Origin of the sequence: Cohnella boryungensis (genome assembly GCF_042651945.1) — a bacterium.
Lineage (GTDB): Bacteria > Bacillota > Bacilli > Paenibacillales > Paenibacillaceae > Cohnella > Cohnella boryungensis.
The window spans coordinates 1-115343 of the sequence record NZ_JBHSED010000003.1 but is presented as its reverse complement, the minus strand read 5'-3'; the positions used below and the strand labels follow the sequence as shown (position 1 = coordinate 115343).

Annotated in this window: 97 protein-coding genes and 1 other annotated feature (1 of these 98 running past the window's edge); of the genes, 18 read left to right on the top strand and 79 right to left on the bottom strand. The window is 55.7% G+C overall.

All coding sequences use genetic code 11. From position 1 onward, the window contains the following. From ACFO1S_RS01860 to ACFO1S_RS01815, 10 genes are all read right to left on the bottom strand, one after another. Nucleotides 1-791 carry the 5' portion of an ATP-binding protein gene (locus ACFO1S_RS01860; protein ID WP_204600933.1) on the bottom strand. It extends 2245 nt beyond the left edge of the window, so 791 of the gene's 3036 nt are visible here — the first part of the coding sequence; its start codon is at nt 789-791; its stop codon lies beyond the left edge, outside the window. Nucleotides 792-1231: 440 nt separating this feature from the next. Further along, nucleotides 1232-2848: a response regulator gene (locus ACFO1S_RS01855; protein ID WP_204600934.1), complete on the bottom strand. Its 1617-nt coding sequence runs from the start codon at nt 2846-2848 to the stop codon at nt 1232-1234. A 30-nt stretch (nt 2849-2878) separates the two neighbouring features. Then, nucleotides 2879-4309, bottom strand: a complete 1431-nt coding sequence (locus ACFO1S_RS01850; protein WP_204600935.1) for an amidohydrolase — start codon at nt 4307-4309, stop codon at nt 2879-2881. A gap of 41 nt (nt 4310-4350) precedes the next feature. Continuing rightward, nucleotides 4351-6102: a sensor histidine kinase gene (locus ACFO1S_RS01845; RefSeq protein WP_204600936.1), complete on the bottom strand. Its 1752-nt coding sequence runs from the start codon at nt 6100-6102 to the stop codon at nt 4351-4353. Nucleotides 6103-6278: 176 nt separating this feature from the next. Beyond that, on the bottom strand, nt 6279-7844 hold the full coding sequence (locus ACFO1S_RS01840) for an ABC transporter substrate-binding protein (protein ID WP_204600937.1): 1566 nt from the start codon (nt 7842-7844) through the stop codon (nt 6279-6281). Between the two features lie 57 nt (nt 7845-7901). Further along, nucleotides 7902-8789 (bottom strand): carbohydrate ABC transporter permease, encoded by an 888-nt coding sequence (locus ACFO1S_RS01835; protein WP_378126127.1) that lies wholly within the window; start codon nt 8787-8789, stop codon nt 7902-7904. 12 nt (nt 8790-8801) lie between these two features. Beyond that, on the bottom strand, nt 8802-9764 hold the full coding sequence (locus ACFO1S_RS01830; RefSeq protein ID WP_204600939.1) for an ABC transporter permease: 963 nt from the start codon (nt 9762-9764) through the stop codon (nt 8802-8804). A 129-nt stretch (nt 9765-9893) separates the two neighbouring features. Continuing rightward, complete coding sequence (locus ACFO1S_RS01825) at nt 9894-10988, bottom strand: Gfo/Idh/MocA family protein (protein WP_204600940.1); 1095 nt, start codon at nt 10986-10988, stop codon at nt 9894-9896. Then, nucleotides 10981-12165: an MFS transporter gene (locus ACFO1S_RS01820; protein ID WP_204600941.1), complete on the bottom strand. Its 1185-nt coding sequence runs from the start codon at nt 12163-12165 to the stop codon at nt 10981-10983. Before ACFO1S_RS01820 ends, ACFO1S_RS01825 begins: the two co-directional genes overlap by 8 nt. 25 nt (nt 12166-12190) lie before the next feature. Further along, entirely contained in the window at nt 12191-13036 is an 846-nt protein-coding gene (locus ACFO1S_RS01815; RefSeq protein WP_204600942.1) for a sugar phosphate isomerase/epimerase family protein, read from the bottom strand. An 805-nt stretch (nt 13037-13841) separates the two neighbouring features. On the opposite strand from ACFO1S_RS01815, the gene ACFO1S_RS01810 reads away from it, so the two are divergent. Further along, nucleotides 13842-13988, top strand: a complete 147-nt coding sequence (locus ACFO1S_RS01810) for a hypothetical protein (protein ID WP_378126124.1) — start codon at nt 13842-13844, stop codon at nt 13986-13988. On the opposite strand, the gene ACFO1S_RS01805 is transcribed toward ACFO1S_RS01810, so the two are convergent. The 11 genes from ACFO1S_RS01805 to ACFO1S_RS01755 form a co-directional block, all read right to left on the bottom strand. Then, entirely contained in the window at nt 13985-17155 is a 3171-nt protein-coding gene (locus tag ACFO1S_RS01805; protein ID WP_204600944.1) for an S-layer homology domain-containing protein, read from the bottom strand. The two genes, ACFO1S_RS01810 and ACFO1S_RS01805, sit on opposite strands and share 4 nt — an antisense overlap. Nucleotides 17156-17175: 20 nt before the next feature. Further along, complete coding sequence (locus ACFO1S_RS01800; RefSeq protein WP_204600945.1) at nt 17176-18741, bottom strand: dockerin type I domain-containing protein; 1566 nt, start codon at nt 18739-18741, stop codon at nt 17176-17178. A gap of 127 nt (nt 18742-18868) precedes the next feature. Then, entirely contained in the window at nt 18869-20434 is a 1566-nt protein-coding gene (locus ACFO1S_RS01795; protein WP_204600946.1) for a dockerin type I domain-containing protein, read from the bottom strand. Nucleotides 20435-20757: 323 nt separating this feature from the next. After that, the gene (locus ACFO1S_RS01790; protein ID WP_378126122.1) at nt 20758-21690 is read right to left on the bottom strand and encodes an alpha/beta hydrolase; all 933 of its coding nucleotides are present in this window, start codon (nt 21688-21690) and stop codon (nt 20758-20760) included. 40 nt (nt 21691-21730) lie between these two features. Beyond that, on the bottom strand, nt 21731-23200 hold the full coding sequence (gene gtfA, locus ACFO1S_RS01785; protein WP_204600947.1) for a sucrose phosphorylase: 1470 nt from the start codon (nt 23198-23200) through the stop codon (nt 21731-21733). Between the two features lie 12 nt (nt 23201-23212). Further along, the gene (locus tag ACFO1S_RS01780; protein ID WP_204600948.1) at nt 23213-24169 is read right to left on the bottom strand and encodes a carbohydrate kinase family protein; all 957 of its coding nucleotides are present in this window, start codon (nt 24167-24169) and stop codon (nt 23213-23215) included. Between the two features lie 63 nt (nt 24170-24232). Continuing rightward, a complete protein-coding gene (locus ACFO1S_RS01775; RefSeq protein WP_204600949.1) occupies nt 24233-25207 on the bottom strand; it encodes a LacI family DNA-binding transcriptional regulator in 975 nt (324 codons plus the stop codon). Between the two features lie 132 nt (nt 25208-25339). Further along, a complete protein-coding gene (locus tag ACFO1S_RS01770; RefSeq protein ID WP_204600950.1) occupies nt 25340-26329 on the bottom strand; it encodes a LacI family DNA-binding transcriptional regulator in 990 nt (329 codons plus the stop codon). Between the two features lie 73 nt (nt 26330-26402). Next, on the bottom strand, nt 26403-27227 hold the full coding sequence (locus ACFO1S_RS01765; RefSeq protein ID WP_204600951.1) for a carbohydrate ABC transporter permease: 825 nt from the start codon (nt 27225-27227) through the stop codon (nt 26403-26405). After that, complete coding sequence (locus ACFO1S_RS01760; RefSeq protein WP_204600952.1) at nt 27227-28108, bottom strand: carbohydrate ABC transporter permease; 882 nt, start codon at nt 28106-28108, stop codon at nt 27227-27229. Before ACFO1S_RS01760 ends, ACFO1S_RS01765 begins: the two co-directional genes overlap by 1 nt. 90 nt (nt 28109-28198) lie before the next feature. After that, nucleotides 28199-29566 (bottom strand): ABC transporter substrate-binding protein, encoded by a 1368-nt coding sequence (locus ACFO1S_RS01755; RefSeq protein ID WP_378126119.1) that lies wholly within the window; start codon nt 29564-29566, stop codon nt 28199-28201. Between the two features lie 533 nt (nt 29567-30099). On the opposite strand from ACFO1S_RS01755, the gene ACFO1S_RS01750 reads away from it, so the two are divergent. Further along, nucleotides 30100-30642 carry a GNAT family N-acetyltransferase gene (locus tag ACFO1S_RS01750; protein WP_204600953.1) on the top strand — a complete coding sequence of 181 codons (543 nt, stop codon included), beginning with the start codon at nt 30100-30102 and terminating at the stop codon, nt 30640-30642. Between the two features lie 283 nt (nt 30643-30925). Here the strand turns inward: ACFO1S_RS01750 and ACFO1S_RS01745 are convergent, their stop codons facing one another. From ACFO1S_RS01745 to ACFO1S_RS01695, 11 genes are all read right to left on the bottom strand, one after another. Beyond that, nucleotides 30926-32362, bottom strand: a complete 1437-nt coding sequence (locus ACFO1S_RS01745; protein ID WP_204600954.1) for a family 43 glycosylhydrolase — start codon at nt 32360-32362, stop codon at nt 30926-30928. 98 nt (nt 32363-32460) lie between these two features. Next, nucleotides 32461-34767 (bottom strand): glycoside hydrolase family 95 protein, encoded by a 2307-nt coding sequence (locus ACFO1S_RS01740; protein ID WP_204600955.1) that lies wholly within the window; start codon nt 34765-34767, stop codon nt 32461-32463. A gap of 49 nt (nt 34768-34816) precedes the next feature. Next, nucleotides 34817-35893, bottom strand: a complete 1077-nt coding sequence (locus ACFO1S_RS01735; protein ID WP_204600956.1) for an alpha/beta hydrolase — start codon at nt 35891-35893, stop codon at nt 34817-34819. Beyond that, nucleotides 35890-36645 (bottom strand): response regulator transcription factor, encoded by a 756-nt coding sequence (locus ACFO1S_RS01730; protein ID WP_204600957.1) that lies wholly within the window; start codon nt 36643-36645, stop codon nt 35890-35892. The genes ACFO1S_RS01735 and ACFO1S_RS01730 overlap by 4 nt, the downstream gene beginning before the upstream one ends. A 2-nt stretch (nt 36646-36647) precedes the next feature. Further along, on the bottom strand, nt 36648-38375 hold the full coding sequence (locus tag ACFO1S_RS01725; protein ID WP_378126116.1) for a sensor histidine kinase: 1728 nt from the start codon (nt 38373-38375) through the stop codon (nt 36648-36650). A gap of 96 nt (nt 38376-38471) precedes the next feature. Further along, nucleotides 38472-38810, bottom strand: a complete 339-nt coding sequence (locus tag ACFO1S_RS01720; RefSeq protein WP_378126114.1) for a hypothetical protein — start codon at nt 38808-38810, stop codon at nt 38472-38474. Nucleotides 38811-38823: 13 nt separating this feature from the next. After that, complete coding sequence (locus tag ACFO1S_RS01715; RefSeq protein WP_378126112.1) at nt 38824-39180, bottom strand: beta-L-arabinofuranosidase domain-containing protein; 357 nt, start codon at nt 39178-39180, stop codon at nt 38824-38826. A gap of 112 nt (nt 39181-39292) precedes the next feature. Beyond that, nucleotides 39293-40873, bottom strand: a complete 1581-nt coding sequence (locus tag ACFO1S_RS01710; protein ID WP_204600958.1) for an extracellular solute-binding protein — start codon at nt 40871-40873, stop codon at nt 39293-39295. A 64-nt stretch (nt 40874-40937) separates the two neighbouring features. Next, complete coding sequence (locus ACFO1S_RS01705) at nt 40938-41819, bottom strand: carbohydrate ABC transporter permease (protein ID WP_204600959.1); 882 nt, start codon at nt 41817-41819, stop codon at nt 40938-40940. A gap of 17 nt (nt 41820-41836) precedes the next feature. Next, nucleotides 41837-42817 carry an ABC transporter permease gene (locus tag ACFO1S_RS01700; RefSeq protein WP_204600960.1) on the bottom strand — a complete coding sequence of 327 codons (981 nt, stop codon included), beginning with the start codon at nt 42815-42817 and terminating at the stop codon, nt 41837-41839. A 220-nt stretch (nt 42818-43037) separates the two neighbouring features. Next, nucleotides 43038-45473, bottom strand: coding sequence for a glycoside hydrolase family 31 protein (locus tag ACFO1S_RS01695; protein ID WP_204600961.1), 2436 nt, complete (start codon nt 45471-45473; stop codon nt 43038-43040). A 211-nt stretch (nt 45474-45684) separates the two neighbouring features. On the opposite strand from ACFO1S_RS01695, the gene ACFO1S_RS01690 reads away from it, so the two are divergent. Further along, entirely contained in the window at nt 45685-46482 is a 798-nt protein-coding gene (locus ACFO1S_RS01690; RefSeq protein WP_204600962.1) for an AraC family transcriptional regulator, read from the top strand. 199 nt (nt 46483-46681) lie between these two features. Here the strand turns inward: ACFO1S_RS01690 and ACFO1S_RS01685 are convergent, their stop codons facing one another. The 16 genes from ACFO1S_RS01685 to ACFO1S_RS01610 all read right to left on the bottom strand — a co-directional run bounded on the left by ACFO1S_RS01685 (nt 46682) and on the right by ACFO1S_RS01610 (nt 65813). Continuing rightward, nucleotides 46682-47488, bottom strand: coding sequence for a Nif3-like dinuclear metal center hexameric protein (locus ACFO1S_RS01685; RefSeq protein WP_204600963.1), 807 nt, complete (start codon nt 47486-47488; stop codon nt 46682-46684). Between the two features lie 33 nt (nt 47489-47521). After that, complete coding sequence (locus ACFO1S_RS01680) at nt 47522-48415, bottom strand: carbohydrate ABC transporter permease (RefSeq protein WP_204600964.1); 894 nt, start codon at nt 48413-48415, stop codon at nt 47522-47524. 11 nt (nt 48416-48426) lie between these two features. Then, nucleotides 48427-49353 (bottom strand): ABC transporter permease, encoded by a 927-nt coding sequence (locus tag ACFO1S_RS01675; RefSeq protein WP_204600965.1) that lies wholly within the window; start codon nt 49351-49353, stop codon nt 48427-48429. Between the two features lie 69 nt (nt 49354-49422). Beyond that, nucleotides 49423-50955 (bottom strand): ABC transporter substrate-binding protein, encoded by a 1533-nt coding sequence (locus tag ACFO1S_RS01670; protein WP_378126110.1) that lies wholly within the window; start codon nt 50953-50955, stop codon nt 49423-49425. Between the two features lie 155 nt (nt 50956-51110). After that, nucleotides 51111-52706 (bottom strand): helix-turn-helix domain-containing protein, encoded by a 1596-nt coding sequence (locus ACFO1S_RS01665; RefSeq protein WP_204600966.1) that lies wholly within the window; start codon nt 52704-52706, stop codon nt 51111-51113. 11 nt (nt 52707-52717) lie between these two features. After that, on the bottom strand, nt 52718-54415 hold the full coding sequence (locus tag ACFO1S_RS01660) for a sensor histidine kinase (protein ID WP_204600967.1): 1698 nt from the start codon (nt 54413-54415) through the stop codon (nt 52718-52720). An 81-nt stretch (nt 54416-54496) separates the two neighbouring features. Further along, entirely contained in the window at nt 54497-55312 is an 816-nt protein-coding gene (locus ACFO1S_RS01655) for an alpha/beta hydrolase (RefSeq protein ID WP_204600968.1), read from the bottom strand. 296 nt (nt 55313-55608) lie between these two features. Then, on the bottom strand, nt 55609-56829 hold the full coding sequence (locus ACFO1S_RS01650; RefSeq protein WP_204600969.1) for an acyl-CoA dehydrogenase family protein: 1221 nt from the start codon (nt 56827-56829) through the stop codon (nt 55609-55611). Nucleotides 56830-56832: 3 nt separating this feature from the next. Next, on the bottom strand, nt 56833-58251 hold the full coding sequence (locus tag ACFO1S_RS01645) for an LLM class flavin-dependent oxidoreductase (RefSeq protein WP_204600970.1): 1419 nt from the start codon (nt 58249-58251) through the stop codon (nt 56833-56835). A 14-nt stretch (nt 58252-58265) separates the two neighbouring features. Further along, entirely contained in the window at nt 58266-59282 is a 1017-nt protein-coding gene (locus ACFO1S_RS01640; protein ID WP_204600971.1) for an ABC transporter ATP-binding protein, read from the bottom strand. After that, nucleotides 59266-60291: an ABC transporter ATP-binding protein gene (locus ACFO1S_RS01635; RefSeq protein ID WP_204600972.1), complete on the bottom strand. Its 1026-nt coding sequence runs from the start codon at nt 60289-60291 to the stop codon at nt 59266-59268. Before ACFO1S_RS01635 ends, ACFO1S_RS01640 begins: the two co-directional genes overlap by 17 nt. A gap of 5 nt (nt 60292-60296) precedes the next feature. Continuing rightward, nucleotides 60297-61277: an ABC transporter permease gene (locus tag ACFO1S_RS01630; RefSeq protein WP_378126108.1), complete on the bottom strand. Its 981-nt coding sequence runs from the start codon at nt 61275-61277 to the stop codon at nt 60297-60299. Nucleotides 61278-61295: 18 nt separating this feature from the next. Further along, on the bottom strand, nt 61296-62243 hold the full coding sequence (locus tag ACFO1S_RS01625) for an ABC transporter permease (protein ID WP_204600973.1): 948 nt from the start codon (nt 62241-62243) through the stop codon (nt 61296-61298). Between the two features lie 30 nt (nt 62244-62273). Continuing rightward, nucleotides 62274-63911 carry an ABC transporter substrate-binding protein gene (locus tag ACFO1S_RS01620; protein ID WP_204600974.1) on the bottom strand — a complete coding sequence of 546 codons (1638 nt, stop codon included), beginning with the start codon at nt 63909-63911 and terminating at the stop codon, nt 62274-62276. Nucleotides 63912-63949: 38 nt separating this feature from the next. Further along, nucleotides 63950-65143 carry an amidohydrolase gene (locus ACFO1S_RS01615; protein WP_204600975.1) on the bottom strand — a complete coding sequence of 398 codons (1194 nt, stop codon included), beginning with the start codon at nt 65141-65143 and terminating at the stop codon, nt 63950-63952. 4 nt (nt 65144-65147) lie between these two features. Further along, the gene (locus ACFO1S_RS01610) at nt 65148-65813 is read right to left on the bottom strand and encodes a carboxymuconolactone decarboxylase family protein (RefSeq protein ID WP_204600976.1); all 666 of its coding nucleotides are present in this window, start codon (nt 65811-65813) and stop codon (nt 65148-65150) included. Between the two features lie 149 nt (nt 65814-65962). Here ACFO1S_RS01610 and ACFO1S_RS01605 point away from each other — a divergent pair, with 149 nt between their 5' ends. Beyond that, on the top strand, nt 65963-66871 hold the full coding sequence (locus ACFO1S_RS01605) for a LysR family transcriptional regulator (protein ID WP_204600977.1): 909 nt from the start codon (nt 65963-65965) through the stop codon (nt 66869-66871). 252 nt (nt 66872-67123) lie between these two features. Here the strand turns inward: ACFO1S_RS01605 and ACFO1S_RS01600 are convergent, their stop codons facing one another. The 6 genes from ACFO1S_RS01600 to ACFO1S_RS01575 form a co-directional block, all read right to left on the bottom strand. After that, the gene (locus tag ACFO1S_RS01600) at nt 67124-68326 is read right to left on the bottom strand and encodes a DUF5780 domain-containing protein (RefSeq protein ID WP_378126105.1); all 1203 of its coding nucleotides are present in this window, start codon (nt 68324-68326) and stop codon (nt 67124-67126) included. A gap of 292 nt (nt 68327-68618) precedes the next feature. After that, the gene (locus ACFO1S_RS01595) at nt 68619-69884 is read right to left on the bottom strand and encodes an ABC transporter permease (protein ID WP_204600978.1); all 1266 of its coding nucleotides are present in this window, start codon (nt 69882-69884) and stop codon (nt 68619-68621) included. Then, nucleotides 69877-70782, bottom strand: coding sequence for an ABC transporter ATP-binding protein (locus ACFO1S_RS01590; RefSeq protein WP_204600979.1), 906 nt, complete (start codon nt 70780-70782; stop codon nt 69877-69879). The genes ACFO1S_RS01595 and ACFO1S_RS01590 overlap by 8 nt, the downstream gene beginning before the upstream one ends. Further along, on the bottom strand, nt 70779-71702 hold the full coding sequence (locus ACFO1S_RS01585; protein ID WP_204600980.1) for an ABC transporter ATP-binding protein: 924 nt from the start codon (nt 71700-71702) through the stop codon (nt 70779-70781). Before ACFO1S_RS01585 ends, ACFO1S_RS01590 begins: the two co-directional genes overlap by 4 nt. Continuing rightward, nucleotides 71699-72106, bottom strand: a complete 408-nt coding sequence (locus ACFO1S_RS01580) for a GntR family transcriptional regulator (protein ID WP_204600981.1) — start codon at nt 72104-72106, stop codon at nt 71699-71701. The genes ACFO1S_RS01585 and ACFO1S_RS01580 overlap by 4 nt, the downstream gene beginning before the upstream one ends. 29 nt (nt 72107-72135) lie before the next feature. Further along, nucleotides 72136-72870 carry a hypothetical protein gene (locus ACFO1S_RS01575; RefSeq protein WP_204600982.1) on the bottom strand — a complete coding sequence of 245 codons (735 nt, stop codon included), beginning with the start codon at nt 72868-72870 and terminating at the stop codon, nt 72136-72138. A gap of 175 nt (nt 72871-73045) precedes the next feature. Here ACFO1S_RS01575 and ACFO1S_RS01570 point away from each other — a divergent pair, with 175 nt between their 5' ends. Beyond that, nucleotides 73046-74125 carry a CAP domain-containing protein gene (locus ACFO1S_RS01570; protein ID WP_204600983.1) on the top strand — a complete coding sequence of 360 codons (1080 nt, stop codon included), beginning with the start codon at nt 73046-73048 and terminating at the stop codon, nt 74123-74125. Nucleotides 74126-74159: 34 nt separating this feature from the next. Continuing rightward, entirely contained in the window at nt 74160-75098 is a 939-nt protein-coding gene (locus tag ACFO1S_RS01565; protein ID WP_204600984.1) for an RluA family pseudouridine synthase, read from the top strand. 118 nt (nt 75099-75216) lie between these two features. Here the strand turns inward: ACFO1S_RS01565 and ACFO1S_RS01560 are convergent, their stop codons facing one another. The 9 genes from ACFO1S_RS01560 to ACFO1S_RS01520 all read right to left on the bottom strand — a co-directional run bounded on the left by ACFO1S_RS01560 (nt 75217) and on the right by ACFO1S_RS01520 (nt 82854). Next, nucleotides 75217-75645 (bottom strand): DMT family transporter, encoded by a 429-nt coding sequence (locus tag ACFO1S_RS01560; RefSeq protein WP_204600985.1) that lies wholly within the window; start codon nt 75643-75645, stop codon nt 75217-75219. 15 nt (nt 75646-75660) lie between these two features. After that, complete coding sequence (locus ACFO1S_RS01555) at nt 75661-76356, bottom strand: cyclic nucleotide-binding domain-containing protein (protein WP_204600986.1); 696 nt, start codon at nt 76354-76356, stop codon at nt 75661-75663. Nucleotides 76357-76519: 163 nt separating this feature from the next. After that, nucleotides 76520-77812, bottom strand: a complete 1293-nt coding sequence (locus tag ACFO1S_RS01550) for a TcaA 3rd/4th domain-containing protein (protein WP_204600987.1) — start codon at nt 77810-77812, stop codon at nt 76520-76522. Nucleotides 77813-77839: 27 nt separating this feature from the next. After that, a complete protein-coding gene (locus ACFO1S_RS01545; protein WP_204600988.1) occupies nt 77840-79015 on the bottom strand; it encodes a PQQ-dependent sugar dehydrogenase in 1176 nt (391 codons plus the stop codon). 210 nt (nt 79016-79225) lie between these two features. Beyond that, nucleotides 79226-79378, bottom strand: a complete 153-nt coding sequence (locus tag ACFO1S_RS01540; protein WP_204600989.1) for a hypothetical protein — start codon at nt 79376-79378, stop codon at nt 79226-79228. Between the two features lie 18 nt (nt 79379-79396). After that, nucleotides 79397-79726, bottom strand: a complete 330-nt coding sequence (locus tag ACFO1S_RS01535) for a ferredoxin family protein (protein WP_204600990.1) — start codon at nt 79724-79726, stop codon at nt 79397-79399. Then, complete coding sequence (locus ACFO1S_RS01530) at nt 79708-81003, bottom strand: FAD-dependent oxidoreductase (RefSeq protein WP_204600991.1); 1296 nt, start codon at nt 81001-81003, stop codon at nt 79708-79710. The genes ACFO1S_RS01535 and ACFO1S_RS01530 overlap by 19 nt, the downstream gene beginning before the upstream one ends. Next, on the bottom strand, nt 80987-82021 hold the full coding sequence (locus ACFO1S_RS01525; RefSeq protein WP_204600992.1) for an electron transfer flavoprotein subunit alpha/FixB family protein: 1035 nt from the start codon (nt 82019-82021) through the stop codon (nt 80987-80989). Before ACFO1S_RS01525 ends, ACFO1S_RS01530 begins: the two co-directional genes overlap by 17 nt. Then, nucleotides 82018-82854 carry an electron transfer flavoprotein subunit beta/FixA family protein gene (locus ACFO1S_RS01520; protein ID WP_204601070.1) on the bottom strand — a complete coding sequence of 279 codons (837 nt, stop codon included), beginning with the start codon at nt 82852-82854 and terminating at the stop codon, nt 82018-82020. Before ACFO1S_RS01520 ends, ACFO1S_RS01525 begins: the two co-directional genes overlap by 4 nt. 77 nt (nt 82855-82931) lie before the next feature. On the opposite strand from ACFO1S_RS01520, the gene ACFO1S_RS01515 reads away from it, so the two are divergent. From ACFO1S_RS01515 to ACFO1S_RS01505, 3 genes are read left to right on the top strand one after another with little or no spacing between them, the layout of a single operon-like run. After that, nucleotides 82932-84017, top strand: coding sequence for a phosphodiester glycosidase family protein (locus ACFO1S_RS01515; protein WP_204600993.1), 1086 nt, complete (start codon nt 82932-82934; stop codon nt 84015-84017). Between the two features lie 18 nt (nt 84018-84035). Further along, on the top strand, nt 84036-84647 hold the full coding sequence (locus ACFO1S_RS01510; protein WP_378126101.1) for a glycosyltransferase family 2 protein: 612 nt from the start codon (nt 84036-84038) through the stop codon (nt 84645-84647). Between the two features lie 12 nt (nt 84648-84659). Then, on the top strand, nt 84660-85055 hold the full coding sequence (locus ACFO1S_RS01505; RefSeq protein WP_378126276.1) for a GtrA family protein: 396 nt from the start codon (nt 84660-84662) through the stop codon (nt 85053-85055). A gap of 946 nt (nt 85056-86001) precedes the next feature. Here the strand turns inward: ACFO1S_RS01505 and ACFO1S_RS01500 are convergent. From ACFO1S_RS01500 to coxB, 6 genes are all read right to left on the bottom strand, one after another. Continuing rightward, nucleotides 86002-86463: a DUF420 domain-containing protein gene (locus ACFO1S_RS01500; protein WP_204600995.1), complete on the bottom strand. Its 462-nt coding sequence runs from the start codon at nt 86461-86463 to the stop codon at nt 86002-86004. A gap of 111 nt (nt 86464-86574) precedes the next feature. Then, a complete protein-coding gene (gene ctaG / locus ACFO1S_RS01495) occupies nt 86575-87474 on the bottom strand; it encodes a cytochrome c oxidase assembly factor CtaG (protein WP_204600996.1) in 900 nt (299 codons plus the stop codon). 121 nt (nt 87475-87595) lie between these two features. Continuing rightward, nucleotides 87596-87919 (bottom strand): cytochrome C oxidase subunit IV family protein, encoded by a 324-nt coding sequence (locus ACFO1S_RS01490; RefSeq protein ID WP_204600997.1) that lies wholly within the window; start codon nt 87917-87919, stop codon nt 87596-87598. A 1-nt stretch (nt 87920) separates the two neighbouring features. Further along, the gene (locus ACFO1S_RS01485; protein WP_204600998.1) at nt 87921-88541 is read right to left on the bottom strand and encodes a cytochrome (ubi)quinol oxidase subunit III; all 621 of its coding nucleotides are present in this window, start codon (nt 88539-88541) and stop codon (nt 87921-87923) included. Next, a complete protein-coding gene (gene ctaD, locus ACFO1S_RS01480; protein WP_204601071.1) occupies nt 88538-90343 on the bottom strand; it encodes a cytochrome c oxidase subunit I in 1806 nt (601 codons plus the stop codon). Before ctaD ends, ACFO1S_RS01485 begins: the two co-directional genes overlap by 4 nt. Nucleotides 90344-90421: 78 nt before the next feature. Next, entirely contained in the window at nt 90422-91450 is a 1029-nt protein-coding gene (gene coxB / locus ACFO1S_RS01475; protein ID WP_204600999.1) for a cytochrome c oxidase subunit II, read from the bottom strand. A gap of 492 nt (nt 91451-91942) precedes the next feature. On the opposite strand from coxB, the gene ACFO1S_RS01470 reads away from it, so the two are divergent. After that, on the top strand, nt 91943-92713 hold the full coding sequence (locus ACFO1S_RS01470; protein ID WP_204601000.1) for a hypothetical protein: 771 nt from the start codon (nt 91943-91945) through the stop codon (nt 92711-92713). On the opposite strand, the gene map is transcribed toward ACFO1S_RS01470, so the two are convergent. From map to ACFO1S_RS01430, 8 genes are all read right to left on the bottom strand, one after another. Then, nucleotides 92697-93470: a type I methionyl aminopeptidase gene (gene map / locus ACFO1S_RS01465; protein WP_204601001.1), complete on the bottom strand. Its 774-nt coding sequence runs from the start codon at nt 93468-93470 to the stop codon at nt 92697-92699. The genes ACFO1S_RS01470 and map overlap by 17 nt on opposite strands. A gap of 1277 nt (nt 93471-94747) precedes the next feature. After that, nucleotides 94748-94936, bottom strand: a complete 189-nt coding sequence (locus ACFO1S_RS01460; protein WP_204601002.1) for a hypothetical protein — start codon at nt 94934-94936, stop codon at nt 94748-94750. A gap of 314 nt (nt 94937-95250) precedes the next feature. Continuing rightward, on the bottom strand, nt 95251-96039 hold the full coding sequence (locus ACFO1S_RS01455; RefSeq protein ID WP_204601003.1) for an FHA domain-containing protein: 789 nt from the start codon (nt 96037-96039) through the stop codon (nt 95251-95253). 251 nt (nt 96040-96290) lie between these two features. Next, the gene (locus ACFO1S_RS01450; protein ID WP_204601004.1) at nt 96291-97985 is read right to left on the bottom strand and encodes a long-chain-fatty-acid--CoA ligase; all 1695 of its coding nucleotides are present in this window, start codon (nt 97983-97985) and stop codon (nt 96291-96293) included. 13 nt (nt 97986-97998) lie between these two features. Continuing rightward, nucleotides 97999-99789 (bottom strand): acyl-CoA dehydrogenase family protein, encoded by a 1791-nt coding sequence (locus ACFO1S_RS01445; protein ID WP_204601005.1) that lies wholly within the window; start codon nt 99787-99789, stop codon nt 97999-98001. A gap of 28 nt (nt 99790-99817) precedes the next feature. Then, a complete protein-coding gene (locus ACFO1S_RS01440) occupies nt 99818-101008 on the bottom strand; it encodes a thiolase family protein (protein ID WP_204601006.1) in 1191 nt (396 codons plus the stop codon). A gap of 62 nt (nt 101009-101070) precedes the next feature. Beyond that, nucleotides 101071-103413, bottom strand: coding sequence for a 3-hydroxyacyl-CoA dehydrogenase/enoyl-CoA hydratase family protein (locus ACFO1S_RS01435; RefSeq protein ID WP_378126097.1), 2343 nt, complete (start codon nt 103411-103413; stop codon nt 101071-101073). An 86-nt stretch (nt 103414-103499) separates the two neighbouring features. Continuing rightward, nucleotides 103500-105617 carry a heterodisulfide reductase-related iron-sulfur binding cluster gene (locus ACFO1S_RS01430; RefSeq protein ID WP_204601007.1) on the bottom strand — a complete coding sequence of 706 codons (2118 nt, stop codon included), beginning with the start codon at nt 105615-105617 and terminating at the stop codon, nt 103500-103502. Between the two features lie 206 nt (nt 105618-105823). Between ACFO1S_RS01430 and ACFO1S_RS01425 the strand changes: the two genes are divergently transcribed. Both ACFO1S_RS01425 and ACFO1S_RS01420 read left to right on the top strand, forming a co-directional pair. Next, nucleotides 105824-106597 (top strand): electron transfer flavoprotein subunit beta/FixA family protein, encoded by a 774-nt coding sequence (locus ACFO1S_RS01425; protein WP_204601008.1) that lies wholly within the window; start codon nt 105824-105826, stop codon nt 106595-106597. 8 nt (nt 106598-106605) lie between these two features. Beyond that, a complete protein-coding gene (locus tag ACFO1S_RS01420; protein ID WP_204601009.1) occupies nt 106606-107598 on the top strand; it encodes an electron transfer flavoprotein subunit alpha/FixB family protein in 993 nt (330 codons plus the stop codon). 79 nt (nt 107599-107677) lie between these two features. Here ACFO1S_RS01420 and ACFO1S_RS01415 read toward each other — a convergent pair whose 3' ends face one another. After that, complete coding sequence (locus ACFO1S_RS01415; RefSeq protein WP_204601010.1) at nt 107678-108865, bottom strand: stalk domain-containing protein; 1188 nt, start codon at nt 108863-108865, stop codon at nt 107678-107680. Nucleotides 108866-109009: 144 nt separating this feature from the next. Further along, nucleotides 109010-109546: a hypothetical protein gene (locus tag ACFO1S_RS01410; protein WP_204601011.1), complete on the bottom strand. Its 537-nt coding sequence runs from the start codon at nt 109544-109546 to the stop codon at nt 109010-109012. Between the two features lie 105 nt (nt 109547-109651). Beyond that, nucleotides 109652-109905, top strand: a binding site (T-box leader). Between the two features lie 46 nt (nt 109906-109951). On the opposite strand from ACFO1S_RS01410, the gene ilvA reads away from it, so the two are divergent. The 6 genes from ilvA (at nt 109952) to ACFO1S_RS01380 (ending at nt 115007) form a co-directional block, all read left to right on the top strand. Further along, the gene (gene ilvA, locus ACFO1S_RS01405; RefSeq protein ID WP_378126094.1) at nt 109952-111226 is read left to right on the top strand and encodes a threonine ammonia-lyase IlvA; all 1275 of its coding nucleotides are present in this window, start codon (nt 109952-109954) and stop codon (nt 111224-111226) included. Between the two features lie 205 nt (nt 111227-111431). After that, on the top strand, nt 111432-112640 hold the full coding sequence (locus tag ACFO1S_RS01400; RefSeq protein ID WP_204601013.1) for an MGDG synthase family glycosyltransferase: 1209 nt from the start codon (nt 111432-111434) through the stop codon (nt 112638-112640). Continuing rightward, nucleotides 112621-113823 (top strand): MFS transporter, encoded by a 1203-nt coding sequence (locus tag ACFO1S_RS01395; protein WP_378126091.1) that lies wholly within the window; start codon nt 112621-112623, stop codon nt 113821-113823. The genes ACFO1S_RS01400 and ACFO1S_RS01395 overlap by 20 nt, the downstream gene beginning before the upstream one ends. Before the next feature lie 37 nt (nt 113824-113860). Continuing rightward, nucleotides 113861-114484, top strand: coding sequence for a TVP38/TMEM64 family protein (locus ACFO1S_RS01390; RefSeq protein ID WP_204601014.1), 624 nt, complete (start codon nt 113861-113863; stop codon nt 114482-114484). Nucleotides 114485-114572: 88 nt separating this feature from the next. Continuing rightward, the gene (locus ACFO1S_RS01385) at nt 114573-114716 is read left to right on the top strand and encodes a hypothetical protein (RefSeq protein ID WP_204601015.1); all 144 of its coding nucleotides are present in this window, start codon (nt 114573-114575) and stop codon (nt 114714-114716) included. Between the two features lie 12 nt (nt 114717-114728). Beyond that, nucleotides 114729-115007 (top strand): transposase, encoded by a 279-nt coding sequence (locus ACFO1S_RS01380; RefSeq protein WP_204601016.1) that lies wholly within the window; start codon nt 114729-114731, stop codon nt 115005-115007. The last annotated feature ends 336 nt before the right edge of the window (nt 115008-115343 follow it).

The following is a 115343-nucleotide window of genomic DNA, read 5'->3' as shown; positions in this document are numbered from 1 at the left end:
AATTGCAAGATCAGCCGTTCGCCGTTGGTCAGGACGCTTAAGGAGAACAGCAGGAAAAACAGCCCCAGAATTATAAGGAGAGAATTCCGTTGAAACCATAAGTAGAGGCTGAACGTAAGCACGGCGAATAGAAACAGCACAATCGTGCCCATTAATTCAAGGCCGATAATCAGGCTCTTCCGCACTTGAATTTCTTTGCCTAAGCCAAACTTCAGGGAGTCCGTAATTCCGCCGCTCTTAAAGTCGAAGTTGGAAACCTGAAGCAAAATCTCGATATCTGCGGAGCCAGCCTGGAAATAGGCCACATACGGAACATTGCGGGGCGTATACCCCTCTCTGGAAACGCCCGTTGAGCCCGACTCGCCGGCCAGCGCGCCGTCGACGTAAAGCTTATCCGCGAATCGGGCATAGTTTTTGGCGATCGCGAGCGTTTCCCCCGCAGGGGCGTTGCGAATAACAAGCCGGTAGGTGCCGTAGCCCTTGCCTTTCATCGTGTAGCCTTGGCGATCCTGCCAGCCGTCCCACTTCCCTGGAACTTGAATAAAGCTTCGCTTCTCCAGTGCCTCCAGCGGGCTCCCCGGCACGAGCAGCTGCCCGGCATAGAACTCCCATTGCCCGTCCAGCGTCAGCACGCCCTGCTCGCGATAATCCCAGTCGCTCAAGTCCAGAACCCCCTGAGCTACGGACGGTCCGACGGACTCGATCTTCACGAGGAAGTACATCGCCGAGCCCATGCAGACGGTCAGCAGGAAGAGACCTGCGAGAAATCTATCCTTCATCCATCTTCTCACTGGTTACTACCTCCAAGGGCTTGTCTCTCCGTTCAATTCATCTCTTTCCATAATTATATAGAATCGAGTGTCGGCAGCAACCTCTAACTTCTTCGGCGTCGACAAGCTGCAAGGCGGTAAGCTCAGCCCATTGTGCACCATTATAGGCCAGGCCGCTTAAAAAACTCTTAACAACACAAACGGAAGGAGAGGCAGTTGGCCTTCTCTGCGGCCCCTATAAAAAATGCAGCCCGAAGAGGGGCTGCATTTGAGTTCCATCTATTCTGTCGAAGCGACGCGCATGCTACTCCTTGACAACGGAGGCCAGAATCTGATCCGTTAAAGTTTCAAGCTGAGCGACGGTAGACAATGGATCGAAGTAGAAAAACTCCGCCGCTTTAGTTCGAGTTAGTGAACCTTTCCTGCCACCATGACGTTTCTCCGCAGCTTTAGTTTTCGAGTTAGTTAACAGGCCTCCCACCCGTTCTATAGCGCTTGCGGAAATCCAGAGGATTCATGTTGGTCATTCTGCGGAAAATTTTACTGAAGTGCGAAAAGTTGATATAGCCGACGGAGGACGCCACTTCGCTAATGCTGAAATCCGTAAAGGTCAACAGATGCTTGGCATGCCGAATCCGTTCCTCCATCAGATACTCGGAGATCGCTTTCCCCGTCTTTTTCTTGAACACTCTTGTCAGATGGTCCGGACTAAGACAGACATGCTCGGCCACGACTTCCCGGGACAGGTTCTTGTCGATATTTTCGGCGATGAATTTCTTCGCTTTCTCCACGACCGTATGGGATTCTTCTATCGTCTCTACGGATCGAATCGCCTTCAGCACGACGTATTTCGCCCATTCCTGAAGATGGTCCACGGATCGAACCGCGAACGCGATGGAATCCGTGGAATCGGAGAAGACCATTCGCGCTTGAAGCCCCTTGAGCTGTAAAACATGATAGATCATTTGCAAGAAATCATGCTGGAATTCCTTCAGCTCTTGGGCCGAGCAGCCATGCCGCTTCAATCTCCCGCAATATTGCTCGATTCCCCGCAGCAGCTCGTCCTTCGAAAGCAATTTCATTAATTCCAGCCACTCGTCGATCTGTGACACCGCTGCTCCGGGAGCCTGCTTCGGAGTTTCTCCCAGCACCAGCACGCGGTTGCTCATAGTCACATTCTCGGTATCCATCTCCAGCAATGAATCTACCTGGTCCGGAATGCCGGTAATCGCGATCGGACGGCCGACATAGCAGGACAAACGGCAGGAGAAGTGCCGATGGCTGAGCGTGATAAATTGCTCGCAAGCCTTCGAGATGGAGCGATGGTCTTGAGTCCGCGGATGCTCCTGCGGAACAAGGACGACCCACTTGCCGTTAAACGACGAAAGAACCTGTCCTTGCATCTGTTCAAGCTCCATCGCGTAGATCGCCGCATTGCGGATTGCGTACTCCATCAGCTTCAGTTCCCTGACCGAGTAGGGCTTGGACCATTCTTGAACCGAAATCAACACTGGAATAAACAGCATAGCCGCCTTGATCGGCAAATTCTTTCTCTCTATTATTTCTTCAATACGGGTTTGATCGGGCGGCAGCTGGCGCTGGAGCAGCTCGCTCCAGAAGCGTTCCACGAACACGGGCTGATGCTTCGACCACAGCGCCTGATATTTCTGCATCGATTCGGACTGCTGCAGCTTGAGCAATTCCGCTTCAATCTTCTGCACGGCTTTTCGAATGGATGCCTCCAGCTCGTCGAACCTCACCGGCTTGAGCAAGTAATCCAGACTCCCGAGCTGCACGGCCTGCTGAGCATATTGAAAGTTGGCATGGCAGGTCAGGAACACCGCCTCGACGGACGGATTGTGCTCCTTCACCCATTGCAGCAGCTCGATGCCGTTTCCTCTAGGCATCTCGATGTCGCAGATCATAACATCGACGCGATGCTTGCCGATAATCTCTTTGGCCTGCGTCACGTTGTGCGCTACGCTGACGCTTGAGAAGCCCATGCTGCCCCAGTTGATCCCGTTCTTGATCCCTTGGGCGGCGAGAATCTCATCGTCTACGATCAACAGATGGTGCATGCCCGTTGTCCTCCTCTGCTCTGCGCTGTTCTACGATTTGCGGACGGGCTTGGGAACGGCCCCCTCCGGTATGGGACAATGATAGGCTCTGCCCTGCACGCGCCGAAGGTGCTCATCCTTGGCCTGCTTCAACACGTCCGGCCGAAGCAGCAGCTCGGCGGCCGCCGCCGCCATCACTTTCGCCGCATGCAGCATTCCCTTGTGCCCGATGGAGACGCCGAACTGGCTGACGGCCTGCCAGGAATGCAGCGGCGTGCCGATGGCGGAGCAGGCGACCCAGCATTGCGCGACGGGCACCTGCCAGCTCACGTCGCCGACATCCGTAGAGCCCATGGCCGCTTCATCGGAAGGCTTGTACGGCTCCAGACGGTCCGTCAGGGGAAGGTGGCGAAGCTCCGGCGGAACCTGATGCGTCCTCTCCGATTCGGTCAGCGTATCCCGGATTTGAGCGGCAAATCCCGTCTCCTCCAGATCGAAGCTCGGACAGCCAAGCTCCCGGAAAGTGTCGTGCATCAGCTTCTCCAACGTGCGGTTCACGATGATTTCGGACGAGCCCGCGTCGAATTCGATCTTAAGCTCAGTTCCGGTCATGAGCGCCGCCCCCTTGGCCACATTGCATACCCGGTCGTAAAGCTCCGCCAATTGCTCCGAATGCGGAGTGCGAATCTTATAGAGCACCTCGGCCTCCGCCGGCACGACATTAGGCGAAATCCCCCCGGCATTCGTAATCGCATAATGGATACGAGCTTCAGAAATGATATGCTCCCGCAAATAGTTGCATCCGACGTTGGTCAATTCGACTGCATCCAATGCGCTGCGCCCGAAGTGGGGCTCGCCGGCGGCATGGGCGCTGCGGCCCCGAAAGCGGAAATACATCTGGCAGGTCGCCAGCGTCGAGCTGCTCAGAATAAAATTCATGCTGGCGGGATGCCAGGTCAACGCCGCATCCACGTCCCGGAACAAGCCGTTGCGCACCATATAGCCCTTGCCGCCGCCGCCCTCTTCCGCGGGACAGCCATAATAGCGAACCGTTCCCGGCAAGCCGTACCTCTCCATCGCTTTCCGCAGGCCGACCGCCGCCGCCAAGGCGCCTGTGCCGAGCAGATTGTGTCCGCATCCGTGTCCGTTCCCCCCGCTCTCGCGCGGAGCCGGCCGGGGCTCCCCTCTGTGCTGACTGAGACCGGACAGAGCATCGTATTCTCCCAAGATCGCAATGACGGGCTTGCCCTGCCCGTAGCTGCCAACAACAGCCGTAGGAATGCCTCCGGCCTTTCTCTGCACATCGAACCCTTCCCGTTCCAGCTCGCCGGCAATCAATTCTGCAGAGCGAAACTCTTCGAAGCGGGTCTCCGCAAACTCCCATATGCGGTCTCCGATAGGAATAAACTGTACCTTGTGCCGATCCAGCCAGTCTGAAATAAAACTTCTAACGTACAACGTATGCTCCCGATGTTCGAACATGCGCTTTCCTCCTGTTCATACCCTGTCCCGTTCCTTCGGTTCTATTCTTCATGCTCCAGACGAGGGAGACGGATTTCCACGATGGCTCCGCCGACCGGTCCATTGCGGAAACTCAGAGACGCCCTATCTCCATAAAGCAGACTCAGCCTTCGCCTCGCATTCCAGATGCCGACCTGTTCCCCGTTGTCCTTAATCCGCTCTTCGCCCGAGCGCAGCTTGTCCAGCACGTCGGCTGGAAAACCCGGGCCGTTGTCCCGAATGCGAATGATCGTATCCGGCTTCTCCCCCTCGCCTGCTTCCTCGATCGTTACCTCCAGATGAATCGTTTCGTCCATCGTGACCGCATGCTTGATCGTATTTTCGACAAAGCTCTGAATCAGCAACGGCGGGATCCGAACCTCGGCCAAATCTTCCGGGAAAGCCATTCGGAACGTCATATGCTCGGGAAATCGCAATTGCTGAATTTTCAAGTAGCTGGACGTATGCCTCAGCTCCTCCTCCAGCTTCACGAAGGTCGAGGCGCTGCGAAACATGAAGCGGAAATATTCGACCAGATTCACGGTCATTTCTTTAATAAGCTCATACTGCTTGCTCTGAGCCAGATGAAATAAAATGTTGAGCGAATTCAGGAAAAAATGCGGATTGATCTGTAATTGAAGATGCTTCAGCTCCGCTCTTTTCAAGTTCAGCTGTTCCTCGTAGACGTTGATTTTGAGATCCTGGATTTGTGTGACCATACTATTGAAGGTGCCGGTCATCAGCTCGAATTCCTGGGACAATGACGGATCAGGCGCGACCTGCGTATCCCAGTTGCCGTTTCGAAAGCGCTTCATCGCGCTGATAAACCGATTGATCGGACGTAAAATGATTTTGCGCAAATACAGCAGCAGCAGCAAAAGCACCAGGACAGCAGCGAGGGGGACGAGAAACGCAATCCGTTGAAGCTCGGGGAGCTTCTCCAGAATCGTGCGTTCGGGAATGAGAACGGCCAAGCCGAAATTCCCCATCCGCGAGGTCTCGCCAACCAGCAAGTATTTCTCCTTGGCTCCGACGACCGTATAAAGCTCGTTCCCGATTTCCAACCGAATGCCTTGCTCATCGATCAGTCTTCCGTCATTCATCGGCTCGTAGCGATCGGTAACCAGAATGGCTCTGCTCCGGTCCCCCAGCTCGATTGTGTCCAGCGGCGCCAGCAGCCGGTTCGCCTCGACCCATGCGCCGAGATAGACGTTGCCCGCCTTGACGATGTGCAGCAGGAAGTACTGCTCGCCAATCTGCCGGGTGCACCACGAGCGGAGGCACTCCCGTTCGACAGAGGCTCCCTCCTTCAGCAAGGCGTAAATGGCCGTCCGCTCCCGCAGCTGCTCGGGATAGGACTTCCCCTCCACCGGGGACATCACCATCTCGTCGTTAATGATCGAATAAATAAACAGCATGTCGAGAGCTTCGTAATTGACGATATCGGCGGATATTTTGTTGGACAGCCTGATTTTGGCCAGATAGTACTTCCGATTGTTCTTCTCGGGCGACAGATCCAGCGCCAACAAGTCGGAATCCTGAGAGGCCAGACTGTACAAATATTGATCGGCTTCCGCCAAACTGCGGTCTATCGGATTCAAATATAAAGAGGCGAACTTTTTGTTGGACTGAGCGACCTGATTGCGCACGACGTTCGAGGCGTAAAGGTTGTTATAGATCAGCAGCAAAATCAAAGGCACGGTAACAAGCGCAAAGGCGATACCGATGCGAAACCGTAAGGAGCTGCGCCGTTTATGGTTAGCCGGCAGTTTCATGCGGTTTCCACCCCATTGAGAATACGTTGGCCACTTCATTGTTTCATTGTATCACGAGCGAACCGAAGCCATAGCCGCCCTCTGACGCCCGTCCGCTCGCGCATGGATACCGTCCCGATATTACGGAAAAATCAGATGGGGCAGCGGCCCCATCTGATTACCCAACATTGGCTTTGTTATTGCGACTTGGCTTGTTTCCAAGCGTCGAACTGCTTCTGCTTGTCCGCCACAATGTCGTCAATTCCCGCGTCTCTAAGCTTGCTGATGAATTCCGGCAGTGTGGACGCCGGGTCCAGGGTTCCGGTCTCCAGCCCGACCCGATACTGGTTCAGCACGTTCGTCACGGCTGCCACTTCATTTTTAACCGACGATGCGTCGTAGTTGAATCCAACGGCAGGCGATTTGGTCGAGTCCAGATTGAACTTGTCCATCTGCTCCCACAGATCGGCCTGGTCGGTTTCGAAAATGAAGGACTTGAACTGATCGCCGAACAGCCAGCCCGTATTCAAGCCATAGGGAACGCTGCTCGCGTCCAGGTTTGCTGGATATCCGATCGTCGTTTCGGATTTTTTAACGTAGTCGCGATCTTCGATCCCCCAGGAAAGCAAGTTGTTGATCTCCGGGTCTGCGAACATCAGATCCAGAAACATCATCGCCCGGGCCGGGTCCTTGGAGTTCTTGGCAATCGACCAGTTAAAGCGGGTGCCGTGGCTGGAGTCGGTGAGCGGCTTGCCCACGCTGATCGATACGAGCTCCGCGCCCGCTTTACGGCTATCCTGGGCTTCGTTGCCGGGCTTCCACGTCGAGAAGTAGGCAAATGCCTGACCCGCCTTGATCAGGTCTTGGGCGGTGTCCTTGGCCGTCGCTTCATCCTTGCGGATAAACCCTTTCTCATACCAGCCGCGAACAAGCTTTACCAGGCCTTCGTATTCCGGAGTCTCGTACATGTTAACGATTTTCGATTCTCCCCCGTCCACTTTGATCGTTCCCATTTTGTTCACCAGCACATCGAACAGGGTGGCGGCCATGCTGTCTACAGGCGTGGAGCCGGGCGCGAAAGAGACGAGCGGAATCATATTCGGTTCCTTGTCCTTCACGATCTGAAACAGCTCGGTCAGGTCCTCGAACTTGGTATATTTGCTGAGATCGATATTGTATTTGTCCACGATATCTTTGCGCATGTACAGCGATCGGCCTCCGGCAAAATCCCTTCTGGCCGGTACCCCGTAAGTCTCTCCGTTCACCTTCACCGCGTCGAGAATAAACGGATATAAGGTGTCCTTAATATTCGTGCCGTACTTGTCCAGCAGCTCGTTCATCGGCAAAATTTGGCCTTGCGCGACCTGCGTGGCGTAGTTGCCGCTGACACCGCTGATCATCAGATCCAGTTCCTCGTTGCCCGCCAGCATCAGGTTCATCTGCTGGCTCCACGAGCCATAAGCGATCGGCAGGAATTTGACCGTCGTATTCAGCTTTTCCTTCGCGATCTTGCTTACGGCCGCTTCCACCTCGGGAATTCCCGCCGTTTGCGAGCCAAGCGTGAAGAAGGCCATCGTCAATTCATAAGGCGGCAGCGACGACTCCGGGCTTCCCGACGCTCCGCCGGCGCCGGAAGAAGGCGACGGACTGCCCGTGCTTGCCGCCCCCGTGCCGCTGTTGCCCGAGCCGCATCCCGCAAGCGCCGCGGTCAGAGCAAGGATGATCGTAAATAAGATCGCGTTCTTGATGCTGTTCCTTTTCATGCAAGTACCTCCCTGATCTCTGTTTGTCATATGCTATCCGGACTTGCCGGCGATAGCCTAGCCTTTCACTGCGCCCACCGTCAGCCCCTTAACGAAGAATTTCTGGAAGAACGGATAAGCGGCCATTATCGGAATGACGCCTACAACCGCCATAGCCATCCGTACGCCTTCCTTGGGCAAAGCGGACAGCGCGTCGCCTTGGCGGCCGCCCATGTCGGATACGGCAAGGAACTGAATGTCGAGCAAAATCTTGTTGAGCAAGTACTGCAGACTGAACAAATCCTCTTTCGTGATGAAGATGAGGCCGTTAAACCAATCGTTCCAGTAACGGATCAATTGGAACAGGCCAACCGTTGCAAGCACAGGGGTCGACAGCGGCAGGATCATCCGGAAGAAAATCCGGAATTCCCCCGCCCCGTCCATATAAGCGGATTCGATAATCTCCGGCGGTATCGTGTTCTGGAAGAACGTCCGGGCGAGCAGCACATAGAATCCGCTAAGCAGCAGGTAAGGAACGATCAGGGCGAGCAGCGTATTCTTAATATCGAATACTTGCGTGTATACCAGATAGGTCGGAACCAGTCCGCCATTGAACAAAATCGTGAAGAAAACGTAGAACGACAAGCCCGTTCGCAGCGGCATATCCTTACGAGACAGCGGATAAGCAAGCAGGGTAATCATCAATAGCCCGATTGCCGTTCCCGTAATTGTAACCAGAATCGAGATTCCGTAGGAACGAAAGATGGAAGCGGAGCTTTTGAACAAATATTCGTAAGCGTACAGGCTCAGCTTCTCCGGGAAGAAGGAGTAACCGTTGCGAATTATCGTTTGCTCGTCCGTGAAGGATGCGGCCACGAGCAGCACGAAGGGCAGGAGACAGAATGCCGCCAAGACGATGAAAATCGCGTTCAGCGCCCATTGTTGATATCTGATCGAGCTGTTCAATTTCATCGCCTCCTAGTACAGCGCGTTATCCGGGTTAAACCTGCGCACAATCAAATTCGATACGATGACCAGAGCAAAACCGACGACCGACTGATAGAACCCGGCGGCCGAGGCCATGCCGATATCCCCGAGATTCAAGAGCGCGCGATAGACGTAAGTGTCGATGACGTCTGTTGTTGGACTCAGAATGCCGGAATTCAGCGGAACCTGATAGAATAAGCCGAAATCGGCATAGAATATTTTACCGATGGCCAGCAGCGTCATGATAATGATGACAGGCATGATCGAAGGAAGCGTAATGTGCATAATTTGCTGTCGGCCGTTGGCCCCGTCGATCTTGGCCGCTTCATAGTATTCCTTGTCGATGCCGAGTATGGCCGCCAAGTAGATGACGCACAGATAGCCGGCTTCCTTCCAAGTGTGCACGATCGTCAGAATATACGGCCAGTATTTGGGATCGTTGTACCACATCACCGGGTCCAGCCCGAGCGCCGGAAGAATCGTTCGGTTCATCAGACCGGAATCCATGCTGAGCAGCGCGAATACGAGATAACCGACCACAACCGTCGAGATCAGAAAAGGAAGGAGAATCACGCTCTGATAAAAGCGGGAGGCGATCCGGTTCTTGAGCCCGTTCAGCATGATCGCTACGCCGATCGCCACTACCGTATTGATCGCGATAAAGGCTCCGTTGTACAAAATGGTGTTGCGGGTGATCGTATAGGCGTCCGAAGTGCGGAACAGAAACTCGAAGTTCTTGAAGCCGATCCAGTCGCTCCCGAGAATCCCCTTCGTATAGTTGATATCCTTAAAGGCGATAATCAATCCCAGCATCGGCATATAGTTGTTGAACAGCAGATACAACACGCCTGGAAGAACCATGATAAACAGCGGCGCGTACCGCCTCCAGCCGATTCTGCGGGATGACCTCGGCCCTTTCTTAAACAGCCCTTGCTTCGCGGCAATTTGATTCATATGCAGGCCCCCCTCATGCAAGCGATTTCGCTATAGATGTATTGTAGGTCCCGCGCAGCTCGGCTACTACTCCAAACCCGTTGCGGATTGATCGCTTTGCGATGTTCGCCGATCGGATTCCCGCCCGCATCAAGACTGCGGCAAGGAAGGCATCGGCAATGGCCTCTCGCAAAGGCTCTGCATGCGATAGTGCCGCTCTTCCCGCGAAGCGATATGGAACCCGTGCATCGCTTCCAGCACCTGAAGGGCGACTTCGCCCGTCGCACGATGAGGCGTCCCCTCGCGAATGGACAGAGCCATATCCAGCAAGCCGATGCCTCGCGAATTGTCCGTATAGGCATGGGTGAGCGTGAGCTCCTGCCACGCCTGATCGGGACCAGGCTTGCGAAGCTTGACCAGTCCGCCGAACGTGTTCGGGTCAGGGACGAGCAGGGTGCCTTCGCTTCCGTAAATCTCGATCGAGGAAAGGGATGTCCCCCCCTTGACGTCGAAGCTCGTAATCAAGGAAGCGGTCGCTCCCCCGACAAAATCCAGCACCCCGGAAATATGCGTCGGCGTCTGCACTTGAATCTTCTGGCCGTATAGCGGCTGGCTCGCGATGACCCGCTCCGGATAGGAGATGACAGCGCTGCCGGTTACCCGGCGGATCGGGCCGAGAAGCGTAATGAAGGCGCTTAAATAATAGGGCCCCATATCGAACATAGGACCCGCCCCGATCTCGTACAGGAACCCCGGGTTCGGGTGCCATCTCTCGGGCCCGCCGGTCATCATGAATGCCGTGGCGGCTACAGGCTGGCCGACGGCTCCATCGTCGATCAGCTTGCGGCAGGTCTGGATGCCGCCTCCGAGCACCGTATCCGGAGCTACGCCGACGCGCAAGCCTTTGCTGTCGGCCAGCTCCAATATTCTGCGGCCGTCTTCCATGGTCGTAGCCAGCGGCTTCTCCGAATACACATGCTTGCCCGCTTCCAGAGCGGCCAGACTCACTTCCGCGTGCACGGCCGGAATCGTCAGGTTGAGCACGATGTCGACCGTCGGATCGGACAGCAGCTCGGCAAGGGTGCCCGCGTCAGGCACGCCGTATTGCGTGGCTTTGGCCGACGCGCGTTCCAGGTCGATATCCGCAAGCCTGACGATCTCCAAGGCGTCGTAGGCTCGGCAATTGGTCAAATAGATGTCACTGATATTCCCGCAGCCGACGATGCCGACTTTGATTTTACTCATTTTCGAACCTCCCGGATACATGAATAAGGCGTCTGCTTCCTCGCATGCTTCCCGCATATAAGAGCATGACGCCGATAAATACAACAGCGCTGCTGCCGCTCAAATACAGAGCGGATCCTGCCATCGGGCCAAGCGCGGAGCCCATCAGCCTCATAATGTTCACCGCCCCGTTGGCGGCGGCCCGATCCTGCGGGAACCAGGCCGTCACCAGCGTAGCGGGAATCGGCATGGACAGGCCGTAGGTGAAGCCGAACAGGCAGAATGACGCTGTAAGCGCTGCCAGATCGAACTGCGCGGTCACGGCCAGCAGCACGTAGGTCGATATATTCGCCCAGGTCGCATAGACGTAGACGCGGGCGGACGACCAGCGGCTTTGCAGGCCAACGCCAAGCTTCACGGCCAGCATAAAGCATAGCGCCATCGACAGAAAGGACACTCCCGTCCCTTCCGGTCCCATTCCGAAATCGTGCAAATAGACGGATGGCAGGTAAACGAGCAGCGTCATCGTGGACATCGCTTGAAAGAAGCCTGTCCACAGCAATTGCCTGCCATGAGGATTCCGATAGACGGATACGAAACCGCGGAAGGAAAACTTCCGGGGAACGGCCGGAGGAGAATGCGTTTCCCGAAGCAGCGTTGCATTGGCGGCAAGCAGCAGAACGGCGGCAAGCCCCAGGGAAAGGAAGATTCCGTGCATTCCCGCGCGCGCTCCGATGAAGCCGCCGATTAAGGGTCCGAGCGCCGGGGACAAGGCCAGAATCAGCTGAAACGTGCCCATTCCTCTGGCCAGCGCCTTTCTTTCGAACAGATCCCCGATAACGGCAGCCGCCACGACCGGAATCGCGGCAGCCCCGATGCCTTGCGCGGTGCGGCACAGCAGCAGCAGACCGATCGACGGAGAGAATGCGCAGCCGAACGTAGCCAGCGCGAACAGCGTCAGCCCTGCGATCATAACCGGCCTTCGGCCCTTCTGGTCGACGATCGGGCCGAATACGATCTGCATAGCAGCCATCGCAACCGTAAACAGCGTAACGCTCAGATTGATAAGGAATGCGCTCGTTTCCAGCTCCACCTGCGCTTGAGGCAGGATCGGCGTATACATGTTCTGCGCAAACCCGCCGACCAGCGCCGTCATACCGACCAAATACAACAGCAGCGTTTTGTTACTAGCGCTCACCGACGATCTCCACGCCGTTCATCGGCTACTCTCCGAGCAGCTTCGTCATATTGCGATAGCTGATCGAGACGCTTTCGAATTCGTCGCGGCTTGTCATGTCCTGCTCTACGAAAATCGTCTTGGCATGTCCCAGACTGCGAAGCTTCCCGATGTAGGCTCCGATGTCCAGCACGCCTTCTCCGGATTCCGTGAACTGGGCCGGGTCCTGCGTCTGATATAACGTATCCAGCGTAATGCGGGAATCCTTGCCGTACACGTCGAAATAATTGACTGCGCTCACCGATGCGGGCAGATCCTTCTGATGCACAAGATCGCAGCGCTCTCCGAGCTTATCGAGCCATTGCAGCGGATCTTCCCCGCCCCTTACCGTCCAGTAGGTATCGAGCTCGAACTTGACCAAGGACGGGTCGGTATGCGCCAGCATCGTATCCATGATCATCTCGCCCTCGAATCGCTGGAATTCCTGAAAGTGATTGTGGTAATAGAAGTCGATGCCCTTCTTGCGCGCCGCTTCGCCGTAACGATTCAGCTTGTCGCAATACTCGAGCGTCTGCCGTCTGCTCTCGAAGAAGGCAATCGGAATAATCAGCGTCGGACTTCCCACCTCGGTCAGAAAATCAAGCAAGGGCGGCAAGCTGTCCTCGCCGTGCACCATGGCGTGGCAGCTCACCGTCTTTAATCCCAGCCGTTCCATGCGCTTTCGGAACTCGGAAGCGGACAAGCCGCCAGCGTTCAGATTCGCATCCCGGTTTTGCAAAGCCAGCTCCAGATTTTTGTAGCCGATCTCGGCCACCCGCTCCAAGGTCGCCGTAACATCGTGCTTATATGCCTGTCTCACCGAATATAGCTGCAGTCCCAATTCAAGTCCCATCGTGAGCCTCCTCTACTGTTTCCATTCGAATGTAATTCACATTGTAGCGGAGCCGTGTCCGTTTCCCTACCGCTTACACGACATCTTTCGACGTTATTGCGGCATGCCAAAGAAAAATCAGAATGCCCCGTAAGACAATTAGTGATTTTTCTAGCCCTGCCCTGAGCTGCGCTTCTTTGAGAAAAAAAAGAATCCCTTCTCCCACCATGCAGTGGAATTTGAGATCCTTCTCTTGAAATTGAGACGTTCCCATCTCATGGGAACGCTTGCTTGTGAGTACAGCCTCATCCAGACTGATGTTGCATGCCGCGAACCAAACGGAGGATATCGTGTCGCTCTCGCAAGCCGAAGCGCGATAAATAGGAAGTGGTTAATTGTACTCTGTACAACTAGTTCCTGCACAAGTCAGAGCGGGGCATCCTCTAATTGTACTTGTACATCTAATTCCGAAGGTTAGGCGATACTTTGGCATTGCTGCTCTGATTTAATTGCAGATTATACAATTAGCTCCTCCGAAATCCTCTTCCGCTGTCAATTTGTTGTACTCCATGCAATTAGCTCTAAACTCTGAGTCCTGTCCGCCACCGTTCCCTATCCACATCGCCGTCATCTCCAGCTTCAAGCGTGCCCACGCCCTGAAATGTCGAAGGACAGCTGCCGCCTTCGAATAAGCTTCGAAAGAACCGTTGGCACCCGTTACGACCGCAATTTGCCCGTCGAATATGTGGAGGATTTGTTCGCCGATGCGATCTAGGGCATCCAGCAAGCGCTGCGGGTTCCTTACAAGAATGTCGACAAGGTCGTTTTGAACGACATCGTCCCTTCTGCGACGCTGATCTTCGAGCATATCGAACATCATAAGAAGCTGTTTAAGGCGCTCGATCTGATCCGGAAAACTCCCGATCTTCCCGAGCGCCTTGAACAGGTAATTATAAGTCGATTGCTCGATTAATGGCCGATAGACTGTTCACCGCCGTTGGAATTGCGAGTGTAGCGGTGATCATTGGACGCCTCCTGAATGTGTCCGAACGCCCAGTGGCTTGACGGAACGTCCTTCCAGGCGGCTGCCGAGCCCGCGAGCGGTCCGCGCTCCAGCACGCGGTTCAGAATGACGACCGCCTCGGCGCGCGTAAGAGGATCGTTCGGACGGAACATTCCGCTTCCCGAGCCGGACATGATACCGGCTGCGCTTACGCGTCCGATCGCTCCAGCCGCCCAATGGCCGGCTGTGTCCTTGAACGACGCTTTCGCATCGCCCGCTGCCGTATCGCGCTTCAGCAGGCGATCGACGATCGCCGCCATCTCTGCGCGGGTAATCGACTTATTCGGCATGAAGCGGCCGTCGGAGCCTTGCATGTAGCCCTGCGCCGTCGCTTGCGCGATCGCCTGCTTCGCCCATGCGGCGGACGGCAGATCGGAGTAAGCCGCGTCAGCCGAGCCTGCAGACGCGCCCGGCAACGCTCTGGATAGCAGCGCCGCCATCTCCACCCGCTGCACCGCTTGGTCCGGACGGAACGTGCCGTCGCTGTATCCTTGAATGTAAGCGGTATGGGACGAGCTGTCCACGCTCAGCTTTACGATGGAGAAGGTGCTGAACTTGGTGATCGTAAAGCGGATGCCCGGCTTATTCGTTCCGTTGTAGCCGACCAATTCCCCCTTCACCCATTCCTTCGTTCCGTCGCTGTGCTCGATGAAGACGCCCAGCTTCTCCAGCTCCGCCTTTGGCATATCCTCGCCAACCGGCAGCTCCAGGGTCACCTCGCGGCTGCTCATGTTCGTCTCGATCGTCATCGGACGACCGATCAGCTGCACGCCGTCTGCGGTCGCCAATCGGAGAAGCGTCGGCTCGCCTTTGAGTCGCTCTTCTACCTGCTTGCGTTCTCCGGCTGCCTTGATCGGTACAACGTGGAAGTACACTTCCTCCTGCAAGCCTTGCAGGGAGCGGCTAGGTACGAGGATGCCGCCGTTGTCGGTCCAGATCTGCAGATCAATGCCTTGCGCGGCAAACTGCTTCGCAGCCTCTGCCGGCAGCTTCACATTCAAATCGGATACTTCGTCCTTCGTGTCGGGAATGACGATTCTGGCCTTAGACGAGCCGGCTTCCTTCAATTGCTTGATCGCCTGCTCCGCCTGTGCCGACGTCAGAGTCACTTCGTCTTTCTTGCGGCCGTCCGCAAGGGTCGTTCTTGTGATGGTCGTGCTGGCGACCACGCCGCCCTTGCCATTGCCATCGCTGACTTCGACAATGATTTGCTCCGTCGGCGTCGAACCGCCTCCGCCGCCTCCCGTTCTCGGCGCTGTCGGCACTGCGGCTTGCGATGCTGCGGACGGATCGGACATCCCGACAGCATTCTGGGCGACAACCGTGAAGGTATAGGACGTGCCGTTCGTCAGTCCGGGGACGACGGCCGACAGTTGGCTCCCGCCAACCGTGACAGAGATGTCGCCGGGACTGGAGGTCACAATGTAATAATCTACCGGCGCCTCGTTCACATTAGCCGGCGCGCCCAAGGAGACTTGTACTTGCCCGTTGCCTGGCACAACCGACAGGATCGTTGGAGCCAGCGGCTTCGCCACCGGACGAACCGTGCCGGTCAGCGGCTCCGAATCTCCGGCAATATTCACCGCATAGATGCGAATCGTGTACGTCTGTGCGTTAGTCAAATCGTCAAAGCTCGCGCTGTACACGCCTTCGAGGTTTTCAGGCACTTCCTTCGTTGCAACGACGCTGCCGTCCAGCACGGCTTCGACGCGATACTTCAAGATCGGCTCGCCGACCGTACCGCTCGGCTTCGCGAAGGAGACGACCGCCGTCCCGTTGCCTGCCAAGGCGCGGAAGCTCGTCGGCACGCCAGGCGCCGGCACAGGCGCAACCGCATCCGAAGCCGGACTCAGATCGGACTCTCCGGCAAGGTTGACCGACTTGACCGCGAATACGTAAGACGTACCGTTAGTCAATCCTTCGGCAGTATACGCGTTGGTTTCGACTCCGCTGGCGATCTCTACCCAATCGGCGGAGTTGACTGGCTCGGCATCACCCTGATAGCGATAGACCTTATAGGTTTCCGCCATCGACACAGCCGGCCAAGTCAAGTTGATCTTGCCGTTGCCCGCCGTCGCCGTCACCGATGTCGGCGCCGCAGGCGGAACAACGACGGAAACCTTGCCGTTTACGACAGTCTTGTTCATCTCCACGGCATGCACGTCCGTAAACGTCAGCTCCCGCAAGTCGTTCGGAGTCTCAACAGTCAGCGCGTGATCGCCGATCGGCGCGTCATCTTCAACTGCGAACTTGATCGTAAACAGGATTTGAGCCTCCTGAGAGGCCGGAATAGGATCGTCTCCACCAGTCAGATCCAGCCAAGAGACCTTCACCCAGCCGTCCGTACTGCTAGAGCTCGACATCAAGCCTTGTCCCTCGATTTCATCGAAGCTTATGGCGGCTGGATCATACTTGATCCGAATGCCGTAGGAGGCTGCCTCCTTATCCAGTGTCGCTTCCACAGGCACAGAGACGATACCCGCCTCACCCGCCTTAATGGAAGCCGTGCCGATCTTAATAACCGCATGGCCCGGAGGAGAAACGATTACCTCTCCATTGACCAGATCTGCGGATACCGGAACTACGTCTTCGTAAAGCTCGCCCTGAACGACCGTCAGGGCGGAGTTGCCTGCCGGCGCGCCTTCCTTAATCTTGAATCGCAGCGTGAACAGCTCGCTGGAGTCGTCGATAAAACCGGTAAGCGTCAGATCGAGCTTCAGACTGCCCGTCGCCGTCTTGTCTACAAGCAAGTTCGCGTTGGCGTCAATGGCTTTGACCGGCCCGCTGATGGTCGCCTCGTCTCCTGCCGACGGCTCCAGCACGTTCGGATCGTAGTTAATCGTAATGTTTGTCCGGTAGACATACAGTTCCGAGTCATTCGAGTCGAAGAAAACCGGCACCTCTACATAAGTCCCCGGCGCTCCGGCCACCGTGCCGACACGCACGGAAGGCGTGCCCGACGGATCCGCGGACGCTTTCGGGAGCGAGGGCAGCAGCAGCGCAAGCACAAGCAGCAAAGCCAGGGCGGCGCTGAACTTGCCGCGCAGTCCAGATCGGTTAGCATAAGAATAGTTCAATGAATTCACCTCAAGGTTTGTTAGACTGCATTGCCCATATAGATATTCATGATTAAGGTAGCATCCGCTTCGGTTATTTCGCCGTCTTCGTCCATGTCGAGCGCTTCGAGCTGATCTGCCGTCAGCGTGATTTTCCCCTTCAAATACTTGGTGATGAGCAGCGCATCCGCAGGCGTTACGACTCCATCCCCGTTGGCGTCTCCCGGAATCCGGATGAAGATTTCCGCCGTGCCGGCCGTTGCCGAATAGGCTCCGCGATCATCCTTGGCCAGCCATTCGAAGGCCGTAGTGCCGCCCCAGAGCGGATCGGGCGTAAACGTCAAACCGTTCAGAGAGGCCACAGGGATGACTTGTCCCGCCTGTACGGGAACGCCTGTCAGGTTGAACGTGCCGTGAGCGGGCAGCGTGACGACGCGAATGGAAGCCATCGCGTGGCCGTTCGGATCGGAATATCGGTTCAAGAAATCGGAGCCCTCGAACGAAACGGTCTGCCCCATCTTGCCGCGCTTCGCGAACGATCCGGCCGTCGGCGGGTCGTTCAGCTCGTGAGTCAATTCCAGTACCCGGTTGAAGGAGCCTGTGGCGTCCAGATTGACGACGATAATGCGGTCCTGCGCCGCATCCGTTACGTACAGCGCCCTGTCAGGGCCTACGAAGATCGAATGCGGACTGCTGATGCCGTAATCCTCGGTTAGATTCAGCCAAGGCTGCAGCGTCGGACGGTTGTAATAGGAAGCCCCCGTATAGGAGGTTCGGTCGATCTTCGTTTTGTTCATGACGACATAGAACATTTCGTCCACCGGGTCCACCGCGATCTCTCCGGACTGGTCGTTGATATCGTCGAAAGACATGTTGAAGGTCGATTCCAGATCGACATAATACCCCCCGGACCTCCACAGCCTGCCGTCGGGATGCAGCGCATAACCCGTTTCGGCATCCACGCCGCCTCCGCCGCTTCCGCTGCCCCAGCCCATTTGGTTCAGATAGACGTTGCACGCCTCCGTGATCAGCCCGTACGTCGTCGGGAAGAAGCTTGTTACCCCGTATCTCTCGCAAATAAACTGTGCCACCTTAAATTGCTCGTGGGTCACCGTATCGGTGCTCTTGGTAATGGCAAGACTCTTGATATTCAAGAGCTGCGGCATACCGATGGTCGGGTTCGTGAACCGGCTGGTCAATTCGATGATGCTGACCGACTCCGTGCTGTTGTATTTCGGCAACAGAAGCGGCTCTCCATCCCGATTGAACGCATGGAGGTTTGCGGCCAAGCCCGATTCGGCAACGAAGAGATTGCCATCCTCATCGATAGTAATCGCCGTCGGATTATTAACGGGAATAATTAAATTCGCCAGCCCGTCCGTATCTGCCCGAATAACTCGGTTATTGCCGGTGTCGGCGATGTACATCTCCGTCACGCCGTTGTAGGTGTGAAATTTGATATCCTGCGGCGATTTGAGATATAGCGAAGCGATCTCCGCGTGCGCCTCGCGCGGCGGAAGCGCCAATACGGCCAATATGGCGAAGGCTAGTACCGCAGCAGTCCTTCTGGTCCATTTCTTAATCCTACCTGTTCCTTCTGATAGCATCTGGTAACGGTTCTCCTCCTTCAATTAACGCATGGTATGGAAGCTGTCGAACAGTGTAGCAAGGAGCTCTTAACAATCGCTGAAACTCTGATTTATCGGCCGAACTTGGCCTTCATTTGCCCGGATTCTACCCTGCATTGCCCATATAGATATTCATGATTAAGGCAGCATCTGCTTCGGTTATTTCACCGTCTTCGTTCATGTCGAGCGCTTCGAGCTGATCTGCCGTCAGCGTGATTTTCCCTTTTAGATACTTGGTGATGAGCAGCGCGTCCGCAGGCGTTACGACTCCATCCCCGTTGGCGTCTCCCTTCGGCCGGATGATGATCTCGACCTTACCGGGCGTCTCGGAATACGCCCCGGCAGAATTCATCGCTTGCCATTCGAAGAAGGTCGTGCCGCCCCAAGACGTATCGGGTGTGAATGCCAAGCCGTTCAGCGAGGCTAGAGGAATCGATTGCCCGTCTTGAACGGGAGCTCCTGAGAGGCTGAGCGTGCCGTGGTTCGGCAGCGACACGACGCGAATCTCACTCATCGCGCGGCCTTTCGGATCGGAATAGCCGCTCAGGAAATCCGCGCCGTTCAGTACAAGCGTCTGGCCTTGCTTGCCGCGCTTGACGACCGAGCCTGCGGATGGAGGATCCTTCGGCTGGTAGGTCAAGCTCAGCACCCGGTTAAAGGTGCCGGTATCATCCAGATTGAGGACGACTATGCGATCCTGCGCCGCATCCGTTACGTACAGCTTATTGTCCGGACCGACAACGATGGCATGCGGCTCGCTGATTCCGTAATCGTCGGTCAGATTAAGCCAGGGCTGAAGCGTTGGACGGTTGGCGTACGAAGCGCCGACGTAGGAGGCACGGTAAATTTTCGTCTCGTTCATGACGACGTAAAACATCTCTCCGATGAAATCTACCGCGATTTCCCCGGTCGAATAGCCTTCTCCCGGGAACATGTTAAAGACACCGTCCAGATCGACGAAGTAGCCTCCGGATTCCCATAACCTACCATCGAAATGGATTGCTAGGCCCGACTCTCCGTCTCCGGCACTGGATGAGCCGCCACTGCTCGAACCGCTCAGATCCAGTCTCAAAGTGCCTCTTTTATTCAACATACCGATTACCGTTGGAAAATAACTGACTGCCGCGTAGTTTTCGAATTGAAACGTGGCTTCTTTGTAAGCTTGCTGAGTGACCGGATTGATTTTTGTGAAAACGACAAGACTCTTGATGTTCATCAGCTTCGGATAGTTTGGGACGGTGGTGGTGACCATCGGAGCGATCAGATCGATAGGCCCCGTAATCGTCTCCCCGTTGTGCTTCAACAGCGAGAGCGGCTCGCCATCCCGATCGAACGCATGCAAGCTCGCAGCCAAGCCCGATTCGGCGACGTATATATTGCCTTCCCCGTCCACGGCGACCGCCGTCGGATTGTTGACGTCAACAATCAGATCCGCCTTCCCGTCCGTATTCGCCCGAATGACCCGGTTGTTGCCGTTATCGACGATGTACATCTCCGTTACGCCGTTGTAGGCGTAAAACTTGATATCTTGCGGCGAATTAAGATGCAGGGGCCCAGCCGCGGCATGGGTCTCGCTGGACGGCAGAGCTACGGCTGTCAGTAAAGCGAAGGCCATTGCAGCCAGAGTCGTTCTCATCCATTTCTTCACTCTGCTTGTTCCTCTCGATAACATCTGGAACTGTTCTCCTCCTTGAGTCATCGATGATGACGTGGTTTGTCGAACAGTGTAACAGCAAGCTCTTAACAAACTCTTAAACTCTGAGCTTTAGGTTGCACTATCCGCCTATCTGGAGACGAACAGGACGCCAGCGATCGTTACGACTCCATCCCCGTTGACGTCTACCTTCAGACTGAACATAATCTCTGCCTTGCCAACCGACTACAAAACCAACTGGTATAGGCCAGCCCCTAATCATTGCTGACCTCCTAACACGAAAAAACGCCGATCAAGGATCGACGTCCAACGTTAAACGGTTTACTCCGATCAAATCGGACTTAAACTTTAAAGGCTCTGGTCAACGCCTGGATGTAGCCTTGACGGGCGCGAACGCTAGTCTCCTGATGGGGGTCCGCGAGTTCAAAGGCGTGGTAGCATCCGGGATAGAGCTGGAACTCTACATCGACGCCGGCCTGGGCGAGACGTCTGACGTAATCTAACGTTTCGTCCCTGAACGGATCAAGTTGGCCGACGCATGTATACGTTGGCGGAAGGCCGGTCAGACTCTCAGCTCGGCTCGCTGCAGCATAAGGAGAAACCTCGCCGTCGGCAAGCTCTCCCAGATACATTCTCCATGCCGCCGCGTTGTTGGCACGGTTCCAGACAGAGGGATGAACGATCTCGCAGCTGGATGGCGTCTCGTTGCGTTCATCAATCATAGGGTACAGCGGCATCTGGAAGCAGATAGCCGGACCGGACCGATCCCGAGCCAGCAAGGCCAGGGCCGCAGCAAGCCCGCCGCCCGCGCTCGCTCCGCCGATCGCAATCCGGGACGCATCGATGTTCCATTCGTCAGCCGCATCGGCCAACCAAGTCAAAGCGGCATAGCAATCTTCGATGGCCGCCGGGAACGGATGCTCGGGAGCAAGACGGTAGTCGGGAGAAAGGACGACGCAATCGGCCGCTTGAACAAATTGCTCGCACAGGGCATCGTCCGCATCCGGGTGTCCCAGCACGTAGCCGCCTCCATGAATCCATAGCAGCGCCGGACGACGCTTGGTATCGGGCGAATTCGGCCGATAGACCTTGATCAGCATCTCCGATTGATCCGCTCCGGGAATGTGATGATTCGTAATTTGAACCGAATCGGATCGCTCCGCGACAGGCGGAGTCATTTGCCTTCCGGCTGCCAGATCCTGAGGCAGGCGAAGCTCCGGCAACCGGAGAAACTCCTGCCTTAATTCGGGTAACACTCTATCGATAAATGCCACATAGATCACCTCGTCTCTGTCATGCAATGCACGCTCCCGATCAAATCCTGTATTCTACCCATTCCCCATCATCATCGACATAAGAAATCGCGGATTGACCTGTTCCCAAATCGGCATGTAGCTCGCAGCGCTTCTCTCCTTCCGTCCAGCGTAGGCGAAGCTCCTCATCCGGAGTATCGAGAACCTCGAACTCTCCCTGGAACGCTTCATACTCGTTCCGGAAGCGGATGAGCTTAATCAGGCGTTTGACCGCTTCCTTCTCCACGGAGCGTTCGATCTCTTCCATGCTGTAGTTAGGACGGTTGATCTCTCGGCCTTCCCCTGTCAGCTCCACCCTCGCCTGGTCATTCTCCGCGGCAAGCAGCCCCGCGTAATAAACCTGCGGAATACCCGGCGCGAAAAACTGAATGGCGCGCGCTGTCAGATAGGCATCATCGTCGCTGTTCAACATGGAATAATAGGAGCAGCGGATCTGGTGGACGTCGAATCCGTCAGGAGCCTTATGCTCGTCCGACAGAATCAAGCTCAGATTGGCTCCTCTGGCCACGCACTGCTCGACGACTTGTCGAGCTGCCTTCGTGTCGATCAGATCGTCAAGGTCCGGCTTCACCGGAATTCCGTCATGGCAATCGAGCATCGTAAACTGCTTATGCGGCCGAGTCTTCAGGTAATGAACCAGCTCTCTGCCGCTGCGATTCAGCAGCGTATCGAGAATTCGGTATGGCAGAATAAAATCGTAAATCCAATAGCCGTGCTCTGCGAGCTTGTATTGGGTCGTGTAGTGGGAGTGAACCTCCGGCAGCAGCTCGATGTCGAGCGATCGGGCGAGCTCCATCGTCCAGTCCAAAAAATCGTAGATATCCGGTTCTACGAAAAAACAGCTCGTGCCCAGCTTTTTGATCACATAGCCGACAGCGTCGAGCCGGACGATTTTGACGTTGTGCTTTTTAAAATTGAGGAAGAATGCCGTCAACAGCTGCTTCGTTTTCTCTGAGCGAATGTCGAGATCAATCTGCTCGGACGGATCGGTTTTGCCGAACGTCGTCCATACCTTTTCTTCCTCCCCGGTGCTTGCGATGTTGAAGCTCGAATAGGGTCGCGGGCGACGCAGGAACATAAGGGCAATGTCCTCTTGAACGGGCTGGCTGTCCGGCCAGATTTTGTCCAGCGTCAGAAACAGGTCGGCATGCTCGGAATCCCGTCCATGCTTCAGAAAATCCTGAAAATAAGGGGATTGACGAGAAATATGATTCACCATCAGATCGACCAAGACGTCGAAGGTTTCTCCTATGGCCTTGATATCCTCCCACGTGCCAAAGCTCGGATCGATCTCCAGGTAGGTCAGCGGGGCGAAGCCCCTGTCGCCGGAGGAGGGAAAGGGCGGAAGAATGTGAATGCCGCCTTGGAAAACATTCTTGAAATAAGTATCCAGCACGCGATGGAGCGTCTTCAGATTCCCGCCCATCGAATCCGGATACGTGATCAATTGCACTTGATTTTTTATGACCACCGGTTTCACCTCTTACAGTCCATATGAGTGTTGAATCGTTTCCAGATCGGGCAAGTCCACGACCGCCCCGGTAAACCTCAGTTTATACGCGCTGACGGCAAATCCGAGGGAGATCGCTTCACGAATGGCATGTCCTCTTACCAGCGCGGCATAGAAGCCGGACCAGAAAGCGTCCCCCGCCCCGGTCGTGTCCGCCACTTCCGCAGCCAGCGTGGGAAAACGGATCGTTTCCTTTCCGTCGGACGCCAGCGCCCCGTCCTTTCCGAGCGTCAGGACCACCAGCTTGGCGCCCAGGCTCAGAAACTTAAGAATTTGATTGTCGGGGGTATCCTTGCCGAACAGTCTCTCCGCGTCATCGTCCGACGGCTTGATCATATCCGCTTGTCCGATGATGGATTTGACATAGGCCACTCCATCTTCGTCCTTCGGCCATAGCATCGGATGATAGTTCGGATCGAAGCCGATCCATACCCGATGTCTCTTGGCCGTATCGATCATCCTCTCAATGGTGTCGCGGGACGGGGACATGGAGAGAGGCCAGCAAGAGAAGTGCAGAAATTTCGATTTCCTCAATATCTCCTCCAGCTGCGGGCGATAGGACAACCGATAATCCGCTTGACGATAGAAAATCGGAATCGGAGTCGCCCGACTCTTCGTCAACAGAACGAGGCTCGTAGCCTCCTGTACCGTCTCGACGAAGGCCGGTTCAATCCCCTCCGAAAGCAGTCGATCAAGCAAAAATTTTCCCAGCCCGTCATCCCCGACCGCCGCGGCCAACTGCGACTGAATCCCCAGCTTTCGAACGTTCATCGCGATGTTGGCTGGCGATCCGCCGAAATATTTGCGGTAGGACGCTCCTTCGTGTGCGTCGCCGTAGTCTTCCGAGATCAGGTCCACGAGCAGCTCGCCAACCGTCAATACGTCATTCTCTCTATCCTGCAACGCCAATGGGCGATTGAACTCCAGCACAAACCTTCCCCCTGCCTCGTATCGTAAATTTACATGAATCTCATCCGTTCAGCGGAGGCTTCCTCAGGTCGTGCCCCTTTCCAGCAGCTTGACGGGCAGAACGGTTTCCAGCGGCGTCTCTTCGCCGCCAATTTGCTGGAGCAGCCGACTGACCGCCAGCTTTCCCATTTCCTGCATCGGCTGCTCGATCGTCGTCAAGTCTTCCGCGCCGCCGATCTGAATCCCGTCATATCCGACGACCTTCAGCTCCTCCGGGATCAGCTTGCCGAGCCTGCGGCTTTCCCGAATGATCTGCAGCGCCAACAGATCGCTGCTGGCGAACACCCCGTCGATATCGGGGTGCTCCTGGAACAGCTCGCGCACCATCGGTTCATATTCCCTGTATTTAAATCCGTTGAGATCCGTTTGCCTGACGACATATTCGATCTGCTGGCCTCGTACTTGGTCCATGAATGCGTCGTGCCGCTGCTTGGCCAGCAGATTGAGCTGCAGACTGCCGCTGAGATAAGCGATTTTTTTGCACCGCTTCCGAAGAAGCAGCTTCGTGGCCAGCGCGCCTCCTCGGTAATTGTCGGAGGAGACATAGGGAATCGTATCGGAGATTCGGCGATCCAAGGTGACCAGCGGCAGCTTGATCGCCATATACTCCTCAACCTTCATCGTATGACTGCCCATAATGATGCCGTCAACCTGACTGGCTCTCAGTAGTTCGATATACTCTTTTTCCTTCTTCTTGTTCAGCAGCGAATTGCAAAGCATGAGCTTGTAGCCGTTCTTATAGGCATAGTACTCGATATGCTTCGTGATCTGTCCGAAAAAAGGGTGCGAAATATCGGGAATGATGAGTCCGAATACGTTTGATTTTTTGCGCGACAGCGAACGGGCTACCTCATTAGGCTGATAATTCAGCTCCTCCATCGCTTCCTGTACCTTTTTCTTCAGGTTGTCGCTTAAATATCCCCGGTTGTTGAGCACCCGGGAGATGGTCGTAACCGACACGCCTACCTTCTCTGCAATATCTTTAATGGTAACGACCATCAAAGAGCCTCCTTATACACAACAATGCAAGAGGTGTCAACCGCTTGACACCCTGAACAAACAAAACGGGACGCGAATGGAACAACCGGGCTTCGCTCCCTTGGCTTCTCAAGCTTTCTTAACCGTCCGAATTCATGTCGTCTCGCGTTCGATCAGCTCAACCGGGAAGGAATGAACTCCGGCAACCTCTTCTCCTTCCAGTTGCCTTGCGATCAAATCGACGGTGCACTCGCACATCTCGCGGATCGGTTGCCGGATCGTGCTTAGACGAGGCGTGAAGAACGAAGCGATGTGAATATCGTCGTAGCCGACAAGCTTCAATTCGTGCGGAATCCGCTTCTGCAGCCGATGGCTGGCTTGAATCACCTCAGCGGCAATGACATCGCTGCTAGCGAACACGCCGTCCACTTCCGGATGCTCCAGCAGGAATCGAACGAGGTCCTCCTCGCTCCGAAGGCTGTCCCCCTCGACGGCCTCCAGTTCCAGATGAAGGGACCCGATCCCGGCTTCTCGAAGCGCTTCGTCGAATCCCAGAACCCTTTCGCTAGCCATTAACGCTTGGTGATGAGGTCCGCCGATGCCGCGAAAGACGTACGCCGGTCGACGGCAGCCTTTCTCGATGAGCAGACGGGCCGCAAGCGTTCCTCCCATCCGATTATCGGAGGTAACGATCGGAATATTGTCAGCGAGGGTACGATCGAAAGACACGATGGGCGAGTCTAAATGAAGATAGTGCTCGATGTCGACCACCGAGCTCCCCATGACGATGGCGTCCACCTGATTTTTCTTCAGCATATCGATATATTTGCGTTCCTTAACGACGTCGCGGTTCGAATTGCAGAGCAGCAGCTTATATCCTCTTCGATCTGCATATTCCTCCAGATGATACGCCAGTTCCCCGAAGAACGGATGCGCAACAGAAGGTATTATGAGACCGATCGTATTCGATTTTCTCCGGAACAGCGAGCGTGCCATTTCATTAGGCTGATAACGGAGCTCCTTCATTGCTTGCTCCACTCTGTCCCGTGTCCTCTGGCTGATATATCCTCGGTTGTTCAGCACGCGGGATACTGTCGTGACGGATACTCCCGCCCTTTCGGCCACGTCTTCGATTTTCGCCATGAACGAACCACCTAGCGTTTTTAAGCCCATTATAACGTATTGCCGAACTTTTTTTAGCTTTGGCGGCCCAACTTTATTTTAAGGCCCCCTCAGTAATCCCTTTGATAATCTGGTTCTGAAGGAACAGATACATCACCAGGACGGGAATGATGGTCATCACCAATCCGGCCATGAGCGGCGCAAAATCGACAGAGTAAGAGGAGAAAAAGGTATACGTCGACAGCGGCAAGGTTTTCAGGCTCGGCGAGAGCAGCACCAGACTAGGCAGCAGATAATCATTCCAGATCCAGAGCACGTCCAATACCAGAAGCGTCACCACAACGGGCTTGAGCAGGGGGAGCACCACCTGGAAAAAGGTTCTTGCCTTCGAGCTTCCCTCAAGGAAAGCCGATTCCTCCAGCTCGTAGGGAATGCCTTTGATAAAGCCGTGGAACGTAAAGACCCCGAACGGGATTCCGAAGCCCATGTACATGAACAGCAAGGATGCCTTCATATTCAGCAGCTGCAGATCGCCGTAGATCATGACCAGCGGAATCATAATCACTTGAAAAGGGATCGTCATGGAGGCCAGCATCACGAAGAACAGCACCGTATTCAGCTTCCATTTGAACCTGACGAACAAGTACGCCGTCATGGAGGCGAAAAGAAGAATGAGCAGGACACCGATAACTGTAATGGTTAATGAGTTGACAAAGGCCTGGAGAAATCCCATGTTCTCAAAAGCGCTGACATAGTTCGAGAAGTCTAGACTTGTGGGGAAGGACAACGGGTTCTCGACAAAGTACTGCGTTTTCTTGAAGGAATTCATGAGAATCAGCAGGAAGGGAAACAAGAAAACAATCAACACGACATATAGGAGCGAGGACTGAAGCAGGGCCAGGGGCTGTCTCGATCGCATTACGATTCAACCTCCAGTTTCTTAAGCATGTAGGATTGAGACAATGCAATTAAAGCAACGACCGCAAAAAGAACGACGGCTTCTGCCTGCCCGATTCCATATTCGTTGGACAAGAATGCCTTCTGCACGATGTGGTAGGACGCCAGCTCGGTAGAGTTGAAGGGCCCGCCCTTCGTCAAGGCAAGATTGATGTCATAGGTCAGGAACGATCGGGATATGGAAAGGAACACGCAGATCACGATCGCCGGAACGGAAAGCGGAAGAGTAATCTTTTTCAAGATGGCCCATCTGTTCGCGCCGTCGATCCGGGCCGCCTCCAGCACGTCGCCGGGAACGCTGGCAAAACCGGCAATATAGATAATCATCAGATAGCCGGCAAGTTGCCATGCCGTTGCAATGACCAGCGCCCAGAAAGCGGTGTCCGTATCGGTCAGCCAAGAGGTTTCGAACCACGACCATCCATACTTCTCCCCCATATAAGGCATGACCTGCGAGAATAGCGTCTGCCACAAATAACCGAGGACAATTCCGCCGATCAGGTTGGGCGTGAAGAAGCCCGTCCGCAGCCACTTCTCGCCTTTCAGACCGCTGGAAAGCACCAGCGCGATGAAGAACGCCGCCACGTTCGAGAGCAGCACCGTAAAAAAAACGTACTTGATCGTAAACCACAATTGCGTAAGGAATGCTTTATCGTGAACAACCTCCGAGTAATTGGAGAAGCCGATGAACGTATAATCCGCCGTTCGAACATCCCAGTTGGTGAAGGTCAAATATAAGCCTACAATAAACGGAACTATGACGACTGCCGCGAATGCAAACAGGGAAGGACCTCCAAAAAACAGAAAGGTTCCCACGTTCCGTATCCCTATCCTTTTGTTCATAATGCCGCCCCTTTACCGCCAAAGTTATCTCCTTGCTTGAATAAAAGAGGGGGACGAGGGAAAGCCCCGGTCCCGTCCTCTATTGGTTTCTTATTTGCCGGCGTACGACTTCCAGTAACCTTCCACTTCCTTCGCAAGTCCCTCGCGATCGGTTTTGTCGACCAAATACTTCTGCATGGAAGCTCCCGTCTTCGCCCAATAGTCCTGAGGCAAATAGTTGATTACCCCGATATTGATCACTTTGCCTTGATCGGTATACTGGTTGACGGCGTCCGAAATCACATTGGTGCCTTTCACCTTCACGTCTTTGTACGGCAGGGCAAGCCCCATCTGGGAAACGATGGCTTCTTGTCCCTGTTCGCTGGTGACCATCCACTCGACAAACGCCTTCGCCGCCTCTTGCTGCGCGGGAGTGGAGCCGGAATTGTCGATGGCGAACAGCTTCGGCTCGCTGTAAGCCACTTGGGTATTTCCGAAATCGTCCGGATTGTCGCTGATCGGCACCGGAAGGACACCGAACTCCTGATCGCGGCCCTCAAGCGGACCGACTACCGCCCATGTCCAGTCTCCCATGAAGTAGAACGCCGTTTCCCCTTTGGCGAAATCCGCGCTGTCCTTATTGTAGTCCGCGACAAGAGGGTCCTTCTTCCTTATGTTGTATTTCTTAAGCAGATCGAACGTATCCATCAGTCCGGCAAATTGCGGATTGTCCATCAAGCTGACCGAACCGTTCTTCAGGTTCTCGACGAACTTGCGGTTCTCCTCCACGCTGTTCGATTGCAAGGAATACGCCAGCGCCAGATAATGGGCCCCCAGCGACCAGTCCGCGCCATGGATCATGACAGGCGCCTTGCCGGCCGCTTCCACTTTCGCCAGCACCTCTGCCAGATCGCTTCTCGTCTTGATCGATGCAGGATCGAACGTTCCCCCGATGGACTCTTCGACTACGCGTTTGTTGTATAACAAGCCATAGCCTTGAGCCGTCCAAGGAATGCCGAGGAATTTGCCGTCCAATAGAGCGCCGTCTACGGCACCCGGCTTGGTCAGCTGCTCATATTTGCTTTTCTCCGAATCCAGATCCAAAAACTTGTCCTTGAACTGCAGAATCGTTCCCGGATCGAGATTGGCGATCGTAGCCGGGTTGCCGGATGCCAGCAAGGATTGGAACTTCTCCAGCTGTGCGCCGCCAATCGGCGTCGGAATGAGTTCGATCGTCACATTCGGGTTTAACTCGTGGTAGGTTTTGAAGAGTTGCTCGAATACGGTATTTACTTCAGCCGAGGTGTTAAAAAAAGTAAGCTTGACGTCCTGCGCTTGCGAAGCCTCGGAAGGCGAGGCGTTTGGAGATGCGCTTGGCGTTGCATTCCCTGTCGGAGTCTTGTCTGAAGAACAGGCGGCCAACAGGGACAGCAGCATAACGAAGCTCAGTCCTAATGAAATCCTCTTTTTGATTTGCAAATTCGATTCCCCCAAATCGTGAATTTGTAAGCGCAAACAGCCCCGCTCAACCAATATGATAACCGGTTGACATATAATATGTCAACCGGTTATCATATTTTCGCATTTCCCTGTTTATCCAGCTTGGTCAGGCCGCTGACCGGGGAGATGGCTTATTATCCTATTCACACTCTGTATCCTATTTTGCCCTGGCTGCTCTCTTATATTCTTATGGCAAAACGAACCCCTCTTGGGAGCCGAACTGCATTAATGTATGGCGGGCCAATATCTGGAACGGTATTGGCGTGAACGGCTGGTTGGGCGCTTTCCGCTGACGGTATTCGCATCCTTAAATGCCGCGGTCGCACCCGCCGCAGATTCGCTCCTCTATCCATAACATTGATATCAATTTCCAAAACACGCAAAATAGAAACTGGCGATCGTTCCGGAGGAGTTGTTGCTAATGGATGAAAACAGTTACTAGATAGGTTTGTATACAGCCTTGTGCTGCGGTATACTACTAAATCAATAAAATTTGAATTAGGAGATTACTAATGCAACAAATTGAAACCCATCGATTAATATTAAGAAATTTTTCCGAGACAGATTCTCAAGGTCTGTTAGAATATTTGGCTAATCCAAGAGTGAACTGCTTTCTTGATGATAAAATTTCCACATTAGAAGAAGCTGCCTTAAAAGTTCAAAAAAGAAGCGAAGATGACTCTTATGTTGCGGTCTGCTTAATAGACAGCGGTCATCTAATCGGAGAACTATTTTATTTAAAAGAAGAGCCGGATACTTATTCCATTGGTTGGCATTTCAATGCTCAATTTGAAGGTAAGGGATACGCAAGTGAAAGTATAATGGCTTTCTTGAAGTATCTCTTCATTCAATTAGGTGCAAGAAGGCTTTATGCATATGTTGAGGATGATAACTACAGATCACAAAAATTATGTGAAAGATTAGGTATGCGTAAAGAGGGTTATTTTATTGAATTTGTTTCAATGACCAAATACGAGGATGGATCGCCTAAATACGAAAACACTTTCCAATACGCATTGCTAAAAAAAGAATGGTTAATAAACAACCCGATTTAAGACAGCGCTTCTGGATTGAAACTGACACTCGTGTCCGGGTCGAAGGGGAGAGACGAAATTACCATGACTAGGCGAAAGCATCAATCGGATGCTTTCGCGAGCGTTGGCCTTTGCAGTCGTGAAATTTCCTCGTTACGAGTTCAAATTCAAAATTTCACGAATGCAACAGCCATCGGAAGAAGATACATGCTCGCAAAACCATAATCGCTATATAAAGAAAGAAGCTGCTCAAAAGTTTAGCACTTCTGAGTCAGCCTCCTTCATCATACTTTAAGCTTGAATCTCAATCATTAAGTTGCCAACTTACGCTCAACGCGAACGAAGCCAGACTTGCGCCCCCCTCGCCAGTATAGGTGAAATACAAAGCCTGGATGCCGTCAGGGATGACGAGATCGGCCGCATATTCTGTCCAGATATTCGTGAAATCAACCGGTATCCTTCCGTAAGCGGGGCCATCCCAGGCGGTTTTGATTTCAAAGGCGCCGCGGCAATACCCGCGAACCTTGATTTTGACCTTCGTGATCCCCTCGCAATGGAAATATTTGAAGCCCGCGGTTGCCGAGTCTCTCATATTGGCAATGTACCCGATCTCCTCGTCCCCGTCTCTGCCATCCTGGGTAATCTTCGGAAACCGGCTGTCCATCCATTCGCCGGGGGCGCCCGTGTAGATGGCCTCGTCCCGGCAAAACAGATTGCAGGCCAGGTACGCCGGATATTCTCCCCGACCTGCAAGCGGTCCGCTATTCGGACCGCAGGAGGTCATTTCCACTTGAGGAATCGTGCCGTCCTCCCGAAATTCGATCCGCTCGCTGCAGCCCTGCCGGCTGAAATTCGTTCCGTTGGTATGCCTATGATAAAAAATGTGCCACTCTCCCCTGATTTCTACAATGCTGCCATGGTTGTTGCTGCTGTAGAACATCGGTTTGGCTGCCGGCTTGTAGGAATCGATATGAAGATCGCTATTGCTTACAATGACCCCCTGGTAGACGAAGTCCTTGGTCGGATATTTGCTTGTGGCATAACACAATTCGTGCATCACGATCGAAGAATAAATGAAATAATAAGTGTCGCCCTTCTTCCGGATAGAGGGCGCTTCAAAAAACTCATGTCCTTCAAATCCGCTCCCCTGGCTGTAGGGCTCGCTTGGCGCAACAACTGTCGGCCCTTCCGTCACCGTGAGCATATCGGAAGCAAGCACCGTTACCCTTGCGCCGCTTCGGGACAGATCTCCAACGGCGCAGAAGCCGGTATACAGATAGGTTGTATCCCCTTCCGTCAGCACACCCGGATCAAACTGAGGCTCATCGCCTTCTCTTTCTCCCAACCGCGTCCCATCGGCATACTTAACGTATCCATAGAATTCATAACGGCCGGCAGGCGTATTGCAGACGGCTACCGATACGATGGGAACCTTATCGAGAACGTAATAGAGATAATAACGCCCATCCGATCCGACTGTGACATCGGGCGCATACAGGCACATGCGGCCGTCAGGATTAAGCGGGTCCTGCGTTTTCTTGTAAATTACACCTTCATACCGCCAATCCGCCAGATCCTCCACGGGTGCAGACCAGCAGACATAATCGTTCAGACAATAGGCATGTCCGTTAAATCGATCATGGGAGCCATACACGTACACTCGGTCTCCAAACACATACGGTTCTCCGTCCGGAATGTATTCCCAAGATGGAAGATAAGGATTCAAGCCTTGTTTTTTCATTTGTCCTTTGCACTCCTTGTTCATCGAATGGACTCATCGCGCTACGACGCAGCCGCTTCCATTGGAGCTGCGATACGCCGATTCCTTGCAGGACTAGTCTATTGACTGGCCAGCAGCAGCATATCGACTCCCGCCTCCGCTTTAATGAAGAAGGTGGTCTCGTCAAGCTGCGCAGGCTCATAAGCGAGTCCATTCATCGACCAATGGACCGGCTGTTCACATCGAATACGATAGCTTCCTGTGCGATCCGGCTTCAGTACGGCCTGCTGCATTCGGCCGTTCGCCCATGCGATATCCACCGTGACCCCGCCTCGGGCGCGAAGTCCTCTGACCTCGCCATTCGACCAGGCTTTGGGAAGAGCAGGCAAGAGATGTATCGTCTCCTCGTGACTTTGCAGAAGCAGCTCGGCAATCCCTGCTGTTCCGCCAAAATTGCCGTCGATTTGAAACGGTGGATGATTATCGAGCAGATTAGGCAGCGTGGAATGGGTCAGGAGCGCCGTCACATTGGCATAAGCCTCCTCCGCCTCTCGCAATCTGGCCCAGAAATTGACGATCCAAGCCCGGCTCCAGCCGGTATGGCCTCCCCCGTGCGCGAGGCGCCGCTCCAGCGTCCGCCGCGCCGCCGCGCTCAGCTCCGGCGTCTTCTCAAGTGAAATTTGCGTTCCCGGATACAAAGCGAAGAGATGCGAGATATGGCGATGCCCAGGCTCAAGCTCCTCGTAATCCTCAAGCCATTCCTGCAATTGTCCATAACGTCCAATACGAGGCTGCGGCAGCTTGTCAATCGCCAGCCTTAACTCCGCCCGAAAATCCGCATCGCACTGCAGTTGCTCCGCTGCCGAAAGACAGGCCCGGAACAGCTCGCGAGCAATCTGGCTATCCATAGACGGCCCGTAGCAGAGTACGCCCGTTTCCCCGTTTGGCATCCTATATGTGTTTTCAGGAGAAACGGAGGGACAAGTAACAAGCTCTCCGCCGGGAAGCTCGACCATGTAATCAAGGAGAAAAACCGCTGCTTCTTTCATCATCGGATAGGCCCGTTCCAGGAAGGCCTGATCTTGCCTGAATTGATAATGCTCCCAGAGGTGCAGGCATAACCAGGCAAGACCAAGCGGCCAATAAGTCGAGGGCAGCCAAAGATCCTGAGGTGCGGTGTCCGCCCAAATATCGGTATTGTGATGAGCCGTACTCCCTCGGCAGCCATACATGACTTGCGCGGTGCGGCGTCCATTCGGAATCATTCGTTCAATCAATTCAAAGAGCGGCTCATGGCATTCAGACAAGTGGCAAATCTCAGCCGGCCAATAATTCATTTGCGCATTTATATTGATGGTAAATTTGCTGTCCCAAGCCGGAAGCATATCCTTATTCCAGATGCCTTGCAAATTCGCAGGCAGAGATCCTGGTCGGCTTGAGGCGATAAGCAGATAACGTCCGTATTGAAAATATAAAGCCGGAAGTCCGGGGTCCTCAAGGCCCGCTTTCAAATGATTCAAACGGACCGAGGTATCTTCTTCCCTCATGCTTCGTTCGCCGTAAATCCGCAGCTCCGTCCGGTCAAACAGGTTGCGATAATCGGCAACATGCTCTTCCAGCATATCCCTGTATGATCTTGAGACTGCCCGACGGGCACTGATCACCGCTGCGGATTCCGGGTCAGGGTCGCGGAAATCCGTCGTCGCCGCAATGACCAGCAACGCGGAATCGGCATTCGCGACAACAAGATGCTCCCCGATGGTTCGCATTTGTCCCCCTTCCGGTCTGCATATGAGCACCCCACTGTAATTGACGCCTCCCCCGCTATTCCCGCTCATCACAAGCGAATTCCCGCTTTCCGCACGGATACGATCCACGTAGCGGAACCTTTCCCTTCCCATTCTTGCCGTGAACGAGATTTGGCCAGGGACATCCGCCGTCAACCTCACCACGATTGCGCTGTCCGGGTAGCTCGCAAAGATTTGGCGGCTGTATTTCACGTTCTCCGCCTTGTAGGAAATGTTGACTAAAGCCTGGGACAGATCAAGCTCGCGCTCGTACTCCAGAATCTCGTGATTCGCCGCATGCTCGAAGTTAAGAAACAGGTCGCCGAGCGGCACGTAATGACGCTGAGTTTCCGGGATGGCCGTCAAGGCCAGAGAGGCGAGGCGTTCAGCTTCGTGCAGCCTTCCTTCGAATATCAGCCGCCTGATCTCCGGGAGGTGCTCCCGGGCATCCGGGTTATGCCGATCCCTAGGCCCTCCATGCCACAAGGAATCCTCATTTAGCTGCAAACGTTCGGCACGAGGGCCGCCGAATACCATCGCTCCCAACCGTCCGTTGCCGATGGGCAAAGCTTCTTCCCATTGCAGGGCAGGCGAACGAAAGAATAGTCTGTTATCGGGGTTCAAGTCCCGCTCCGGCATAAAGATACGATCCTTTCCTGTAAAATAGCACTCGTCAGATTATTCCTATTTAGAGAGTCAATGAACATTGGACATGACGCGGCGGATGCTGTGCCTTGTCATCTCCAAAAGCCAGGCGAACAAAGTTGTATACGCCGTGATTCCATACGTCGAAGTCATGCTTCCCGTCCTTGATCACAATCTGATAGAAGTCGCCGAGCGCCTCCTTCGCCGAGTCGACAAGCCCTTCAATCGCTCCTCGATAGCTGCCAATAGCTACATCATCTGCATCGCCGCAGGTCATATAAAGTAAATGAAGCCTGTGTCCGCTGGACGCCACCCGGGTTCCGAGCGCCTTGCCCCCGCTTGAGGTGGGCGCATTGGAGAAGGCTCCGGCGTAGGCGAACAAATCCGTCATCCCCGGGGCTTGCACAGTCTCCGCCAGCCCATTGCCCCACGGACTCTCGGTTCCCACGTACTCGAATGAATCGCATCGAAAGCCGCCCAGCACCAGGTTCAGAACTTGCATCCCCCCCATCGACAGACCTGCAATGGCTCGATGCATTCGGTTATAAGCTATGTCCTCCGGGGTCGTATCGCCGATTCTGGCGAATGTGGGGTAGTTAGTTTCAATAAAGGGAATCAAGCTGTATCGGAGCTCGTAATCAAAATAATAGAAGCCCAGCATGTTAGTTCCTGGGGGACTAAAGGCGCGATCCGACCAGTCATGCGCGCTTCGACCGTTCGGGCACACCACAATCAGCGGTTCGATCTCGCCCCTGGCAATCAGATTGTCGAGAAGATTACACAGAATGAAATTCCCATCCGATATGCCGCTGCCCTGCAGCCATTCGTGATGGTCCCCGCCTACTCCATGCAGCAGATACAGCACGTTATACCGGGTATCCCTATCCCTTGCATCATAACCCGGTGGCAAATAAATACTGCACACTTTCGTAATCGCGTTTTCTCCTGCGGTTTCTCTGCCGGCTTCTCCGGGATCGACCTTCCGATCGATGACAAGCTGTCGAGACGAGTTAATATAGTGGCTGACCGGATAAAAAACCTCATGAACCGAGCCTTGCCTCTCTTTTTGGCCGGCTCGTATACCATCTGCAGGTACAGTCTGTACATCTGAGTTCTTCATTGTCCGTCTCCCTCCCGTTCCGAATCCGTCTCTCCCTCGTTCACCTGCTCGTCCTCCCGATAAGCGCCCGGGGTAGCCCCCGTATATTTCTTGAACACCTTCGTGAAGTAATGCTTGGTATCGTAGCCAACCTGCTGTCCAATCGCGCAGACGTTCAGATGACGCTGTGTTCTCAGTAGTCTCTGCGCCTCCCGGATCCGCAACGAATTCAAGTAATTAACGAAGGTGTCACCCGTCTCTTTCCTGAACAAGCTGCTGATATAATTCGGATGGAGATTCATTCGGTGCGCGAGATGATCCAGGGACAGATCGTTCATGTAATTCGATTGCATATACGCGAGAATCCGTTCGGCATGCCGGCTGTATTCCGAATCCGCTGCAGTCGGCAGCTCGTCTTCAACGCGCTCCAGCAAGGCTGCGATCTCCTCTTTATCCAGGGGCTTCAGCAGATAATCCACTACGCCCGAGCGCAGAGCTTGACGGACGTATTCGAACTCGTCGTAGCCAGTGAGGATGATGAAGCGCTTGCACAGCCCTTCTCTTCTGGCTTCTTCAAGTAATTCAAAGCCGTTCATCTCGGGCATATTGATATCCGTGATCGTCACGTCCGGCATGTAGACCTTCATGGTCTCCAGCGCCTCGGGTGCGTTGAGGGCTTCGCGAACTTCCGTACCGACAGGCGCGATTTCCCTGACGATTTTGACCAATCCGTTCAGAATCAAGGGCTCGTCGTCTACAATCAATACCCTCATCGTCAGTCCACCGTCCTTTTCGCGATAATGATGCGCAAGCAGGTCCCCTTGCCCGGCTCGCTGGATACTTCCAGCCGGGATTCTCCTCCGAAGAAGGCTTTGATCCTTTCGTTGACATTCATGAGCCCCACGCCGCCCGGCCCCTCCGCATTTCTGACCTCATCCTGCTTAGCCAGCCGGGCCTGCAGCTCAAGAAGCTTCTCCTGCGGGATTCCATTGCCGTTGTCGGAAATGGCGATCGCGATCTCCCGCTCCGATTCCGTCGCCTGCAGACGGATATGAACTGGCCGCAGCACAGCAGAAGCCCCATGCAATATCCCGTTCTCAATGAGCGGCTGCAGCAGGAAGCGAGGACAGGCGAGGCGCTCGGCATCGACGGCAACGATAACCTCATAGGTCAATCTGCTCTGAAGCCGCTTCTTGTGTATGTTCAGATAGAAGGTGACCATTTCGATTTCCTTCGCGAGAACGGTCTCGTCCTGCTCGGATGACAGACTGTAGCGCATCAATTTCCCGAACCAGAACGAGATGTCGGCGACTTCCTTGTCATTGTTGGCTTCGGCGACCATCCGGATCGTTTCGAGCGTGTTATATAGAAAATGAGGCTTGATCTGGGCCTGCAGCACTTGGTACGCCGCTTCTTTATTGCGCAACTCTGCACGATGAACGTTGTTGATGAGCTCATCCATGCGTTGAACCATGGAATTGTAGGTGGCGGTCAGGAATCCGATTTCATCCCTTTCAAACCTGCCGCGCTTGATGCTGTGCTGTCTCAGATTATCGTCGTTCAGAGTGCGCATATGCCGGGCCAGCCTGAGGATTCGCTTCGTGATCGTGGAAGCCAGCACATAATATGCAATGGATAAGGCAAGTAATAGCAGCACAATCATCGTCACCAGAACAATCTCTTTCTGTTTAATGGAACGGAATACGTCGCCCACCTGACCGGTTACGATAGCGCGAACGCCCAGCGGCTCAAGCTTTAACTGATTGACGATCGTTTTTCGATTGATAAAAAAAGCGCTTTCTTCCCCTTGCAGCCGACTTAACGTCTTGTCGTCCAATCCCGTCGTTTCGTCCGTCAGAGGCTTGCCTTGCCCGGACAGCAGAAAGGCTCTCCAATTCCCTTCCACGCCGGCGGCTTCATAGAAATTGCGGATCAGGCTGTTGCGGATCCGGATTTCAAGCAGGCCGATCCTCTCGGTGATTTGCGTATTGTAGATATACTGATAATAAATCAGATCCGGCTCCGACACCTCCGGGTCCGCGCGCAGCCACATGCCTTGTCCCGCCTTCAGGGACGAGACGGTCTCCTCAATCTGCGGGTCCAGCATGGAGCGGTCGCGGAACTGATCGGTAATGGGCAAGACCCGGTTCTTCATCTTGTAGATGACGAGAGACTCGATCTCGGGATTGGCGAACAGAGATTGCGAGTATAAAGGCAAAATATATCGAATCAGCGCATAGACGCTATCGGCGTCGGATTGATATACGCCGTCCAAATAGTCGGTAACATATGGATTGTATTGCAGCACCCGATGCACCGACTGAATTCGGGCAAAATCCGTTCTCATGTTGGCATACGCCTGTTCGAGAATCTTCTGCCGGCTTTCCACGAACTGCTGGGTCAGGCTGCCGTAGATTTGCGTGTAGTAGTGGTAACCGAAAGCAAGAACGGGAATAAAAATCAGAATCACATATCCCAGAACGATCTTGCGCATAATGCTCATGGCAGCACTTCCCTCCGACGAAATCCGCATAATGTTACCGTACCACGTGCAAGCAGATTCCGATAGAGGCCGCCTGCTTCCAAAACCGGATGACTTCTACGGGCTTGGGCTTTGGCGTGTGACCTCCTCATACGCGGCGCTGCCGTCAGCGGCGAAGGTAAACCGACGATACGGCGCTGCATGGCCGGATCGGTCCAAGTACACAGAGTATTGTTCGTCTTGCACTCTGAACAGCGGAATGAAATCGGCTTGGCTGCCCTGCTCATCCTCCACAACGAATTCCAGCCGCCCGGTTTGGGACCTTACGAATTTCTCATTGATATTTCCGTCCATAATGCCCCTCAGAGACTTGTCGCCCCCGACTTGAGCGAGCAGCACGCTGCCGAACATGACCGCCGCCAAAGCCTCCGAGTCTGGAAGCGGAACCCACCGCAAGGAAGCCTCGATTTCAATGTCGATCCGATCCCCGTCTCGGAATACGCGCTCTATCGCGACATACCCGTTTTCCCTCCGGAGTTCGGTGCGTGGGAAGATGAGCATTGGCATGCAGATCCTCAAGCACATCCTTGCCTGCCGCAAGCGGCTCAATCCAATAATCCCGGTCGAAAATAGCAGCCAGTTCCAGCAATGCGGCGTCGCCGGTCAGGTCATATAAGGTATAAAGGGCATCGCCCAGGCCGCCAAACTCGTTCGCCGGATTCACCTTCGCGATTTCTTGAATATACTTTCTGATCAGTTCCCTGCGGAAGGCAAAGAAGCCGTCGGTCAGCCTGAATTCGTTAAGATTGAAAGAGGTAAACCTCACTTACGTCTTCCTTTCGGATATGCCGTTCCATTCGCGGGAGAGTTGCGCGCCACGACTATGAGCATGCAAAGTCCGACAGGGGCGCCTCGCGTCCCTGTCGGACCTCCCATAATTACTTGAACAAATCCTTCTTCTTCTGATACGTTTCGTTAGCCCAATCGATCAGCCGCTCCAAGCCGATCTTCTCGGCATTCTTCACCATGTTCTCATAATTTGCAACGGCTTCGGCTTCGGACTTCGCCAGATAGATTTTGACCTTCTCGTTTTTAATCATCTCGTCGACCTTGGTCTTGATCGTCTTTTCTTGTGAATCCGGCTGCGTCTGAATCAGACCGATCTCCGGCTTATAAATCGTAAACGCTTTTCTCTCCATCAGGGCCTGCGTCTTCTGCGCGCCCGGAACATAACTCAGCATGCCCTCCGTGACTCCGTCGTTGTACAGGTACCACCATTTGATGCCGTTGCCGTTTACGAAATCGGCATCGGCCGGATCGTATTTCAGATTCGGATAACCTTCCTCATTCCATGTCCAGTGCTCGCCCTCGACTCCGAACATCGTTAACTTCTTCCCCTCGTCACTCGCGAGGAATTGCAGGAATTTGATCGCCGCCTCGGGATCCTTGTTTTTCTTGGTAATGAAGGTCCCGGCAAAGCCAAGCCCCGAACTGACAGCCTTCGTGTCCTTCGACAAAGCGCTGGGCAGCATCTTGAACGTGAACGAGCTGCCGGCATTTTTGATTTTAATATTATCCGTGTCCGCCACACTAACCGTATGACTATGAGCGAACGCTTTCCCGCTTGTCGCGTATTGATCGTCGATCTGATCGTTTGTGTACGCGAAATTTTCCGCGACAATATATCCGTTGCGATAAAGACTGTTCATAAACTTGAAGAAATCCAGCATCTTCGGCTGCCTGATGGCATAATCGATCTTTCCATCCCGCTCGTACCAGCCATCCAGAAGCCCCTCTACGCCGAACTGCTGGAGGAAATATTGCTCGATCCAATCCTTGTCCATAATAAGCGGTACCATGTCCGGATACTTCTCCTTAACCATGCCCAAGACCTTCACGAAATTGTCCACAGAATCGATCGGCGGATTTCCAAGCTCCTTCAGAATATCTTCCCGCACCGCAATTCCGGGATTACCGTCGCTGCCGACCGAGTATTTGTTTTGCGTCATTTCCTCCTGCGTCGCGAATGCATTGCGAACCGTGTAGAAGTTGCCGTCGTCCATCGTGTGAATCGCGATTCTCGTCTTATCGATCTTAAAGTCCGGCGCATACTGCGCGATTAACTCATTCCAGGGATAGGACAGCTTCGAATCCGACATCCGGTCAATGTTGGCATAAGTGAATACGAGATCCGGAAGATCGCCGGAAGCAATCATGAGCGGAAGCTGCTTATCGTCCGTGGCGACCGTTACATTGAGCTTGATGCCTGTTTTTTCCGTTATTTTCTCTGCAACAGGGCCCTTCCATTCCTTTACCGGGTACCAGGACGCATCGATGAATAAGGAAAGCTCCTTGACTTCCCCGCTTTTCGACGGCGTTTCAGAGTTCGAACCGGTTTGAGTTGCAGTCCCGGCGCTTTCCTGCTGGTTGTTGTTCTTGCCGCATGCGGACAGCAGCGCCAGCGCCAGTATAACGGTCAGCGATAAGGCCAATACCTTCCTGCCTCTGTTTCTGTTCAATGTAACCCCTCCAACGAATTAGTGTTTTATATTAAAGCAAGCGCTTTAATATCATGGAAATCGGTCAACCCTTTACGGAGCCCAGCATGATTCCCTGAATAAAAAATCTCTGCAGGAACGGATACACGCATACGATAGGCGCAATGGAGACCACCATGGCCGCTACCTGAAGCGAATAGCTGGTCACGCCTGCGGATGCGCTGTTCGCGACGGCGATGGCGTCCATCGGCGCGTTGCTCTTGTTGATGACCTCCATCATCCGAAAGGCGAGCGTTCGCAAGCCCTCCGACTGCACGAAGTACGCGGAGTCCAGCCAGGAATTCCATTGGCCGACACCCAGGAATAGCGACATGGTAGCGATAAGCGGCATAGAGACGGGAAGAATGATCCGGTAGAAAATCACCAACTCGTTCGCGCCGTCGATATGGGCCGACTCCTTCAGTTCACCGGGGATCTCGCGAAAGAACGAGATTGCGATAAGCAGGAAGAACGTGCTCAGCATGGAAGGGATGATATATACGCCGAACGTATTCAACAGCCCGATCGAACGAAGCACGACATAATAAGGAATTAATCCGCCCGAGAAATACATCGCGAAAATGATGATCGTGAAATAAAATCTGCGGAACTGCAGATCGCGATGCGAGAGTCCATACGCCACAAGGCAGGTAAACAAGACGCCCAGCGCGGCACCCGTTAACGTTCTCACGAGGGTCACCAGAAAGGCCTGATACCAATGCGGATCTTCCAGGAAACGGACATAGTTCTCCAGCGTGAACGAGCGGGGCCATAAGTAAATGCCTCCGAGAAGGGAATCGGTTCCCTTGTTGAAGGATAGAATCAGGACGTAATAGAACGGATACAGCATCGATAACATTATGATGAACAAGATGATGTATACCCATGTGTCCATCATGCGGTCCTTTTGTCTTTGGCTTAGCGACATCGTCGATCGCTCCTTTCCTAGAATAAGCTTGAACCCGACACTCGCTTCGCAATGTAATTGCTGGAGAAGATCAGCACGACAGAAATGACAGACTGAATCAGATCAATCGCCGCCGCATAGGAGAATCGCCCGTCCCTCAGACCAACCTTGAACGCATAGGTTTGCACGATCTCCGAAGTCGGATTGTTGATGCTGTTCCCGAACAGGAAGGCTTGCTCGAAATTCGAGCCCACCAATCCTCCGCCCAGGATGCTTCCGATCGTGAGAATGAGCACCACCACAATCGTGCCCTTCATGCTGGGGAGCGTGATGTGGCGAATGCGTGCGATTCTTCCGGCACCGTCAATTTGTGCAGCCTCGTACAGGGCCGGATTGATGCCGGCGATGGCTGCCAGGAAGATGATCGTCCACCAGCCGACTTCCTTCCACACGGCGCTTCCGACAGCCAGTCCCCAGAAATAATCGGGGTTCGTGAGGATGTCCAGCGGCTTGTCGATAACCCCAAGGCTTACAAGCGCCTTGTTGACCAGTCCGATCTCGGCCGACAAGAAGGAAAAGGCGATACCTACGACTACGACCCACGAGATAAAATGCGGAAGGTAGCTTACCGTTTGGACCAGCCGCTTGAATCGCAGATGCTTCACTTCGTTCAACAGAATCGCCAGTAATATGGGAGCAGGAAAAGCAAAGATTACTTTAAGAAAGCTCAGCACCAGCGTGTTTCGGACAATCGTTCCGAACTGGTAGTCGTTCACGAACTCGTCGAAATGCTTGATGCCTACCCATTCACTCGTGAAAATCCCCTTGATTCCGCTGGAGATGGAGTAATCCTTAAACGCCATAATAATCCCAAACATTGGCGTATAGGCGAAGATCAGCAAGAATATAATTCCGAGTCCGACGAACAGGTGGAGAACCTTCTGCTTTTTGAACCGCTTCCAAAAGTATGATTGCCGTGCGCTTTTTGCCGTGCCCGCCATCTGTGTATCCAGTTCCATGCCTGCACCTCCTTGTTTTTCAAGTCTACGCTTTTAGACGAAGGAGGCGAAAGCCAACATTCTTAAGAAAGCGTTGTCATTTTTTAAGCTCTCACTCATCGGGTGCAACGGCTTCGTTATCCCGAGGACGATATACGATTCTACCGAGCGGTCGGATGCGGAGGATTTTTTTAAAAAGCGCGCAAAAAGCCTGCCGAGGGGTATCCGGCAGGCCAAACGATTAGAAGGTCAGCTCGATCAAGCTTCCCGTATAAGAGACTTGCCGTGTTACGGGGGTTGGATGGTCGTTCAGCGAATCCTCGGGGTCCAACAGCAGAACTTGTATATCTCGCTGCGACTGCATTCCCGGATAAGAGCCCTTTCTTTCCGCCATGATAAAAATCCGTCGCTCTTCATCCCAACTCATCGATGTAACCGCAAATCTGCCATCTTCATAGCCGTAATTGTCGCCCTCGTCTTCATAGTAGTCGAAGGAGCCGCTCTGTCCCCCATAAATCCGAATGAACAAATCCGCTTGCGTCTGATCGTCAGCATATTGAATATCGTCTCCCATCGGCAGGATGGAACCCGAACGAACGTACAGCGGAATACGCTCCAACGGAGCCTCGGCTTCCACCGTCTGTCCGCCGTCATATACGCGCTGGCTCCAGAAGTCGAACCATTTGCAGCCTTCCGGCAAATAAACCTCTCTCGTTTTTAAGATCCCCTCCAGAGGCGTCGAGCCGACGTCATAATACATGGGGCGAGTGACAGGGTTGACCAGCAAAGCCGGACCAAACATAAACTGATCTTGAATGTCGTAGGTACGGGAATCATGCCTGAAATCGAACGGCAACGCTCTAGTCAAGGTATAGTCGTCCCTGTAAATCCGATAGGCCAGCGAATAGATATACGGAAGCAGCCTGTAACGAAGCCGCAAGAAAGCGGCAAGCGCGTCGTAGAAAGGCTCGCCCGGCTCGCCGAAGCGCCAGACTTCACGAGGCGTATCCGTTCCATGCGATCGAAACATAGGCAGGAATGCGCCATATTGAAACCATCGCACGTACAATTCGCGATAGCCCAGGTCATCTACGCCGGCATCGTAATCTCCGTCCCAAAACCAGAGCTCCGGCTTATTCTGAACGAAGAACGCGCCGATATCCGTTGTCCAATATGGAGAGCCGGCGGCGCAGAAATTCAGCCCGTCCGGAATTTGCTTGCGCAAGGTGTCCCATGTGGCGGAAATGTCGCCCGACCAGGTAATCGTACCGTAACGATGCTGGCCCCCATAAGCGGATCGGGTCAGATTGACCACGCGTTTGCGATCGGTTGTCCTGCGCTGACCTTCGTAAATACCGCGGGAATGCAGCAAAGAATAGGCGTTAATCCATTCGGGGTCCAAGTAGAGCTTGGACTCCTCTGTATTGATCCTCATCCGGTCTTCCGGCTCGGGTTTCACGGCCCCTTTCCAATCCGCTTCAAACGGCTCCGTGCAATCGCACCACCAGGCATCGACGCCATTCGAGAACAATCCCTCGTAAGCCTGCTTCCAATAAAGCTCTCGGGCCTGCTCCCGGAAGGCGTCGTAGGTGGCCTGATTTCCCAACATAAAGCCTTGAGCGGCCATCTCCTTATGATTATCGCTATTCGTATTCATAATCGGCCATATGGACACCATAAGCCGGACATTAAGCCGGTGAAGCTCCTCCATCATCTTCTTAGGGTCGGGAAACCGTTCCGGGTCCAGTGTCTTCTGTCCCCAGAGCTCGCCGGTCCACGATTGCCAATCCAAGACGATACCATCCAGCGGCAATTGGCGCGAGCGGTATTCGCGGACCGTCTCAATGAGTTCATGCTGGGACTCATACCGCTCTTTGGATTGCACATATCCGTACGCCCATTTCGGCAGCATCGGCGCCTTGCCCGTTATAAAGCGAATGCCTCGAACGATTTCGTCCGGTTCGGGACCGTATATGAAATAGTAGTCCATCTCATCGTCGACATCGGTTCCCAGATAAGAACCGAATGCATCATCGCGGAACTTCATTAAGGAATAGCTATCTACTAAAATTCCGTAGCCGCGTGTCGACATGAGAACGGGAACGACCGCCTTCATGTTTTGCTGATACAGATATTGGTGCTGCCCGCGCAAATTAAACATTCCCTCTTCATGCGAGCCCAGCCCGTATAGCGCTTCTCCATTCGCCCATTCAAACGCCAGCTTTGTACGGTAAGCCTTTCGATCAATCGTCCTTTGAATTTTCTTGGCTCTGACTCGCAATCCGTCAGCGCCTTGCCCCGTTTCCAGCCTGGAGTCATCATCAAATAAGGATTTATACACATCGATCGGAACAAGCGTTTTACCGCCGCGGGAAGGCTCTTTCGTAAGCAGCTTGCCTTTCGAATCATAATAAGCAAACGAGCATGTCCTTTTATCGATACGGATGGTTACATACGAGGTGCAAAAGCTCAACTCGTTGCCCGAATCCTTGATTGTGAAGACTGCGCCATATTCCGGATTCCTAACGATCATAAGACTTTCTGCGGTGCTGAAATCTGCCTCCAAGGTATATTGAACGCGGATGACGCTGTCCGAATACGGGGTTAGCCGCATCCGTCCTTCCGTGGTTTCAAGCACAAGTCCATCCCTCGCGGCATGATAATTAACAATAGGCATATTATCCTCCTTTTTATTAAGCTCCTAGATTCAAACCCCACTGCGTTTACTAACATGATATTGTGTTTTTTATGTTTCATCTAACTTGATTTTGATAAAATCTAGCATAATATTGATATCGGGAGGGTTATCCATGCTAGAGTATCGGGTTCGGGAGAAAGTTGTTCACGGTTCCTATAAATTTCCTTTCGCAATCTATAACGTAGACTATTTGAACGGTAATCAGCAGATCCTTCCGTTTCATTGGCACGAAGAAATCGAATTAATCTATATCCGAAGAGGAAGCGCCGTCTTCTCCGTCAATCATGTGGAATATTCGGTTCAAGCCGGCGATTGCATCATCGTGAATTCGGGCGAGCTTCACTGCGGCTATTCGAATGGGAACGAGGGATGCGCTTACAGCGCGATCGTCTTCAAGCTTTCCTGGCTTTCCAGCCTTCATCCCGATTGTTGTCAGGAGTATTTAAACCCGCTTTTGAGAGGCTCTGCCCTATTCCCAACTCTAATTAACAGCGAGCATAAGGAATTGCTTGATCTTGTTGTATTGCTGCTCTCGGATTTCCACGAACAAGAGGAGGGCTACGAACTTCTGTCTAAAGGGCGTTTGCTCATTTTTTTAGCTAAAATATATCCCCGCCTGATCCCCAGAAAGCGTTACGACCAATCTAATCAAGAGAACCATCAAAAATGGAAAAGGATGATTTCCGTATTGGAATATATGGATGCGCACTATAAGCTGCCTCTGACTCTCGAACAAATGGCTTCTGTCGCTTCCATGTCCCCGTCCCATTTTTGCCGTCTCTTCAAAGAGCTGACAGGGGTAAGACCTGTAGAGTACGTAAATCTGCTTCGCGTGAATAGTGCGGCATTAATGATTCAGTCGAGCTCTTGCAGCATCCTGGATGCGGCAATGGAAAACGGCTTCCAGCATTTGAGCTATTTCTCCAAGCAGTTTAAAAAGCATATGCAAATGACACCCTCCGAGTATAAGTTACGAAAACCGCAGTAAGCTTAACCGTTCAAATCTTGCGGGCGGACATACAAAAGGACCGCATTCCACCGTTAAGCGGAGCAGCGGTCCTTCCTGGCAAAGCCCTATTCCATTCAGGTGCGCGGAACGAAATATGCCCTTCCCTACACCTTGACAGCCCTCATCGCAACCATAATCTCTTTGATAGAACGGCGTTTGCCATACGTCTGAACGCCGCCTACAGATACACGAACGGCTCCTTGGCATCCACGAAGGTCACCGGAACGCCTTCCGCAATCGGAAGAAGCCATTCGGCCAAGTATTTCATGCCCCATTCCTCGGTACGCTCATGGCCCACGACGATCATCGCCTTGTTCATGCCGAGCATGGAGGCGTCGTTGACATACGCGCACAGCGTCCATTCCGTAATATCTCCGCACACCATGACGTCCAGCTCCTTGTCCCGCATGAGCTCCATCGGCATCTCTTCCCGCCCGAGGCCAAGGCTGCCGCCTCCGACCAGAATACCGATCCGGGAGCATGGGGACTCCGGCTTGCCTACGATTCGCACATTGCTCATGCCAAGCTTCCTTTTGAAAAATACCGCCAACTCTCCGACGGTAGTCGGCTCGATGACGTACGACCAAGGAGACGAGGGATCGAGCTTATAATTCTCCCAACCTAGCTCTTGAACAAGCCCATCATAGATCAGATCGCTCTTGGCCATATGCATATGATCGTGAAAGCGCCAGATCGCGATTCCGTTGTCTTCAATAAGCTTCTTTTTGGCTGCATACACGGGGTCGTTTTCCAACCAATCCACCTTGTCGGCTCCGGTAAAATAAGTCGGCTCGTGGGTAACGATCAGGTTCGCGCCAATGGAGATCGCTTCTCTGATCACGTCCACAGTCGCCGTGAACGTCGTGACGATGCCCGTTACTTCCATGTTCGCGCTTCCGCTCGCCAATACGTCGCTCGTCTGCTCCAGCTTGCGTCCGCCGCAGCTTTTCTCCAGTACGCGATCGATAATGTCTTGCACTTTCATTCGCTCACAGCTCCTTTTCTCCAGTGAAGGCCTCTATCCCTTAACGGCTCCGATAACGACGCCCCGGGTCAAATATTTCTGCAGCGGCGGCAACACGACGAGAATGGGCACGATGCCAAGAACCGCCATCGCCATTCGCACCGCGCTGCTCGGCAAATCCACCGCGCCTGCTCCGACCGCGTTGCCCGCCTGACCCGAATTGAGGTATTGAATGTTGTTCATCAATTGAACGAGCAGGTTCTGAATTCCGTAATACTGCGGCTTGCTCACATAATAAAGCGCGTTGATCCAGTCGTTCCAGTAAGCGAGCCCCATAAACAAACCGACGGTCGCCAGAACGGGCACGGAGAGCGGCAGCATGATGCGGAAGAACGTTCTCGTCTCGGTGGCGCCGTCAATCTGCGCGGATTCGATCAGGTCGATCGGCACGTTGCTCTTGAAGTAATTCCGAACGAGCAGCACATTGAATCCGTTCGCCAGAAGGTTAGGTACGATCAGCGCCGCCAGGGAGTCTTTAATGTGGAAGTATTGCGTCCACATGATGTAGGACGGGACGACTCCTCCGCTAAACAGCATGGTAAAGAAAACGACGAAGGCCAGCGTATTGTGGTACTTGAAATCTCTCCGCGACATCGGGTAAGCCAGCATGCTCGTAATAAGCAGGCCGACGGCCGTTCCGATGATCGTCACAAGGAAGGAGACGCCGTATGCTCTCAGGAACGTATATGCCGAAGCTTTCAGATACAGATAAGCGTCCAGGCTGAGCGCCTTCGGGAAGAAGCTGTAGCCGTCATTGATCAGGCTAGACTCCTTCGTTACGGAAGCGATGATGATGAGAACGAACGGCAAGAAAGCGGCCAGTGTGATGAGCCCCATCATAATGGCGGCGAACAGGGCGAAGGCGCGTTCCCCTCTCGTTTGAATCATGGACTTACCTCCTAGAACAAAGCATTTTCCGAATTGACCCGTTTAACGATCGAGTTAACGACAAGGACGAGTACGAAGCCGACGAGCGACTGATACAGGCCCGCCGCTGCCGACATGCCGATGTCGTTGAGCTGCATCAGCGCGCGATATACGTAAGTGTCGATCGTCTGGGTCGTGCTGTACAAGGCTCCGGCGTTAAGCGGAACCTGGTAGAAGAGACCGAAATCGGAGTTGAAGATGCGGCCGATCGACATGAGACCGAGCACGATTACCGTAGGCTTGAGAAGCGGCAGCGTAATCGTCCGAATCTGCCTCAGCTTGCCCGCCCCGTCGATCTTGGCCGCCTCGTAGATGCTCTTGTCGATCCCGGCGATGGAGGCGAAATATACGATGGAGCCATAACCCGCCATCTTCCACATCTGTATGAAAACGAGTAGATAAGGCCAGTATTTCGCTTCCGAATACCAATTGATATCCGGAAGGCCGAGCGGCCGAAGAATCGACTTGTTGACGAAGCCGCTGTCCGCGTTCAGAAAGGCGAATACGAGCATCGACAGCACGACCATCGAGATCAGGCTCGGCAGCACGAGACCGGATAGGTAGAGCTTTGAATACAATTTGGCCAGCAGCTCCGACATTAGAATGGCAATGAAAATCGAGCAGATCGTTCCAATGACGATGAACGACAGGTTATACAGCAGCGTATTTCTCGTCATGATCCAGGCGTCGGTCGTTCGGAACAGGAACTGGAAGTTATCGAAGCCGATCCAGTCGCTTCCGAAGATTCCCTTGGCATAGTTAATGTCCTTGAACGCGATAAACACTCCGAACATGGGAAGATAGCTGTTGATTAGAAAATAAAGCAGGCCCGGGACGGCCAGCATCAGGAGCGGCGCCGTTTTCCGGAGCGCGCTCGAAGTTCCCTTCGCATTCCTCATTCCGATTACTCCCCCATTACGGAAAATGGAACCTTCGACAGGCTCCATTCTCCTTAATGCCTTTCTTTGTTAATTGCCTTGGGACGCGATCCATTGATCGAGCTGCTCTTGCTTGCTCTTGATGACGTCCGCCGCGCCCGCGTCGTTCAGCGCCTTGACTAGCTTCGGTATGGTCGTCTCCGGATCGAGAGAGCCTGTGACGAGACCAGGCAGGTATTGGTTGACCACATTGTTCACGGCGCTGATCTGCGTCTTTACCTTGCTCTGATCGAAGATGAAGCCGAAGTATGGCGAACGTTCCGTTTCTTTGTTCTCCTTAAGCTTCAATTCGATGTCCGACCAGTTGATTCCCTCGAATTGATACTGCAGCGACTCGGAGCCGACGATTCCGGTGCTTATCATGGCCGTGTAAGAGACGGTATTGGCGTCCTTGCCTTCCGGGAACTTGACGTGATGCTCGTCGACCTTCACATAATCTTCGCCCTCGATCCCATACAGAATCGTGTTGATCAGTTGCTCGTCGGTATAGAGCAGGTTCAGGAATTTAACCGAGGCTTCCGCCACCTTCGACGTGCTCGACACCATCCAACTGACGGAATTGACTGCGCTGGTATCAAAGTAGAACGGAGCGACTCGTTTGGTCTCGACGTTCTTGCCCGTCTGCGCGCTGATCGTCTTGCCAACCTCCATTCCGCCATAGCCGCCGAGGAAGGAGAATTCTCGACCGGATGCCAGCATTTCGCTAGACGTGATCGTCGTTGTCGCCGCATCCTTTTGCAGATATCCTTTGTCGTACCAGTCTCGCATCATTCGAACGCCGTTCTTGAAAATATCGGTCTCGTAGAAGTTGACGACCTTGCCGTCGTCGCCGACCACGACGCCCACCCCGGTCGTGTCCGTCAGGAAATCGACCTTATGGGTTCCCTTCAGCAGATTGATCAGATTGGTGTCGCTCGGATTGACATTGATCGGACCGAACGGGACCACATCCGGATTCTTCGCCTTGACGGCCTCGAAGATACCCGCCAGATCGTCTGCCGAAACGATGTCGTCGGCGCTGTAGCCGGCTTCCTTGAGCATATCTGCGTTGTAGACGACGCTGACCGGCAGAGCCATTCCTTTGTTTACCGGGATTCCATAGATTTTTCCGTTAATGGTCGTGGCCTTCAGCATGTCCGGACCGAAGTCCTTCTCCAGAATCGAGGTCATCTCCTTGCCGTGCTCGGCGAGAAGTTCGTCCAGCGGAGCGACCTGGCTCTTGGAGACGTAATTCGAGAATTGACCGAGTGTCGTGAATACGTCCATTTTCTCCCCGCTCTGGAGGGCCAGGTTTACCTTCTGCGTATAATCCGCCGGCCCATAAATGCGGAAATCGACCTTGACGCCGATCTTGTCTATCGTAAGCTTGTTGATCGCGTCGGTGACTTTGCTCAGGTCATCCGGGATTCGATTGAAGGACGGCATCGCGAAGACGACCTCCTCCACCTTGCCCGAACCGCTTCCATCAGCCGAAGACGATGAATCCGAATTGCTGCATGCCGTCAATAACGACCCGCCGAGCGCCACCGACATTAGCAGCGCCGCTATCCCTTTTTTTCTCACCGCGATACCCCCTGTTCGTTGTTTTCGCTTTCATTGTACTTGTTCGAGACAAGAGCGGCTTTCAAAAAGACGGCCTGAATTTTAGAAAACAAGCACTCCCGGCCATAACTCCGGCAGAGCCAAAACTCCGCCTCCCGGTCGGAAGCGGAGTTCGGTTATTGAAGCGGCTTGTGCTTCGAGCGGTAAGCGTTCGGAGTTTCCCCCGTCATCTTCTTGAACACGGTGGAGAAATAGGACAACGTATCGAAACCGGTCTCCAGCGCGATCTCGCTTATGCTCGATTTGCTCTCGAGCAAAAGCTGCTTGGCCGCGTTTATTCGGCATTCGTTCAAATATTCCTTGATTGCAAGGCCTGTCTCCGCTTTAAACACCTTGGCCAAATAATCCGCCGTCAGGTACACGTGGGCGGCAACGTCCTCCCGGCTCAACTCTTGTTTGTAATGCTCATGAATGAACCGCTTGGCCTTATCGACGACTCCTTCGGACTTCAGCGCCTCCCGAATGGAATCGATCGTCTTGTCGGTAATCGCTTGGGCCCACTTCATGAAGTCAAATACGCTGCTGTCGGCTTGTTGCGCCAGCTGCAGGATGGTTTCGTCGGCGAATAGCCGATGCGCCTGGATATGATTTCTTAGGAGCATAGAATAAACGACCTGCAGAAAATCTTCCCGAATCGAATGCAAGGTCGCGGGATCCAGCTTGTTCTGCTCGGTCAGTCTCTCCAGCTCTTTCTTCAGCCCGTTGACGATCTGAATCTTCTCTTTCTGGACGAATAGCAGCGCGAAGCGGTCCATGTCCAAAGCGTAGCGATCCGTCGTATCATAATGAAAAGGGTCTTTCTGAAAATGGACCTTCCCTCTGAAGATAATATTGGAAGCGTCTAATAGCTCCAATTGTTCTCTTGTCCGAGAAAGCTCGGAGATGGCGACCGTCTCGCTGATGTAACAGGTTATCGTGCATTTCAAATATTGCGCGCACAGCGCGATCAGCCGTTCCCCGATATCCCTCAACTGTTCCGCATCGAACGGCCCTTCCACAATCATCGCATTGTAGAATGCGGACTCCGTCTGATAAGGAATGACTCGATCATGATTAACTTGTCGAAAAAGAACCTCGGAGCCTAGATTGGACAGAGCGTACTGAAAGATGCTGCTGTCCCAGTGTCCCTCAAGCTGGGATCGCGGAACGCCGACGAGAAACAGGCCATAAGCTCCCTCGACAGTCAGCGGCAGCTCTCTCTTGCGAATCTCCCACTGGATAAGATCCGTCCGAGGAGAAATCGCCTCCGTCAAGATATCCCTCCAGAAATTCCGCTCCACCCATTCCTTGTTCTTGATCCAGGTCATGCCAAGCTTGCTGTACTCGTCCAGCATCCGGTTCTGCTTAAGAGCGTCAACGGCCTTGCGCAGCGCGGCCTCCAGCTTCGTCTTGTCGATTGGCTTGACGAGGTAAGCATCGGCGTTGTACGAAATGGCCGTCGAAGCGAACTCGAAGCTCTCGTGACAGGTGAAGAAAATAAAGCCTCCGTCATACTCCCGCTCCCGGACCCACTTGATCATGTCGAGTCCGGAGCCGCGCGGCATCTCGATGTCGCAGACGATGATGTCCGGTCGCGCGGCCTCGAACAGCCTCTGGGCATCCTGAATGTTGTACGCGGTCATCGTCTCTCCTACCCCGTGATCGCTCCAATTCACGATGCGAAGTAACGCCTCGACCGTAGGGATGTCGTCGTCAATCAATAAGCAGCGCATTCAGATCCCTCCTACGCCGTTCGTTCGTCGTTTATCGTTGCCGGTATCCACAATTCCACCCGCGCTCCGGACGGTTCGCCGTTCGACAGGTTTATCAGATCCTCTCGCCTGTATAAGAGTTGAAGCGTTCGTCGGACGTTGGCGATTCCGATATGAACCCCTCCCTCCGCCTCATCCCCGGAAGAGAAGCCTCTCAGCCATTCGCCGGAAAAGCCGCCTCCGTTGTCCTCGATAACAATTTTTACGAAGGAAGCGCCCTCCCTTGTCACGAAGCCGGCGCGGATATAAATCGAGAGCATCTCCCCGTAGAACATCGCATGCTTGAAGACATTCTCGACGAACGTCTGAACCATGAATTGGGGCACAAGCGAGCGGCCAGCCTCCTCCTGAATCTCGAACATATAGAAAATCTGATCGGGATACCGGATCTCCTGCATGCGAATATAGTTGACTGCATGCTTGATTTCTTCCTCGAGCGGAACGACGGTTAAGCCGACCTTGAACATATAACGCAGGTGCTCGGACAGATGATGGATCAGACTGCGTATCTCTTCGTTTTTGTTCTGATAAGTCAGACTGGTCACCGTCGAGATGGCATTTAGGAAGAAATGCGGGCGGATCTGCATCTGCAAATATTTGATCTCCGCGCGGCTGCGCTCGATCTGCTCCTCGTAGGATTGGATCTTCAGATCCGTAATCTCTCTCACCATGGATTGCAAGGAATGGAACAGCTTCGTGAATTCCATCGAGTATTGCGAACCATCGGGAATTTGCAGCTCCTGCTGCCCCTTCTCGACCTCCTTGGCCGCCTTGACCAGCTCCAGAACCGGCTTGAGAATATCCCTCGCCAGCCAGCGAAGGACTAGAGGCACGACAATTAGCGATACCAGCGCCAGAAGGACGATGATCCACTGGATTACTTTCAGCTTAGAGAACACGCTCTGCTTGGCGACGAGGTTCGTGATCTGGCCGAATTCGGCAATAGGCTCAGAGATCATGAGATAGCGGCCGCGATATTCGTTCCGAAGCTCGTCCATGGACTCGATGAATTCCGGGCTTGCTTGGTTCAAGGTCAGAATGCGACCCTCCCGGTCGCTAAGCACGTATATATTCCGATCGTTTCCTCCCCGGTTTACCATGTCCAGAAGAGTGTCCGCATTCACGAACGTACCGAAGGTCATCTCCGCGTAAGTCATGTATTTAAACAAATAATGGATTCCTTGAATAGAGAGAACCGTCCATTCGTCCGCTTTTCCTTCCGGATCGGGAGCCCATTCCTGCTGCGCGATATAGTCGATCAGCGCCAGCTTCTCGTTGGAGTTGATGCGAGAGCTGATTTGAGCGAGAAGCGTATCGCCGGGCAGACGGATAAAGAGGCCGTCGCTGGCGTCGTTGCCGGACATCTTCGCGGTCAACGCCTTCTTGAGCTGGATCGCTCTGAAGTACCGTGCGCTCTCGTTCAGCTGCTCGAAGTCGCTTGCCGCATCGACGTTATTCTCGAAGATTTCTGTCAAATCCTTGGAAAAGTTATTCAAGTAGTTCCGGATGTTGGCTTGATACAGGGAGAGCGTGTTGCGCGCGCTGTCCAGGGTGTTGTTCCTCACGACCTCCAGCGAGTACACATTGCTCAAGACCAGAATGGTGAACAGAATCGCCACGATGATGGTCAATTGCAAAAAAAACTTGAAGACGATGCTGTTCGTACGCATCTTGAGCCCTCTCCTTTCTGCCGTAATCCAGGAAGCCCCCGACCTCAATCGCACGATCGAGAATCAGGGGCTTCCTTGACGCTATTCCGCTGCCGGGAACGCAGGAGGCTCTCCTAAAGCCCACTTCAAGCCGTCCGCGATCGTCTCGTTCCAGAAATCCCAAGTGTGGGAGCCGGCACTTTCGCGATAAGTGTGCTCGATCTTCTCTCGCTCGAGAAAATCATGGAAGCGACGATTCACGTCCAGCAAGAAATCCTCGGTCCCGCAAGCCATATAGAGGTTTGGAAGCTCCTCGCCGTTTTCATTCAGCCGCCGGACGATCGCTTCCGGATCCTTTTCGCTGCCGAGCAGCCGAGTCAAATCCCCGAAGACGCTCCGATAATAGCCGTAATCGGCGATTCCGTCCTTAAAGCCGGGCTCCATATTAGCGATTTTATACGGGATAAGGGCAGACGACAATGCGATAATTCGGCCAAAGCGATCTGCGTACTTATAACCGTTCCGAATCGCACCGTATCCGCCCATGGACAATCCGCCGATGAACGTGTCCTCCCTGGCGGAAGAGAGCGGGAGCAGCTTGCGGGTAAAGTCGACCAGCTCTTTACCGATGTATTCCCCATATCGCGCGCCCTTATTCTCATCGTCTACGTAGAAGTGGTTTTCTCCGGAGGGCATGATAACGGCAATCCGATAACGGTCCGACAGCTCCCGGATACGAGAGAAGCTAACCCAATCCGAATGAGTGCCGGAGTATCCATGCAGGAGATACAGCGCCTTTAGCGGCTGAATCGTATCCTCTTGGACGGAAGGGATGGGGGAATCCAGCGGAATGAGTGCGGTGAACGGAACTTCGCGCTTCAGGCTTCGCGAGAAGAAATGCAGGTTCAAGACGGCCATCGAAATCCTCCTCTTTGGTTTTTTATAATTCATTAGAAATTTCGCAATATTATCAGTGTAGCTCAGACGGACGGCGTTCTCTTATAAAAATAAGGCGAAAATTTATAAATACAAGGGGAAGCTATATAGGTTGAACCAAAGACACAACAATGAGCATGCAAAGTGCCCAGACAGTCTGTGAGGAACCTGTACGCGACGAGAGATTGAACATACTAAGACAAAACTCAGACAAAAACCTTGATAGACCGAAATTCGGCTATCAAGGTTTCTTCATTGACATTATAAAGTTCGCCGATTCACCTCGCGTCAAGCTCGCCCAGTTGAAGTCTTCCGGCCGTCTCCCGATGCTTGTCCACCGGGTCGTGCAGCGTCAGCGTGCGCGCATTGCGGTAGTACATGTCGAAGTTGTTCTCACGGGTTGCGGATCTGGCGCCCATCGTCTGAAAAATGCCGCTCGTTACCTCGAGCGCGGTTTCCGTGGCGATAATCTTGGCGTGAGAAGCGGCGGCGCGAACGGTCGGAAGCAGCTCCGGCGCCTCCTGGTACGCCTGCAGCAGGCGCGCCGCTTGCAGGACAAGCTGGCGCGACGCCGCCAGCTTGGCGGACATGTCGCCGAGCCGCAGCGCGAGCACGGAATCCGCGGCATCGGCGGACGTCCAAGCCGCGCGCTTGCCCGCCGCGTAGCGGAGCGCCTCGCGATAGGCGCCATAGGCGATGCCGGTAAATTGCGCGGCGAAGTGGACGTTGAACTGCGCGGCAAAAAAATCGCCGAACGCCGCGAAGGCGCCCGGCCGACCGATCAACTGCCGCTCCGGGACGAATGCTTGCCGCGCCGTGACGGTGCCGCTGCCCGTTCCGCGCTGACCGAGGCCGTCCCAGTCGCCGTGCACCGTAATGCCCGGCGAATCCAGCGCGACGATCGGCATCGCAAGCGGCGCGCGCGGATTGTCCGCTTCTTCCGCCAGCACGGAATGCCAGAACGCCCATTTGGCGCCCGGAGAGCCCGTCGCGAACCGCTTGTCGCCTTCCAGCAAATAACCGCCTTCCACCCGCGTAAGCTTGCTCCGCATCTGGAGGCTCGCTCGATCAGGCCGGTTCTCGCTGCCGAAGCTGCCGAACATGGCGCCCTCCCGCACTTCTGCGAAGAAGAAGTCGGCTTGCCGCTTTTCTCCTAGGGCGTGAATATACTGCACGGCAGAGTTATGCAGGGCAAGCACCTGCGACGCCGACGAGCACCAGGACGCGATCTCCATCAATACGAGCGGCAGCGCGACCACGTCTCCGCGATAACCGGCGCCGAAGCCGCCGGCTCCCGCAGGTACGGCCAGCGCGGTCAGCCCGGCTCCCTTGAGCGCCTCGATCGCCTCGCGGGGATAATCGCCGTCCCGGTCGACCCGGTTCGCCGCAGGTCCGATGACCGCGCGTCCCAGCTCGCGAGCTTGCAGCACCAGGGCATGCTGGCCTTCGGTCAGCTCCAGCCTTTCCGCGAGCTGCCGCTGCCGTTCTTCCAGCAGCATAGGTCAGCGGCTCCCTTCGCCGGCGGGAAGCGGCGCCGCATCGTTCGCGGATGCCGGCCGCAGCCGCGCCGCGTCGCGAAACGCCGTCGCGGGATGGCTGATCGGCAACCGCGCGTTGCCCGGACCGAACAGCTTCTCGCGGAACGTGCCCTGCGCGTAATCCTTCTTGAACAAGCCGCGTTCCTGAAGAATCGGCACGACAAGGTCGATAAAATCCGCATACGTGCCGGGGAGCACGTAAGGCTCTACGTTAAAGCCGTCCACGTCGGTTTCCTCGACCCAGGCCTGGATCTGGTCCGCCACTTCCTCCGGTGACCCTACGACGGTCAAGCCGCGGAATCCTTTCTGCAGGAAATCGTCGATAACCTCGCTTACCTTTTTCTTCGTGGGGCTGTATTTCGTAAACCGGTCCGTATGCGTCTGCCCCATCTCGGTATGCACGTTCTCGAAATAGGAGTCGGGATCGAGCTTCGTCAGATCGATGCCCGTCACGCTGGCATAAGCGGCTAGCGCGGACTCCCGGCTCTGATAGCTTAAATAAGATTCGTATTTCCGCTGCGCTTCCTCGCGCGTCGGCGCCGTCACGACGGACAAGCCCGTAAATACTTTCACGGATGCCGGGTCGCGGCCGATTTCTTGCGCTCTCCTGCGGATGTCGGCAACCTGCTCGCGCAAGATCGCCGGCGTCGGCGCCTTCAAGAACACCCCTTCCGCATGCTGTGCCGCGAATATGCGTCCCCGCTCCGAGCTGCCCGCCTGGAAAATGACCGGCGTCCGCTGTGGAGAAGGCGATGGCGTATGATATCCGCGGAGCTTGAAGTACTTGCCCTCGTGCACGACCAGATGAACCTTCTCCGGATCGGTGAAAATCCGCTTCTCCCGGTCGATCACGACGGCGTCGTCGTCCCAGCAGCCTTCCAGCAGCTTGTAGCTCGCTTCGAGAAAATCGTCGGCCATATCGTACCGCTCATCATGAGGCAGAAAGTCGGTTCGCCCGAACAGGTCCGCCGCCGTCGGGTTGCTCGTCGTGACGACATTCCAGCCGATCCGGCCCTTCGTCAGATGATCCAGCGTCGAGAAGCGGCGGGAATTGGCGACCGGCGTCTCGTAAGTCGTGGATGTCGTCATCGTAAACGCCAGATGCTCCGTAACCATCGCGAGCGCCGGTATGAGCAGCATCGGGTCGTTGCCCGGCGCGCCGCCGGCTTCCCGGAACGCCAGCTCCGGATTCTTCTTCGGGTAGCTATACGTATCGGCGAAAAACATGAAATCGAATTTGCCCCGTTCGAGCAGCTTGGCGATTTCCACCCAGTAATCGATGCTGTTGAAATGAATCCGGTTCTGCTCCGGATGCGTCCAGATGCCGGGCGTCAAGTGATTAACGGCGTTGACTTCGAATACGCCCAAATGGATTTGCTTCATTGCGATTCTCTCCCTTAGTTAGGTTTGCGGCTCTCGCCGGACGACGCGAGCGTCTCCGCATGGTGACAGGCTGCGGAGTGGTTATGCGCCAGCCTTCTTAGCGGCGGCTCTTCCTTCCGGCATATGTCCGTCGCATAAGGACAGCGGGTATGGAACGCGCAGCCGACGGGAATGTCGAGCGGCGACGGCAGCTCGCCGGTCAGCTTGACCCGTTCCTTCGCCTTGCCCGGCGAAGGAACCGGCACCGCCGACAGCAGCACTTTCGTATACGGATGGCGGGGCGACGCGAACAGCGCGTCCGTCTCCGCTTCCTCGACCAGCTTGCCGAGGTACATGACGCCGATGCGGTCCGAGATATAACGCACGACGCTAATATCGTGGGCGATAAACAGGTAGGTCAGGCTCAGCTCGCGCTGCAGCTTTTTCATCAGATTGACGATCTGCGACTGAATGATGACGTCCAGTGCGGACACCGGCTCGTCGCAGACGACGATCTGCGGATTGAGAATCAACGCACGCGCGAGCCCGATCCGCTGGCGTTGGCCGCCGGAAAGCTCGTGCGGATAACGCCAGCCGTGCTCCGGGCGCAGGCCGATCCGCTCCAGCATGTCGGCAACCCGCTGCGCCCGCTCTTCACGCGAGCGGACTCCGTGGATAATCAGCGCTTCTTCGAGCGTTTTGCCGATTTTGCGGCGAGGGTTAAGCGACGTGTAGGGATCCTGGAACACCATCTGCAGCTGCTTGCGGACGCCGCGCATCATCTTGACGGGAAGCTGGAGCAGGTTCTGATCCCGGTAGACGACCTCTCCGTCCGTCGCTTCCTGCAGCCGGAGAATCGTCTTGCCGAGCGTGCTCTTGCCGCAGCCCGATTCGCCGACCAGCCCGTAGGTTTCTCCTTCGAACAGCTGAAAGGAAACGCCGTTCACCGCTTTGACGACCGGAGCATTGCGGCTGAAAGCCGAACCGCCGCGATAATGCTTCGTCAGATTGCGGACCTCCAGCAGCGGCTTGTTCTTAGGCGCAGTCGTCATCCCGCGTTCCTCCCTCCTCCAATGATCCGACGTACCAGCAACGGGCTGCATGTCCGTCGCCGACCTGCACGACGGGCGGCTGCTCCGGTCCCCTGCAGCGCTCGTCCGCGTACGGACAGCGCTCGGCGAACCGGCAGCCGGGCGGAATCTCGTGCAGCGTCGGCACGCTGCCTTCAATGGCAGGCAGCGCCCGGCCTCGATCGCTGTCCAGCGTTGGAACGGCCTGCATCAAGCTCTTCGTGTAAGGATGCAGCGGCCTGGCGAACAGCTCGTTCACCGGCGCCTCCTCGACGATCTGGCCCAAATACATGACCAGCACGCGGGTGCACGCCTCGGCGACGACGCCAAGATCGTGCGTGATGAGCATGACGCTCATGCCGTAGCTTCGATTAAGCTCGCCGAGCAAGTCGAGTATTTGCGCCTGAATCGTCACGTCCAGCGCCGTTGTCGGCTCGTCCGCAATGAGCAGCGAGGGACGGCAGGCAAGCGCGATCGCGATCATAACCCGTTGTCTCATGCCGCCCGAAAGCTGGTGGGGATACTCTCTCATGCGCCGCTCGGGCGCCGGAATGCCGGTCAGGCGCAGCAGCTCGACCGCCCGTTCCTTGGCGGCTTGGCGCGGCACCCGCTCATGCAGCCTGATCGCTTCCGTCAATTGCTTGCCGATCGTGAATACCGGATTGAGCGAGCTCATCGGGTCCTGGAAGATCATCGAGATTTCGTTGCCGCGTATCGAACGCATGCGCGAAGGCGACAGGTTCAACAGATTTTCGCCGCGATAATTGACCTCGCCCTCGTAACGGACCCTGCGTTTCTCGTCCAGCAGCCGCATGATCGATTGCGACGTGACGCTCTTCCCGCAGCCCGACTCCCCGACGATGCCGATAAATTCGCCGGCCTTCACCTGGAACGAGACGCCGTCCACCGCGGCGACGCTCCCCTTGTCCGTCCGGAACCACGTTCTCAAATTTCGCACGTCCAGCAGTTGATTATCGCCGGCCTTCGTCATGTGCCTCACTTCCTTCCCGATTTGCCGCCGGCGCGATCGGCATGCGGATCGAGATAATCGCGCAGCCCGTCGCCGAGCAGGTTGAAGACGAGCGCCACCGCGAACAGCGCCGCGCCGGGAAACACCGTCATCCACCATGAGTTGAAAATATACATCTTGCCGTCCAGCAGCAGATTGCCGAGACTCGGCGTCGGCGCCGGAATGCCCGCCCCCAGAAAGCTGAGCGCCGCCTCCACAATAATGACTTCGACGAAGATGAACGTCGTCTGCACGATCAGCACCGACATCGTGTTGGGAGCGATGTGCCGCCACAATATTCGCGTCTTGGAGGCACCGAGCGCCTGCATCGCCTCCACGTAAGTCTGCTCCCGGACGACGAGCACTCCCGAGCGGACGACGCGGGCGACGTTCGGCGTGATGACCGCCGTCAAGCACAGCATCAGATTGCCGATGCTCGGTCCGAGCATAGACATGATCGCCAGCGCCAGCAAGATGCTCGGGAAGGCGATCAAGCCGTCGGAGATGCGCATGAACAGCTGATCGAGCACGCGGTAGAAGCCCGCGTACAAGCCGATGACGAGACCGAGCAAGCCGGACATGGCCGCTACGCCCAAGCCGACGAGCACGGAAATCTGCAGTCCGAACACCGTTCTGCTATAGATGTCCCTCCCGAAATTGTCGGTGCCGAACAGATGGGTCGAACCGGGCTTCTGAAAGCGGCTCGCCACGTCCAGCCCGTACGGATCGTGCGTTGCGAACAGCCCCGGCGCCAGCGCGACGGCGCCGATCGCCGCCACGGCGATGCCGCTGAACAGCAGCTCCTTGTTCGAGGCCAGCCTGCGAAGCAGCGGCTTTCGTTCCGCTCCGGCGGCAGTCGCCTGCATCCCGACCGCGCTCCCGCGCACCGATGACGTCCGGTTCACGCCTTCGTTCACGGCCGGAGGCCAATCCGCAATCTCGTGTGACGTCGACTTTTCAGCGGCCATCGTAACTTCCTCCCTTCTTTACCGATTCAGTCTGACCCGGGGATCGATCGCCGCGTAGAGCAGATCGACGAGCAAATTCAGCAGCACCGTCAACGTCGCGACGAATAGCACGGCGCCTTGAATAACGGCATAATCTCTGCGTTGCACCGAATTGACGAGCAATTGTCCCAGCCCCGGAATGTTGAAGATCGACTCGACAACCGCCGCACCGGCGATCAACGCGCCGAACGACTGGCCGATGACCGTCACGATCGGCATCAGCGCGTTGCGCAAGCCGTGCCAGTACACGATGCGGCTTTCGCGCACGCCTTTGGCCCGAGCGGTGCGGATATAGCTCTCGCCCAGCACCTCCAGCATCGCCGAACGCGTAATGCGCGTCAGAAGCGCCGAATGAATGATCCCAAGAGCGATCGCAGGCATCAGAAGATGCTTGAGATAGATGCCGAGCCCCTGGCTGATCGGCTTGTAGCCGGACACCGGCAGCCATTTGAGCTGCACGGCGAACAGCAGCATCATGAACAGGCCGAGCAGGAAGCTGGGCACCGTCATCCCGAGCAGCGTAAAGCCGCGAACCGACCGGTCGGCGGCCGTGCCCGGCCGCGAGGCGGCGAATAAGCCGAGGGGGATCGCTATGACGATCGCGATCCCCTGCGCCAGCACGGCGATGGACAACGTGGGAGGCAGCCGTTCGACGATCGCATCCCATACGGGCTGCTTCAGCGCGTACGATTGGCCGAGGTCGCCCTGCAGCAATTGGACGATCCAAAGCCCGTACTGCTCGAAGACCGAACGGTGAAGGCCCATGTCCAGCCGCAGCGCCTCAAGCATCTCCGGTGTGGCCGTATCTCCGAGCAGCGCCAGAGCGGGATCGCCGGGTATGAGATAAATGATCGAGAATACGACCACCGACAGGATGAACAGCACGATAAGCAGATACAAGCACCGTTTTCCGATAAAACCCAGCATCGTTTAACCCCCCTCCGGCGCCATCGCCGCTTATTTTTTCAATACCTTCGTGTTCCAGAGGATCGGGCCTTCAAAAAATTGATAGCCGACGACGTTGTTGCGATTCGCGTAATAAGTGCCGGTATCGCCGATCTTGACGGCGCCCAGGTAGTTCCAGTGGTAAGCGTGCAGCGCGTCGGACGCCTGCTTCTTCGCTTCCGGAGTCAGCGCCTCCGTCGTATTGCGGATCAGCTGTTGCAGCTGCTCGTCTTCAGGCCAGCCGTATGATTTGCCGAGGAACAGCACCTGCGAAGGGCTCGCCTGGTTGGAGAACGAACCGACGTAGATGTCCCACGCCGCCGGGTCGCCGCGCCGGGCGATCATCGTCGTGAAGTCGTACGTGTCGATCTTCGCCTTGATTCCGATCTTCTGCAGCTGGTCGACGACAAGCACGGTCGCGTTGTAGAACGCCCCGGCTGAATCTCTCGTCGTCAGAAACACGAGCTCTTCGCCATTGTAGCCGGATTCCTGGAGCAGCTGCTTCGCCAGCTCGGGATTTTTCTGATTGTACTTCTCCGCCCCGGCTTCGCTGTGCCACTCCGCGTTGTCCGGCGTGACCAGGCTCGAATTGAGACGGTACAGCTCGGGGTCGGACGTATAGCCAGCCAGCACCTGCTCGGCGTCCAGCGCGGCGGCGATCGCTTCGCGGAACTTCACGTTCGACGGGAACGGTGCCTTTTTGTTGAACACGATGTTGAGCTCTCCCGCGAACACCTTGTTCAGCGTCACGTCGGACAAGCTCTGCACCTGCGGCAGGTTGTCGACGGTCACGCTGGCGAAATCGTAGTCGCCGGCCAGGAAGGCGTTAAACGCCGTAGAGCCGTCGGGAATCAGATCGAAGTAGACGTCTTTGACCAGCGCTTCTTTCTTGCCGATTACGCCGTCCTGCGGGCCCTCGGGGGAGACGTAATCGTCGAAGCGGGTCAGATGGACATATTGATCCTGCTTGTATTCAACATACTTGTAAGGACCGGTGCCGATAATTTCCGTCAGGCCGTCAGGCCCGGCCGATTCGATCGCTTCCTTCGTCGTGATCGCGGAAAACTGGAGGTAGCTCGCAAGCTGCAGCGGAACGTCGTTGCTCGGCTGGGCAAGCGTAATCGCCACTGTGTATTCGTCGACTTCCTCGAAGAGCGAATCGCCGAACGAGGTTTGAACGCGCGCCGTCTTTTCTTTCCAGCGGTTGAGCGAAGCGACGACGTCCTCCGCCTTCAATTCCTTGCCGTTGTGGAACTTGACGCCCTTGCGAAGCGGGAACGTATACGTCTTGCCGTCCTCGCTCACTTGAATTTCCGTGGCCAACACCGGCTTAGGCTCATATTTGGTATTGAACGCCACGAGCTGCTCGTAAATGTGGCGGTCGATGTTCGCTACGCCGCCCGTCGGCACCAGGTGCGGATCGAGCGAGGCGAATGTCAGCGTCAGCGGATAGCGGAGCACGTCCACGGTTTCTTCTCCGTCGGCCGCGTTCGAAGCGGACGGGCTCGCCGAAGCCGACGGCGATCCGGAGGAAGCGGGCGGCAACGAAGCGCCTTTGTCGTTATTCGAGCTGCAGCCGCTGATGATCACCGCGATGGCAAGCAGCGTTGTCAGCAGGAAGCCGAACGTTTTTTTCGAAGTTCTGTTCATAGGTATCAATCTCCCTCTCCATATCTTGTCTGTTTGGTTTATGGCTCCCACTGAAGCAGCCGCTCCGCAACTTGAAGGAATAACTCGGTGCCGATTGGCAGCGCGTCTTCGTCGAAGTCGAACTTCGGATGATGATGCGGATGGACGATGCCGCGTTCCGGATTGCCCGCTCCGATCATGACGAACGTTCCCGGCACCTTCCGCTGATAGGCAGAGAAGTCCTCGGCTCCCATGCCCGGAGGCAATCTCGGCACCTGATCTTCGCCGACGACTGCGCCCGCGACCTCCTCGATGATGCGCGTCAGCTCGTCGTCGTTGACGACCGGATCGTAGCCGAACAAGTAATCCAGCTCGTAGGAAGCCCCGTGCGCCGAAGCGATGCCGGCGACGAGCCGTTCAATCTGCTTCGGAACCTGCTGGCGAAGCGTCTCGTCGAAGCAGCGGACGGTGCCGCGCAGCAACGCGGTGTCGGGAATGACGTTATGCGACGCGCCCGCCGTGAACTGCGTAACCGATACGACCAACCTTGCCAGCGGATCGGTATAGCGGGAGACGATATGCTGCAGGTTCGTCACGACCTGCGCGCCGATCGCGATGGAATCGACCGCTCGGTGCGGCGTGCCCGCATGGCCCCCGCTGCCCTTGATCACGATCGAGAAATTGTCCGGCGAAGCCGCCGTCGCTCCGTATCCGAGCCCGATCTGCCCGAGCGGCAGCAGCGAAGCCAGATGCTCGCCAAAAATCCAGTCCACGCCGTCGACCGCGCCGGCCTCTACCAGCTCGCGCGCGCCTCCGGGCGGCATTTCCTCCGCATGCTGGAAAATAAAGCGGATCTCGCCGTGCAGCTTGTCTTGCCTTGCGGCCAGCAGCTTCGCCGCCGCCAGCAGCATCGAAGTGTGCCCGTCATGCCCGCAAGCGTGCATGACGCCGGGCGTCTGCGACACGAAGCCGTGACCGTTCTCCTCGTGAATCGGCAAAGCGTCCATATCGGCGCGCAGGGCCAGCGTCTTGCCCGGATACGCTCCGATCAGCCGGGCGACGACGCTTGTCGGCGTCAGCCGCTTGATTTCCAGATTGCCGAAGCCGCGCAGCTGCTCCTCGACGAAATCCGCCGTGTTGTATTCCTGGAAGGAAAGCTCGGGATGCTGATGCAGATGTCTTCTCCAGGCGATCAATTGCGCCTTCAATTCGACCGTTTCGCTGCGGCGGAGCCGCTCATTTGCTGTCGGCATAGGCTTACTCCCGCTCGAAAGCGTGCAGCGCGTTCACCCGATGCGCCACGACGGCTCCGGCATTAAGCACGGCGGCCACGAGCAGCGTTTCGGCGATTTCCTGCAGCGTAACGCCGGCCGCTTTGGCCTGTGCGGTGAAGATTTCGATGCTGTATGCTCCGCCGGTGACGAACGCGGCCCCTACGGCGATGAGCAGCTTCTCCTTCTCGGTCAGCTTGCCTGCTTTAAGCGCTTGGTCGACATAACGTTCGAAGGAAGTCGCGCCCTGCGGGTTCAGCTCGGCCAATTGCTCCGCGCGGGCCAGATTGGCGAGCGGATACAGATCGCTTCCTTCCTCTTTCCCGCCCTCGTATGCAGCCAGCAGGTTAACCCCGTGATAGTACGAAGCGTGGGCATTGACCGCGGCGGCCACCGCGATCACTTCGGCCAACTCGCCAAGCGAAGCCTGCTCCGCCTTTGCCTTGCCCGTATGAGCTTCTATACAATAAGGGCACCCGGTGATATGCGTAATCCCGACCGCGATCAATTCCTTTACTCTGACGGTCAGCGCGCCTTCGGCCAACGCTTGCTTGTTGAACTCTCCGAACGCTTGGAACGCCTCGGGGGCAAGACCGAACAGCTTGGAAGAAAAACTCGGCGCGCGGCGTACGTACAAACTTTCCTGTGACATAAAAACACCCTCCATTTTAATTCTTAGTATTCCGCTTGGTTTATTTGAACTATGTCTGTTATAATAGCCGATAAGATTGATTATGTATAATTGAAAAAAGTAAAGAGGGAGTTTATAAAAATTAAACTGAGTAAGGAGAGCGGAAAACTATGGAAATAAGACTCATCAAGACGTTCCTTACAATCGTTAAGCTCGGAAGCTTCCAAGAAGCGGCTAGGGCGCTGCAATATTCTCAGCCTACCATTACCGTGCAGGTGAAAAAGCTGGAGGAGGAATTGGGCATCAGGCTGTTCGAACGGGGAAAAACGACGGAGCTGACGAGCGCCGGGAGATTTTTCCTACAGAAGGCGGAGAAGCTGCTGCAGCAATACGATGCCTTCGAGAACGATTTGCGCGACTACACGCAGGGGGATGCGGGACTCATCCGGATCGGGATTTCCGAGCCTTCCGCGAGCAATCGGTTTCCGGCGATCTTGTCGGCATTCGCGCAAAAAAGACCGAAGATTCAAATCAAAGTCGCCATCGGCTCCAACAAGGGACTGGTCGATATGCTGCTGAACGAGGAGATCGACCTCGCGTTCTGCAACCGGCCCGAACCGCATATCGAGCTGTCGTTCGAGCATCTGCTGACGGAAACATTCGGCCTCCTGCTGTACGCCGATCACCCGCTGGCCGCGCTGGACAAGCTCGGCATTCGCGATCTGAAGGACGAGAAATTCATTATGACGCCCGGAACCTGCCCTTTTCGCATTCGCGTCGAGGAAGCCATCTCCGAAAAAATCGGCATGCTCCGCCAAAGCAGCATCGAGGTTACCGGCATCAATTCGCTCAAATATTTCGTGCAGGCAAAGCTCGGCATCGCGCTCGCGCCGCTCGTATCCATCTCGCCGCCGCTGCCCGGAACGGTCGTCAAAGCCGTGTCCGACATGATCGCCGGCCCCGATCTGGGCATCCTGATCCGCAAGGAAGCCGTCGGGCGCAACCGGATTCTGAACTATTTGACGGACGATATCCGCCGCGTGTGCAGAGAAGACCTGCAGGAGCAGACGCCGGCCTGATCTCCGGCGCCGCTGCGTCCGGGACGGGGCGGCTCACTGGGTATTAGATACGACTAATAACCCCTCTTTGGCGTGAAGGGTTAGGGGAATTTGTTTTATTCGACGTTTTGTTATCCGGTGGTTCTCCACTTCATGAGCGGGTATCCCATCTTTGTAATTTTTCCCGTTCGGATAATAAATCAAATGGATAATAAATAAAGACCGCCGAGACTTTCTCGACAGTCTGATCGCCAAAAATGGCGGTTCAAATACTTACTTATATTGCTTGTCCTTATATTCCTCTACCCAATAATTATAATACTCATTTTCCCATTTCGTTCCATCATAGTACTCTACCTCTTTGACGCAAGCAATGAATTTCTTTGCATCAAGACTCTTACTGTATCCACCCGTTAATTGATATCCGCTATTTGAACCATAGGTTTTGCCGGGTTGAATGTTTGCCTCTGCGTTACCTTCATTTAAGATGTCCGGAGACAACCAACCTGTTTTAACAGGATACCCGTCCCCATCAAATCCCATCCACCCCACAACATACTTTTTCACAACTTTATCTGTGTTATTTTTAACTTGGATCGTCACATACTGATCGTCAAGCCAATCTGTAAATAGTCCTGTTTTGATTACGCTTAATTCTTGTTTCCCCTTTAAATCTTCCATCTTTTCCCTACGCTCGATCGCTAGTTTTTCTTCGTTTTGTTTTTGATACACTGTTTTTTTCGCCACTAAATCAGAGTCATTTAATAATACTTTCAACGAATCTGACATCACACGAATTGCTTCCTCATACTTCTGATCGGATGCGAATGCCTCAGCTTCAGACAATACAGCTTGTTTATAATCGCTTGATGATGCGCTAATTAATTCTTGTGCCTTTTTATAATTTACTCCATCAGATTCAATGACCTTTTTTAGCTCAGCAAGAGCTTCTTTAGGTTTATTTTGTGCAATAAACTCTTCGCCGGTTTTAAATGCAGTTCTTGATTTATTCAATGCGTTTATTTCTTTCTCAACCGTTTTCAATTCCGATAGCATTAAAGCTGTTTTCTTGATACTTTCCAGGTCCTTTGAAGCTGAGCTAAAATCAATCTTTTCATTTATAAAATCTTCTTTAATTCTCTGTATATCCTCTTTCAAAAAAACTTCCACCGTTTTTTCTTTATCTAAGTCACCCTTAATTTCTTGTTCGTATACTTCAATCGCGTCAGAATACTTATGATCAAGCAAGGCTGATTTAAATGTAGAAACGGGGTCACTATTATTCAACAACCTTATAGACACGAAAGCTACGAGGGCAACAACCACCAGTGTCGTTCCGGCTAATAACCATTTGGTTTTTTGGGAAACTGTTCTCTTTGCTAATTCTTCTCCAAGCTTTGCTCCACATTTGTTACAAAAGGTACTGTCATCTGACACTTCGTTTCCACATTTACGACAGCTTGCCAAAACAATCACTCTCCTATTTATCCTCGGGTGTGTAACCGACCCAAGCCTATCGGATCATACGAATAGTCCAAATGTCACCTCAAACATACCACAATTACCTAAAATATGACAATTTCTTGGCCGAATACCACGAATTATATCGGTTTTTGACCACAATTCCACACTAAGGAGTGGTGAAAAATGGGGCTAGCCACGGTAAGCTTTTTCATCCTTTATTTGGCTAAAGCGCAAAATGACCCGAAAGAGGTCACTTTTTTCAAGTGTCCATCTTTCGGGTCATCCTTCACAATATTGGAAATCCTTATACCTTGTAAGCCTTCATCGCTTTCATAATCTCTTTGACCGAAGGACGTTTGCCGTACATCAGAACGCCGACGCGATAGATTTTGGCGGAAATCCAGCCGATCAGGAGGATGGATGCGGCCAGAATGCCGATCGAGAGCGCAATTTCCCACCAAGCCGGCTCCGACAATCCGATCCGCAGGAACATCAGGAACGGCGAGAAGAAAGGAATGTACTGGCACACCTGAATCAGAATGTGATCCGGCTGGTTAAGTCCGAACATCGCAACGTAGAAGCCTACGAGCGTGAGCAAGGTAATCGGCATAACCGCTTGCCCCAGGTCCTCCGTACGGCTGACGATCGAGCCCACGGCCGCGAACAGAGTTGCGTACAGGAAGAAGCCTGCCAGGAAGAAGCCGATTGCGTATACCAGCAGCATAGGATCGATGTTGCCCAGATCGATGCCGAAGCTCTTCAGAATATCCGAGTTTTGCGGCATGGTCAGGTTGGCGACCAACGCCCCGATCAGAACGACGAGCTGGATGATGGCCACCAGGAACGTTCCGAGAATTTTGCCCCACATCTGCTTCAGCGGGGAGACGCTGGTCACGATGATTTCCATTACGCGCGAGCTTTTCTCCGCCGTAATTTCCGTAGCGATCAGTTGTCCCGTAATCATGACCGCCATGAACAGCAGGATAATCATGACGTAGGTCAAGCCGATGGCCATGCCCTGCTCTTCCTCGGTTTTGCCCTTTTCGTTCGTGAAGCTGACCTTCTGGGTTTCAAGCGTTACCTGCGCATACAGCTGCGCTTTCTGCTCATCGGACAATCCGGCATCCTTGATGATCGCTTCGTTCTTGATTTGCTGAAGCACCACGGTAAGAGAGGAAGCCGTGCCGCCCTCGAACGCGCTCTTGGAGTTGTAGACGACCTTAGGAAAACCTCCGGCCGGCTCATCTGCGAACGTCAGATAACCTTTGATGTCCCCGTTCTCCAGCGAGCTTTTTAGCTCCGCCTCGCTGGCCATGCCCACCATCTCGATATCGGGCTCCGGCACCTGGCCGTAATATTGGGCCAGTCCCTCCGTAATTTCGGCATGCTGACCTTGCGCATAGCCGACTTTCGCTGCGGAGCTTCCGCCGCCCAGCTTGTCGATCAAATAAGGAAGATTGCCCGCGACGACCAGCAGCAGCGCAAGCACGACTGTCATAATAATGAAGGATTTGCTGCGCAGCTTGTTGCGCATCGTAAAGCCCATTACCGTCCATAAGCTGTTATTCATGGCTCTCACCTACCGTTTTAATAAAGATTTCGTTGAGCGTCGGCTCCATAATCTCGAAGCGGTTGACCGGACCTTGCGCCATCGCGTGCTGAAGGATGCGTTGCCCGGCATCCGGAGCGCCGACCTTAAGCTCGTATCCGCCATGCTCGTGAAGGATGACCCGCTCCACTCCCGGTATCCGCTCCAGCCCTTCGATCGCGCCATCGGCGGCTACGACGACCCGCTCTTGCGGAAACTTCTTCTTGATTTCCTTAATCGGGCCCTGCAGAACCGGATTCGACTTATGCATAATCGTAATGTTCCGGCACAGCTCTTCGACATGCTCCATCCGGTGCGTCGAGAACACGATGCTGGTTCCCGCGTCGCGAAGCTCTTTGACTGTGGATTTCAGCAGCTCTACGTTAACCGGGTCAAGCCCGCTGAACGCTTCATCGAGAATAAGAATTTTCGGATTATGGATGACGGCCGCGATAAATTGAACTTTTTGCTGATTGCCTTTGGACAGCTCTTCGACCTTCTTGTTATAGTACTCCGGCACCTGGAACTTCTCCAGCCAGCGCTTCAAATTACGGTCGGCGTCCTTGCGGGACATTCCGCGCAGCTGAGCCAGATAGATAATCTGCTCGCTCACCTTGATCTTCGGATACATGCCCCTCTCCTCCGGCAGGTAGCCCAGCATGCTCAATTGCTCCTGGCTGTAAGGCTTGCCGAGATAGCGGATATTTCCCTCGTCGGGCAATATCAATCCCAGAACCATCCTCATCGTCGTCGTTTTGCCGGCCCCGTTCGCGCCGAGCAAGCCGTAGATTTCGCCCGCAGCCACCTCGAAGCTTAGGTGGTTAACGGCTGTCTTGCTGCCATAGTTTTTAACAATTTGCTCTACTTGTAATGGATTCATCGTCTTGCTTCCTCCTTCCGAATTAAACAGCTTAATATATCTTCCAGCTCCATTCGCTGAACTGCCAGCACCTGGAACCCGTTCTCTCTGCAATAAGCCTCGCCTTGCTCGGGCTCGTTGACCTCGAGGCGATAGACGCCCGGCCCCGCTTCCGTTACCCCCTGAAGACCCGGAGTTCGCTGCAGCCGTTCGGCATCCCCCTTAACGGCCGCTTCGTTCTGTACGACGATCGTTCTCCAATCGTCCAGTAGCCGATCCTTCTCATAGAGGCCCAGTATCCTCCCGCGATTGATAAAGAGGATGTAGTCGGCCAGCCGCTTGATCTCCTCCATGATATGGGTCGCAAGGACAAGCGTCCGGTTTCCCGGCTCCATATAGCGCTGAAGCTCCTCCAGCATCGCTTTCCAGGCGAAGGGATCGAGGCCCGACGAGGGCTCGTCGAGGAGCAGCAGCTCGGGATCGTGCGCCATCGTGACGGCAAGCTCGATCTTGCGGCGCGACCCCTTCGACAGCTTGCTCAGCTTCTGTCCGCCGTCGATGTCGAAGGATCTCAGCAGCTTGCGATAGCGTTCCCAGTCCCAGTTCGGGTACCAGCAGGATGCGAATCTCGCTTTCTCGTCGGCCGTCATTGAATTCTCGTATTGCAGCGGGTTCTCCGCAAGAAAACCAATCCGGCTCTTGTAGGCCTCGCCCTGGGGACCGCCTACGCGCTGCCCCAGGATGTCCGCTTCCCCCGCTTGTATCGGTTCCAGTCCGAGCAGCGCCCGAAACAACGTGCTCTTGCCCGATCCGTTCGGTCCGACTATGGCCGTGACCATCCCCTGAGGAATCTCGCATTGAATCGGCCCGAGCGTAAACCGCTCATGCTGAAGCTTCACGCCGCGCAACGCGATCGCGACTTCTGTACCCGTAGCCGTCATTCCGTTTTCTCCCCCCTGTCCGCCGCTTTCCGCGCCATCACTTGCCGGAATGCGGCATCGATTTCCTCCATGGTGCATTGCAGCTGCAAGCCTGCATCTATTGCCCGTTCCAGCTCGTCCGAGACTCTCTCCAAACGATGCTCGTCTCGTGCGACAGGCTCTACTCCCGCTACAAAAGTACCCGTGCCTTGCCTCGTACGAATCAGGCCCTCGCTTTCCAGATCCTGATATACCCTGCGGACGGTAATCGCGCTGCATTTCAGCGAAACCGCCAGCTCGCGGATCGAGGGAAGTAAGGTTCCTTCCTTTAATTGTCCGCCGAGGATAAGCCCGCGAAGCTGCACCTCGATCTGATGATAAAGCGGTTCAGGCCGTTGTTCATCTATGCGTATCGGCAGCCACACAAGCTCACCTCACTTTCTTCATCTAGCGTTCATCCTAACGGTAAAGATCTGGACCGTATACGCTTAACCGTAGCCCTGTAGCCGATCCAGAGCGCCGCCGCGGCAAGAGCCGCCAATCCGGCAATCCAGCCCCCGCCGTGTCCGCTTCGGATTATCTCCAGCACCTCTTGGAACACGTAAATCTCCTGCCAGACGAACAGAGTGGACAAGACGGTAACCAGAACGAAGTAGCCGAGGTAAAAGAAGCAGTAGCCTTTGCCGCTTAAGCTCAGTTCGGCCCAAATGTATACCCCGTTAATCACCAGAGCAAAACAGAGCCAGATCAATCCGAACTGTACCATCTGCATCGGCGTTAACGTATCCCTCAGGTTCTGCGAAGCCGCGTACTGGAGCAGCAAGTAAATTCCGCCGATGATGGGAATCATCAAGCCGCTTTGCGCCATTCTGGCTTTCACGATGGAGGAGATCGGAATCGGCATCGTGCGCCAGTGCGCCAACCGTCTGGAGTAATGGTCGTCCCGCCACATTCCCCATGCGGACTTGTTCATCACCAGACCGAAGGAAGGAAACATCGTCAGGTAGATCCAATCGACGATCACGTTTAACGACTTCGGAATGGCCTCGTTGCTGCCCAGAATCGCATCCACCGTGTAGCTGAGGATAAACCCCAGATAAATTCCGAAGAGCAGCGTGAACAGCATCCCCCACCGTTCCCGTCTCCACAGATAAGCCCCGATATGGGCAACGGCTTGCCGCTGGGTCATAGGGAGTCCTCCTCGCAAAGTGTTCATGTGTGTATATCCATATACACACTATACAGGGTGAATCTATTTTCGTCAACCCTACAGGAAAATAAAACCTTAAAGGCGAATTAAGGGAGAGAACGTCGTCTCGCGTCGGAACCTTGGACGACACCCTTCACGAAAGCGAGCTGACAACATGAATCGTAGTCGATATTGGTTTATTGCGGCGCTGTCCATGCTTCTCGTCTGGATGCCGATCCCGCCTGCCCCTTCGGTTAATGCCGCTTTGCCTGCATTGGGCACGGGTTTACCGGCACGCACCGCGCAAGAAATAGCCGCTCAGTGGAAGAAGCTGATGCACCCGACGGCGGACTTCACGTCTCCTTATGCTTCGGCCCCTTCCGCTCGCCATCCTTACGCCCCCGGTTCGTTAAAGGCGGAATACATTCAGGATGGCCTTAATGCCGTTAACTATTATCGCTTCATCAGCGGTCTGCCTTACGATTTGACAGCAACGGCGAAAATGAACAAGCAGGCTCAGTACGGCTCCGTGCTGCTCGCCGCGGAAGACGATTTCAGCCATACGCCGGCCAAGCCTGCGAACATGTCCAAATCCTTCTATACGGCGGGCTACGCTTCAACCACAACAGCCAATATTTACGCTTATTACGGCAAGGAGGAACATATTCTATCGCGTGCCGTTGACGCTTATATGGAAGACTCGGATATCTACAATCTGTCCGTCGTCGGCCATCGCCGTTGGATATTGAATCCACGGCTCCAGCAGATCGGCTTCGGCCAAGCCTCGAACGACAAGCGCTGGACGTATTCCGTTCTGCAGGTGTTCGATCAGAGCCGTGCGAAGCCCATTGCTTACAATTATGTAGCTTACCCCGCGCAAGGGGATTTTCCGATCAATCGATTCGGCCCGAACGATGCTTGGTCGGTCAGTCTGAACATGGACAAATTCAAAGCGCCTGTAAAAAGCGCCGTCACTGTCACCCTCGTGCGCGTCAAAGACAAGAAAACGTGGAAGCTTAGCGCGAAGCACGGGAAGGTCGCGGAGACCGGCAACTATTTTAATGTGGAGACGAACGGTTACGGCTCGGGGACGGCGATTATTTTCCGTCCGGGGGGCATTGCGGAGTACAAGGAAGACGACCGCTACCAAGTGACGATACAGGGCCTGCGCCTGAAATCCGGAGCTGCCCAGAAGCTGGCCTACACCGTTCATTTCGTGGATGCCGACAAATCGGGTATAATCGAGACAGAATAACGGACGCGACCCCGAAAGGATAGATAGATTCACTATGAGCAAAAGCAGACCTACTCCCCGCCCTCGTACCGGGGCCTTCAATCGAAAACCCGCGCCAGGCAGAACGTTCAAGGTGACGGAGCCAGCCGAGCTGCTGGTCTTTCTGCTGGCCAAGCTTGCGCCGCAGGGCCGAAACACCGTCAAGTCCATGCTGGCCCACGGTCAAATCTCCGTCGACGATCGGGTTGAGAAGCTGTACAACTTCCCGCTTCATCCGGGGCAGACCGTCACCGTCCGCAAGGAACGCACATTGGCCGCGCCCCCGCTGGCCGGACTGCGGATTCTGCATGAAGACGACGCGGTCATCGTCGTTCAGAAGGACGCCGGCTTGCTGTCCGTCGCCACCGAGCAGGAATCCGAGCTGACCGCTTATCGCCAGCTGACCGCGCACGTGAGGTTTGCCGATCCTAACGCCCGCATCTTCGTCCTTCACCGTCTGGACCGGGAAACCTCCGGCGTCATGATGTTCGCCAAGAGCGAGAAGGTTCAGCAGAAGATGCAGAACGGCTGGAAGGAGTTCGTCAAGGAACGCTCCTATGTGGCGCTCGTCGAAGGCATGGTCAAGAAAACGAACGGGACGATCAGCTCCTGGCTGAAGGAAACGTCCACGCTGAAGATGTACTCCAGCCCCGTGCCGAACGACGGACAGCATGCGATTACCCATTACAAGGTGCTGCGGGCCAACCGCAACTACTCGCTGCTGCAAATCGAACTGGAAACCGGCCGCAAAAACCAGATCCGGGTCCATATGCAGGATATCGGCCATCCGGTCGCCAGCGACAAAAAATACGGCGCGAAGACGAAGCCGTTCGCCCGGCTCGGCCTGCACGCCCGGATTCTCGCCTTCGAGCACCCGGTTACCGGCAAGCTGATGCGATTCGAGACCGACATTCCCAAGCCTTTCCTGAGCCAGTTCAAGGAGGAGCCGAAATAAACGGCTCCAAGCGGCAAAGAACCGACGCGTCGTCCCAAGCGGACAGCGCAGTCGGTTCTTTTATTCACCCGCAAGCACAATCGAGATCATCGCATATTACGGAGCGGATTGAAGAAGCCTACTTCCATTTGAATACGATCACGCCCGCAATCATTACGGCGATACCGATTAGCCTGTTCGCCGAAAGCTCGACTTTCTCGACTCCGAACAAGCCGAAGCTCTCCAGCGCAAGCGCGCACAGGAGCTGCGCAATCAACAGAACGGCGATCGCATATGCGGGATTAAGCGCGACGACCGATTTCATGGCGGTGAACACGATAACAACACCCATGAAGCCGCCTAGCAGAAACAGCTTATTTACCGATTGGAGCTTATGAATACTGCCGTCCTTAATGAGCCAGAACAACGCGAGGGATAGCAGAAAGCCCGATCCATGAACGATCGTGTTCGTCAGCCAGAACCCGACCTTCTCGCTAAGCCGAACGTTAAAGATGCCTTGAATGCTGACGAACAAGCCCGCGATAATCGCGTAGACAATACCGATCACTTTATTCTCCTCCTGTTAGTGATAGGAAATTCCGTTCGCCAGCTGCTCAAGCCGGGCCCGATCCTTTACGTATAGAGAGCCCCGCGATCGCTCGACCCAGCCCTCCCTCACGAATCGCGAGATGACACGGTTGAGATGGCGATAGCTCGTCCCGAGCAGCTCTGCAATCTCGGTCAGCTTGCCCGTCTTGATCTCCTCTGTCAAAGCTCTGTCCTGCTCGTCCGTGATGGAGAGAAGGTAGCCCGCAAACCGCGTTTCGACGGGATAGAGCAGATTCAGGCTGGACGAGGTAGAGAAGGTATGCAGCTTGTGGGCCAGACTCTGGATAATGAAGCGCAGGAAGGCGGCATCCTCACAGGCTGTCTCCAGCAAGGCTTGCCGCTGAATGCCGATGAACAACGTCTCGTTCACCGATTCCACCGTGCTTTTTACCGATAGCTCTCCCAGCATTTCCAAATCCCCTATCGTACTTAGCGGTTGATAGAACCGGATCAGAATCGATTTGCCGTTAGGCAGCACGCGGTAAATTTTGACTCTGCCTTGAACCAGCATGAACAGATGCTCCGCGCGGCCTTCGGCCAGGTAGACGATCTCTCCCTTATCGAAAGCATATAGCTCCATTAACGCTTCCGTCTTCTTGTCGAACAATCCGCTTAACCGATGCTTGTCCATGAATCGACGAAGCAGTAAGGCATCTTGAATCTTCCTCATGCAAGGGCTCCCTTATCGTTAACGAGCAAGCTCTTCTCTTATTGTAGGATCATTATTCCACAAGCAAAAGGACATATGTCCTATCTAGGAAAAATCGATTTCTCACGCCTGATGCAGCGCATAAAAAACTTCCGATCCCGAAGGCCGGAAGCTCTTGTGTCCTTTACTTGAATACCTTTAAGTTATCCGTACTGATCGCGTCAAGGTTCATCCAGCCCGACACGAGCCATTGGCCGTTCTCGTAGAGCAATTGATATTGGGTGTACTGGGTTCCCTCTATCGGCTCCGGCTTGGTCTCGTAAGCTCCGTAATAGTAGGCTTCGCTGTAGTCGACCTTAGCTTGCACCGATACCGAATATTCGGTATCGCTGTACTGATCGAGCCGGAAGCTGTCGAGATCGAACGCCGCCCGCCGAACTTCCCCGCTGTAGAATTCGTCGTTGGCAATCATCTCCGCAAAATGGGCGGCGAGATCGTTAGCGCGCTCTGGGTACGCATGGCGCAGCGATCCGGCGTCCCGCTTGCGGAAGGCCTCGTACCAGCTGGTCAGGAACGAATACGCCGCTTCCATCGCCCCCTCCTTGACGGTCTCGGTCAGACTCGGAAGGTTGAACTCCAGCCGATCTCCGTCGATGGCCTCCTCCTCGCTTCGGGTGATTCCCCAAGGGTACTCCACCTCTAGCCGCATCTTGTTCGTACCGTCGATTGCAATCGGTCCGATACGCTGCCCGTCGCCGACGGCCAGCTCCAAATCTTCCCCGTTAATGAATATGCGCGCAGAGCTATTGTTGGCGAATACGCTGACGTATTCGCCCTTCAGCGGAACGTCCACCGTCTCTACACCGCCGCCGACCGGGAAGGCTGCGACTGTCCGTTCCTCCTCCAGCTTCGTATACTTTCCCTGGTAGACGACCTTGATCGTATGCTCTCCCGGCAGCACCGGCCCTACCTCCAGCACGGAGCCGCCCGCTCCGGCAGTTCCCGCTTCCTTGCCGTTAAGCAGGATGGCCGAGCCGCCGAAGTTCGTCGTCACCGGAAGTGAATAGAGCTTCAGCTTCAGCTCGTAGCCGTCATACAGCCCCCAGCGCTTGCCCTCCGTCTTGCTCAGATAGACGAAAGCCGACTTGTCGTCGTCTGCGAACGCCGGAATCGCGTCCGCCTTCAAGAGGTCGGCCTCCTCCGCCAGCCTTCCCAGCAAAGCCTTCTTCTTGTCCTCGTTCGCCTTGAAATAGACGATCATCGCCTCTGCCGCTTTCCGCTCGAGCGGAGCCTGTCCCTCCGGCGCGGTCAGCAGCTCCAGCAGCTTGTCCGGTTGGCCGCGCTCGATGGCGCTATCGAGACGGTCCAGCAATCTCTGTTCGTCGGACAGATAGCGCCCTAGGAAGTAGGCTCCTGCGAGCAGCAGCAGCACGGCAGCCGCAGCTCCCAGCGCAATCTTCGTTTTCTTCGATGCCATGGCTGTTCACCTATTTTCCGTTTTCTCTTACGTGCCTTGCGGCTGCCGAAGCTTATAGATACGCCCTTCGGCTGTACAGACATACAGATTTCCTTCTGCATCGCGCCCGAATGAAGTCAAGTTTCTCTCCGAGTGCAGAAGAGTCCGATGCTCGGCCGTTCCATCGTCGCGCTGCCGCAGCGCCCAGATCGTACCGCTCCCGTAATCTCCGTAGATGTACCAGCCTGACCAATCGGGCATTCGGGTCCCGCGATACACGAAACCGCCCGTAACGGATACGCCTTCGCTCCGGCCGTAGGCAAACAGCGGGTCTGTCAAGCCCTCCCGCTCGCAGCCTGTCTTCGGGTTATAGCATTCCGCGCCCTCCCGCAATCTCCAGCCGTAATTCCGTCCGCTTTCGATGAGATTGATTTCCTCGAAGCGATCCTGTCCCACATCGGCGGCCCATAGCTTGCCCGTCTCCTCGTCGAAGCTGAACCTCCACGGGTTCCGCAGTCCGTATGCGTAGATTTCCGGCTGGCCTCCCTCAAGAAAAGGATTATCCGCCGGAATCGCGTAAGGACGTCCATCCTTCTCTTCGCTGACGTCTATTCTGAGGATTTTGCCCAGCAGGCTCTCCAGGTTCTGGCTGTTGTTCTGCGGGTCTCCCCCGCTTCCCCCGTCTCCCGTCGCTATGTACAAATACCCGTCCGGTCCAAAGGCAAGCTGGCCCCCGTTATGATTCGAATAAGGCTGGGCGATGGTCAGCAGCACTTGCTCGCTGCCAGGGTCCAGCGTATCCGGATTCGCCGGATCGGCTTTATACCGGGCGATAACGGTGTGGCTAGCCGTAGTGTAGTTCACATAGGCCTCTTCTGATCGCTCAGGGTTGAACGCCAGTCCCAGAAGCCCTTGCTCTCCTCCCTTGTCGTGCACTCGCTCCGTAATATCCAGCACGAGCCGGGTCGGTTCCTCCGGATGCTCCAGGCTCCTGCTCACGATCCGCCCCGGCTGCTCGATAATATAGACAAGCTCGGGATAACCCTCGCGATGCTCCAGCCCCACGGGCTTGTCGAACTCGGTCTCTCCGAAGACCGCCTCCAGCTCGATGCCGGCGGCTTGGCCGGATGCCGTGGCGACCGGCTCGGGCGGACTCTGCTTCCCGCAGGCGGCCAACGCCAGGCAGACCAACGCTCCGGCGACGGCGAATCCGATACGTGTCATAGGCGACGTCCCCCTTTGCTTCAAATCATCTCATAATTTCACGGCCGTGCACAAGCTTCGCGCGTCCTAGTTTAAAGCTGAGTCGAAGCCCCTCGTCTTCTTCGAAGAGTACCGCGCGACAAAAGCCGCGCCTCCTCTCGCGGAAGCGCGGCTTGCGACTGCTCGGATATGAATTGAACGCCGATCGCGGCAACCGGCGGCTCTATCCCTTCACCGCTGCGCTTCCGGCTTTCTCAGGCGTTCCCCCTGCTCCCAGCTGCTGAAGTGATCCTCCCAAATGATGTGGTACAAATCGCCCTGAACCTCGACAATGACTCCTTTGGTGCCGTCCGGCACGTATACGACGTGATCTCCAACCTTCAAGTCGCGCACCACCCTTTGTCACCCGAGTCGAAAAACGATGCCGTGACCGCCCTTCGGATACACCCACTTGATATTCTGATGCGGGCAGCCGATTCGGCAGCTTCCGCACTCATGGCAGCCCTCGTAGCCGACGTGCATGCGAACCTCTTCCCACTTGTAGACCTCGGCCGGACAAAATATCGTGCAGATTTTATCGGGGCAGCTCGACATGCACACCTCCGTATCCATGACGTGAAGATGCGACTGCGTATCGGCATTGAATCGAAGCAAATACTGCTTCTCTTCGATCGTCGCGGCCTTGGCTCCCGCAGCCGGTTGCGCTTCGCCCATTACTTCATCACCCTCCATGCCCGATACAGATCGCGGGCCATTTTGAGCTTTTCCTTAGCCGGACCCAGGTCCCGCCAAATTTTCTTCTGCTTCTCCCGCTTGGAGGTGCCGTCAACGGTCAGCATCTGGCTGGCGGCGCGATTGACCATCGGAATGTATTGCTCGAAATATTGCGGGAACTTATCGAAATGATGCGTTGCGTCCTTGTATTTCTTAAGATCCTGACCGACAAAGCTGGCCATCAGCTTCTTCCGATAGCCGTCAAGAGCGCTCTCCGAATAATCTCCCTTCTCCTTCGCCGCAACGATCGTCTCCGCAGCCAGCCTCCCCGACGTCATCGCCATGTTGGAGCCCTCGCGATGAATGGCGTTCACGAGCTGCGCGGCATCTCCGACGACCAGCACGCCCGCCGATACGACCTTCGGCATTGAATGATAGCCGCCTTCGGGAATCAGATGCGCCAAGTACTCCTGCGGCTCGGCTCCTTGCAGGTAAGGACGAATCATAGGGTGTCCCTTCACATACTCCATAAGCTCGTAAGGCTTTATCTTATGCTTGATCAAGCCGGAGAGCAACGTGCCGACGCCGATGCTCAGCGTATCCTTGTTCGTGTACAGGAAGCCGGTGCCGAGAATGCCCTTCGTCGCGTCGCCGAACAGCTCGATCGTGCAGCCTTGCCCTGCTTCGAGATTAAAGCGATCCTCGATCAGCTTCTTGTCGAGCTTGAGCACCTCCATCGTCGCCAGCGCCACTTCGTCGGGGCGAAACTCCTTATGGAAGCCGAGCGACTTGGCCAGCAGCGAGTTGACGCCGTCCGCCAGCACGACCACATCTGCGCGCAGCTCGCCGTCCGGGCGATCCGTCCGCACCCCGACGACTTGCCCGTTCTCGACGATGCATTCCAGCACGACCGTCTCATTAAGCAGCAGCGCGCCTTGCTCGACCGCCTTAGAGGCAAACCACTGATCGAACTTCGCGCGCAGCACCGTAAAATTGTTGTACGGCTCCGCCGCCCACTCCATGCCTTTGTAGGAGAAGGTTACGGCGGAATTCCGATCCATCATCATGAACCGCTGCTCCACGATAGGCCGTTCGACCGGAGCTTCCTTATAAAAGTCCGGAACGATCTCCTCCATCATTTTGCGGTACAGCACGCCTCCCATTACGTTCTTCGAGCCCGGATATTCTCCGCGTTCGATCAGCAGCACGTTAACGCCCGCTTTGGCAAGCTCATAGGCGCAGGCGATTCCGGCCGGACCCGCGCCGACGACAATAACGTCAAACTTTTCCGGCATCGGCCTCCTCCTTTCTCGCCAGAGCGGATAGGAAAGCTTCGGTCAGCATCGGGACAACGGTCAGTGCGTCCCCCACGATTCCGTAATGGCAGGTTTGAAAAATCGGGGCGGCGGGGTCCTTGTTGATGGCAATGATCAGGCCCGAGTTCTGCATCCCGACGACATGCTGAATCGCCCCGGAGATGCCGATGGCGAAATAAACCTTGGGCGTCACCGTCAATCCCGTCTGGCCGACCTGGTGATGATGCTCGATCCAGCCCGCTTCAACCACGTCCCGGCTCGCCCCGACGGCCGCGCCGAGCGCCTCGGCCAGCCGGTGCACGACCTGGAAGCCGGCCGGCCCGCCCAAGCCCTTGCCTCCTGCTACAATTACGTCCGCCTCGTCGATCCGGACATGCCGGGTCGTTGAACGGACAATCTCCAGCACTTTCGTACGAATGTCGTCCTCCCGCAGTGGAAGGCTCTCCTTGACCACCTCTCCCGAAGCCGCCTCTTGTCGGGGCAGCGCTTTCATGACTTTGGGACGAACGGTCGCCATCTGCGGGCGATATTTCTTGCACAGGATCGTCGCCATGATGTTGCCGCCGAACGCCGGACGACTGGCGAGCAGCAAGCCCGTGTCCTCCTCTACGTCCAGCTGGGTCGTATCCGCAGTCAGGCCGGTCGGCAAGTCGGTCGCCACCGCGCTGGCCAAATCCTTGCCCGTCGAGGTGGCGCCGTACAGCAAAATCTCGGGCTTATGCTTCTCGACGCAGTCCAGCATCGCCTTCATATAAGTCTCCGTACGATAGAACCGATAGATCGGATCGTCATAGACGTAGACCTTATCCGCCCCGTACTCAAGCACAGTCTTGGCGAGAGCGCCGTTATTTTCTCCGATCAGGACTCCCGCAAGCTCCGTCTTCCGCTTATCCGCAAGCTTCCTGCCCGCTCCAAGCAGCTCCAGGGACACTGGAGCCGGCGCTCCGTCCTTTTCCTCGACAAATACCCATACTCCGCGATAATCCTCGAAATTCATCCACCGTCACCTCCCGCAGCAGTGCCGAACAGCTCTCGGCGCGTCAGCAGAATATCGATCAGCTCGCCGACCTGCTCTTCCGGCCTGCCCTCCAGCATTTTACCCCCCTGCGGCTTTTGAGGCGCCCACACGGAGCTGACGATCGTCGGCGAACCCTTAAGCCCCAGCTGCGTCCGATCAATGTCCTGCAGATCGGCCGCCGTCCAGATGTGAGGCTGATAGCGGGCGGCGCGCAGCATGTTCGGCAGCGGCGAATACGGAACCTCGTTGATATCCTTCTCCACCGAGAGCAAGCAAGGCAGCGTCGAACGAATGACTTCATAGCCATCCTCCAGCTTGCGATGCACAATCGCGCAACGCTGCTCGGCGTCGATCTCGACGACCTTGTTGACCGATGTCAACGGAGGCATATCCAGCCTTCGCGCAATTCCCGGCCCGACCTGCCCCGTATCTCCGTCGATGGTCATCTTGCCGCAGACGATAAGATCGATCGGGCGAAGCTGCCCGATCTTCTCCAGCGCCTTCGCCAGCGCATAGCTCGTCGCCAGCGTATCCGCGCCGGCAAAGGCTTTGTCCGTTATCATGTAACCTTCGTCGGCCCCAATCTCGATGCACTTGCGAATCGCCTTGACCGCAGGAGGAGGCCCCATCGTCAGCACCGAGACGACTCCTCCATAACGAGCGCGAAGCCGCACTGCCTCCTCCACGGCATGGGCGTCGTACGGATTCAGGATGGCGGGCGCGCTGGCCCGGTCCATCGTGTTGGTCTTCGGATTCATCTTGATGATTTTCGTATCCGGCACCTGCTTGATGCAAGCGACGATGTGAAGCATTCGGCTCACCCTTTCCGCACTGACCGGCTTCCCGGTTCAACCGTTCACCTTATCTATATTAGGCAACGGGCAAGATCATGACTGGGTTTGTCCGGGGGGAGGCAGCCGTTCAGCAAACGCTCAACTCCGCCTCAGGCTCGCTTCAGCCTCTCTTCATCTTGAATTCAGTTCGCGATGTCACAATAGGCCTATTATCTTCGCGCTTCACGGAACGCGCCAAGGAGGGGATTCCTATCCCGAAGCTCGCCAGAAAAACAAAGGTTATCCTCATTGCTCTATTATTCTTCATAGCCGTCGTCGGCACGATCGTATACCGGTTGGCCGATCGTTATCTGATCGAGCATGTCGAGAGAATCGTAGCCGACGAGCCTGCGCCCTCAAGCGCCGCCAGCCAAGCCACGGCAAACGCGACCTACGACGATTGGAACTATCGCAGCGACGTGGCGACGATCAGCATTCGCAAGCTTCAGCGCGGCTTGGGGTCCGATCTGGTCACCTATTTCGTCGCGGACGTCCAAGTCAGCCAACCGAGCAATTTGCTTGCCGCCTTCGCAGACAACGCGTTCGGACGCAACATCACGGAACGAACCTCGGAGATTGCCGCCGATCACGACGCGATATTCGCCATTAATGGAGACTACTACGGCTTTCGCAGCGACGGCGTCATTATCCGCAACGGAACGCTCTATCGGGACGATCCGGCCCGCGACGCCTTCGCGTTGTTGAAGGACGGCTCGATGAAATCCTACGACGAGAACGAGCTTGCCTCCTCCGACCTGCTTGCCGAAGGAGCCTTGAATACTTTCTCGTTCGGTCCCGTTCTGGTGAAGGACGGCCAAGTGGCGGGAGACTTCGAGCATGTCGAGATCGATACGAATTTCGGCAACCGCTCCATCCAGAACGCGAATCCGAGAACCGGCATCGGAATGATCGCTCCCAACCACTATCTGTTCATTGTCGTAGACGGCCGCAGCGACAATTACATCCGCGGCATGACGCTGCTCGAATTCGCCAATCTGTTCTCGGAGCTCGGAGCGACCGAAGCCTACAATCTGGACGGCGGCGGCTCATCCACCATGTACTTCATGGGAAGGGTCGTCAACAATCCGCTCGGTAAGCAAAAAGAACGCGGCGTCAGCGACATTCTCTACATTCGCGAATAGAGGGGGCGGTTCTATCCCATGACCATTCTGATTCCTTCCTACGAACCGGACGAGAAGCTACTGCTGCTCATCGAACGGCTGCAGGCCGCAGGGAACCGCTCCATCGTCCTCGTGGACGACGGAAGCGGCGAACGGTACAGCGGCATCTTCAATCAGGCGCGCCGCGCCGGTTGCACCGTATTGACGCATCGGAGCAATCAAGGCAAAGGTAGCGCCCTGAAAACCGGGTTTCGCCACATTCGGGCATCCGGCGATACCTCAGGCATTGTATGCGCGGACAGCGATGGCCAGCATCTGCCGAAGGACATCGCCGCAGTCGGAGAAGCGCTCCGGCGCAACCCCGGTCATATCGTGCTGGGCAGCCGTCATTTCGTCGGCAAGGTTCCGTTTCGCAGCCGCTTGGGCAATGCCGCGACAAGGCTCGTCTATCGCTTCGCTACAGGCGTAAGCGTCCGGGATACGCAAACCGGGCTTCGCGGCTATTCGCCCGATATGCTGGATTGGCTCTGCAGCCTCTCCGGGGAGCGCTTTGAATACGAAATGATTATGCTTCTTGAGGCGAAGCAGGCAGGCTATCCCTTGATCGAACTGCCCATCGAAACCGTATACTTGAACGGAAACGAATCGTAACACTTTCGTCCGCTGGCCGACTCCGCCCGTGTTTACCTGCCGTTCCTGAAATTTATCGCGGTCTCCGGCTTATCGGCTGTCCTTGATTTTCTTCTTCTGGTTCTGCTGCATCTGATTACCGGAAGCCTGCTGCTTTCCGTGATCGGAGCCCGAATCGGCAGCTCCGCATTCAATTTTGGCGTCAATCGTCATTTCGTATTTGCGCGCAGCAATCCCTTGCCCGCCCGGAAAGCTTTGCCTCGGTATTATGCGCTCGCATCGTCAATCGTGATCATGAACTACTTGCTGCTGTTCGTTATGCACGATAAGCTTTCGGTTCCGCTGGCCCCAGCCAAGCTACTGACGGAAGCAACGCTCTTCCTGCTTAGCTATTCCGCACAGCGGAGATTCGTCTATCCTTCGGGCTGAGCATGCCCCATTCAAAATAAAGACTGCCGACAGTTGCCGACAGTCCATGCAATTTGTTTAACAGTTTGAAGTTGATATCTTCTATTACTTCTTCACTAACTTTTTTAAACCCTAAAGGCTCATACAACTTTCCCGCAATTTGATTGTCTGGTCGATGTCCAATCCTTATTCTTATACAATGTGAAATACTCATAAATTGAATCAAAGCTTCCATTGCTGCCTTACCCTAACCTTTGCCTTGATGCTTTTCGTCAATCATTACGGCAGGATTCCAATAGTTATCATTCTGATCTGGATTCGTACAAAATACGGAAAATCCGAGGGGGACAGAGCCTCATTTGCGTCGATGGTGTGGCGGACATAGGAGCCTCTATTCGTGCGATTTCTCCAGTATTTAAGCTCATCGCGGACATGAGCGCCGTTATTCACTCAATAATTCGTAAATTGGAGGGATTCTAGACCATTTAACGGCTCTCAGGTCCACATCATCCTAAAAAATCGCTCTGATTTCTAAAATAAGGTCTCTGATGTCCGCAAACTTGGATAGTCCAGGCGATTTAGAGAATCATTCAATGCTACTTATGGCGATCCTGCAACTTAGGGTGAATCACAGCAACTTAGGGTGAATCACAGCAACTTAGCGCGAGCCATAGCAACTTATAGCAATCCACTCAAGTAAAAATGTCTGTCGCCGTCCTTGGGGACGGCGGCAGACATTTTGTATCCTGCTATCGGATAGGGATAAAGAAGGCCTGAATCTTATACTTTCTAATCGTTTAAATCGGATAGGAGGCTGCCCATTAATTGAGCAGCCCCTTCATGTCCGCTATTTTGAAGGGGTTGACCCATCCTCGAATATAACGTCTAAGTTGGCCTGCTCGGGTCTGCGTACGCAGGACTAGACCCGAGCGTTTAACCAACACCCTCAGCGCTAACGGAGGTTGGTTTAACCGAATATAGCCTGAATGACAGGCTTCGTGTGTCCACCCGGATAGCACAGATAGAGAAGAACGTACACGGTCACGCCGGTAATGACGGTAGCGAACCAGATTTTGGCCGTTGTTCGGCCAATCTTGCGATGCTTGGCGAAATTTTTGCGAAAGGCCAGCAGAAGCGTCGTAATCCCGAACACGGCGGCGACTGTCGCAAGCACGATATGGAACAGCAGGAAAATCAAATATACCGTCTTCAGGCTATCAGGGCCGTTAAACATCGTATTGCCGATGAATATCGTGCGCGATACATAGATGATAAAGAAGATCGTCGCCGAGATCGCCGCAGCGATCATGACCTTCTCATGCGCTTCCCTTCGTTGCTTCAAGATCAAGCGCCAGCCAATGGCGACCAATATTCCGCTGATGAGGATAAAGCTTGTGCTGACGAGCGGAAAAATTTCATACCAAGTCATAAGCATCCACCTGTTCTAGCATCGAATCTGCCAATTCTCTTCCTACATTGTACCCGCCCCGAAGGCTGAGTTCAAACGTTTCGGCGGATCGTCACAGATTGTTAATAAGTGTTATTCGGCGGCCGGATCCAGCACGCTGTCGCTGTCCCGAGAGCGATCCCGGCGATACCATTGCATGAATACCGTATACAACGCGGCTACATTGACGCCTTCCTGCAGCAGCTTCATGACGATGCCGCCAAGCTGCTGATCGTCGATCGGACTCAGCATGTTGAAGAAAGTCGGTCCTTCGAACTTGTCGAGCAGTGCGGCCGGGTCCCCGGAGACGCAATATCCCATGGCCTGAGCCCACACCTCCGGATCGTTGTAGACGCCGAAGAGCGGCTCGCCCGCGAAGATGATCATGACGCATGCCGGGGTAAGCAGCAGACCGCTCATGAAAATATAGCCTAGCCTAAGCAGCGGCGATATCCGCCTCCATTCGGCGATCGGGCAATAGATATGCCACCACATCGCCAGCGCGGACAGGAACAGCAAGGCGTAATAGATACGGTGAATCGTGAAATGCGTCATAATCCAATCGTGGTTGCTCGGCATGTGATACAGGGAGAACAGCAGTACGAATGCCAGGATGCTCACGATCGGATTCATCAGCAGCCGAAACAGCCAGAACCGCCAGAACCTGGCCCCGAACATCGAGCGCCACAGCCAATCGGGAATGCCGTAAATCAGCAGCGGAGGAACCAAAATATAAGCGAACGCCATGTTCGTCATATGAAAGGTGAACATCAAATGTCCCAACAGGCTGAGCGGCCCGCCCTGCGTCAGGTACAGCAACGCGATCGCCAGCACGAACGCCAGCTGCCGAAGAACAGGCACCGGGGCGCTGCCCGCAAAATGATGCCGCCACGGCCCGATGATAAACGTGTACAACACCACGATGACCATCATGAAGATCATAAACGCCGGACTCCACAAATCCTGAAAGGAGAAATACTCCAAACCCATCATTGCCTCCGACCCCCTTTTCTATGTGCGACGATCCGGAGCGGCGCGCCGCCCCTTGCCGCTTCATTAAAAAAGAGAGGACGGATTGTGGCCCGCCTCTCTGAAATTCAATGCGCTTCCGTAATTACCACCAAACCCAGTACAGAGCCATAATGACCATCGTGATCACGACGACGACTCCGGACAGAATTCCGACGATCGGAAACAGATGTCCGCGATCTTTCATGTGCATCCAGTAAGCCATTTGAATGATGACTTGGACGACCGCCATGGCAACCAGAATAATGTAGATAAAGGTTTCATTAATCTCGCCGGCAGATACGGCCGCAAAGGCGATAATCGTCAGGGCAAGCGAAAGGATAAAACCGACAATATGCTTCTGGGGTCCTTCGACCTTGTGGCGCTTGGAAACCCCTTCGGAAGCCGACTCGTTGTGATTGCTCGACAAGTTAACCAGCCACCTTTCCCATCAAGTAAACAACGGTGAAGATGAATACCCAGACAACGTCGATAAAGTGCCAGTACATGGCGGAAATATACACTTTAGGCGCGGTGACGACGGTCAGGCCTTTCTTGAAAATCTGACCGATAATCAGACCGATCCACAATACCCCGAATGCAACGTGCGCGCCGTGGAAGCCGACGAGCGTGTAGAACGAGGAGCTGAACGCGCTGGTCGTAAATCCGTGGCCTTCATGCACGTACTCCACGAACTCATAGATTTCCAGGCCAAGGAAGCCGAGGCCGAGAACGATGGTAACGATCAGCCAGCCAATCATCGCCTTCTTCTTGTGCTGATGCAGCGCCTGCACGGCAAATACGCTGGTCAAGCTGGAGGTCAGCAGGATCATCGTGGCCGCGAATACCATCGGAAGCTGGAACAGCTCGCCCGCCGAAGGACCGTCGCCGATGTTGTGACGCAGTGCAAGGAAGGCCGCGAACAGCGTACCGAACAAGACAACCTCTGCTCCAAGGAAGAGCCAGAAGCCCAGAATCTTATTGCGGGCTTCCAAAGTCGCTTTCTCCGGCTCGTGAGGCAATTGCCCCTCTACGTGGTCGTGTGCGCTCATGCGTGCACCTCCTTATCTTGATCTTCCGGCTCGATATGGTAACCGTGATCGTCGAACAAGGAACGGAGTACCATGCAGCCTAACGTAATCGCCAAGCCAAGACCGCCGACAATTAGCTTGTCATACATAAATCCGAAGCCTGCGATAAACAATCCGATACTCATGAACAGCGGTAGGATGGACGGCGAAGGCATATGGATGGAACCTACAGGCTCTGAAGGCGTCATTGCCGTCTTGCCTTCCATCTTTTCCTTCCACCAAGCATCGTATCCGCGAACGAGCGGAACTTGTTTGAAGTTGTATTCTGGAGCCGGCGAAGGAATGGTCCATTCCAGGGAACGTCCGTCCTCCCACGGGTCGTTGCCCGCATTGCGAGGCTTCGCCCACGTGATGAAGATGTTCAGCAGGAACACAATGGTTCCGATTCCCATCAAGATCGCGCCGATTGTACTGATGAAGTTCATGTCATCGTAGCCTTGACCGCCGAGGTACGTATATACCCGGCGCGGCATTCCCAGCAAACCAAGGAAATGCTGCACGAAGAACGTCATGTGGAAGCCGATGAAGAAGGTCCAGAAAGTAATCTTGCCCAGCGTTTCGTTCAAGATACGTCCGAACATCTTCGGCCACCAGTAATGCAGTCCGGCGAAAATCCCGAGCACAAGGCCGCCTACGATTACGTAGTGGAAGTGAGCGACTACGAAATACGTATCGTGATATTGGTAATCCGCAGGTGCGGAAGCAAGCATAACGCCTGTAACTCCGCCCATTACGAACGTCGGAATAAAACCGATGGCGAACAGGTTTGCGGTCGTGAAGCGGATAGAACCGCCCCAGAGCGTGAACAGCCAGTTGAAGATTTTGACCCCTGTAGGGACCGCAATAAGCATCGTCGCAATCGAGAACAAGCCGTTGGCGACCGGTCCCAATCCCGTCGTAAACATGTGGTGAGCCCAAACCATGAATCCAAGAAACGCGATCAAGACGGTTGCGAATACCATGGAGCTGTATCCGAACAGCCGTTTGCGCGAGAATGTGCTGACGACCTCGGAGATAATCCCGAACGCAGGCAAAATCAGGATGTAAACCTCAGGGTGACCGAACACCCAGAAGATATGCTCCCACAGCACGCCGTTTCCTCCGTTGGCGACATCAAAGAAGTTCGCTTGGAACAAACGGTCGAACATGATCGCGACCAAACCTACGGTCAACGCCGGGAAGGCGAATACGATCAAAGCGGAAGTGATGAAGATAGCCCAGGTAAACATCGGCAATCTCATGAATGTAAGGCCAGGCGCGCGCATGTTGATAATCGTCGCCATGAAGTTGATGCCGCCGAGCAATGTGCCGATACCGGCAATTTGCAGGCCTATGACATAATAATCGACCCCGTGGCCCGAGCTGAATATCGGCCCGGCAAGCGGAACATAGGATGTCCACCCCGCATCGGGAACCGCTCCCGCGAACCAGCTCAGGTTGAGCAGCAATCCGCCGAAGAAGAACGTCCAGAACCCAAGGGAGTTCAGGAAAGGGAACGCAACGTCGCGCGCGCCGATCTGCAGCGGAATGACTGCATTCATAAGAGCGAACAGCAACGGCATCGCCGCAAGGAAGATCATCGTCGTCCCGTGCATCGTAATCAATTCGTTGAAAGTATCCCCGGCAACAACATCATTCATCGGCTTCAGCAGCTGAATCCGAATGATGATTGCCTCCAATCCGCCGATCAGGAAGAAGAACAAGCCCGCAATCAAATACAGGATGCCGATCTTCTTGTGGTCGACGGTCGTTAGCCAATCCATCAAGCCGCTATAGCGCTTGACCTTGTGTCCATGTGCATGTGCTGACAAGGCCACGTACCTCCTTCAGTTTCCCGCTGATTAATAGTCGAGTTTATATTCGGCCAAATACTTGGCAATGCCGGCGATTTCTTCGGGCGTCAGACCTGTGTCTTCGGCGCCTGGCATCATCGCGCCCTTTTTGTATTTCTGAGGGTCCGTGATCCAGTCCTTGAGATTCTGCTCAACGCCAGCTTCATCGTTGTACAGAATTCCTCCGACGGTCTCGCGTCCGCCCACTCCGGTCAAGTTCGGCGCACTGTTGCCGCCGTTCTCGCCGACTGCGTGGCAGCTCAAGCATTGCGAAGTGAATTTCTCAGCGAGCTCGGCATCCGCAGGCATAGCTGCAGGTGCTTTCATCGCGGCAACCCAGCGGTCAAAGGCCTCAGGGCTGACGGCTTTCGCCTTGAAATCCATCAGGGCGTGAGAAGGTCCGCACAATTCCGCGCACTTGCCGCGGAATACGCCTTCGTTAGGGAATTCCAGATACATTCTGTTAGTCGATCCAGGGTTCGTATCCATCTTGCCGCCGATGGAAGGAATCCAGAAGGAGTGCTTCACGTCTGCTGCAGCCAGCTCGAAGGAAATTTTCTTGTCCGTCGGAACGATTAAGTCCTGAGCAGTCGTAATCCCGTAATCGGTGTATTCGAATTCCCACCAATATTGGTGCGCCGTAACTTTAACCTGAACGGCATTTTTGTCTTTGCTGTAGTCCTTGGCGAAGCCAAACACGTTCTGGATCGTCGGCACGCCGAGAATCAGCAGCAGCACCAACGGAATTACCGTCCAGATAATTTCCAGCTTGTGATTGCCCTCGACTTGCTTCGGCACCGACTTGTCTCCCTTGCGCCGGCGGAAGCGAATCAGAACATAAATACAAATGATGAACACAACGACAACGACCAAAGCCATGATGCCAATGGACAGTTTCATCAATTCGAATTGTTTCTCAGCTACTGGTCCTTGCGGATTCAGAGTTGAGAGGTCTTCTCTTCCACATGCCGTGAGCAACAGCATGAGTCCCGCGAGCAACGGGAGCAGCCGTTTCATTACAGGCCACCGATTCATCATATCAACCCCATTTTAGCGTTTTCATAGAAAATCGTTTGCCTGTTCGGCAAACGTTCCCTACCTGTACACGGATGTTGGACCAAGCCAAGTTCAACTTTTTGCCGTTTCGAGGACGAAAAGTCAAGCTTGTTTGATTTCAGAGCTGTAGGCAATTCAGCCTATTTCTGCTGAAACCGGCAACAAACGCTCTTCAAGCACTCTAATAAATATAAGATTGAGGGGCAATCTTGTCAATGTTCACAGACCAGTTCACAAATTGTTCTCAAAACTGTCAAAAAGGCCGTCGCTCTAGGCATTTCCTCATTCGAAAGGGCTTACTAATTCACCCTTTCAGGCTTGACTCCGTCGCTTTGTCCGAATATGCCCTTGATCTTTCATTTTCCTTCCCTCTTCTTTTTGCCAAGTTGTCCGCTTTTTATGTGCAAGCGTCGGCGCATACTTCCCTTCCGTCGGTAAATCCTATGCTCTAACGAAAATTAAGGAGGTTTGTCCATGTCATGCGTTCGACGTACCTGCGCGCTTCTCGGAGCCGTCTTGATGCTCGGGCTGCTGCTGACTGCCTGCAATTACAAGTCCTATTTTCAAAAAAGCGCCCAAGATTACGCCAGCCGCAAAGCGAACGATCCCAAAATGATGCAGACGCGTTCTTACGGCTCTTATTCCGCCAATCCGCAGCAGCATGACAACCGCTACTTCGAATACAGCTCGGCGCTGTCCAACAAAATCGCGGCTTTGCCGGGCATCAATACGGCGCTCGTATTCCTGACGGACAAGAACGCTTATGTCGGCATTATGACGGACTGGTCCGCGACGGGAACCGAAGCGACAGGCGGAGCCCATTCGCACGAGCAGGACAATACCGGCACGACCGAGGGCGTTTATAACGTCAGCACCGGAAGCACGAAATGGGATAATCGGCAGGTCGCCACGCCATACAATTCCTATTTTACGCATAAGGATGCAAGCGATCTGTCCTCTGAGCTAAGGCAGGTAATCGGCGGGACAATCCGCAAAAACCATGCCCGGGTTCAGGAGGTTCATATTTCGGCCAATCGCGAATTCGTCAATCAAGCGCTTGAGTACGCCAAGGCGGCATGGCTTAAGAAGCCTCTCGCCCCGCTGACCAAGGAGTTCAACACCCTTGTACAGTATACGTTCGGAATGAGCGGCAACATTCCGCTTCCTCTCTATATTAAAGCGGAAACCGAACCCTCAAACGGCAAAGCTTCGGGTTCGGTCCCGAAAGCTAGCAAGTCAAAATAAGCGGTCCATCCTCCTTAATCGCTACGGTGTGCTCGAATTGGGCGGCCAAGCCGCCCTCCATCGTTCTGACCGACCAGCCGTCTTCCGCGATATACACCTCGGGCGATCCGAGCGTCAGCATCGGCTCGATGGTCAGCACCATTCCTTCCTTCAGTTGGACTCCGGTGCCCGCGAAGCCAACGAAAGGAACCTCCGGGGGCTCATGTATCCTTCTTCCTATTCCATGCCCTCCGTATTGCGCGACGACGCCATAGGCTCCGTTATCCGTCGCCTCTTCGACGCCTGCGGCGATGTCGCCCAATCGGCTTCCCGGCCTGGCTCTGGCAATGCCGCTCATCATCGCTTTATAGGCGTGCTTGCGAAGTCCCTCCGCTTCCCGGCTCACCTTGCCCACCGCGTAGGTCCACGCCGTATCCGCCATCCATCCATTCAACTCTACAACGAAATCAATTGTAACGAGGTCGCCCTCCCGCAGCAAGCGTTCATCAGGCAAGCCATGGCAGACGCAATCGTTCACCGCCGCGCACAGCGAATAGGGATACCCGTTGTACCCCTTCTGCGCGGCTGCTGCGCCGCGTTCGTCCAAATACCGTTCCGCGAACCGATCCAGCTCAAGAGTCGATATACCAGGGCGCACCCGTCGCCCCAGCTCTCTTCTTAACCGGCTCGCGAGCCGCCCTGCCGCACTTATCCCCTCCAGCTCCTCGCGGGTACGGATTGCGATGCTTGCCGCTCTCCGACGTTTGCCGTTGTCCATCCGCTGCGCACCTCGCCTTTCTTTTTTCTTATGTGTATTCCCGGCAGGGCCGCGAGGGTGAATGGAAAGCGCAGGTAGATTTGGATTAGTTGCACGAATTTGCGTCCGGGTTCGCGGTTCCGAGCGCAACTAATCGACTCACGCCCTCTCCCGAATACCGTAGTTTGCTTTTACATAACTAATCGCCTCACGTCTCCCTCTCTCGGGCGCAGTAGTTTGCTTTTACATAACTAATCGCCTCACTTCCCCTGCTCCTGAGCGCCGTAGTTTGCTTTTGCATAACTAATCGCCTCACTTCCCCTGCTCCTGAGTGCCGTAGTTTGCTTTTACATAACTAATCGCCTCACGTCCCCTGCTCCTGAGCGCCGTAGTTTGCTTTTACATAACTAATCGCCTCACGTCTCCCTTTCCCGAGCACCGTAGTTTGCTTTTACATAACTAATTGCCTCATGTCTCCCTCTCCCGAGCGCCGTAGTTTGCTTTTACATAACTAATCGCCTCACGTCTCCCTCTCCCGAGCGCCGTAGTTTGCTTTTGCATAACTAATCGCGTCACGTCCCCTGCTCCTGAGCGCCGTAGTTTGCTTTTACATAACTAATCGCGTCACGCCTCCCTCTCCCGAACGCCGTAGTTTGCTTTTACATAACTAATCGCGTCACGCCTCCCTCTCCCGAACGCCGTAGTTTGCTTTTACATAACTAATCGCGTCACTTCCCTCGTTCCTGAGTACAGTAGTTTGCTTTTACATAACTAATCGCCTCACGTCTCCCTCTCTCGAGCGCAGTAGTTTGCTTTTACATAACTAATCGCCTCACGTCCCCTGCTCCTGAGCGCCGTAGTTTGCTTTTACATAACTAATCGCCTCACGTCTCCCTCTCCCGAGCGCCGTAGTTTGCTTTTGCATAACTAATCGCCTCACGTCCCCTGCTCCTGAGCGCCGTAGTTTGCTTTTACATAACTAATCGCCTCACGTCTCCCGCTCCCGAGCGCCGTAGTTTGCTTTACACAACTAATTGCATTCTAGCTCGCGGTTTACGAAATGTTATTCGCACGTTCGCTTGGTGTGTGCTAGATTGCTCCTATCAAAGTTCCCTTGTCCTCCTTGATCCGATGCAGAGGTTCGCAGACCGACTATCCTCTTATCATGGCGTTCAAGGAATTTTTACTCATAGCTACGAGCATCCCTGCCCCCTCAATCAAACTAAGGATTTTCTTATCACAAAAAAAACGGCCCGGAAACGGCGAATGCCGGTTCCAGGCCGATTGCTCCCTCAGCCTCAGGAGGCCGGGGGGCTTAATTTTGTCAGCTCGCGTTCCACGAGCACGGTTAGCTCATCTTCATATCCACCGGTGATCCGGTATTTGCGGATGTAATCTTTAACAAACTTGCGCGGATCCTTGGGTCGGAAAATTCTCGTCAGTTCTCGCAAACTTTCTTGAACTTCATTGTGGCTGCGTTTGGCCATGCAATTCCCTCCCAGCGGAATGGTTCCGTTCCGTCGGTAATAAACCGGAACGGAAGCGGTATTACGCCACCCGGAGAACCCAAAGCATAAACGGTCGTCGCCACATACGGCGACCCCAGCTTACGTTCGAGACGACTCAGAGAAGAATGGAGATTAGGTGCATCCCTGAATCTCAAAACGGGTTCTTCCTTCAAGCTCGATGTTCCACCGCTAGTTGCCATATAAGAAAACGTTCCTGCATTTTCTGATTATACCATTTATCCGCCGGAGGATAAAGTGCAAAACCGTAGGCCGTTATCCCCATAACTGTTAGGCTATACCACCTGCTGTCCCTCGTCGCGCACCTCGAACCAATGCTGCTTGCCGGAGAGGGAGAAGCGCTCGCCCGATCGCAGCTCATACCGGATGCCCGGCTTGAGCCGCTCGCCATTAGAGAGGAAGGTGCCGTTGGACGAGCCGTTGTCCTCCAAAATAAACAACCGATTCTCTCCCACATATTTCAACGTGCAATGAATGCGGCTGATCTCCCCCGCTTCGTACGGGAACAAAATCGCGCACCTGGACGGGTCTCTGCCGAAGGTCAGCCGCCGATTCGCAATGCGATAGCTCATGCCCGCATGCTCTCCCTCCAGGCCGCACAGTCGCGGCTCCTTCCCTTCGGCGGGCTCGGCTTCTTCGGGTACCGGCAAAATCTGCGTGACCGGAATCGTATAATCGGTCAACGCATGCTCTTCCAGCGCCTCCGCCGCAGCCTCCTCCTCGTTCCACTCGGGCAGAGGCTGCTCTTCATCGGACGTATGCTCCTCCGCCGCTCCTGCCAGCGCTTCTCTGCCCGTTCTGCCCTTGGCCGTCATTTGCAGGAAGGCGATGACGGCGCCGACGGCTACGGCGATTCCGATGCCCAGCGCGGCCAGCAAAGGCAGCGTTCCCACCTTGACCTGCGTTGTTGAAGTTTCCCAGGCTCCCGATGCGAAGACCGAGCCGGGGAAAGTAAAGCATCCGAACAAAATTGCGGCAGCGGATCGCCGCGCGCGAAGAACGCGTCTTATCCCGGACCTGCCAAACTCCCCCCTTTTCTTGTCGGCTCTTGCCCGTTCCGTCAATCCGCTCACCTCCTTATGCCATTCGCCTAATTGCGAATTATAGCCGCTCCATTCGCGTATCGTCCATTCGATTGCGAGCCGCAGTCCGTTCGCCGCCCTATTGACGGCGAAGACTGCAGACTTGTAAACGCTTTCTTAATTTCCTACCCTGAAAAGAATACTGTTCGCTTATGTCACTTATTATAACGAAAAAGAAATCGTTCATCAATTCTGCAAAGCAAATTTTAGGTAAAATTTAAATCCTTTTCCTCCTACGGATCTGTCTCCTCCCTTAGCTTGCGTCTCAGCACTTTACCGATCAGGGACAGCGGCAGGCTCTCCCTGAATTCATATCTCTTGGGCACTTTATAAGAAGCAAGCCGCTCCCTGCACCAGCGATCCAGCTGCATCTCCGACACCTGCCAGCCGTCCTTCAGCACGATGTAGGCCTGAACCGTCTCTCCGCGATAAGGATCGGGCACGCCAAGGACGGAAGCCTCCTTCACGGCGGGGTGCTCGAACAGCACCTCCTCCACCTCGCGCGGATACACATTAAAGCCTCCGGCCAGAATAAGATCCTTCTTGCGGTCGAGGATTGTGAAGAACCCTTCGGCATCCATCGTGCCGAGATCGCCCGTTCTTAGCCAACCGTCACGAAGCGCGGCCGCCGTATCCTCCGGCCGATTCCAGTAGCCCGCCATCACTTGCGGACCGCGCACGATCAATTCGCCGATCACTCCTGTCGGCAGCGGCTCCCAGCCGTCCGGATCTACGATTCTCGCATCCGTATCGGGAAGTGGAAGGCCGATCGTCCCGCTCTTGCGATAGCCCCATATCGGATTGCAATGGGTAACCGGGGAAGCTTCCGTCAGCCCGTAGCCTTCAATCAGCTTACCGCCGGATTTTCGTTCGAAATTATCCTGAACGTCGCGCGGCAATGGCGCAGCCCCGCTGATGCACATTTTAATAGAAGCAAGATCCCCCTCCTGCATCGCGGGAGCGTTCAAGAGCGCAATGTACATGGTTGGCGCTCCCGGAAAGATCGTCGGCTTGCAGCGGCGAATCGTCTCCAAAACCGCCTTCGGCTCGAAACGGGGCACCAGCAACAGCCAGCCTGCTCTGTGAATAGCCTGATTAAGCAAGACGGTCAGCCCGAATACATGAAACAGCGGAAGCACCGCCAAATATCTTTCTTTGCCCGCCTCCGCGCGATAGCACCACTCGGTCGTCTGTATCGTGTTGGCCAGCAGATTGCCATGCGTCAGCATGACCCCTTTGGGGCCCCCGGTCGTACCTCCCGTATACTGAATCATGGCCAAATCCTTGTCGGCGTCAACCTCCTGGCATATCTGCGTCGCAAGGCCTCGCCTCAGGAATGCCGACCATCTCAGCACGCCCTCTGCAGCGGAATAGTTCACTTTCAGATTGGGATACTCTTGACGGCGTTTGATGGGATACAATACGTTCTTCGGAAAAGGCAGTCCGTCCGACAGCGTCGTGACGACGATGTGCTTCAGCTCCGTGTTCTCCCGCGCCTGAACGACTCTCGGCATAAGCAGGTCCAGCACGATAAGCACCGTTGCTCCGCTGTCCTCAAGCTGAGCCCGGAGCTCCCGCTCCGTATATGTCGGATTCGTCTGAACGACGACCGCTCCCGCCATCAAGGCTCCGTAGTAGGCGATGACGGCTTGCGGACAATTCGGCAGCATGATGGCGACGCGATCGCCCGCCGCGATCGGCAATGCCCTCAGAGCGTTGGCCATCTTGCAGCAATGCCGCAGAAGCTGCCTGTACGTATAGCTCCTCCCGAGAAAATCCAAGGCTTTGTGCTCCGGGTAATCTCGCGCGGAGTCGATCAGAAGCCGTGCGAGATTATGCTTGGGATAGGGGTACGAGGGCTTCACCTGCAGCGGATATTTATTGTGCCACGGCCTCTCTTCCTCCAAAATATCGGACTGCTCGCTCATGCGGCTTGCCTCCTTAAAGCCCTGCGTAGCGCCCGACGGCAATAACGCGGGCCGATATTCGCTGACGAAGGGCAAAGCTATCCACCGGTTCGTTCCGCAGCAATCTCTTCAGCACGGACAGCTGGAGCCGCAGGCTTTCCCCCTTCTCCAGCCCGGCCAGCACCGTTCTGGCCCGCTGACCGGCGCGCTCTGCCGCCCCAGCAGCGAAGAGCGCCGTCATATCGAACGAATTGGCCGCAGCCTCCTCCGCTGCGCCGCGGATGGTCAGCTTGCGAGCTCTCAGCAGCGCGCTCTCCAGAGCGTAAATGTCGATCATCGCGTCAGCGAGCGCGGCGACAATCTCTTGCTCCCGCTCCAGGCGCAGACCATGCTTCTGCACCGCAAGCGCGCCGATCATCAGGAACGTTTTCTTCATAGAAGCGAGAACGGCGGCCGGCTTGGCGAGGGGCTCGTCGTCCGCAGGCGATGACGCGGGCGGCGACGGTTGAAGCAGCTCTCGCTGCAGCTCCTGCGCCTTCTCCATCAGCGGCAATTCCCCCTTGAGGGCCCGCTTCAGCAGAGTTCCCGGAATGAGCAGCCGATTAATCTCGTTCGTTCCCTCGAAAATGCGATTAATACGGGAGTCTCTATACAGCCTCTCGATTTTGTACTCCTGAATATAGCCGCAGCCGCCGTGGATCTGCACCCCTTCATCGACGACGGCATCCATCGCTTCAGATACGAAAATTTTGTTGATGGAGCATTCCAGCGCGTATTCAGCTATGGCTTTGGCCGCGGACAGCCCGCCCTCATCTCCCTCCGAGCCGACCTCGGCCAAGGCTTCGTCTATGAGCCCGGCCGTACGGTACACCATGCTTTCGGCCACGTAGATCAACGTATTCATCTCGGCAAGCTTTCCCGAAATGAGCGGAAAGGACGCAATCGCCTTGCCGAATTGCCGTCGCTCGTTCGCATAGGCCACGGCCAGGCCGATCGCCTCCTTCATCCCTCCAAGGCAGCCGGCGGCCAGCTTGAAGCGGCCGATATTCAAAATATTGAAGGCGATGAGGTGACCCTTGCCGACCTCGCCGAGCAGATGGTCCGCGGGAACACGGGCATCCTCGAAGAACAGCGGACGGGTGGAGGAGCCTTTGATCCCCATCTTGCGTTCCTCCGGACCGATGGTGAAGCCCGGCGTATCGCGCTCCACGACAAAGGCGCTGAAATGCGCGCCGTCCACCTTGGCGTATACGATGAAGAGATCGGCGAAGCCTGCGTTCGTAATATACAGCTTGGAGCCATTAAGAACATAAGATTGTCCGTCCTCGCTCAGGACGGCGTTCGTCCTTGCGCCAAGCGCGTCGGAGCCGGAGCCGGGCTCGGTGAGACAATAGGCCGCGACTAGCTCCCCGCTGGCCAACCGCGGCAGCCAGCGCTGCTTCTGCTCCGGCGTACCGAAGAACACCAGCGGCAGCGTCCCGATCCCGGTATGCGCGCCGACCGACAGCGCGAACGAAGACGCCGGGGACAAGGTCTCCGCAAGCAGCGTCGTACTCGTTTTGTCCAATCCCAGTCCGCCGTAAGCCTCGGGAACGTCCGCTCCCAGCAGGCCGAGCTCTCCCGCCTTGCGCATGAGTCGCACGGTCAGCTCGTAGTCCAGCTTCTCGATATCGGCATCCCGGGGAGCGATTTCCCGTTCAATGAAGACCCGAACCGTATCCGCCAGCATCCGCTGCTCCTCCGTGAAATCCTCCGGCGTCGCCATGCGCCGCGGGTCCGCGTCGTCAACGACGAAGCGTCCTCCGCTCCAAGTCTTTTTGGCCATCGCGTGCCGCCCCCTTTCCGTATCCGCCTTACTCTGCCGCCTCGAACACGCCGGCCGCTCCCATCCCCCCGCCTACGCACATCGTAACGACGCCGTACCTGCCGCCGGTCCGCCGCAGCTCGTGAAGCAGCGTCACGGTCAGCTTGGCGCCGGTGCAGCCCAGCGGGTGCCCGAGCGCAATGCCGCCCCCGTTCACGTTAACCCGCTCCGGATCAAGCTCCAGCCGATCAAGAACGGGAACGCATTGCGCAGCGAACGCCTCGTTGACCTCCCACAGCGAGATTTCATTGTCCGTCAACTCTGCCTGACGAAGCGCTTTCGGCACCGCCTCAATCGGCCCAAGCCCCATCACCTCCGGCTGCAAGCCTGCAACCGCATAGGCCCGGAAGACCGCAAGAGGACGAATTCCCAGGCTGTCGGCTTTCTCGCGGCTCATGACGACGACTGCAGCCGCGCCGTCGCTGTACGGCGACGAATTGCCCGCCGTCACCGTGCCTTCCAAGGCGAACGAAGGGCGCAGCGCAGCCAGCCGATCCACGGAAGTCTCCGGACGTATGCATTCGTCGTCCGCTACGCGAATGGAACGGCGGCGCGCCTCTCCAGTGAACGGGTCCGTCTCCGAGACCGTCGCGTCGACCGCCAGCAGTTCGTCCCGAAACCGTCCCGAGGCGGCGGCCTTGGCCGCTTTGCGATGGCTGTCCGCAGCGAACCGATCCTGCATTTCTCTCGACACGCCGCATCTCTTGGCAACCAGCTCCGCTGTGTGACCCATAGCCATATAAGCGGCGGGCATCGTCTCGCACAGTCCCGGGTGCGGCGCCAGCTTGAAGCCGGTCATCGGAATCCGGCTCATGCTTTCCACGCCCCCGGCGACGACCGTATCGGCGAATCCGCTCTGGATCGCTGCCGCTGCCTGGGCAATCGCCTGGAGGCCGGATGCGCAGAAGCGGTTGACGGTGACCGCCGGCACCTCAACGGGAAATCCCGCCAGCAGCGTTACGAGCCGAGCCACGTTCATTCCCTGCTCTCCCTCCGGCATCGCGCAGCCGAGGACGACGTCCCCGACTTCCGTCGCCTGAAGTCCCGGAACGCGCCGGACAGCCTCCCGCAGCACCGCCGCGCCCAGATCCTCCGGCCGGGTCAGCGCAAAGCCGCCCTTCTTCCCTCTCCCGACCGCCGTTCGAACCGCCGAGACGATGACGGCTTCCCTGTTCCTCATGCCGGCTCCCTCCTTCTCAGTGTGCTCCCCGCGAAGGGCTGCTTCTGCGAACGCACGCGGCTTTAGTTGCGAAGAGGCTTGCCCGTGGCGAGCATCCGGCGCATCCGGGCTTGCGTGAGCGGCTCGCCGCACAAGGAGAGAAAGGCCTCCCGTTCCAGATCAAGCAGGCTTTGCTCGCTGACAGCCGAGCCTGCGGGAACATCCCCTCCGGTCAGAACGTCGGCCAGCTTCCCGGCAATCCGCGCATCGTGCTCCGAAATATAACCGCCGCGTCGCATCGAGGAAACCGCCAGCTTCAGCACGGCCGCCGTCTCCCGTCCCCCGACGACGACGGTCCGGCCTGCCTCGGGCACCGCGTACCCTCGCCGCTCCAGCTCCACTACAGCGCTTCTCGCCTCGTAAAGGCGAGTCTCCTCCCGGATGACGACCGCGTCGCTTCCCCGCCAGTAACCAAGCCGTCTTGCATCATGCCCGCTCTCCGACACCTTGGCCATCGCGATTGACTCGAACAGCCGGGTCAGCGGGGCGGTTGCGTCCTCCATAGCCGCCTCCTCAGCCCGCTCCCGAGCCATCGCCGCAGCCGCCAGGCAGCCTCCTCCTGCGGGAATCAGGCCGACTCCCGTCTCCACGAGACCGAAGTAGGTTTCGGCGGCGAACAGAATCCGGTCTGCAGGAAGACAGGCTTCCACACCGCCTCCCAGCGTCATTCGATGCGGAGCCGCCACCACGGGACGAGGCAGAGCGCGAAGCGCTCTCATGCTGGATTGGAAATCGCGAATAATCAGGTCGATTTCCTCCCACTCGCCGTTCTCGGCCTCCATGAGCAGCAGCATCAGGTTCGCCCCGACGCAGAAATTGCGTCCCTCGTTCGCCAGTACGAGTCCGCGCCAATTGCGCTCCACCTCCTCGACGGCCCGACGAATCGCCGACAGAATGCCCGGTCCGATGGCGTTATGCGGCGAATGAAACTCCAGACAGACGACGTCGTCCCCGATATCGATCAAGCTGGCGCCGTCCGCGCCGAACACCGTTTTGCCGCGATCGCGCTGCACCCCGAGGGAGATTTCCTCCCTCCGCTCCTCGACATATTTGTAATGCCCCTGCGAATAATAGAACAGGCTTCCCGCCTTCTTCAGATAGAACGAACTCGCATTCTTCTCCAGCATGGCCGCCACCGGAGCCGGCACGCTAAGTCCTCTCTCCTCCAGACGGGCGGCGGTTTCCGCAAGGCCAAGCGCATCCCACAGCTCGAACGGCCCTTCCTCCCAGTTGAAGCCCCACTTCATCGCTTGATCGATCTCCATGGCCGTGTCCGCGATCTCCCCCAGCTTCTCTGCGGAATAACACAGAACGGACTCGATCACCTCCCTGGCAAACGTGGCAATCCGATCCTGATCGGCCAGCTCCAGCAGCGCCTGAATTTTACCTGCGGTGCCTCTGGCTCTCTTGGCCGCTTCGAGCGCGGGAGAAGAAACTCTGCCGCGCGGCACGTAAGTCATCGAAGCCGGATCGAGCACCTGAATCCGTTCCTTGCCTTTCTCCGTCTCGTTCTTGCGGTAAAAGCCCTCGCCGCTCTTCTCCCCCAGCCGGCCGAGCGCGACCAGCCGCTCCACCAGGGCGGGGGCGGCGAACGCCGCCGCTTCCAGAGGATCGGCGACATTCTCCCTTACGTTCCGGCAGACATGGAGAAAGGTATCTAGTCCGACCAGATCAAGCGTGCGGAACGTCGCGCTTTTGGGACGTCCGAGCAGCGGACCGGTCACCGCCTCGACCTCGTCGAGGGTCAGCGCATGTCTCTCCATCGCCTGCAGCGTGACAAGCATGGCATACGTGCCGATCCGATTGGCGATAAAATTCGGCGTATCCTTCGCTTCCACGACGCCCTTGCCCAGCCGTTCCCGGCAGAAGACGGCTACGGCTTCAAGCGCGGATCTGTCCGTCTCCCGGCAAGGAACGATCTCCAGCAGCTTCATATAGCGCGGAGGATTGAAAAAGTGCGTGACCATGGCGTGCTTCCGGCAATCCTCCCCGCAGCCGGACACAATCTCGTCGATCGACAGCCCCGAGGTGTTGCTGCTGACGATCATCCCCGGCCGCCAGGCCGCATCGATCCGGGCCCACACGCTGCGCTTGATCTCCAGCTGCTCCGGCACCGCCTCGATCACCCAATCGCATGCCGCGAGCGCCGCGTCCTCCCGCTCCAGATCGCCCGGCCGAATTCGGCCGATGAACGCAGCCTCGTAGAAGGGCGAGGGTTTGGCCCTCTTCAGCCTCTCCAGCCCTTTCGCCGCCTGCCCCTCCAGATCGAGCAGCAGACACGGAATGCCCGCGTTCGCCAGATGGGCGGCAATTGCCGCGCCCATCACCCCCGCCCCGATTACCGCCGCTTGCCGCACATTCCACAAGCTTCCTCTCCTCCTTCCGCTTGTCGTCCCGATCACCTCGCGCTTCCTTCGCGGCTGTCGAGGCCTGCTTCATCCCGCTATCCGGTTTAGCCGAATACTGACATAGAGAGTACCTCAGCCACGTCTAATGCGTTCACCCGTTCCTCCGCTCCATGCTTGCGCAGCCCCTCCTCCATCATCGTCAGACAATAAGGGCAGGCCGAGCCGATCATCTCCGCTCCTGTGGCCAGCGCCTGCGCCGTCCGCACCTTGTTCACCCGTCTTCCCGGCTCCTCCAGCCACATCCGGCCGCCCCCCGCGCCGCAGCATAGCCCCTGCTTGCCGGAACGGGCCATCTCTCTCGACTCCAGACCCGGAATCGCCTTCATGATCTCGCGCGGCGCGTCCGTCACCCCGTTATACCTCGCCAAGTAGCAGGAGTCATGAAACGTCAGGGTGCGCGGCAAAGCGTAACGCGGGGCAAGTCGCCCATCCCGTACGAGCTCCGCCAGCAGCTCCGTATGGTGCTTGACCTCGGCGCGATAGCCGAAATCGGGATATTCGCGGCGGAACAGCTGCAGCGTATGCGGACAAGCGGTTACGATTCGCGAGACGCCGTAGCGCCGAAGCGTCGCAATGTTCGCGCGGCACAGCTCCTGGAACAGAAACTCGTCGCCCAGCCTTCTCGGCGTGTCGCCGGAGTTGCGCTCCTCGGCTCCGAGCACAGCGAAGGACACCCCGGACTCCAGCAGAAGACGCGCGAGTGCAAAGGTCACGCGCCGGGTTCGAAGGTCATAAGCGCCCATGCTCCCGACCCACCACAGCCAATCCGGGTTCGGGCGGTCTCGCAGCGTCGGGATCGGCCTGCCCTCCTTCGCGGCGAATTCTTCCATCCAAGCCGTCCGATCCTGCCTTGGAAATCCCCAAGGGTTGCTCTGCCGGTCGATATTCTGCAGGGTGCGCCGCGCTTCCGGCGGCATCTTCCCCTCCGTCAAGACCAGATACCTTCTCATTTCCATCAGCGGAGCGAGCTGAAGATTGCCGACGGGACAGCTTTCCTCGCAATGCCGGCAGGTCGTGCAGGCCCACAGCTCCTGCTCGGTCACGACCTCGCCGATCAGCTCTGGACGCCGCGCAGGCCCAGACGCTCCGGGAGACGTCCCTGCTCCGCCGTCGCCGGACTCCCGTCCGCGCTTCGCCCAGCCCTCCTTCTGCCAGGCCATCGTGCGGCGAATATCCATCGCGTCCGCCGCGGCGGACGGCTCTCCCGCTTCGCGCAGCCACGCGTGCGCACCGGGCCGAAATATCCGATCCTTGCCCTGCAAGGCATCGCGCAGCTTCGTCATCAGATGCATCGGCGACAGCCCCTTGTCGGTATTCGCCGCCGGGCATACGCTCGTGCAGCGGCCGCATTCCACGCAGGCGAACAGATCGAGCCTCGTCTTCCGGGTCAGATCGTCAACCGAATTCATCCCGAACTTCTCGGCATTCTCGTTCTCCAGATCCAGCTTTGCGAGCTTCGGAGGCCCGATCGGGCGCAACAGCCAATTCACGGGAGCCATAAAAATATGAAAATGCTTCGAGAGGGGCACATAAATCAGAAAACCGAGCATAATCAGCAGGTGCGCCCACCAGGACACCTCGTATCCCGTCTGGGCCGCATTCGCCGGGAGAACCGAAGCCGCAGCCGAGGAGAGCGGAGCAAAGCCGGAGGCTCCCGTCCCTTCCCGCAAGCGATCGAATGCCAGCGTAGCCACTACCGAGAGAAGCAGCGCCGTTATCCACAGAAGCACGAGCAGCGGCTTCCAGCCCCCTGGAAGCCGGGGCAGCTTTTCGCCGTAGCGGCGATAGGCGCCATAGAACACAGCCAGCAGCACGGCCGCAACCGTCGTCTCCTGCAGCATCGAGAATACCTTGTTGTCGGCCCAAGGAATCGGCGAGCCGGCGAGCCCCTTCCACAAAATCTCCAAAGCTCCCAATTGAAGCATGACGAAGCCATAGAAAATGACCGCGTGCATCGCTCCGCTGCGCCGATCCTGCATCAGGCGGCGATGCCCGAACGCCTGCTCGCCCGCCTGAACGGCGCGCCTCCATTCGAGCTTCATCCCTCCCTCCGGCGCCCCGCCGGCGATCAGCCTGATTTTCCCGACGACGACCCACGCGAAGACGCCCAGCCCGCTCAAGACGACGGCCGCGACAATCCAACCGTTAATCGAACCGCCCATTCCGTCCCTCCCGTCCGGAGCCGCCGCCCCCGCGATCTTCTGAACGAGCCGCAACGCTCATACGATGAGAATGAGACTTTGAATCGACTTGATATTCGTAAATTTATTCCAATGCCCACTCTCCATATGCCCACTTCGGCAAAAAAGGACATGTCCGCCAGCCCCCGTTCCAGAAAAAAAGAATCCGCTTGCAAGGAGGAGATGCGATGAAAATCGGAGTGCTGCTCAAGTCTGTCGTCGCTACGGAGGAGCCTATCTGCGTGAAGGACGGCAAGATCGCGGAGAACGGAGTCAAACGGGTAATCAACCCTTACGACGAATACGCGCTAGAGGAAGCTCTGCGGCTGACGGAGGCTGAAGGAGGCGTCGTGACCGTTCTTTCGATCGGCGGCGAACGGACGGCCGAGACGCTGCGAACGGCGCTCGCCATGGGAGCCGACGATGCGGTCTGGATTCGGGAGGAAGACGGCGAGGGGGATGAGCATACCCGCTCCCTGCTGCTGGCGGAAGCGGTTCGCCGGAGCGGCTGCGAGCTGCTGATCGCCGGACATCTGTCGGTCGATAACGGCGCCGGACAGGTCGCCATTCGCGTTGCGGAGCTGCTCGGCTGGGCGCATGCGGGTGCGATTGTCCAATGCGAGCGCCAGGCGGGGGGCGGTCTCCGCATCGTCCGCGATGCGGAAGGGGACAGCGAAGCCTGGGAGCTGCCGCTGCCGGCGGTGCTGACCGCGCAGCAGGGCTTGAACGAGCCGCGGTATCCCGCGCTTGCGGGCATCATGAAGGCGAAGCGCAAGCCGCTCGCCGAGCTGACGGCGGCGGAGCTCGGGCTGGCGGAAGCCCGGCCGCTGACGGAACGACTCGGCTGCTCGGCGCCGCCACAGAGGCCTCCGGGGCGAAGGCTGGGCGGAACGCCCGAAGAGCAAGCGGCGGATCTGGCGGCTCTGCTTCGGAACGAAGCCAAGGTGCTGAAGGAGAGGTGAGCGAAGCGATGAGCCAACAGATTGTAGTCGCGGAATGCCGCGACGGGCAGCTGCGGAGAGTGACGCTGGAGGCGATTGCCGCAGCCAAGGGCTGCATGGCGGACGGCGACCGCCTCGCCGTCGTCCTGCCGCTTGGCGGCGCGGCGGCTGCGGCGGATGCCCGCGCCGCCGAGGCGCTGGCGCAGTGCGGCGTAGACGAGGTGATCGTTGTCGATCACCCCGTCCTGGGCCGCTATGCGCCCGATACGCACGTCGCCGCCTTGCTGGCGGCGGCATGCGTGCATGCGCCCAAGGCGCGGTGGTGGCTCGGCCACACCGCGATCGGGCGCGATCTTGCCCCGCGGCTCGCAGCGCGCCTCGGGGCGGGGCAGATCTCCGATGCGATCGCCGCCGCCCGCGGCGGCGACGGTCGCATCGCATTCGCGCGCGCGCTGCACGCGGGGAAGGCGCTGGAGCAGCGCGCCTTTCTATCGGACGCGCCGACGGTCGTCACCGTGCGTCCGGGCAACTTTCCCCCGGCGGAAGCCCTCGCCGGGGATGCCGCGCCCATCCGCCTCGTGCCGTTCGACCCGCCCGAATCGCGCATCGTCGTGCGCGATATTGTCCGGCGGCTCACCGGCACGGTGGACCTGGCCGAGGCTCGGATCGTCGTCGCGGGCGGACGCGGCGTGAAGGACGCCGCCGGCTTCGGTCCGCTCGCGGAGCTTGCGGCGCTGCTCGGGGGCGCGGTCGGCGCTTCGCGCGGCGCGTGCGATGCCGGATATTGCGATTATGCCCTGCAGATCGGGCAAACCGGCAAAACCGTCACCCCCGATCTGTACATCGCCTGCGGCATCAGCGGGGCCGTCCAGCATCTGGCCGGCATGAGCCGCTCTCGCGTGATCGTCGCCATCAACAAAGACCCCGACGCTCCGATCTTCGCCGTGGCCGACTACGGTATTGTCGGCGATCTGTTCGACGTCGTGCCCGCCCTGATCGCCGAGCTTTCGACTGTGCGTTAGAATCTTATCCTTTTCGATCCGTTCCCAAAAAAAGCCGCCGTCCCTTCCGGGACGAGCGGCTTTAAAGCTGGAACCTCAATTATAAATTTTCGTTGGACAGAACGCCGGTCTCCGCCTTCAGGAGCCATTTGCCATTCGTTTTCACCGCATCGTTCACGACAACCGTGCGATTTTTATACTTCTGACCCGCTATTTCGGTTTCCGTCAGCATGGAGACGAGCAAGGTCGCCTTGCCGGAGGAATCGTAATCCACGATAACGAGCTGCTCCGTCGTCACGTTCAAGCTCAGCCTGCCGAACATCTCGACCAACGAAGCCTTTAGCTCTTCCTTCTCGGGATAATCCTCCAATGTAGCCACATAGGCTTCCGCATTTTTCTCGTTGGCGGCCTTGACTTGCTCCGCGAAGAGATTGCCGATCGCCGTCTTCTCCGCTTCGGGAACCGTGGCCTGCTGCTTGAACAGCCCCGGAATATCCGTATACTCGATGTCCAGCACTTCAATATTGTAAATCTTCCATTGACCCGCTTCGTCCTTGCTTAGCATATAGCGGGCTTGGGTTTTAACGTCCGCGAAGAAACCTCCGCTTACCTTTTTCGTTTCTTCGAGCGCCACAACGGCCGCTTTGCCGCCGTTAAACGCTTGAATTGTCATTTCTTCCATCGTCGATTGCGTCTTGGCCTTAATGCTCTTGAAATTTTCCTGAAGCGCTTTGACGTCGAGCACGGTGTCCTTCGCCATAAAGCTCGCTAAGCCTTCCACGTCGCCGGAGGCTTCGACCAGCCGCAGCTTGTCGAACATAGCCTTGATCGCATCCTTGTCCGCTTGCGTAGGTCCCTGGAACACGAGAACGGCCGTCTTCGTGTCGGCTTCCCATTCCACGCCGTAGTTCATCAGCAGGCTGGCGAAACGCAAGCCGATCCACGTCTTGCCGTCGCGGGATATCAGCTCGCCGGTGCTGGCTGCGGTCAAGCCGTTGACGAACGCAAGATCGCCTCCAACTGTAGCCTGAATCTCGAAATCTCCGTTTTCTGCGTAGATCGTTTTCGTAGCTTCCTCCATATAACTCTCGTACCCAAGCTGCTTGAACAATTTTGCGTATTCTACGTAGGCCTTGTTTTTCGTAATCAACAGATCGGCTCCGAAATCGACGGCTTTGCCGTCCACTTGAATCGCCATGGCCTGCGGCTTGCTTGCCGCAGCGCTGGCTGCTCCCGCCAGGGCAAAGGTCAGCATTGCAGAGAACAACAAGATCGCCAAACGTTTCAACTGTCGCACCTTCTCATTCTATTATTTTTTTATGTAGCGGACCCTAACGAAACAATTATAGCATTTGGAAGTTTACTTCTGGGGTTTTCATCCAAATTTTTATCATCTTTCGAGCTTTTCCCCTGCGACCCGCTCATGGAAATCTTACAGCGCAGGCCTGAAGATCACCTTAACCTCGTCTTGGTCCCATTCTACGCTCTTGATGCGCAGCATCGGAGGCAGACTGTCTCCTATTGGAATCGTCCGATCCGAAAACCACGCGTTGGGCAGCGCAATTCCTTTCATCGTTGCTTTCTCCACCGCAGCCACGACATTCGGGTCCTCCCAGCGCAGGCGATACGTTACCTGAATGCCCGCAGACACCCGGTCTTTCCAGATCACGTTCAAATCCGCGATCAGCTTGTCTCCGTTCAGGGTAAAATCCGCCCCGGTCACCAGCACATCTTCCTCGACTTGCGGATTGTCGGCGATCGACTTCTTGGCCAGATTGTTCAGATCCTCGGCGGTCAGACTCATCTGCAGCGAGAGCCGCTTCGCCATGGACAGCGCCCTGTCCTCCAGCGGCACCTCCTCATATGACAAATCCAGCGCCCGATCGGGCTTGACATAGTAGAGCGCCCCGGCGCCCGCAATCACAACTATGAAGACGATAACGAACATTCCGATCAGCAGCTTCTTCATCGTAAGCTCCTTCCTGCATGGCTTTCGTTCGGACTTCCCCGGCGAGCCGAACGGTCGGGCCAAAATAACGGTTGACTTCCGTCTGCGAGAGGCGTATAACAATAAATAAATTCAACGACGGGAACGCGTTGCCCGGTTCCTTCGACCTCCAGAGAGTCGGCGATTCGCTGAAAGCCGACGGTCGAAGCCGCAGCAGTATCCTCCCCGAGAAGCATCGCCGAACCTGGAAAGTAGGCGCTGTCGGATGCCCCCGTTACGGGTAAGTCGTATATACACTATACGACAATTGAGCGCCTAACGTTGCAAACAAGAAGCGTTGGGAATCAGGGTGGTACCACGGAGAACAATCCGTCCCTTTATTCAAGGGGCGTTTTTTTATTTTTCCATACAGAGAGGATGATCCGCATGACCGCAAATCCCGACCCATCTGGCTTTATCGTTTCCTTGGCCGATATTCTGAACGCTCATCGCGTGCTGCAGGACGTCGTAATCCCGACCCCGCTGCAGCTCAACCGCGCGCTATCCGCCAAATTCGACTGCAACGTCTATTTGAAACGGGAGGATCTGCAGGTCGTGCGCTCCTTCAAAATTCGCGGCGCCTATTATCTGATCGCTTCCTTACCGGTAGAGGAACGAAGCCGCGGCGTCGTCTGCGCCAGCGCAGGCAATCACGCTCAAGGCGTCGCTTATTCCTGCCAGCGTCTCGATATTCCCGGCATCATCTTCATGCCTGCCACGACGCCGAGGCAGAAAATTAATCAGGTGAAGCTGTTTGGCGGGCATCAGGTGGACATTCGCCTGATCGGAGACACCTTCGACGACGCTTACGCCGAAGCCGTTCGCTACAGCGAACGCGAAGGACTTCCCTTCGTGCACCCGTTCGACGACTCCCGCATTATTGCGGGCAACGCTACCGTCGGCAAAGAGATTATCGAGGGCGGAGCTTCCTCCATCGATCTGCTGCTCGTCACGATTGGCGGCGGCGGATTGGCGGCGGGCGTGTCCACCTATATGAAATCGATCAGCCCGTCCACCCGCATCGTCGGCGTGGAGCCGGAGGGAGCCCCCTCCATGCGCAAAGCGCTGGATGAACAGCGGGTCGTCACGCTGACGGACATCGACAAGTTCGTCGACGGAGCCGCGGTCAAACGGGTAGGAGATTTGACCTTCGCCATCTGCGGCAAGCTGCTGGACGAAGTCGTCACCGTTCCCGAGGGCAGAGTGTGCACGACCATTCTGGAGCTCTACAACGAGCACGCCATCGTGGCCGAGCCTGCGGGTGCGCTGACCGTCGCCGCTCTCTCCGCCATCGACCCGGAAGAGCTCCGCGGGAAGAACGTCGTCTGCGTCATCAGCGGCGGCAATAACGACATCGACCGGATGCAGGAGATCAAGGAGCGGTCCCTCATATACGAGGGTCTCAAGCATTATTTCATGATTAATTTTCCGCAGCGCGCAGGCGCGCTCCGAGAATTTCTCGATGATGTGCTCGGGCCGACCGACGATATCGTGCAATTCGAATATACGAAAAAGCACAACAAGGAGAACGGGCCGGCGCTTGTCGGCATCGAGCTCAAGCACCCGGAGGACTGCGGCGCCCTGCTGGCCAGAATGAGGGGCAAAGGGCTGCAATTCATCGAGCTTAACAAAGATCCTCTGCTGTTTAACCTGCTGATCTGAACCTCCTCGCTCTCCCGCCCGGCGCCTATATGGCGTCGGGCTTTCTTGTCGGGTATATCGCGCGCCCGATTCAACCACAATGATATTCAGGACGGATTGATTTTTATTTTTTCCTCTCCGAGCCTTTATTCGCCATTTACATTCGAGGGCTAGAGTGTAAGTTGAACGGAGCTTTCCAACCCAAGGGGAAAGGCGAGATGTGCGAATGAGTGAACCGGCGAAAATCTTGATCCTTTACGCGCGTTTTGGAGAAGGTCACTGGCAGGCGGCTGCCGCGTTGCGCCAAAGCTTCACTAAGCTCGGCCATACAGAGGTTCGGCTTGTCGACTTGTTGGAGGAAGCCCATCCCGTTCTTAACGGCATCAGCCGTTACGTGTATCACAAGAGCTATTCCGTGCTGCCCCAAGCATACGGCTGGGTGTACGAGATGACCAAAACCATGAAGCCGAATTCGTTATTCGCCTCCTGGCTGCACTCCATGGGAGCGCAGACGCTGCGAAAGCTGCTGGAGCGCGAACGTCCGCACGCGATCATCCATACGTTCCCGACTCTGGCGTTTGCCCAGCTTACGCGCTCCATGATGCGCAGTATCCCCGTGTACAACGTCCTGACGGACTTTGATCTGCATTATCGCTGGATTCATCCCGAAGTGAACAAATACTTCGTCGCCACCGAGGACATTCGCCGCCAGCTATGCGACCTGGGCGTCGATCCCCGGCGCGTCGCCGCGACAGGCATTCCCGTACGGCCTGATTTTGTCTCTCTGCCGTCGACACCGGAACGACGTCGCATCATTCTGGTTATGGCTAACGCCGGCCTGTCTGCGGCATCGACCGCCCGGCTGTGCAAGCAATTGGTTCAACGCTGCCATTCTCGGGTGATCATCGTATGCGGGCGTAAAGAGGCTTTTCGCAGAGCGTTGGAGAGTCGGCTGAACGCCAATCCCGACGTAACCGTGCTCGGTTATACTGAGCGCCTTCAAGATTGGATGGCCGTCGCTTCCTGTATCGTTACTAAGCCCGGAGGCCTGACGCTGTCGGAAGCGATCGCCGCGGAGCTGCCGATCTACCTCTACCGTCCCGTTCCCGGACAGGAACGCAACAATGCCCGCTATCTCGCCAGCAAAGGAGCTGCTGTTGTGTGTAACACGATCGCGCAATTGACCGATGCCGTATTCGAGCATTTCGCCAAGCCCGAGAGCCGCGAAATTCTGCTCCGGGGAATTCGCGCGCTGCGCAAGTCGGACGCTTCGGATGCCATCGCCTTGGATATTGCCGGGCAATTGCATATAATGGAAGAGGCTTCCCAACTTCGACGATGGCAGCAATCCGATTCCGGAACGAACGACGCAATGTTCGATCTTGATCCAGGGAGTTGTCAAAGGAGAGCTGCACGTGAACAAACTATCCGTTAGATCGCTGTTACGATCTGAAATGCTTCTATTCATGACCATACTGTTCCTGATCGAATTCGTCAGAGGAGCCGCTTTAATCAGCTTCCTGCCGATCTACGGCGACAAGAAGCTTGGGCTTAATCTCGATGTCATCGGCGCGGCGATTACAGCCCACTATGCCACGGATACGGCGCTGAAGCTGGGAATCGGCTATTTGCTGGACCGTCTTTCGGTGCGCACGGTCGTAAGCGTAGGCGCGCTGTGCTCCTTGCTCGGAATGGCCGCGATGCAGTTCGCCGACGCCGCTTGGGCTTTCATCGGCGCCGCGGCGCTGTACGGGATCGGCATATCGCCGATCTGGATCGTGTGCTTGACGAAGGTGAAGGAGGATCAGCGGGCGACCCAGATGGGGTTCCTGTATACGATCTGGCTGGTCGGGCTCGGCAGCGGCCCTGTCGTCATCAACCTGCTGCTTGATTATGACCTGGGTTTAACCTACTGGGTGATGACCGGCGTATCGCTTGTCGCCTGGCTGCTTTCCTTAATGATCAAGGGCGGACGCAGCGTTCACATCGACGTCGTTCCGTTCCGTCATCAGCTCTCCATCTTGGGCAAGAGGCTTCGGGAAATGAAGCTGCTGCTGCCCGGCATGGTGCTGCAGACGCTTGGAGCAGGCATGCTGCTGCCGATTCTGCCCGGCTTTGCGGTCAACAGCTTGGGGATGACGGCCTCTCACTACTCCCTGCTTCTGATGATCGGAGGCGTGTGCACGGTGGTCGGGTTGATTCCGATGGGCAAGCTGTCGGACGCCTACGGCAAAAAGTGGTTTCTCATCGTCGGCTTTCTGGCATTCGGCATCGTTCTGTCCGCCCTGACGCTGCACCCTCCGCTGGGCCTGGCTCTGTTCTGGGCTTTCATCCTGGGCGTATCCTATGCCGCCGTGCTCCCCGCCTGGAATGCTCTGCTTGCAGCCTATGTCCCTCCGGGACAGCAAGGGCTCGGCTGGGGCGTATTTTCCACGGTAGAGGGCATCGGGGGCATGATAGGACCGCTCATCGGCGGGCTGATCGCCACCCGCTTCAGCGAGTCCTCCGTCATTAGTCTGGCGGGCGGTTTGTTTGTCGTCATCAGCTTATTCTATGTTTTTTTTCCTTTCCGACTGTTCCGGGGCGAATCCTCCTACGTCGAGAAAGGACAGCACTGATTTTTCGTCCGTTAGACGGTTGAATGGAGTATAGACGATGTTGAATACGCCGGATTGGCTCGCTTGGCAGCTTCAGGAGTGGATTGCCTACGCCAAGGACATGAATTTGGAAGAAATCAAGCAATTGCTGCATCGCTATTCGCAATTCGGGCCGTTGCCGGGCATTCTTTTTCCTTTTCTGGAAGCGCTGCTGCCGATCTTGCCTTTGATCGTCTTCGTCGTGGCTAACGCGGCCGCTTACGGGATGTGGCTCGGCTTCCTGTACTCGTGGATCGGAGTGACGCTGGGAGCCCTTCTGGTCTTCCTGCTAGGCAGGCGGTTCGGCAACCGCTACGGCGCGCGCATTCGCGCCAAATATCCCAAATGGGAGAAGTTCTTCGGCTACATTGAGCGCAAGGGCTTCACTCCCATATTCCTGCTGTCCTGTTTCCCGTTCACGCCATCGGTTATCGTCAATATCGCATCCGGCATGTCGCGGCTTCCGTTTCATACGTTCTTGACGGCGATGGCGCTGGGCAAGGCGGTCATGCTGTTCATACTTTCGTTCCTGGGGCACGATCTGCAGGCGATGGCGGACCAGCCTTGGCGAATCGGATTGGCAATTGCCATCGTTATCCTGATGTGGCTGGGCGGACGCAAGCTGGAGGGACGATACAGCTGATTGTCCCGACAATGCTCGAAGAAGCATAACGCGGTTGTTCCGGTGGCATCCTATGTCCGCAGTATAACAGCGACAAGGAGGGACGGTCATGTCAGCCAAACAGCCTTCCGCTAAGCAGAAAGCGGCCAGCGAAGCCCAGTCCGATGCCGATCGCACCGGAGCAGGCAAGGAGAAATCCCGCCGGATGCAGTCCGAGGCCGATCGAGCCGCCGTTCCGAAACACGGCCTGTAAGGGGGACAGCATATGAGCGAATCGAAGAGAATGGACCCTTATTCGGGGGAGAAGGTCGAAGTCGACGGGATCTACGAAAATGAATCGGGGCAGGATACGGAGCTGAAGCGTGGACAGCGTTTCCCGTCCGATCTCGTACTCGGGGAAACGGAGTGGACGTTGACGGAATTCACTTTCGACAACCACCATGAAGGCCGTACGGATCCCCGCCTCGTTCCGAAGGAGAACGATACGGACAAGCAGGGAAAAATCGTCCACCCCCGTCGTCAGATGGATCGCGGCAAGAAATAGCTGCGGAGCGTGCTGCGCCGCGCAAAAAGCCCAACCGGCAAGTTTCTCCGGTTGGGCTTTGGCCTGTGACCACCGACCTCTGTCAGTGACTATCCTGCTGCAAGACAACTTTAGTGCTGGCTCAGGGGGGCTTAGTTAGACTAAGTCGCGCTAAAATGCTCCCATTGCACGATGGCTGTTCGCCGTTAGTTCGACTTTGGAGCACTAATGGTCACATCGTACGCTACCTGCTCGCCGTTAGAATTCCTGTAGAACGAATAATTTGGAGTTTGAATAAAAAAGAGTGCCTCGGTAAGATAGGGTTGCGCACGGGGTCATTGCCCCAAAAACCCATCA

Bases quoted from the DNA above. Each gene is read 5' to 3' on its own strand.
- ACFO1S_RS01525 (WP_204600992.1), bottom strand. From the start codon at position 82,021: ATGAATTTCGAGGATTATCGCGGAGTATGGGTATTTGTCGAGGAAAAG.
- ACFO1S_RS01740 (WP_204600955.1), bottom strand. From the start codon at position 34,767: ATGCCGGAGCGGGACTTGAACCCCGATAACAGACTATTCTTTCGTTCG.
- ACFO1S_RS01450 (WP_204601004.1), bottom strand. From the start codon at position 97,985: ATGAGCGAGCAGTCCGATATTTTGGAGGAAGAGAGGCCGTGGCACAAT.
- ACFO1S_RS01650 (WP_204600969.1), bottom strand. From the start codon at position 56,829: ATGCTGCTGGAAGAACGGCAGCGGCAGCTCGCGGAAAGGCTGGAGCTG.
- ACFO1S_RS01630 (WP_378126108.1), bottom strand. From the start codon at position 61,277: ATGGCCGCTGAAAAGTCGACGTCACACGAGATTGCGGATTGGCCTCCG.
- ACFO1S_RS01420 (WP_204601009.1), top strand. From the start codon at position 106,606: ATGAGCCAACAGATTGTAGTCGCGGAATGCCGCGACGGGCAGCTGCGG.
- ACFO1S_RS01730 (WP_204600957.1), bottom strand. From the start codon at position 36,645: ATGAGGGTATTGATTGTAGACGACGAGCCCTTGATTCTGAACGGATTG.
- ACFO1S_RS01380 (WP_204601016.1), top strand. From the start codon at position 114,729: ATGAGCGAATCGAAGAGAATGGACCCTTATTCGGGGGAGAAGGTCGAA.
- ACFO1S_RS01645 (WP_204600970.1), bottom strand. From the start codon at position 58,251: ATGAAGCAAATCCATTTGGGCGTATTCGAAGTCAACGCCGTTAATCAC.
- ACFO1S_RS01575 (WP_204600982.1), bottom strand. From the start codon at position 72,870: ATGACCCAGCGGCAAGCCGTTGCCCATATCGGGGCTTATCTGTGGAGA.
- ACFO1S_RS01550 (WP_204600987.1), bottom strand. From the start codon at position 77,812: ATGGCATCGAAGAAAACGAAGATTGCGCTGGGAGCTGCGGCTGCCGTG.
- ACFO1S_RS01610 (WP_204600976.1), bottom strand. From the start codon at position 65,813: ATGTCACAGGAAAGTTTGTACGTACGCCGCGCGCCGAGTTTTTCTTCC.
- ACFO1S_RS01640 (WP_204600971.1), bottom strand. From the start codon at position 59,282: ATGACGACTGCGCCTAAGAACAAGCCGCTGCTGGAGGTCCGCAATCTG.
- ctaG (WP_204600996.1), bottom strand. From the start codon at position 87,474: ATGATGGGTTTGGAGTATTTCTCCTTTCAGGATTTGTGGAGTCCGGCG.
- ACFO1S_RS01515 (WP_204600993.1), top strand. From the start codon at position 82,932: ATGACTGGGTTTGTCCGGGGGGAGGCAGCCGTTCAGCAAACGCTCAAC.
- ACFO1S_RS01410 (WP_204601011.1), bottom strand. From the start codon at position 109,546: ATGAAGAAGCTGCTGATCGGAATGTTCGTTATCGTCTTCATAGTTGTG.
- ACFO1S_RS01590 (WP_204600979.1), bottom strand. From the start codon at position 70,782: ATGAATCCATTACAAGTAGAGCAAATTGTTAAAAACTATGGCAGCAAG.
- ACFO1S_RS01620 (WP_204600974.1), bottom strand. From the start codon at position 63,911: ATGAACAGAACTTCGAAAAAAACGTTCGGCTTCCTGCTGACAACGCTG.
- ACFO1S_RS01485 (WP_204600998.1), bottom strand. From the start codon at position 88,541: ATGAGCGCACACGACCACGTAGAGGGGCAATTGCCTCACGAGCCGGAG.
- ACFO1S_RS01470 (WP_204601000.1), top strand. From the start codon at position 91,943: ATGTCATGCGTTCGACGTACCTGCGCGCTTCTCGGAGCCGTCTTGATG.
- ACFO1S_RS01760 (WP_204600952.1), bottom strand. From the start codon at position 28,108: ATGAACAAAAGGATAGGGATACGGAACGTGGGAACCTTTCTGTTTTTT.
- ACFO1S_RS01430 (WP_204601007.1), bottom strand. From the start codon at position 105,617: ATGGGCGGTTCGATTAACGGTTGGATTGTCGCGGCCGTCGTCTTGAGC.
- ACFO1S_RS01815 (WP_204600942.1), bottom strand. From the start codon at position 13,036: ATGGGACTTGAATTGGGACTGCAGCTATATTCGGTGAGACAGGCATAT.
- ACFO1S_RS01615 (WP_204600975.1), bottom strand. From the start codon at position 65,143: ATGCCGACAGCAAATGAGCGGCTCCGCCGCAGCGAAACGGTCGAATTG.
- ACFO1S_RS01530 (WP_204600991.1), bottom strand. From the start codon at position 81,003: ATGCCGGAAAAGTTTGACGTTATTGTCGTCGGCGCGGGTCCGGCCGGA.
- ACFO1S_RS01635 (WP_204600972.1), bottom strand. From the start codon at position 60,291: ATGACGAAGGCCGGCGATAATCAACTGCTGGACGTGCGAAATTTGAGA.
- ACFO1S_RS01695 (WP_204600961.1), bottom strand. From the start codon at position 45,473: ATGCCTATTGTTAATTATCATGCCGCGAGGGATGGACTTGTGCTTGAA.
- ACFO1S_RS01510 (WP_378126101.1), top strand. From the start codon at position 84,036: ATGACCATTCTGATTCCTTCCTACGAACCGGACGAGAAGCTACTGCTG.
- ACFO1S_RS01655 (WP_204600968.1), bottom strand. From the start codon at position 55,312: ATGGCCGTCTTGAACCTGCATTTCTTCTCGCGAAGCCTGAAGCGCGAA.
- ilvA (WP_378126094.1), top strand. From the start codon at position 109,952: ATGACCGCAAATCCCGACCCATCTGGCTTTATCGTTTCCTTGGCCGAT.
- ACFO1S_RS01725 (WP_378126116.1), bottom strand. From the start codon at position 38,375: ATGAGCATTATGCGCAAGATCGTTCTGGGATATGTGATTCTGATTTTT.
- ACFO1S_RS01385 (WP_204601015.1), top strand. From the start codon at position 114,573: ATGTCAGCCAAACAGCCTTCCGCTAAGCAGAAAGCGGCCAGCGAAGCC.
- ACFO1S_RS01595 (WP_204600978.1), bottom strand. From the start codon at position 69,884: ATGAATAACAGCTTATGGACGGTAATGGGCTTTACGATGCGCAACAAG.
- ctaD (WP_204601071.1), bottom strand. From the start codon at position 90,343: ATGGATTGGCTAACGACCGTCGACCACAAGAAGATCGGCATCCTGTAT.
- coxB (WP_204600999.1), bottom strand. From the start codon at position 91,450: ATGATGAATCGGTGGCCTGTAATGAAACGGCTGCTCCCGTTGCTCGCG.
- ACFO1S_RS01660 (WP_204600967.1), bottom strand. From the start codon at position 54,415: ATGCGTACGAACAGCATCGTCTTCAAGTTTTTTTTGCAATTGACCATC.
- ACFO1S_RS01605 (WP_204600977.1), top strand. From the start codon at position 65,963: ATGGAAATAAGACTCATCAAGACGTTCCTTACAATCGTTAAGCTCGGA.
- ACFO1S_RS01800 (WP_204600945.1), bottom strand. From the start codon at position 18,741: ATGCTATCAGAAGGAACAGGTAGGATTAAGAAATGGACCAGAAGGACT.
- ACFO1S_RS01685 (WP_204600963.1), bottom strand. From the start codon at position 47,488: ATGAAAGTGCAAGACATTATCGATCGCGTACTGGAGAAAAGCTGCGGC.
- ACFO1S_RS01565 (WP_204600984.1), top strand. From the start codon at position 74,160: ATGAGCAAAAGCAGACCTACTCCCCGCCCTCGTACCGGGGCCTTCAAT.
- ACFO1S_RS01855 (WP_204600934.1), bottom strand. From the start codon at position 2,848: ATGCACCATCTGTTGATCGTAGACGATGAGATTCTCGCCGCCCAAGGG.
- ACFO1S_RS01625 (WP_204600973.1), bottom strand. From the start codon at position 62,243: ATGCTGGGTTTTATCGGAAAACGGTGCTTGTATCTGCTTATCGTGCTG.
- ACFO1S_RS01500 (WP_204600995.1), bottom strand. From the start codon at position 86,463: ATGACTTGGTATGAAATTTTTCCGCTCGTCAGCACAAGCTTTATCCTC.
- ACFO1S_RS01520 (WP_204601070.1), bottom strand. From the start codon at position 82,854: ATGCTTCACATCGTCGCTTGCATCAAGCAGGTGCCGGATACGAAAATC.
- ACFO1S_RS01850 (WP_204600935.1), bottom strand. From the start codon at position 4,309: ATGTTCGAACATCGGGAGCATACGTTGTACGTTAGAAGTTTTATTTCA.
- ACFO1S_RS01535 (WP_204600990.1), bottom strand. From the start codon at position 79,726: ATGGAGGGTGATGAAGTAATGGGCGAAGCGCAACCGGCTGCGGGAGCC.
- ACFO1S_RS01440 (WP_204601006.1), bottom strand. From the start codon at position 101,008: ATGAGGAACAGGGAAGCCGTCATCGTCTCGGCGGTTCGAACGGCGGTC.
- ACFO1S_RS01400 (WP_204601013.1), top strand. From the start codon at position 111,432: ATGAGTGAACCGGCGAAAATCTTGATCCTTTACGCGCGTTTTGGAGAA.
- ACFO1S_RS01680 (WP_204600964.1), bottom strand. From the start codon at position 48,415: ATGATTCAAACGAGAGGGGAACGCGCCTTCGCCCTGTTCGCCGCCATT.
- ACFO1S_RS01570 (WP_204600983.1), top strand. From the start codon at position 73,046: ATGAATCGTAGTCGATATTGGTTTATTGCGGCGCTGTCCATGCTTCTC.
- ACFO1S_RS01390 (WP_204601014.1), top strand. From the start codon at position 113,861: ATGTTGAATACGCCGGATTGGCTCGCTTGGCAGCTTCAGGAGTGGATT.
- ACFO1S_RS01585 (WP_204600980.1), bottom strand. From the start codon at position 71,702: ATGACGGCTACGGGTACAGAAGTCGCGATCGCGTTGCGCGGCGTGAAG.
- ACFO1S_RS01750 (WP_204600953.1), top strand. From the start codon at position 30,100: ATGCAACAAATTGAAACCCATCGATTAATATTAAGAAATTTTTCCGAG.
- ACFO1S_RS01825 (WP_204600940.1), bottom strand. From the start codon at position 10,988: ATGAGTAAAATCAAAGTCGGCATCGTCGGCTGCGGGAATATCAGTGAC.
- ACFO1S_RS01735 (WP_204600956.1), bottom strand. From the start codon at position 35,893: ATGAAGAACTCAGATGTACAGACTGTACCTGCAGATGGTATACGAGCC.
- ACFO1S_RS01845 (WP_204600936.1), bottom strand. From the start codon at position 6,102: ATGAAACTGCCGGCTAACCATAAACGGCGCAGCTCCTTACGGTTTCGC.
- ACFO1S_RS01745 (WP_204600954.1), bottom strand. From the start codon at position 32,362: ATGAAAAAACAAGGCTTGAATCCTTATCTTCCATCTTGGGAATACATT.
- ACFO1S_RS01445 (WP_204601005.1), bottom strand. From the start codon at position 99,789: ATGGCCAAAAAGACTTGGAGCGGAGGACGCTTCGTCGTTGACGACGCG.
- ACFO1S_RS01665 (WP_204600966.1), bottom strand. From the start codon at position 52,706: ATGCGCTGCTTATTGATTGACGACGACATCCCTACGGTCGAGGCGTTA.
- ACFO1S_RS01830 (WP_204600939.1), bottom strand. From the start codon at position 9,764: ATGAATCAAATTGCCGCGAAGCAAGGGCTGTTTAAGAAAGGGCCGAGG.
- ACFO1S_RS01460 (WP_204601002.1), bottom strand. From the start codon at position 94,936: ATGGCCAAACGCAGCCACAATGAAGTTCAAGAAAGTTTGCGAGAACTG.
- ACFO1S_RS01675 (WP_204600965.1), bottom strand. From the start codon at position 49,353: ATGAGGAATGCGAAGGGAACTTCGAGCGCGCTCCGGAAAACGGCGCCG.
- ACFO1S_RS01425 (WP_204601008.1), top strand. From the start codon at position 105,824: ATGAAAATCGGAGTGCTGCTCAAGTCTGTCGTCGCTACGGAGGAGCCT.
- ACFO1S_RS01775 (WP_204600949.1), bottom strand. From the start codon at position 25,207: ATGGTCGTTACCATTAAAGATATTGCAGAGAAGGTAGGCGTGTCGGTT.
- ACFO1S_RS01545 (WP_204600988.1), bottom strand. From the start codon at position 79,015: ATGACACGTATCGGATTCGCCGTCGCCGGAGCGTTGGTCTGCCTGGCG.
- ACFO1S_RS01765 (WP_204600951.1), bottom strand. From the start codon at position 27,227: ATGCGATCGAGACAGCCCCTGGCCCTGCTTCAGTCCTCGCTCCTATAT.
- map (WP_204601001.1), bottom strand. From the start codon at position 93,470: ATGGACAACGGCAAACGTCGGAGAGCGGCAAGCATCGCAATCCGTACC.
- ACFO1S_RS01705 (WP_204600959.1), bottom strand. From the start codon at position 41,819: ATGTCGCTAAGCCAAAGACAAAAGGACCGCATGATGGACACATGGGTA.
- ACFO1S_RS01770 (WP_204600950.1), bottom strand. From the start codon at position 26,329: ATGGCGAAAATCGAAGACGTGGCCGAAAGGGCGGGAGTATCCGTCACG.
- ACFO1S_RS01700 (WP_204600960.1), bottom strand. From the start codon at position 42,817: ATGGAACTGGATACACAGATGGCGGGCACGGCAAAAAGCGCACGGCAA.
- ACFO1S_RS01840 (WP_204600937.1), bottom strand. From the start codon at position 7,844: ATGAAAAGGAACAGCATCAAGAACGCGATCTTATTTACGATCATCCTT.
- ACFO1S_RS01555 (WP_204600986.1), bottom strand. From the start codon at position 76,356: ATGAGGAAGATTCAAGATGCCTTACTGCTTCGTCGATTCATGGACAAG.
- ACFO1S_RS01795 (WP_204600946.1), bottom strand. From the start codon at position 20,434: ATGTTATCGAGAGGAACAAGCAGAGTGAAGAAATGGATGAGAACGACT.